Source organism: Streptacidiphilus rugosus AM-16, from assembly GCF_000744655.1.
GTDB classification, from domain to species: Bacteria; Actinomycetota; Actinomycetes; order Streptomycetales; family Streptomycetaceae; genus Streptacidiphilus; species Streptacidiphilus rugosus.
In genome coordinates, this window is sequence record NZ_JQMJ01000003.1 from 284,156 (window position 1) to 397,776 (window position 113,621).

A 113,621-nucleotide genomic window follows, 5' to 3' on the forward strand; every position below is an offset into this window, starting at 1 on the left:
ACCGTCTGGGTCGCCGCCTCCTGGTACCGGCCCGGAGGCCGCCACTCTCCCGAGGAGATCGCCCGCCAGTACCTGTCGATGGTCCTCGACGGCATCGCCACCCCCTGACCGCAAGCGCCACCGTCCGAAGGAGTCCCGTCATGGCCGAGGCCTACATCGTCGACGCGATCCGCACCCCCGTGGGGCGCAGGAAGGGCGGCCTGTCCGCCGTCCACCCGGCCGACCTGGGCGCGCACGTGCTCTCCGCGCTGGTCGCGCGCACCGGCATCGACCCGGCGGCGGTCGAGGACGTCGTCTTCGGCTGCCTGGACGCGGTCGGCCCGCAGGCGGGCGACATCGCCCGCACCTGCTGGCTGGCGGCGGACCTGCCGGAGGAGGTCCCCGGCGTCACCGTCGACCGCCAGTGCGGCTCCTCCCAGCAGGCCGTCCACTTCGCCGCGCAGGGCGTGCTCTCCGGCACTCAGGACCTGGTCGTCGCGGGCGGCGTGCAGAACATGAGCATGATCCCGATCGCCTTCGCCAGCCGCCAGGCGGCCGAGCCGCTGGGGCTGACGCAGGGTCCCTTCGCGGGCAGCGAGGGCTGGCGGGCCCGTTACGGGGACGCGCCGGTCAACCAGTTCCACGGGGCGGAGCTGATCGCCAGGAAGTGGGGCGTCTCGCGGGCGGACATGGAGGAGTTCGCGCTCCGCTCGCACCGCCGCGCGATCCGCGCGATCGACGAGGGCCGTTTCGAGCGCGAGATCGTGCCCATCGGCGAGGTCACGGTGGACGAGGGTCCGCGGCGCGACACGACGCTGGAGAAGATGGCCACGCTGCAGCCGGTGATGGAGGGCGGGACGATCACGGCCGCGTGCTCCTCGCAGGTCTCGGACGGCGCGGCGGCGATGCTGCTCGCGAGCGAGCGGGCGGTCCGCGAGCACGGCCTGACGCCGCGTGCCCGGGTGCACCACCTGTCGGTGCGCGGCGAGGACCCGATCCGCATGCTGTCCGCGCCGATCCCGGCGACGGCGTACGCGCTGAAGAAGACGGGCCTGTCGATGGACGAGATCGACCTGGTGGAGATCAACGAGGCGTTCGCCCCGGTGGTCCTGGCCTGGCTCAAGGAGACGGGCGCGGACCCCGACCGGGTCAACGTCAACGGCGGCGCGATCGCCCTGGGCCACCCGCTGGGCGCGACCGGCGTGAAGCTGATGACCACGCTCCTCCACGAACTGGAGCGCGGGGGCGGCCGCTACGGCCTCCAGACCATGTGCGAGGGCGGCGGCCAGGCCAACGTGACGATCATCGAAAGGCTGTAGCTGCACTCTCCGGGGGGCGCGAGGAACTGCGCGGCTCCGCCGCACGGGCATGACGGGTCCCGACAAAGGGCCAGTCGCACTCCCTCAGGGGCGCGGGGAACTGCGCGGGCAACCACCCGGTGCGGATGGCCCTGCGCGCCCCGGACCATCCGCATGCCGGTGGCTTGTCGCGCAGTTCCTCGCGCCCCTGGACGGTGCAACCGACCCGCTGATGTGAGGTGCCGCGCCCGCGCGCCGGAGGCGCGCAGTTCCTCGCACCCCTGGGGCAGTGCACGTCACTCTCCGAGTCTGGCCAGCACCTCCGTGGCCTCGGTGATGATCCGGTCGACCAGTTCCTTGCAGGACGGCAGATCCTCGATCACACCCGCGACCTGGCCGGAGGCCATCACACCGAGGTCCGTGCGCCCGTCCACCATCGACGCCTTCAGCAGCATCGGCGTGTTCGCCGCCAGCAGGATCTGGCTCCAGGACAGGTCCTTGCCGTGCTTCATCGCCCGCCCGTCCCGCAGCATCGCCGCCCAGCTGAGGCCGGACAGCTTCCGGAAGCCCGACGCCCGCCGCACCGCCTGCGCCAGCGCCCGCGCCCTGCCCGCGCGTTCCAGCGAGGCAACCAGCTCGCTGCGCAGCATCCGGTGCGGGAGGCCGTCCACCGCCGTCGTCACCGTGACGTCCTTCACCGAGGCCGCGAGGTACGCCGCCTTCACCGCGTCCGGGACCGTCGAGTCCGAGGTCAGCAGGAAGCGGGTGCCCATCGCCACGCCCGCCGCGCCGTACGCCAGCGCGGCGACGAGCCCGCGGCCGTCGAAGAAGCCGCCCGCCGCGATGACCGGGATGTCCACGGCGTCCACAACCTGTGGAAGAAGGACCGTCGTCGCCACCTCACCCGTGTGGCCGCCGCCCTCGCCGCCCTGGACGACGACCGCGTCCGCGCCCCACGCGGCGACCTTCTCCGCGTGGCGGCGCGCGCCGACGGACGGGATGACCACCACACCCGCGTCCTTGAGCCTGGCGATCAGCTCCTTCGAGGGCGCGAGCGCGAAGGACGCGACGCGTACCCCCTCGTCGACGATGATCCGCACCCGCTCCCCGGCGTCGCCCGCGTCGGCCCGCAGATTGACGCCGAAGGGCGCGTCCGTCCGGGACTTCACCTCCCGCACCGCGGCCAGCAACTGCGCCGGGGACATCGTCGCCGAGGCGAGCACGCCCAGCGCGCCGGCGTTCGCCGTGGCGGTGACCAGGCGCGGGCCCGCGACCCAGCCCATGCCCGTCTGGACGATCGGGTACCGGACGCCGACCAGGCGGGTCAGCGGGGTGTCCAGCGCGCTCATCCGAGGACCTCGCGCAGCCGCCGACCCTTCGGGTCGATCACCTCGCGGATCAGCTGGAGCTCCTCGGCCGTGGGATCCCGGGTGAAGGGGACCTCGTCGGCCATGACCAGCGGGAACCCCGTCGCCGCGACGACCTGCTCGACGGTGACGCCGGGGTGGACGGAGGCCAGCCGCATCGAGTGGTCCGGGGTGTCGAAGTCGAAGACCCCGAGGTCGCTGACGACCCGTCGCAGCCCGTGGAAGGGGCCCACCGCGCGGTCGAAGCCGACCCCGCACACCATGTCCACCCGCTCGACGAAGACCCGGGCGCTGTGCCTGGGCACGAAGTAACTCGTCGGGTTGTTGCTGGAGTTGACCGGCGCCCCGCGCACGCCCAGCAGCTGGCGCGCGGGCTGCGCCCAGTCACCGATGCAGGAGATGTTCTGGTTGCCGTAGCGGTCGATCTGGCTGGCGCCCATCATGACGTGCCGGCGGCCGGTGGTGACCAGCTCCAGATGGTGCCGATAGGGCAGCCATCCCTCCACAAGCTGTGGACGGGCGTCGACCGCCGTCACGTCGGCGACCAGCAGCGCCTCGCCGTCGGTGAGCAGCAGGTCGGGCGCGAAGGTCAGCCTGGCCAGCCGTGCGCCGATCATCGGGACCGTGCCCATCGGGCTGGCCAGGATCTCGCCGTCGCCGCGCCAGGCCTCGGCGCAGGCGACGACGCAGTAGTCGGCCCGGGTGACCGTGGACGTCGTGGTGGTCATGACTGCTCCTCGCGCCAGGCGGTGACGGCGGACTGGTAGGCGTGCTCGTCCCCGGCGAGGAAGCGTTCGCGGAACGCCGCCCAGGCGTCAGGGTCCGCCGCGGCGGCCGCGTAGTGCCTCTGGAACGCCTCGTCCCGGTCGTAGTCGGGCGCGCAGGAGGTGAAGTGCGCGCCGTTGGGCGCCTGGACCACGCCCGTCACGAACGGCCGCTTGATCAGCAGCGTCTGCGGCGAACCGGCCTTCGCGAGCTGCTCGGTCTCCACGATCTGCTCGCAGGAGACGTAGGCCTCGTCCGCCGCCTGGCAGTACAGGTCGTCGAAGTACGGGTCGGGGCCGAGGTACTGGGCGTTGCCGAACCTGTCGGCCCGGTTCAGGTGCACCAGCGCCGCGTCGAGCCGCAGCCCGGGTACGGCGGCGAACTCCTCGCCGTCCTCGTAGGGCGAACGCACGGTCCGCAACTGCGGGTTGACCCGCATCACGTCCGAGCCGAGCCCGGCCCGCACCGGCAGGAAGGGCAGCCGGTGGACGGCGGCCGTCAGACCCCACATCAGCATCGCCTCGTCGAGCTCCACCAGCTCGAAGGCGCCCCGCTCGCGCGCGGCGCGGTAGTGCGGCTCCAGCGGGATCGAGTCCAGCGTGACGAAGGCGGTGACCAGCTTCCTGATCCGCCCGGCCGCCGCCAGCAGACCGACGTCCGCGCCGCCGTAGGAGACCACCGTCAGGTCGGTGACCTCGGACCGCAACAGCGCTCTGACCAGCGCCATCGGCTTGCGCCGCGATCCCCAGCCGCCGATGCCGACCGTCATGCCGCTGCGCAGCCGGCCGACGACCTCCTCGGGCGTCATCGTCTTGTCCCGCACCCGCCTACTCCCTTCCCGCCGTGCCGAAGCCGTCGCGGACCTGGTCGGCGACGCCGCTCAGGTTCGCCTCGAAGGTGAAGCCCTGCTCGAACCGGTAGCTGCGCTTGACGTCCACCGGATCGATGCCGTTGATCGCCGCCTTGGCGAGCCGGATCAGGTAGCCGTCCTTGCGGGCGATCTCCCGCGCCAGCTCCAGCGCCGCCTCCGCCAGCTCCTCGCGCGGGACGACCCGCCACACCGAGCCGTGCCGGTGCAACTCCTCGGCGGTGGCCGTGCGCGAGGTGTAGAACAGCGCCCGCATCAGGTGCTGCGGCACCAGCCTCGCCAGGTGCGTGGCCGCGCCCAGAGCCCCTCGGTCGAGCTCGGGCAGCCCGAAGACGGCGTCCTCGCTCGCGACGATCGCGTCGGCGTTGCCGACCAGCCCGATGCCGCCGCCGAGGCAGTACCCCCGCACCGCGGCCACCACCGGCACCTCGCACTCGTAGACCGCCGCGAAGGCCTCGTAGCAGCCGCGGTTGGCGCCGATGATCGCCGCCCGGCCCGGGTCGCGCTGCACCTCCTTGATGTCGACGCCGGCGTTGAACCCGCGCCCCTCGGCGGCGAGCACGACGCAGCGGACGTCCTGGTCACGACCGGCGGCGCGGAGCGCGTCGGCGAGGTCGTACCAGCCGCGCACCGGCAGCGCGTTGACGGGCGGGTAGTCGACCGTCACGACGGCGACGCCCTTCTCGGGGCGGGAGGTGGAGACACCCATGAGCGAATCAGCTACCTTTCCACCAAACGTTTGTTAGGTTCGTCCATGTCGACGTTAGCAGCGGCGGGCTCGCTGCGGGAGGTGTGGCTTGAGCATCACCGTGGATCTGTCCGGAAGGGTCGTCGTGGTCACCGGCGGCACGCGCGGCGTGGGCGCGGGGATCGCCCGCGCGTTCCTGCAGGCCGGGGCGGAGGTCCTGGTCTGCGCCCGCAGACCGCCGCAGGAGCCGGTCCAGGCTGCGGGCCGCAAGGCCGAGTTCGCGTCGCTGGACCTTCGCGACGCGGCCGCGGTCGCGGCGTTCCTCACCGAGGCGACGCAACGTCAGGGCCGCCTGGACGTGCTGGTCAACAACGCGGGCGGGACGCCCTTCCGGCTGCTCGACGCCGGCGACGCGGCGCAGCACGCCCGCGTGGTGGAGCTGAACCTGATCGCCCCGCTCACCGCCTCGCTCGCCGCCCTCCCGCACCTGCGGGCCAACCCCGACGGCGGCTCCATCATCATGATCGGCAGCGTCAGCGGCACCCGCCCCTCTCCCGGCACCGCCGCCTACGGCGCGGCGAAGGCCGGACTGGCCAACCTGGCCGCCTCGATGGCCGTCGAGTGGGCCCCGCACGTGCGCGTCAACACCGTCGTGCCGGGCATGGTCCGCACCGAGCTCTCGCATCTCCACTACGGCGACGAGGCCGGGATCGCCGCCGTCGGCCGCACCGTCCCGCTGGGCCGGCTGGCCGAGCCCGACGAGATCGGCGACGTCTGCGTCTTTCTCGCCTCACCGCAGGCCGCGTACCTCACCGGCGCGGCACTCAACGTCCACGGCGGCGGCGAACGCCCCGCCTTCCTCGACGCCGCCAACGCCAACAAGGAGTAGCTGCCCATGAGTTCACAGCAGCCGCCGACTGGCCTGTGCGCCGGTCGGGTCGTGGTCGTCACCGGCGCGGGCCGCGGTCTCGGCCGCGCCCACGCGCTGGCCTTCGCCGCGGAGGGCGCGAAGGTCGTCGTCAACGACCTCGGCGTCGCCGCGGACGGGCTCGGACCGTCCGCCACCCCCGGCGAGGAGGTGGTCGGCGAGATCCGGTCCCGGGGCGGCGAGGCGGTCGCGCACGGCGGCGACATCGCGACGACCGAGGGCGCGGACGCCCTGATCGCCGTCGCGCTGGACGCCTTCGGCCGCCTGGACACCCTGGTCAACAACGCCGGCTTCCTGCGCGACCGGATGCTCGTCAACACCGGCGAGGACGACTGGGACGCGGTGATGCGGGTCCATCTCAAGGGCCACTTCCTGCCGCTGCGGGCCGCCGCCGCGCACTGGCGGGCGGAGGCCAAGGCGGGCCGCGTGCCGCAGGCCCGCGTGGTCAACACCAGCTCGGGCGCGGGCCTGCTGGGCAGTGTCGGCCAGGGCAACTACAGCGCGGCCAAGGCCGGCATCCTCGGCCTGACCATGGTCGCGGCGGCGGAGATGGGCCGCTACGGCGTCCAGGTCAACGCGATCGCCCCAGCGGCGCGCACCCGGATGACGGAGCAGGCCTTCGCCGCGACGATGGCCGCGCCGACGGAGGCGGGCGCCTTCGACGCGATGGCGCCGGAGAACGTCTCCCCGCTGGTCGTCTGGCTCGGCGCGGACGCCTCCGCGGGCGTCACCGGCAGGGTCTTCGAGGCGGAGGGCGGCCGCATCACCGTCATGGACGGGTGGCGTCCCGGCCCCACGGTGGACCTCGCCGCGCGGTGGACGCCGTCCACGGCCGGCGAGGCCACCCTCAAGCTCCTCGCCGCGTCGGAGCCGCCGCTCCCGGCCTACGGCTCTCGGTGACCCGAAGGAGATCCAGTCATCAATCCATAGGCAAAAAGTCCATCCGGGCCGATGAAATAGATGCACATATGGCCGAGGAGTGGGTAATGTGAAGGCATACACGCCGCCAGGGCCTGTGATTTCACGGAGAGAACCGATACGCCATGTCCGAGACCGCCACCGCAGCAGTGACCGCCCGCGTCATCGTCGGCGTCCGCGACTCCGCGAAGGGACGCGCCCAGCTGCGCCGCGCGGCGGCGGAGGCGCGTCGCCGGCGCGCGGTTCTCGTCCCGGTCCTGGCCTGGTCCCCAGCGGGCGGCGAACTGCTCTACCGCACGCGCCCCTGCCCCGAGCTGGCCCACCAGTGGGAGCAGCGCGCATGCGCGACGCTGAACGACGTCGTGGCAGAGGCGCTGGCGACGGAGACTGCGGCGGTCACCGTCCAGCCGGTCGCCGTCCGGGCGGAGTCCCTCGCGAAGGCCGTCGAGGCGACGGCCTTCCACACGGCCGACGCGATCTTCGCTCCGGCCGAGAAGCCCACTCTCCTCGCCCGCCTCGGCCTCTACCGCCACTCCCGCGACCGGGGCGTCGCCCTGGCTCTCTGAGCTCCCGGCTCAGGCGGGGACGCTCTCCGGCATCGGCAGTCGGCGGCCGTTGCTGAGCAGAGTGCAGACGGGGGTGTGCGGCCGGTGCCCGCCGTGGTGCGGGTGGTCGATCCGGACGGAGAAGGGGGTCGGCGGCTCGCCGGCCAGCTCGGCCTCCAGCACCGTGGTGCCGGTGGCGCGCTGGTGGTGGTAGCCGACCTCCTTGCCGTCGACCAGGAGGACGATGTCCTCGGTGCGCCAGGTGAAACCGGTGCGCAGGTCGAGGGAGACGGAGTGGCCGTCGATGTCGAGGTGGTAGTGGTGGCGAGTGCTCATCCTGGACTCCCGGGACTCCTGGCCTCCGAAGGACGTCCCCCCTCACCTCCACGATAACCGCGAAACAAGATCGCTGAATGCTTCACGTGAAGCATTCAGCGATCTTGAAAACCGCCCCGCCCGCCCGGTCCGCGGTCAGCCCTGACGGCGGTGCCTCCGCCAGGCCCAGGTGCCCACGACGGCGATCACGATCGCCGCGATCACGACCGCCACCACCTCGCCGACCCGCGCCTCGACCTGCTTGTACGCCTGGCCGGCGAAGTAGCCGAGCAGCGTGAAGCCGACGCCCCAGACCACCCCGCCCAAGGCGTTGAACGGCAGGAACCTGCGGTACGGCATGTGCGCGATCCCGGCCAGCGCGGGCATCACCGCCCGGAAGAAGGCGATGAACCTCCCGAAGAAGACCGCGGCGGCGCCCCGGTCGCGGATCATGTCCTGTGCCTGCCCCAGCCGCGCCCGATGCCGGCGCAGCGGCCTGACCTCCAGGATCCGGTCGCCGAAGTGGTGCCCGACCTCGTAGCCGACGCTGTCGCCGACGATCGCGGCGAGGACGACAACCGTGATCATGATCCCGAGCGAGACATGCCCCTGGTTGGCCAGCACGCCGCCCAGCACGACGGCCGTCTCCCCGGGCAGCACGAAGCCGACGAAGATCGCGTCCTCGCAGAAGACCAGGGCCCCCACGACCGCGTACACCACCGGCCCGGACAGGCCCGCGAGCCAGTTGGTGATCGTTCCCATGTCCTCAGTCTGCGCGCGACCCCACTCCGCCGGAGGGAAGACGCGGCAACCGGTCGCCCTGCCCACTCCGCCGCCCGGGGCCCTCCGGGGGGATCCAGGCCGATCCTCCCCAGCCTCCGGCCGGGAGGTGCCACCTGACAGGCCCTAGGCTGGACTTGATCCACCGAGCCGAGCGGGCGGGGGCAGCATGCGGATCTTTCTGGCGGGGGCCGGTGGCGCGATCGGGCGGCGGCTGGTGCCGCGGCTGCTGAGCGCCGGCCACGAGGTGGTCGGCACCGCGCGCGCCGAGGAGGGCGTCTCGCGGCTGCGCGCGCAGGGAATCGACGCCGTCCGCGTCGACGCCCTGGACGCGGAGGCACTGCACCGGGCCGTCCGCACCGCGCGCCCTGACGCGGTGCTGCACCAGCTGACGGACCTCTCCGCCGCCGACGGCGCGGCCAACGGCCGACTGCGCCGCGAGGGCACCCGCAACCTGGTCGACGCCGCCAGGGCCGCAGGCGTCGAACGGATCGTGACCCAGTCGATCAGCTGGGCCTACGTCGGCGGCACCGCCCCTGGCCCGCCCGCCACCGAGGACGATTCGCTGGACCTGGACGCACCGGCGCCGCGCGGCGGCATGGTAGGGGCGGTCGCGGCGCTGGAACGGATCTCCGCCGAACTGCCGCAGGCGGTGCTGCTGCGCAACGGCCTGCTGTACGGGCCCGGCACCTGGTACGCGCCGGACGGCCCCGTCGCTGCCGCACTGCGCGGTGAGCCGACCGGTCCGTACCTGGCGAGCCTCGCCGCCACCGTGGCAGTCAGTTCCTTCGTCCATGTCGACGACGCGGCGGCGGCCGTGGTCGCCGCGCTGGACTGGCCCGCCGGGCCGGTCAACATCGTCGACGACGAGCCCGCCGCCGCGCGCGACTGGCTGACCGTGTTCGCCGCGACGGTCGGCGCCCCCGCGCCCGTCCCCTCCGAGGCACCGGCCGCCCCATGGGAGCGCGGCGCGCGCAACGCCCTCGCCCGCAGCCGGGGCTGGCGACCGCATCGGCCCTCCTGGCGGACCGGGTTCGGCGACCAGCTCACGCCGGCCTGACGTTCCTTCACCCATCGGGCCGGGCAGACACCTCGGGCGGAACGCGGCGAACCGGGGCCGCCGAAGGTCGGGCAGTGACCTTCGGCAGCCCCGGTCCGGTCCGGGGGACGCGCGCCGCTACTTCGCCAGGGCGTTGACGAAGAGCGTGGCGTCGATGGTGCCCCAGCCGCTGGCCAGGTCGTAGCCCTTGGCGGCCGGGTAGCCCTTCACGCCGCTGTAGGAGTTGTCGCCGCCGGTCACGTCCACGAAGCCGTGGGCGGCCGCGCCGTGCTCGGCCAGCGCGTAGAGGCGCGGGTTGATCAGCCCGAGCCGGTGGCCGGCCTTCTGGTCGGCCAGCGCGACTATGCCGGAGAAGATCGGCGTCGCCTCGCTGGTGCCGCCGGTCAGGCCCCAGCCGACGTCCTTCGGGTCGAAGGACGAGTAGACCCAGGCCGCGCCGTTGACCGCCGCGCTCATGCTGATGTCGGGCGTGCCGCGGTGCGCGCCGGTGGTCCCTGCCACATGGTTCTGGAAGGAGGGCCGGGCGAAGACACCCGAGACCCCGCCGCCGCCGGCGCCGAAGCCGTCGTTCCAGACCACGTCGGGCGCGGTGCGCCGGCCGCTGTCGTCCAGGGTCAGCCGGGTGCCGCCGACGGAGGTGACCAGCGGGTCGGAGGAGGGCCAGGAGTTGACCCGGTACGGGTAGGACTTGTTGTCGGGCATCTCGTCGGTGGCCCCCGCGTCGCCCGAGGCGCCGAGGACGGTCACGCCCTTGGCCGCGGCGTCGGTGAAGGCGTAGCGCAGCTGCCGCAGCGACGCGGTGCCGTTCTTCCCGAAGCCGGGGAAGCTGTTCTCGGTCGCGCCGAAGCTCTGCGAGATGACGTCGCCCCAGTGGTGGTCGATCGCGTACTTCTCGGCGCTCATCATCTCCGGGAAGCCGGTCGTGCCCTCGGTCTCGGAGACGGCGGTCTCGATCAGGACGATCCTGGCGCCGGGGGCGATCGCGTGGGCGTACTCGACGTCCAGCGTGGTCTCGCCGGCCCAGCCGCTCTGGTCCTCGTTCTTCGGGTCGAACGCCGGTACCTTGCCCCACTTCACCACGGAGACCTTGGTGTCGGGCAGGCCGAACTGCTTGTCGAAGATGTTCAGGTCGCGCTGGACGGTCGGCGAACCGAAGGAATCGACGATCACGATCGTCCGGCCCCTGCCGGTGATCCCGGCCTGGTACAGCGGAGCCAGGTTGTAGGCCTTGCGGTACTGGAGCGGGGTGTAGCAGCGGATCTTCTTCTGGGCCAGGCAGGCGCTGGTCGACAACACCGAAGGCATGCCAGAGGCGAGCCGGTGCCCCGCGACGGCCGGCACCGGCTCCGGCAGCGCGTCGGCCTGCGTCGTCGCCGAGGCGACGACCGTGCCGGGCGTCCCGGTCGCGCCCACCGAGAAGGCGAGCAGCGCCGCGGCCCCCGCGGTGACCGCGGCGGTGGCACGGGTGGCGCGAAGACGGGAACGGGAGCGGGAACGGACGAGGGAGCGTCCCATGGTTCTCCTCAAACTCACCTGCGCGGGGCAGGCAGACCGGCGATCGGGCCCGACGGGCGAGGCGCGGCGACTGCCGCGGCGATGCGCTCGATGCTCGCGTACGGTCAACCGCGTCCACCACCCCCCAACGGCGGGGGTGGAACCCCTGGTCGGGGTGGGACGTCACCCCCTGGCCGGGCCCTGCTGACGGCCCTGGAGGTGGGCGAGGACCACGACGAGGACGGCCGTCGTTCCGTCGGCCCTGCGGATCTCGATCTGCTGACCCTTCTTCAGCTCCTTGAGGCGGTGGAAAACCGCCTCTGCGACGCGCCACGGCCCGCGGCGACGCCGGCCGGCAGCGCGGCGGCCCTGGCGGGCGTGATCGGCGGGGCGTCAGCCATGGCTGCGACCGTCCCGGCGACGGTCCGTCCCGAAGGCAGGGGCGCCGTGTCCACGCAACCGGCTCGGTTCAGGGGAAGGCCGGCGGCGCGTCCGCCGGGCCGGTTCCCCAACCCGAGCCCCGGTCAGGGGTGAGCGTGAAGTCCAGGTGGGAGGCGGACAGGTCGGTCCAGGTCGCGGTGGTGGGCGTGCCGTCACGGACCAGGCCCGCGACGTAGGGGCCGGAGCCGCTCGTGGTCACGGTGAGGTCGTGGCCGCCGGGACCGTGGACCACCGCCCGGGGGAAGAGCGGCGTGGACAGCGCCAGCAGCGGCACGCCGGGGAACTGCGGGTAGAGGCCGAGGGCCGCCCAGACGTACCAGGAGCTCATCGCCCCCAGATCGTCGTTGCCCGGCTCGCCGCCAGGCGTGAGGGTGTACAGGGTGTCCGCGATCGACCGCACCACCTCCTGGGTGCGGTCCGGGCGGCCGGTGCTGTCGTAGATCCACGGGGTGCCGAAGGCGGGCTCGTTGCCCTGCCAGTGGTACGGCTCGCCCGGTCCGGCGTTGAGCCGGCCGAAGTAGGCGTCCAGTCGGGAGTCGGCCGCGCCCCTGCCGCCGAGCGCGTCGATCAGGGCCGGCAGGTCCTGCGGCACCATCCAGGTGTACTGCGCGGCGTTGCCCTCCTGGAAGCCGTCCTGGTCCTGGCCGTCGCGCAGGTCAAGCGGCGGCCCTGCGGGGAACGCACCGGCACCGTCGCGCGGACGGACGTACCGGGTGGCGCGGTCGAAGAGGCGGGACCAGTTGTGCGAGCGCGCCCGGAACCGGCGCGCGGTGCCGCTGTCGCCGAGGGCGGCCGCCAGCCGTGCGACGGCGAAGTCGGCGACCGCGTACTCCAGGGTCGTGGACGCGCCGTTGTTCACGTGCGCGGTGCCGCTCCTGAAGGTGTTGGGCACATAGCCGCGGGCCAGGTACGCGGCCACGCCCGGCCGCTCGACATACCGGCCCTGCCCGGGCGGATCGCCGGGGCCCGGCCGGCCCTCCGCGCCGTGGACCATCAGCCGCAGGGCCCGTCGGCCGTCGAGCCGGCCGTCGCCGAAAGCCCGCACGTCGGCCAGGATCGCGTCGGCGGGATCGCCGTTCATGACGTCCGTCTGCCCGTTCGCCACCGGCCACTTCGGCAGCCAGCCGCCGTTCTGGTCGGCGTCGTCGAGCAGCGAGGCGGCCATGTCGTCCGCCTGTGTGGGCGCGATCAGCGCGAGCAGCGGGATCTGGCAGCGGTACACGTCCCAGCCGGAGAAGTCCGCGTACTGCGCATGGCCGGACGGCGCGCGGTGGATCCGCCCGTCGAAGCCCGGGTAGCGGCCGTCCGCGTCGCTGAAGACGCTGGGATGGAGGAGGGAGTGGTACAGCGCCGTGTAGAAGATCTGACGCCGGGTCCGGCTGCCGCCGGAGACGGTCACCGCGCCCAACTGCCGGTTCCACGCGGCGGTTGCGCGGTCCGCCGCACATTCGACCTGCCAACAGGCCGCCTCGGCGGCGAGGTTGGCTCTGGCACCCGCCGTGCTCACGTAGGAGACGGCGACCTGCATGCGCAGGGTGCGGTCCCGGCGGGTGTCGAAGGTCAAGGTCGCGCCGGGGGCGGAGCCCTTTCCGTCGGCGGGCCAGATCCGTGCGGTGCGGACCGGCCGGTCGAAGCGCGCGGCGAAGTACAGGGTGTACCGGTTCCTGTTGCCGCAGAAGTGCCCGCTGGTCACCTGCCCGACGACGGCCCGGTCCCCGACCGTCCGCACACTCGCCCCGCTCGCGTGGGTCGCGCTGCCCTCCGCCTTCACCAGCAGCCTGCCCACCGAGCCCGCCGGGAAGCCGAAGCGCGCGACGCCGGTGCGCAGCGTCGTACTGAGCTCGGTCCGCACGCCTCCGGCGGTCACCGCGTAGTACCCCGGCCGCGCCACCTCGCCCGCGTGCCCGAACGTCGCGGTGGCGCGCGCGTCCGCCGCCCCGCCGTCCGCCCCGGCGAGGGGCAGGAACGGGATGTCCCCGGCCACGGGGCAGCCGGGACCGGAGAGATGGGTCAGGCTGAAGCCGGTGATCCGGTGGTCGTTGACGTTGTACCCGCCGCCGTCAGGACGGGATTCGGTGTCGGGGCTCCACTGCGTCATCCCGAACGGCACGGACGCCCCGGGAAAGGTGTCCACCTGCCCGACCCACCGCCCGCCGCTCCCCGTCCCCACGAACGGATCCACCAGCGCGGCCGGCGTCTCCGTCCCGTCGGCCGCGGCGGACCCACCCTGCCACCCGCCGACGGCCACGACACACCCGAAAGCGACACCCAGCGCGATCCGCCGAACCACCCTCATCGCCGCAGGCTAAGCCCCGTCCCCGCACCACAACCGACGCCACGTCACACGCCCCGCCCCCGTCCCCCGACCGGCGGCAGCGCCCGGGCGGACCGGCCTGGGCCTGCCCCGTGCCGCAGCTCGGCTACTTCCGCCGCGCACGCCGGACGCGCCACTCGACCCAGCCCTTGGCCAGGACCGCCAGGACGGTGACCACGGCGAAGCAGACCGCCATCAGGCCGTGCGACCGGGGGTTCGGGTCCAGGGCTCCATGGCTGTAGTCCCAGAAGAAGAGGGTGGCCAGCGCGAAGAAGAGCGGCAGGAGCCAGCCCTTGAGGGCCGAGTCCGGTGTGAGGGAACGGAGGAACTGGGGGAGGTTCAGGGCTGGCGGTTCGGCGTCGTCCGCAGGGACCGGGCCTTCGAGGTCGTCAGGCATGGCCGGATCCTGGTGTCGCCGTAGCCGGTGCCGGGCGACAGGTCAGCCACCGGGACACGCGACGGCGGAGCCGCTCAGCGCCGCTCTGACCAGTGCCATGCCGCGCGCGGTCACCGCCGAGCCGGCGCAGACGCCCGGCGGACGCTGCGCCCGATCGGACCCCGCGCGGGGGTCGAGCCGCGCGCACACCCGGCAGATCCCCGGCTCGGGAACCGGGTCGGCGCACTCGGCACACTCGAACCATCGCGGTGCGGGCGCGGCGTCTGCCGCGTACTCGGGCGGCGGGAGCTTGCGCCGCAGACGGTCCTTGATCAGTCCGAACGGCGACAGGACCTCCTCGGGAAGGCCCTGCAGCAGCCCCTGCGCGAGCCCGTCCTCGCCGACCCGCTCCAGCCACTGCTCGACGAGCGGCGCCAGATCAAGAGCCGTGGCGGCGTCGAACCGCCCGGCCAGGCGCGCGTCCCTGCGAATCACCCGGTACAGCACGGCGACGGCCTCCTGCGCGGCCGCGCTGCCCCGAGACGCCGTCAACTTCCGTGCGCCCGCTTCACCTGCGGCCGGGGCGGGTGGGGTGGGGGTTTTCCTTTCCCGGTCTTCCCAGGGTTGGCTGACAGGAAGACCGGGTGCCGCATCACCGGGCTCCGGCTCGCCGTTCCGGCCCTGCCCGCGCATCGCACGGGATGGCCACGGAGTGTCGTACAGGTGGGCCTGGCTGACCAGTTTGCCGTCCCGACAACGGACTTTGTCGACGCGGTAGTACCCGAACTCGGTCAGCTCGCGCAGAGCCTTCTCGACGGCGCGACGGCCCTGGATGCTGCTGTCCGCCATCTGCCTCACGCCCTCCTGCCAGCCCTGCGGCCGGGAGAGCAGATCCGCCAACAGGCCGCGCGCGGTGTAGGAGAGGCGACGATCCTGCAACACGTGAGTGGGAAGAGCAGAGCAATGCGCCGGCTGCTCGGTACGATGGATGTGCATGGGAGTGGATGTCTCCTGGTGCCGAGCCCCGGGGCGTTGCTGCGCCGCCGGGGCATCTCATTGCCTACCGAGCGGGACACTAGCGCAACTCTCCGTGACTCCGCACTCGAACATCCCCGACCTCCACCGGGCCGTTTCCACCGCATCCCGATCCGTCGGCACCCGGTGCAACTGACCACCGCCGCCCCACAATCTCAACGGCCAGTCCCTGCCGCCCGCGAACCGCCGGCTCCCCTTCTGGCCCGCAGCACGGGAAGGGCAACGCGGCTGGACCAGACGGTCAGGCAGACCACCCAGAGCAGGGTCATCGCCGTATCGGTGGCCCAGGCGCTCCCACCGCCCTCGGGAAACACGACACCGCGATCACCCGTGTCGACGGCGACCGTCCGATCGCCACTCCTGCGGACATCGCCCCCGCTCGCGAGTCCGACGCCACGGCGGACGTCCGCACCGTCGTCCGAGACGAAGTCGCCCGTCTCGTTGCACGACCTGCCGCAGTACATTGCGGTGACGGTGAACGTTCCCCGCTTTCCGGCTCCCAGGTGCGCCGACCAGGTGGGGCCAAGGCTGATGCCGGTCCTTACCAGCATCAGGAGCCCGACCACCGGTAGCACGTAACGGAACGACCAGGCCTGGAACCTGACACCGGCCCGCGGCCGCCGGATATCCACGGTCGGCAGGCCGGCCCCGCGCGTCGCACGCGTGCGCCCGGGGCGGGAGAGGCGTAAGTCACCCACGGCCGGTGAGGCTACGCGCCTCGCCCCGCCCCCGCCAGAGCCGCGGCTAGGAGTGTTCCGGCGCTGGCCGAGTCGGCACTTCGACGCCGTAATGGATGGCGAAGGCAGCATCCCTGGCGTCCCTGAAGTCGTACAGGGTGGCCGTGCGGATCTCCTTGATCGCCATCAGGATGCGGCCTTCACGCATCAGCTCAGCTACGAGCTTCTGGGCATCAGCGGGCACCGGAAGGTTTCGCGCACGCTGCGGATCCAACCGAGGCATCGGCTGAAACACCGTCCGGAGGAATGCCCTGACCGCTCCCGCCATGCTCCACCCCGTCCACGGACCCTGTGCGCCTGATCATCTCCTCGCGGACACGTACGGGCAAGCCCCGTCGCGAGAGCGCCTGAGGTGGCTGGCGTCATGCTGCTCCGGGACTCCGCCTCTCACGCCTCCCGACGGGTAGCTCCCGCCGTCAAGGTCTCCGCCGCCCGATTCACCTGCGACACACGGCAAGACCGGTTCGCCGCGTGACACTTCGAGACCCTGAGCTCTGTCCCGGATTGACACTCCAACGCTGAGAAGACTGTATGTCGGATCCGGACTGACGTGCGCGGGGCGCTGGTGTGCGCGCACTCCTGTGATTGACCATCACTTACCGCGAATGCCGGCCGCCTCATTGTGACGCTCAGTCAGCTCCCACCGAGGCGAGCGGGTGACGGGCCGCGTCCGGACGGGGGACCCGGTGGTGTGTCGTCACCTCGGAGGCCCTGCGGAGTGCATCGCTGAGGTAACGGCGCTTCGGCGGCCGTGTCCCTGTTGTCGAAGGTCTGGAGTGCCCGTGCTTCCGTCTGCTTCCCTACCGCGCAAGATCCTGGATCTGTTCATGCTCATCGTGTGCTCGCTGGTCATGCTGGCCGTCTTCGTGCCGCGGGCGCATGCCGAAACCGTGCGGGCGGTTGCCGTGCACGAGAACCGGGCCTCAGTGAACTGGGACGAGATCGCGCGATGTGAAAGCGGCGGTGACTGGGCTACCAACACCGGCAACGGGTACTACGGCGGATTGCAGTTCGATCAGGCAACGTGGCGGGCCAACGGGGGCCTCGCCTACGCGCCGCGCGCTGACCTCGCCGAGAAGGGCCAGCAGATCGAGATCGCCAATCGTCTCGCGGGGCGGCGTGGTCTGGAGCCGTGGCCCTACTGTGGCATGCGTGCCGGGAGCATGAGCCAACCGCAGGGCGCAACAGCAGGAGATCACGGGGCCGTACACGGTCGGACCTGGACAGTTCGTCCTGGCGACACCCTCGCCAGCATCGCAGCAAGCGGCCATGTCCGAGGCGGCTGGCCCGCACTGTTCGAACTGAATCGGCACACTGTCGGCGCCAACCCCGATCGCATCCAGCCCGGCGAAATTCTTCGCCTCCACCGATGAAAGCAAGCATCGGGGGCACGATTGACCTACCGCTTCAGCAGTCCGGGCAGTCCGGCACGTCGGGGCCCTCAGGGAATGTCCGGTTGCCCTGGAGCCAGTCGGCGAGCCACTCGGCAAGCGTGAACCTCTCGGGGAAGAGTCGGTGGCGCTCGCAGAGGGCGTTAGGGTCCCAGCCCCACATTCGCCCCTCGGGGGTGCTGAAGTCGATGTGCCACCAGATCGCGCAGCCCACCGTCGCCAGCGGCAAGATGTGGTTCGGGTAGAGGTCGAGCTGTTCGTCGGGTGTCGACCACTCCTGTTGGATCTTGATCAGTGATTCCTCTTCGCTGAACCACTCACCGCTGTAGGTGAGCGAGACCACTTCGTCGGCTCCGAAGCCGCCGTTCGCGACCTCGCAGTAGAGCCTGCGAAGCAAGGGCGGCATCGGGTGTCCCACGGCGGCTTCCAGCTCGGCGACGGCTTCGGCGGGGGCAGGCGGGGGCAGCTGCTCGGCCTCGGCGTATGCGCGGATCCTTGCGATGATCTCGTCATCGGCCCATACGGTCATGCCGATCAACGTAGAGGTTGCCACTGACCGCCAGGCTTCCCGCCCAGCTGCCCACTCCGAACGTCAAGTGTCAGGTGAAGCCGAACCGTCAAGCATCAACTGACGTTCAGCGGCGGAGATCAGCTCGGCGATCGCACGGCCGGTGATCGAAAAGCAAGAAACCCAGGCTGGGGATCATGTCCCTGACCTGGGCCTTTACTGCTGGAGCGGGCGACGAGAATCGAACTCGCGCTCTAAGCTTGGGAAGACTCTATGGCGCATCTGGACTGACGTGCGACGACGCTGACCTGCGCTTTGACGACTGATTGACCGCCAGGTACCCCCAATGTCCCTCATCGGCCACCGCAACGGGCACGCGGCGGGCACGCTATCTCTCTGGACGCTGGGTGTGGAACGGACGAAGCCTCGGGAACCACATCAGCCCTATGAGCGAGGGGAGGAGCATTGCTGCGCGGCCCAAGGTCCACTCACCACGAAGCAGCGGGATCACCTGGCACGCCGCGACGAAGACGCCAAGGTAGACCCACTGTCGTGCCGCCCAGCGAGGCTTGATCGTCCAGCCGCTTCGGGCACTCACCCATGTGTTCACTGGCGCATCATCCACGGCGGGTCCCAAGTGGGCAAGGCCGGCCATCTCACCCCCTGCAGAGCGGCTAGACAGTCGGCTTCACAATCTCGGGCTACACCCTGCTTGACCTGCGGCGCAGCGTTCTTCCTGTATGCGTTTGTGACGTTTAGTCCGTGGCTGGTCCGGATCTTGGCGCCGAAGCCGACGTTCGCCAGATTTGAACTTGTTCAAAAGCCTGAGATGCGCCAGACTCGGCGGAACCCTTCAGGGTGCAGACCCGCTTCCGTGGGCCTGACGGTCAGAGTGCACGAAGGGGCGGCGAGACTACCGTGCTCGAAGCCAGACGCAATCTGTGGGTGCCGGCGCCCCTGCTGGCGTCAATGCTGCTCATCGGTGGAACGTCGCAGTTCCTCCTAGCAGCAAGAGGGGGCTATCTCCTTACCGTTCACTTTTCGGCGGAGGAGTTGGCTCAGGTGCCAGGCCAGACGCTCCGGCAGATTCACGAGCGGGGCCTCGCCGCAATCATCTCGGCGGTTGTCCCGTTCGTCGCAGCTCTTCTCGCCCTGCTGAGCCACAGGCTGTTCAAGCGAGGTTGGGCCGGGTCGCTCAGGAGGGCAGCCCTCTGGATGGCCTGTACGGATGTGCCGGTCATTCTCGCGGCACTGCTCACCACCAGCTGAAGCAGCTCGAAGCGGGCGGCTCCTCCTCGATCGGGCAGCTCTGCGTGACCCCCTCGATGCGAACTACCGGCAGTTCGGTCGCTGAGGTCTCCTGCCCAGGTCAACCGCGTTACTGCGGTCGGGTCTGGTCGGCTGGGGTCGTCATGGTTGCTGTACTTCCGTGCTGTACGGATTGCCCCGAAGCCAGAGCCTACGTCGTTGTCGAGGGCCGATTCCGGCGCACGCGGGCGCGATGGGCGAGCTGCAGGGCCCAGACAGCGCCGGCGAGTGCCAGCAGGAACCCCAGCGCGTCGCAGAGCATGACGAGCGCGTGAGGCGCTCCGGCGATCCTCGGAAGGTTGCTCGCAAGAATGCCACTCCCCAGGAGAAGGGGGAGCCAGGTCCAGAGGGCATGCAGTCGGCCATGAACGCCGTCGCGATTCCGGGCCTTCGGCACGGATAGCAACCGAATGATGACGGATTGCAGGATCAGCAGGCTGGCCCCCATGACGACGAACACTGTTGCTCCCTTGAACGACTCGGCGAGGATCTTCTCCTCCCCGGGCGCAGCCTGCAAGGAGTGGGCGGAAGTCACCCAGCAGCGCTCGAAGCAGGCTGACTTGAAAACCGTCGTGGCAGCGATGTCACCGTGGGTTCAAATCCCACAGACTCCGCAGTAGAACGGCCCCCGACCAGCAGAAACGGTCGGGGGCCGCTTCGCTTCTACTTGCGCGTGGTTGGCCGTGGTTGGCCGCCAGGTACCGTCGCGTAGGGCACGTGAGGGGCACGGCGCATGCTGTGACCGGATGAGGTTCAAGCTGAGGAATGATTGACCGATGAGTACAGCACAGGAGTTGTACCAATCGATGATGCGTGACTGTGTTGCCCCACGCTTGCGCGCGCTCGGCTGGAAAGGCTCCGGGCAACGGTACGAGTTCCCCGACACCCACGCTTGGGTTCAGCTGGGGTTTCAGAAGTCGCAGCACAACTCGGCCAGGGTCGTCCAGTTCACGATCAACGTCTCAGTGATCGGCAGGCTGGCGTGGGACGCGCATCGGGCAGAGCAGCCGCTACTCCCGGCCAGGCCCAATCCCTCGATGAGTTACGGTCCCCACCTCTCCCCGGTGCGGATCGGGCGCCTCACGCCGAGGGAGCAGGACACTTGGTGGCACATCTCCGTTGATCGGCCGCGAGACCGACTTGATTGGATTGCCAACGGCGTCTGCGCCTCGGTATCGGACTACGCCATGCCGGAAATCCGCCGACTCCTTGCCGAATTGGATAGCTAGGCAGAACGACTCACCGGCTGAGCGGTGAGTCAGGGCCTGCAGCTCCGCCGGAACCAGAGTGGCAGGAGCGGCTTTGCAGTCGGCTCGACGAATGCGCGGCCACCGCGCCCTGGCCTGCGACGGAAGGGCTCCAGAGAGCTCGGATCTCGGCTTTGGTCCGTGACTGGTCCGGATCTTGTGGAAGGTGGCCACCGCCGTCCTTCGGGCGCGTTCAGGTGCCCGATCCGCTGGATGGTGCCGCGCTGCCAGCGTGCCAGCCGAGGGTGAAGGCCCATGCGCCGGTTGTGTGGCTCACGACCTGGGCCTGGACGTTGTCGCGCGGGATGCTGGATGTGAACTCGTTCAGCTCTCCGGTTGGGTCGTTGCAGGAGACGTCGAAGGTGACCACGTCGGGGATCTTGACGGTGACGGTTCCGGTACCGGTGCATCCCGCATAGATCCCGAGCGTGCCCGGGGCGATGTGCTTGATCGGCGGAAAGCTGATGGACTGGGCGCCCGGGCGGTCTCCGACGCGCTGGTAGATGGTCGTGTAGCCGTCCGGTCCGAGGTCGGTGGAGTCGGCGGCGGTCGCCGGGCTCGCCGTGATGTCGGGCGCGGGCTCGTCCTTTGACATCCAGGCCGCTGAGCCGAGCACGCAGTGACCAGCCGAATCGATCACGTACTGAAGCTCTTCAATGCTCGCCCCAGGCCCGGACGGCTTGGACGGGCCGAGCGGACACGCTGATGTGATGCCCCGAACCACAACCCTGTAGGACACCGGCCAGTGACGTGTCTCCGTCCAGTAGCCGGCGGCCCCCACTCCGTTGGGCTGCGGCTTGCCGTCGGGGTCTCCCACGATGCCGACGCCCTCCGATCCGCACCACGCACAGCCGAGCACACGAGCGTCCCAAGGGGATGAGTTGGTGAAGCGCACCGCTACGCCGTCGTCCGCATTGGGGGCGCTGCTGCAAGCGGTCGGGAGAAAAGCGACGATCCCGACGGCGGTGAGCGCCAATCCGCGCTGCCTGTGTCGGCGCTTCATGTGCGATCCATTCATGGTGAGTCGGTCTCATGTACAACCAGAGTGCCGTGACGATACACGCCCCCGCCGTCCGTTCCGGAGGCGCCTCCTCCCATGGCTTCGGCTGCGGGCGGTGGTTCCTCCTCGATCGGGCAGCTTTGCCGAACCGGGGTTCTCCCAGGGCCGCCAGGCTCACTGCGTGACTCTTGGGCTTGGCCTGGCGGCCCTGGGAGGTTCCCGGTACGCCTCCGGTGCTCGATTGGGGAGGGACCTCCCCACACCACCACCCTTACCCCCTCCCTCCCGCACCCTCTCCCCTCGCCGGCCGGCTGCTGCGGGCCATCCTGAGCACGGCTGTGGAGGACGAGTTGATCCGCCGCAACCCCTGCCGAATCAAGGGTGCTGCCGTCGAACATGCACCTGAGCGTCCGGTGTTGACGCTGCCGCAGGTCTACCGGCTGGCCGACGCGATCGACCCCCGATTCCGACTTGTGGTGCTGCTGGCGGTGTTCGGCGGGCTGCGCTGGGGTGAATTGGCGGCGCTGCGACGGACGCACCTCGACCTCGCCCATGGGCGCATCTACGTCCGGGAGTCGGCCGTGATGCTGCGCGACTACACCCGGGTGACCGGCGCCCCCAAGACGCAGGCCGGCGTCCGGACCGTCCAACTGCCCGAATCCGTGGTCGCCGAGCTGCGGGTGCACCTGGACCGGTTCGCCGAGCGGAAGCCTGACGGGCTGGTCTTCGTCGGGGCCAAGGGCGCGGCGTTGGTCCGGCCGACGTTCTCCCGGCCATGGCGCAAGGCACTGGAGAAGGCCGGTCTTCCCGGCATCCACGTGCACGACCTTCGGCACACCGGCAACAACCTGGTGGCGACGACCGGAACGAGTCTCAAGGAACTCATGTCCCGGATGGGCCACGCCTCGCCCCGCGCCGCGCTGATCTACCAGCACGCCACGGACACGCGAGACGGGGTGATCGCTGCCGCGCTGGAGGCGCTCGCCGAGGACGCGCGCAACGGCGAGGACGACGGTGACGACGGGACTGCCGGAGTGCTGGTTCCCGTCTGATCGGGCACGCAACGGGCACGCCGCCCTGATTCGTGATCGAAAAGCAAGAGGCCCAGGCTGGGGATCATGTCCCTGACCTGGGCCTTTACTACTGGAGCGGGCGACGAGAATCGAACTCGCGCTCTAAGCTTGGGAAGCTTATGTTCTACCATTAAACTACGCCCGCCTGACGGTCCGTCAGTGACGGCCGTTCCACACTCACTCTACCCCATCACGTACGCGACGTGCAGCGGTGGTGCCCGTGCGCGGCGTGGGCGTAACGTGACGCCTCGGTCGGTGAGTCGGCGGCGAGCCTGTGGGCGTTATGTCCGGAAGATCCCCTAGGGTGGCAGGGCTGGCCTACGGCGTTGGGGAGAGGATGCAATGGAGCGCACAGTCGTCCGTTGTGCCGAAGGGCACCTGTTCAGCACCGCGAGCATCCCACTGCAGAATCTGCGGTCCGCGCGCATCGGCCCCGGCCGACTGATGCGGTGCCCGCAGTGCGCGCGGCTGCGCAGTGCGGTGCCCGCGGACCTGGCGGTGCTCTCGACGGAGCAGATCACGCGAGCCCTGCGGCGGGAGGCCGTGGAGTTCCTCGCGTAAGAGGAGTACGGAACCTCCAGCGGACCCCCGTGCCGGATTGGGCGGGGGTCCGCTCATGCACGTAACCTCGACCCCGTGCTGCTCTCAGACAAGGACATCCGGAACGAGATCGAGTCCGGTCGCGTGGTCATCGACCCGTACGACCAGGCCATGATCCAGCCGTCCAGTATCGACGTGCGTCTCGACCGGTTCTTCCGGGTCTTCGAGAACCACAAGTACCCCCACATCGACCCCGCGGTCGAGCAGCCCGACCTCACCCGGCTGGTCGAGCCGGACGGCGACGACCCCTTCATCCTGCACCCCGGCGAGTTCGCGCTGGCGTCGACCTACGAGGTCGTGACGCTCCCCGACGACATCGCCTCCCGGCTGGAGGGCAAGTCCAGCCTGGGCCGCCTCGGGCTGCTGACGCACTCCACCGCCGGCTTCATCGACCCCGGGTTCAGCGGGCACGTGACGCTGGAGCTGTCCAACGTCGCGACGCTGCCGATCAAGCTCTACCCCGGCATGAAGATCGGCCAGCTCTGCATGTTCCGGTTGAGCTCGCCGGCCGAGTACCCCTACGGCTCCGAGAAGTACGGATCCCGTTACCTCGGCCAGCGCGGCCCCACGCCGTCCCGCTCCTACCTCAACTTCCACCGGACCAAGATCTAGCAGGTCTCGGTGGGCCGCCTCAGGCCCGCTTCGGCGTGGTGGTGACGGTCAGCTCGGTGCCGTCCTCGCTGAGGCGGAGCTCCGCCGTCAGCGCGGCGAGCTCGCCGAGGTGGTGCAGGTGCGTGCCCCCGCAGAAGATCGACGCGTGGCCCTCGGGGAGCGAGGCGTGCCACTCGCGGCGGGCGGTCAGCTCCGGGCTCGGGGCCTCGACGCGGACCTCGGAGTCCGCGGCGACCCAGGCGCCGAGGCGGGCGTTGACCGCCTCGGTGATCGCCGGGAGCTCGTCGGCCAGGCCCTCCGCCGTGAAGCCCTTCTTCTTCAGCGACTTGCCGATCCGGTAGACGTCGTAGCTCGCGGCCGTGTCCATCCGCGAGGTGTCCATGGCCAGCGAGTCGAAGTCCGGGCTGCCGAGCGAGTCGCTGCGGCCCGGGTCCTTGCGCCAGCGCGGCGCGAGCGCGGCGTTGAGGGCCAGCGCGAGCAGGTGGCAGCCGGTGTGCGAGGCGCAGAGCGCCGCGCGGCGGTCGGCGTCGACGCGCAGCTCGACCTCCGTGCCGACCTCGACCGGCTCCGCCACGACGTGGACGACCAGCCAGGACCACTCGGCGTCGCCGCGGCGGACGGGGATGTCCGCGCCCAGCGCCAGCTCGCCCTCGGGGCTGAGCCCGCCGGTGACGCAGTCCAGGACGGCCTGACCGGCCAGGCTGCCGGTGTCGGCCGGCTGGTCCGGCCAGGTGTGGTCGAGCGGGTGGAACGGCGTGCGCTCGACCACGACGCCGTGGCGGCCGTCGGGCAGCGCGACGCAGGCCACGACCGCCGACCGGCCGTCGACACCTCCGGCGGGGAAGGTCACCTGGGTGGAGACGGCGGGGAGGGAGGGCGCGGTCATGGGGAGGCTCCAGAGGGTCATGTGTTCGTGCGAAACCATTCAACCCCAACCGGCCCCGCCGGCACGCGGGGAAGCCCGACCGGGCGCGCAGGCCCGAACGGCGCGGGACGGTCCTGATACGCGCCCCGGCCGGGAGCGGAATCCTCGCCCGCCGGAGGAGCACGGGCAGACCGGGAAGCGCAGCGCGGGCAGTGTCCGAGCCCGGCCGCCCGGCCGCCCGGCCGGACACCGAGGCCCAGGCGGCCGCGGACTGCCCCGGCGGACTGACCCTTCCAGCTGCGAGCCCCCCGCCGCAGGCGGAAGCCTCGGTCCGCCGGAGGAGCACAGGCCGACCGGGAACCGCGGCGCGGGCAGGGGCCGCGTGCTCAGCCCAGGGTGGGGAGCTTGATCAGGACGAGCAGCATGATGAGCTGCAGCGCGCCCGCCGTCGCCGCCTTGCCCCAGGGGAGGTCGTGGACCTGCCGCAGCATCGCCGTGAGCATCCAGGCGCAGAGGGCCCAGGTCACCCAGCCCAGGAGCTGGACCACGCCGTTGTCCGGGGCCACGAAGAGCGCCAGAAGCAGTCGCGGCGCGTCCGTGAGCCAGGAGATCAGCATGGCGAGGCCGACCGTCGGAGCGTAGGCGCCGTCGCCGCCGAGGCGGCGGGCCAGGGCGTGGGTGACCGAGCCGAGCATCAGCCCGGCCAGCACGAAGCCGGCCACGCTGCTGAAGACGATGGTCAGCGCGATGCCGAAGGTCGAGCCGAGGATCTGGTCGCTCGTGCTGCCGAAGGCGAAGGTCGCCAGCAGGCCGTAGAGCGCGGAGACGGACAGCGCCGGGCCCCAGACCTGGTGCGCGCGCATCTGCGCGAAGGTCCGGGTGGGGTGCCGCAGCAGCCCGCGCAGCAGCTCGCGCCAGGGCAGCCGCTCGGAGCCGACCTGGGGGTGCGGCTGACCGGCGCGGTACACGGCGACGTGCTCCTCCCGGCCCTCCACTCCCGCGTAGCCGTCGTAGCCGTTCGGGGCGCCCTGCTCGGCGCCGCCGTGACCGGCGGCCGGCATTCCCGGCACGGTGAAGGAGCGGGTGTGGCCGGGCTCGTCCGCAGGGTCGGCGGTGACCCCGACCGGCCGCGCGGTCGTGGTGACGGCCGGGTCGGGCTGCTGTCGGCGATCGCCCCCGCCGATCCTGATTCCTCGTAGACGCACAACCCGACGGTACCCGCCCGCCGCGTCCTGGAGAGATCATGTGATCACCCGGGACACAGCTGTGACAGGACCGGAGGGCGGTCCACGCGTGGTCCACGCGCCCGCCGACGCCCCGGGCCGGTGCGTCCGACGGCATTCCTGCTCGTTTTTCCGGCGAATTCCAGGGGTACCCGCCCGCCTGTTCCGCCGTGCACGGACGAGGATTCCCCGGCGCTCAGCGGCCGGCCCGCCGGAGACGCTCCCCCTGCGGACCCGGGGCGCGCCCGAGGCGTCGCAGGGACCCGCCCGGTTCCGGGCCGGACGGCGCCCGGGGGTGTACGTCGGAGACCATTGCCCCGCCGCACGGCGCACCACGGGCCGGTGTTTTCCGTCACGGTGAACTTCCGTCAAAAAAGGAGATTCAGTGCGAGTGACGTCGCCTCAGGTTTCGGGCGGGTAACGATCCGTGGTCGATCCCGGGCCCCACCCCATGCCAGAGCGAACACCGGCTCGATCGAGGAACATGGATCCCATAGGGTTCCTCTGGCCTCTCGAGCGGTTCGGGGGTCGGCGCCGGTCCTCCGAACCGATGCCAGGTCGGGGGCGAGAACCGGCGGGGGCGATGACGGGGGCGGTCGCACGCGCATCCGCGCACACCGACCTGCCATGTGGGGGGACGTCCCGTTGAACAGCCTTTCCATAGTCATCCCTGCGCTCAACGAGGCCGAGAACCTGCCCACGGTGATGGCGACCATCCCGGTCCGCGAACTGCGCGCGGCCGGCTGGGAGACCGAGGTCGTGGTCGTCGACAACGCCTCCACCGACGGCACGGCCGAAGTCGCGGGCTCGCTGGGGGCCAGGGTCGTCCCGCAGCCTCAACGCGGTTACGGCAACGCCTACCAGGCCGGATTCGACGCGGCCGACGGCGACGTCATCGCCACCGGCGACGCCGACTGCACCTATCCGTTCGACGCGCTGCCGGGCCTGCTGCACACCCTGGTCGACCACGACGTCGAGTTCATGACGACGGATCGGCTCAGCAGGGAGAACCGCTCCGCGATGAAGACCTCGCACACCATCGCCAACCACGCGCTCAGCGCGCTGAGCCGGGCCCTGTTCCGCAACGGTCTGCGCGACTCCCAGTCCGGCATGTGGGTCTTCCGGCGCTACGTGTGGACCGGGCTCGACATCCGGTCCACGGGCATGGCCTTCTCTCAGGAGATCAAGAACTCCGCCACCCGGGCCGGCTACCGGTACCTGGAGGTTCCCATCGAGTACCGCAACCGGGGCGGCGAGGTGAAGCTCAACGCCCTCCCTGACGGCATGGCCAACCTGCGCCAGCTCTTCGAGCACCGGTTCCGCAGGCCGCAGGGGCGCGTGGAGACCACGTCCGCGGTCCGGCTGCCCGCACAGCGCACGACCGCGGCCGGCACGTCGGGCCATGTGACGCCCGACGGTTACGAGGCGGTGTGAACGCCGCACGCCGTCGGCGTGTGCCGGGGCGCCGACCGCTCCGGGTGGCCCTGGTCCTCGCCCTCGCGGCCGCGGGTCTGACCGGCCTGTCGGCGGCGGGTTGGGCGATCCCGTCCGTGCGCACGATCCTGCTCCAGTCCTTCACGGAGCTGCCGGCGTCCTACACCGAGCTGTACTTCACCACCAAGCCGCTCTTCGACGGGAACATCGCCGTGGTCCCGGTGACCGTGGAAGCCCACGGGGGGTCAGCCGGTCCGCAGCAGCTGCGGGTTCAGCTGGAGTCGTCGCGGGGCGCCGTCGTCGGCACCACGACCGTGAGCGTGGTGTCGCGGAACGGCGAGCCCACGCCCGTCATCGCGCACCTGCAGGTCCGCACCGCCGCCGCGGCGGTGACGGTCACTCTGGTCGGGCACACCCAGCACCTGCACTACACCTTCGGGACGTGATCCTCGATGCGCACCATTGTCCAGATCACCCCGTACTACCCTCCCCACCTCGGCGGGCTGGAGCGGGTGGTGGAACACCTGGCGGCCCAGCTCGGCCGGCGCCACCCGGTCCGGGTCGTCACCACCACCCTCGGGGCGGCGGGCGCGCCCCGTCGCGGCGTCCAGGCGGGGGTTGCGGTCCGTCGGCACCGTGCGCGGGAGGTCGCCCACACCGCGATCGCCCCCGGGATGGCGCTCGAACTGCTGCGGCTGCCGCGGGAGGCGGTGCTGCACCTGCACTGCGCCCACGCCCTGCTGCCCGAACTCGTCGCGCTCACCGCCGTGCTGCGCCGACAGCGGTACCTCGTCCACTTCCATCTCGACGTGGACGCCTCCGGACGGCTCGGCCGGCTGCTGCCCCTCTACAAGAAGCACGTCTTCGGACGGGTGCTGCGGGCCGCCGCCGGCGTGATCGTGCTGACCGAGTCCCAGGCGGCCTTCGTGCGGGACGCCTACCGGATCCCCCCGGAGCGGGTGCACGTCGTGCCGAACGGGGTCGGGGCCGACTACTTCATGCCGATCCGTGACGGCGCGGGCCGCGACGGCGCGGCGACGCGCCCGCTGGAGCTGCTGTTCGTCGGCCGGCTCAGCCCGCAGAAGAACGTCGGCCTGCTGCTGGAGGCCCTCGGCCAGGTACGTGGCCCGGTCCGGCTGCGGGTGGTCGGCGACGGCGAGGAGCGCGAGGCGCTGACGGCCCGTGCCGCCCGCCTGGGTATCGCGGACCGGGTCGAGTTCACCGGCGGACTGCTCGGCGGCGACCTGCTGGACGCCTACCGGCGGGCCGACGTCTTCGTGCTGCCCTCGCAGAAGGAGGGCATGGCCCTGGTCGCCCTGGAGGCGATGGCGGCCGCCCTGCCGATCGTCGCCACGGACGTGCCGGGCAACCACGAACTGCTCGACGGGGTCGGGGTGCTCGTCACCCCCACGGCCCCGGCCCTGGCCGAGGCGCTCGACGCGGTGGCCGCCGATCCGGAGCGGCGCACGGAGCTGGCCAGGCGCAGCGCCGCGACCGCGGCCGGCCACTCCTGGGACGCCGTGGCCCGCCGGGTGGAGCAGGTCTACGCCGAGGTCTTCCCGTGACGGCGCCCGGCCGGCTGCGGCAGCGGGGCATGGTCCTGGTCGGCACGGCCCTCGCCGCGGTCGTCGAGATGCTCCCCGGAGTCCCGGGACCGGCACTCAGCCTCGCCGGCCTGTGGCTGCTGCTCGGGGCGCCGACCGCCGTCTGGTACGGCACCGCGGCCAAGGCCGCCTCGACCAGGGACGGCGCCGCGATGCTGGCCCTGGGCTTCGCCGTGGTGACGGACATCGTCGTCGCACTGCTGGTCAACACCCTGCTGCCGCTGTTCGGGGCGGACCGTCCGCTCACCCGGGTGGCGCTCGCCTCGGCGGCGGCGACCGCCGTCATCCTGATCGGCGCGTTCGCCCCGGAGAGGCCCCGGCCGGAGCCCGGCCGGCCCGGCGCCGGCGCCCGCGGCGCCGTGCCTGTGGGCCTCCTCTCCGTCGTGGCGCTGACGCTGTCGGTGGCCGGGCCGATCCGCCTCAACAACGGGTTCAGCAGTGCCGTGAGCACGGCCGCGCTGGTCGCCGTCGCCGCGTTGCTGGTGCTCCTGGTGGTCCGCCGGGCCCGCTACTCGGTCCCGGTCGTCGCGGGCGGCCTCTACGCCGCCTCGCTCGGCCTGCTGCTGCTCGTCTCGCTGCGCGGCTGGTCGATCACCGGCCACGACATCCAGCGCGAGTACGAGTACTTCCAGCTGACGCTGGGCGGATCGCGGTGGAACGTCTCCGCCTACTCCAACCCCTACAACGCCTGCCTGAGCATCACGCTGCTGCCGGTGTCGTTCGTTCGGCTGACCGCCGTCCCCGGCGTGTACGTGTTCAAGGTCCTGCTGCCCGCGCTCTTCGCGGTGACCCCGCTGCTGGTGCACCGGGCGGTGCGCAACGTCGCCCCGCAGCTGGTGGCGCTGCTGTCGGCGGTGTTCTTCGTCTCGTTCCCGACCTTCTTCACGGACATGCCCTACCTGGGCCGGCAGGAGATCGCGTTCCTGCTGCTCGGCTGCGCCATGGTGGTCGTCACCGACGGCGGCCGGTCGCTGCGCAGCCGCCGGACGGCCTTCGCCGCGCTGCTCGCGGGCGTCGCCCTGTCCCACTACTCGACCACCTACGTCCTGGTCGTGGTCCTGGCGACGGCTTTCGTCTGCGACCTGGCCTGGCGGCTGCCGGGTCGTCGGCGGCGCGACCGGAAGCGACGGCGCGACCGGGTCGGCGGCTCCACGAGCTTCGTCACCTGGTGGCTGGTGGTGCTGCCGGCGGCCCTGGCACTGCTGTGGGCGATCCCGATCACCCACACCAGCGGTCAGCTGCAGAGCAGCCTGGCCGACGCCTACCAGGCCGCCGTCCATCTGGGCCGGGGCACGGCGTCGCACGCGGGCGACCCGGCGCGGCAACTGCTCGACTACCGGGCGCAGACCCTGACCGAGTCGGCCGCCGGGCGGGCGCGCGGGGACTACCTGCCGCTGACCAAGGTGGACGCCTACCCCGTGACGCCGGTGTCGCCGCAGGACCTGCCGCTCACCTCGGCGGGGAAGGCCGTGCAGCGTGCGCTGCCCGTGGCCGGACTCAACGGCGCGGTCCGCGCCCTGGCGTCCGTGGCCTTCCTGGCCCTGCTGCTGCTCGGCGTCGTGGTCTCCCTGGGCGGACGACGCCGCCGCTTCCGCCCGGCCAGGGACCAGGTGACGCTGACCGTCGGCGCGCTGGCGGTCGTCGGCCTGTTCGTGGCGCTGCCGCAGCTCTCGGCGGACTACAGCGTCCAACGTGCCTACCAGCAGGGCCTCTTCTTCTTCGCGCCGTTCGTCGCGGCCGGCGCGCTGTCGGTGATCGGCCGGGCCGGACGCCGGACCGTGCCGGTCGCCTGCGCGCTGATGACCGCGCTGCTGCTCGACCTGACCGGGGTCGTTCCGAAGCTGCTGGGCGGCTATCCGGCGCAGCTGCAGCTGTCCAACGCCGGCCCCTACTACGACGTCTACTACCCGACACCGGCGGAACGGCAGGCCGCGTACTGGCTCAACCAGCTGGTCGCCGAGCAGGCACGGCAGTCGGGCGGCAAGGAGCCAGTGGTGCAGACCGACTCCTTCACCTTCAACCGGGAGCAGACCCTGCTGACCGGTCCGGTCGTCGGCGACGTCTTCCCCACCGTGCTGAACCGGCACGCGTACGTGCTGCTCGGCGCGACCACCACGCGCCAGGGCGAGGTGACGATCTTCTTCCAGGGCGAGCTGGTGACCTACCGGTACCCTATGGGTCTGCTCGGCGGTACGAAGAACGAGATCTACAGCAGCGAGGGAGCAGAGGTCTACCGATGACGACCCCCCACGGGCGGCCGTTGCGCGTGCTTCTGGTCTCCCATCACTATCCGCCGCACATGGGCGGCATCGAGAACGTGGTCCGTCACGAGGCGGCGCACCTGGCCGCCGACGGCGTCGACGTGACCGTGCTGACCAGTGATGAGAAGAGCTCCGTCACCCAGGAGCAGGGCGTGCGCGTCGTCCGCGTCGCGGCGTGGAACGGCGCGGAGAAGCGGGCCGGGGTACCGTTCCCGCTGCTGTCCCCCAGGCTGCTGGGCGAGGCGCTGCGGTGGACCCGCCGGGCCGACGTGGTCCACCTGCACGACTGCCAGTACCTGACCTCCTGGGCCGCCGGGGCCGCCGCGTGGCTGCTGCGCACCCCGCATGTGCTCACCCAGCACGTGGGCGTGGTCGACCACCCCTCCGCCCTGGTCCTGCGCGTCCAGCGGGCCGTGTACGCGGTGGCGGGCCGGGGACTGATACGCCGCGCCGAGGGCGTCTTCACGCTCAACGCGTCCGTGGCGGCCTTCGTCCGGCGCCACGGCGCCCGTGCCGCGGGCGCCCGTCATCTGGCCAACGGCGTGGACACGGACCTGTTCCGCCCTGCGGACTCGGCGGGGGAACGGCTGCGCATCCGGCAGCGTCTCGGACTGCCGCCCGACCGGCCGCTCGTCCTCCTCGCGGGCCGCCTGGTGCCGAAGAAGGGCTTCGACCTGCTGCTCGACGCCCACGCCCTGACCGACCTGCCGGCCTACGACCTGGTGCTGGCCGGGGACGGCGACACCCGTGCGCTCGACGGCCGCGCGGGCGTGCACCACCTGGGCGCGCTGCCGCCGCGGACCCTGGCCGAGGTGTACCGGGCCTGCGACGTGTTCGCGCTGCCGTCGACCGCGGAGGGTTTCCCGCTGACGGTGCAGGAGGCGATGGCCTCCGGACTGCCCGTCGTCACCACCGACGACCCCGGCTACGCGCCCTACGGGCTCGACCGCGGCAGGGTCGCGCTGGTCCCGCGCGACGCCCGGGTGCTGCACGAGACGCTCACTCGCCTGGCCGGCTCCCCCGACACCCGCGCGGACATGGCGGCCTACTCGCGCGACTACGCCGAGCGGCACTTCAGTTGGCCCCGGCACGTGGCCTGGCTGCGGCAGCGCTACGCGGAGGCCGCCTTCGGCCGAGGTCCCGTACCGGTCGGGGCGGGCTGACCATGCGGTCCGCGACGCCCTCGCCGAGTCGTCCGCTGCTGGAGGTCGGGTGGCTCCACGGCCTCCTCGGCTGGCTGTACGTCGCCGCGGTCGCCGCCGTCCGGCCGGACACCATGAGCCTGCCGATCACCGCCGTGGTTCCGCTGCGCCGGGACACCTTCGGCGCCTGCTGCTTCGTCGTGTCGGCGCTGGCGGCACTCGTGCTCCAGGCGCGCGGCCAGGCCCACCGGCCGGGCAGGCTCACTCCGGGAACGACGGCGGCGGTGCTGCGCACGATCGTCTGCTACGCGCTGCTGGTCTGGGTCTACGTGTGCGTCAACTCCCTCACCCACCCCGGCACGATCGGCAGGCGGCTCACGCACTTCAGCCCCACCCCGGCCGAGGGCACCACCGCGGTCCTCTGCTTCGCCGTGTCCGCCGTCGCGCTGCTGCTGCTCCGGCTGCTGAGAGCGCGGCAGGCGCCGCCGGAGCCCGCCCATGGCTGAGCGACCGGAGAAGCGCCGCGGACGGCATGCCAGGCCGCCGGACCAGGTCTACCGCAGTTCGTTCTTCATGCTGACCTCCACCGTGGTCTCCGCCGGTCTGGCCTTCCTGTTCTGGGTGGTGGTGGCCCGCTACTACAGCGTCGACCAGGTCGGTCTGGCGACCCCGCTGGTGTCCGCCACCTCCCTGCTGTCCTATCTGAGCCTGTTCGGCCTCAACAGCACGCTCGTCCGGTTCCCCGCCCCGGAGCCCTCGCGGAACGCCCAGATCACCCAGTCGCTGGCGCTGGTCGCCGGCACCGCCTGCGCGGCGACCGCCCTCTACCTGATCGGCCTGCCCTGGTACGGCCACCGGTTGCTGTTCGTCCGCGACCACCTGCTGACGGCGGTCGCCTTCGTCGGGTTCTGCGCGCTCGCCGCGGTGAACCTGCTGACCGACTCGGTCTTCGTCAGCGCGCGCGTCCCGCAGTACAACGTGCTGGTCGACGGCGTCCTGCAAGGAGTGGCGAAGCTGGGGCTGCCGGTGGTGCTGGTCGGCTTCGGCGCGGCCGGGATCATCGGGGCCACCGGCGGCGGCTACCTGGTGGCCGTCGCGGCCTCGCTGCTGCTGATGCGGCGCAAGCTCGGCTTCCGGGCCGACTTCCGCACCCGGGGCACCCGGCTGCGCGAACAGCTCGGCTTCTCCGTCGCCAGCTACACCTCCAGCCTGCTCAACCTGGCCCCGCAGATGGCCGTTCCGCTGGTCGTGCTGCAGCAGCTCGGCAGCAGCGCCGCCGCCTACTACTTCGTCGCCTTCCAGATGGCGAGCCTGCTCAACTCGGTGTCCTTCTCGGTCGCCGAGGCGACCTTCGCCGAGGTCTCCTCGGACGAGTCGCGCTTCGGCGAGCTGCTGCGGCGGTCGGGCCGGATCATCGCCGCGGTCCAGATCCCGGCCGTCGTCGCCGTCGCGCTCGGCAGCGGGCTGCTGCTGCGGCTGTTCGGCGCCGACTACGCCCGCGGCGCCGGTTCCCTGCTGACCGTCCTCGCCTGCGGCGCCCTGGCGGTGGCCCTCAACACCTGGGCCAGCTTCGCCCTGAAGCTCACCCGGCAGATGAAGCACCTGATCCTCAGCAACGTCGTCTACGTGGTCGTCACCCTCGGCCTGGCGGTGTACTGGGCGCCACGCGGACTGGTCATGATCGGCTGGGCCTGGGGGATCGGGAACCTCGCGTCCGGGCTCTACGCCGCGTTCGCCCTGCTCGGCCGCCGCCCGCTGCCCGCCGTCGCCGGGCCCGGAGACGACCGGACCGGGCAGGCCGCTGCGGAGCGCCTTCCGGAGTCCGGGGCGGAGCCCGGAGCGGAGAAGGAGACGGAGCGGACGCTGCAGCTGCGCTACCGGCCGCAGGCCACCCCGGCCGACAGCTGGCCGTTCGTGCCGCCGGAGATCGGTCCCCAGGACTCCTGGTCCTCGTCCGCGCCCTGGACGGCCGCCCTCCCGTCGCCGCGGCACCACCACGACGCCCAGGACCCGCCGGGGCACCCGGCCCCCCTCACCCGCGCCGAGAGGTACCGCTCTTGAACGTCGTCGTCATCAACGCCTACGTACGCGAGAACGCGGGCGACGCCGCCCTGCTCTCGGTCTGCCTGCGCCAGGTGCGCGAGGCGTTCCCCGACGCGCGGATCGACATCGCCGGCATGGAGGACGCGGCGGTCCGGCCGGACTTCGAGGGCTTCGCCAACCTCGGCTCGATCCGGCGGTACGTCGCCGACGGCGGGGCCGCGCTGCCGGTGCGCCTGCTGCGCCGGGCCCTCGTCGCGCTCCTCGGCACGGCGGCGCTGTGCGCGCCGGGGCGCGTCCTGCCGGCGCTGCTGCGTCTGCTGCCGGCCGAGGCCCGACGGGAGGCGCGTGCGGTCCTCTCCGCGGACCTGGTGGTGTCCATGGGCGGCGGCTACCTGCTCGCGCGCCCGGGCCTGGACGGCTACCAGAACGTCTTCTTCGTGCTGCTGCCGGCCCTGCTGGCGCAGAAGGCGGGGGTGCCGGTGGTGTTCGCGCCGCAGTCGTTCGGGCCGTTCCCCGCGCGGGCCCAACGCCGGCTGGTGGGCCGGGTGCTGCGTCGCTCCCCGCTGGTGCTCGCCCGGGAGGACGTGAGCGTGGGGATCCTGCGTGACTGCGGCGTCCCCGACCACGGCGTCGAACGGGCCGTGGACTCGGGCTTCGCCTTCGCACCCGAGGCGACGTCCGACTGGCGGGCCAGGCTCGGGGTCGGCCAGGAGCAGCGGCTGGTCGGGGTGACGGCACGCCGGTGGCTGCCGCCGCAGGCACAGGAGCGCTACGAGCGGGCGCTGGCGCGGACCGTCGACGCCGTCCAGGCCACGGGCGCGCGCGTGGTCCTCATCCCGCAGGTGAGCACCGACTACCTGGGCGACGACGACCGCGTCGTCGAGCGCCGCATCGCGGGCTACTGCGCCACGGATCCGCTGCGGATCGAGGAGCGGGTCGACTACCGCGATCTGAAGGGGGTCTACGGCGAGTGCTCGCTCCTCGTCGGAACCCGCTTCCACTCGGTGATCTTCTCGCTGACCAGCGGTGTCCCCTGCGTCGCCATCGAGTACGAGCACAAGACCCGGGGGATCATGGCCGATCTGGGGCTGGACGCCTGGGTCCTGCCGATCGCGGAGGTCACCCATGCCCGGTTGTGGGCGCTGGTCGGCCCGCTGCTGGAGGACGCAGGGGACTACCGCGCACTCCTGCGGACCCGGCTGCCCGACTACGTCCGGCGGGCCGAGCTCCTGCCCGCGCAGCTGAAGGAGATCGCGTGACCCCGCGCACGGTCGCCGTCGTCGCCCCCTACTACCCGCCCAAGATCGGTGGCGTGGAGCGCTACGCCGAGCAGGTGGCCCGTGCGGTGGCCGACGACCCGGCGCTGACCCCCGTGGTGATCACCACGCGTCCCACCGGGCTGCGCACCCTGGTCGGCACGCAGGACGGCGTCACCGTGGTGCGGCTGGGAGCCTGGGCCCGGATCTCCAACACTCCGGTCAGCCCCCTGTGGCCGCTGCAGGTGCGCTACTGGCTGCGCCGGACCGGGGCCGAGGTCGTCAACGCCCACGCCCCCGTTCCCGGCCTCGCCGACATCGCCGTCCTGGTCGCGGGCCGCCGCGAGACGGTGCTGACCTACCACGCCGGATCCATGGTCAAGGGCGGCCCGGCCGACCGACTGACGGACCGGGTTCTGACCTGGTACGAGCGCCACGTGCTGCCGCGGGTCTTCGCCCGGGCCGGAACACTCGTCGCCGTCTCCCCGGTGTCGCTGGCGTCCGGCCACCCCCGTGCCGTCGAGATCAGTCCCGGCGTCGACGTCGAACGCTTCACGCCCGGCGACCCGCCTTCGACCAGAGCGCGCACCCTCGTGTACGTCGGACGGATGGACCGCAGCTCCGCCTGGAAGGGGGTGGAGGTGCTCGTCCGCGCCTTCGCCGAGGCGGACCTGCCCGACGGCGCCCTGCTGCGTCTGGTCGGCGGCGGCGACGCCCTGCCCGACCACCTCGCCCTCGCCGAACGGCTGGGGGTGGCCGACCGGGTGGAGGCGACCGGTGAACTCGGCGGCGACGAGCTGGTGCGGGCGGTGCGGTCCGCCGCGGTGCTGGTGCTGCCCTCGCTGACCGAGGCGGAGTCCTTCGGCATGAGCCTGATCGAGGCGATGGCCTGCGGAACGCCCGTCGTCGGCTCCGCCATCGGCGGCATCCCCCATGTCGTGGAGGACGGCGTGCAGGGCCTGCTGGTCCCGCCCGGCGACGCGAAGGCCCTCGCCGCCGCCTGCCGCACCCTGCTGAGCGACCCGCGGCTCGCCGACCGGATGGGCGCGGCCGGCCGCGACCGGGCCGTCGACCGTTACGCCTGGCCGGCCCTGACCGCCCGTTACCGCCGGATCTTCCGGGGCGACGGAGGCTGACGGCCGCGGTCGCGCGCGTCCGCTCAGCCGTGCCGGGTGCGCTCGTACTCGGCGATCGCGGACTGCAGGGCAGCGAAGGCCGGCTTGGCCGTCCCGTTGTTGTGCCGCAGCCCGTAGAACTTCGAGCGGAAGGCCCGGTCCGCGGCGGTGCCGGAGTCCCGGTCGGCGAACCAGAACATGGCCGCCACATGGGGGTTGTTGGCCGCTGCGGTGACCGAGGCGGTAGCGATCTGCGCCTGGAACGCCTCGGTCACGTCGGTGGCGTTCGGCGGGATCGTCTTCCCGTCGGCCGCGGCGCCCGGGCCGTTCGTCGGAGCCCCTGTCTCGGTGATCCACACCGGTTCGCGCGGAGTGCCGTACTTCTCCAGGATCGCGACCAGGTTGTCACTGGTGTAGGTGCTGATGCGCTGGAAGGCGGTGCCGAAGGTGGTGTCGTCGGTGGGCAGGTAGGGATAGGTGTACGGGTGGTAGCTGATGGCGTCCACCATCTTGTTGGCGCCCAGTTCCGAGACCGCCGCCAGGAAGGCCGTCTGCGAGACGTAGCCGGTCGACTTGTCGGTCCCCACCGCGGCCAGACCGCCCATCAGCAGGTAGGCCCTGGGATTCACATGACGGATCGCCTTGGTCGTGACCGCCAGCAGCCGGGTGTAGGCCGCCGGGTCGGGCTTGGGCTCCCAGAACGGCTTGATGTTCGGCTCGTTCCAGATCTCCCAGGTGGTGATGCCCTTCGGGGAGTACCGCTCGACCGCCTGGGCGGCGAAGTCCGCGAAGGTCTCCGGGTTCGCGGGCGGGCAGGACTGCCCGGCCCTGCACCCGGACGACCGGGCCCAGCTGGGGGTGTAGGCGATGGTCGGCAGCAGGTTCAGACCGCGGGCCCGGGCCGCGTTCACCACGCGGTCGAAGCGGTTCCACTGGTAGCCGGTGGGGGTGTCCGGCTGGATGTCCTCCCAGGACAGGTCGAGGCGTATCCAGCGGACTCCCAGGGCGACGGCGTCGTCCAGCCCCTGGGCCAGGTTGTGGTCGTTGTCGAAGAGCAGGGTGTCCCCGTAGGAGACGCCGAAGGCCAGCCGGCCCGCGGTGGGCGGCGGCGCCTGTGGCGCCGCCCAGGTCGTGTGCGGGGTACCGGACTTCGGGGGCGAGGCGGCCCGCACTCCGGCCACCGTCGCCGTCGCGGTGACGAGCAGGGCCACCAGGGCGACGACCAGTCGTTGGCGGCGGGGCGACTGCTCAGACATGCGCGTCAGCATAGACGGGCGCCCCCACGCGACGATCACCCCGGGTGCGGGCGGAGCCTCCGTCGCCGTGGCGCCGGGCCGCCCGCAGGCTCAGCCGACCAGCCACGAGGCGTCGGGCCTTGCGGTCAGGCCGACCTGGTGGTTCTTCAGCTTGATGACGTCGTCGGGGGTCAGGGCGACGTTCCACACCTGCATGTGGCTGATGACCCCGGCGAAGGGGTCGGACCAGATCCCGTGGTGACGGTCCCGCCCGACCTCGAACGGCCCCGGCCCGCTCCACAGCGCCGGCACCTTGGTCTCCCCGAGGTCCCTGCCGTTGGCGTAGAGCGTGATCCGGTGCGTCGAGACGTCGTAGGTCGCGGTCAGCAGGACCCACTGGTTGACGGTGGGGACCCCCTTGGAGACGACCTGGTACGTGGTGCTGTCGGCACCGCCCGCGGCCGTCTGGACCTTGAAGAACCAGAACGGGGTCTTGCCGTTCACGCCGCGGCCGAGGTCGAAGGAGAAGGACACCCCGTCCCCCTGGCTGAAGACCGTGCGCGTGCCTCCGTCGGCCTCGTTGAAGACCCAGGCGGAGAGGCTGAAGCTCTTGGAGACGTCGACCAGGGGGTCGGCCGCCTCGGCGTAGGAGCCGGCGTTGCTGCTCAGCCGCAGCACGTACCCGTCGACCACGTGGTCCAGCTTCGCGCCCGGTGACATCGCCAGGTTCGCGTGGCCGGAGCGGTCCGCGAGCAGGTTGGACTGGCCGGGGACGGTGGGGGCGACGGCGGAGGGCGTGCCCGACGGCGCCTGGGAGGTCTTTGCCGTGGCGGTGGCGGTGGCCGTGCCGTGGGCGACCGGCTTCCCCCCTGAGCCGCTCAGGGCGAGGGCGGTGACCCCGGCGCCCAGCAGGCAGACCGCCAGGACGACTCCGATCACCGTGAACCGCTTCTTGCGGCGCGCCTGCGCCTCGTGCGTGTCCGCCATCGCGGCCCAGTCCGGCTGGGCCGCGCTCGGGGCGGCGGCCGCGCCGAAGGGCGAGGACGGGTAGCCCGCCGGGGGCTGCTGGGGACGCTGGAAGGACTGGGTGGGCACCTGCGCCTCGGCCTCGGTCCGCTGCCCCGGAAGCCCCGGCAGCGGGTGGCCGGGACCGCCCTGCTGCGGGATCTGCGGGGTCGGGCCGGGGTAGCCGTAACCGGTCGGCTGGGCGGGCACGCCAGGCCGGCCGGGCGGCGTGTCCTGCGGGCTCTGTGCCGGCACACGTGGGTCCGGACGGCCGGGGGTCCGGCCCGCTCCCTGGTTCTGCCACGGGTCGGGCTGCCCTGCGCGGTCGTCGGGTATCGGTGTGCCGTCAGTCATGCGTCAGATGGTATGAGGAGACGACTTCTGACACCACGACGGCCCCGCACCGGAACGCTCCGGTGCGGGGCCGTCGTGGTCGCGGCTGCGCGGGATCAGGACGAGACGGGCTCCGGCGCCTCGGCCTCGGCCTCCGGCGCGGCCGGGTCGGCCTTGACCGACTCCAGCAGCAGCTGGGCCACGTCCACGACGCGCAGCGCTTCCTTGGCCGCGCCCTCGTTCTTCTTGCCGTTGACCGAGTCGGAGAGCATCACCAGGCAGAACGGGCAGGCGGTGGAGACGATGTCGGGGTTGAGCGACAGCGCCTCGTCCACGCGCTCGGTGTTGATGCGCTTGCCGATCCGCTCCTCCATCCACATCCGCGCGCCACCGGCGCCGCAGCAGAAGCCGCGCTCCTTGTGACGGTGCATCTCCTCGTTGCGGAGCCCGGGGACCTTCTCGATGATCTCGCGCGGCGGCGTGTAGACCTTGTTGTGACGGCCCAGGTAGCACGGGTCGTGGTAGGTGATCAGACCCTCGACCGGGTTGACCGGGAGCAGCTTGCCCTCGTCGATCAGGTGCTGCAGCAGCTGCGTGTGGTGGATGACCTCGAAGTGGCCGCCCAGCTGCGGGTACTCGTTCGCCAGGGTGTTGAAGCAGTGCGGGCAGGTGGCGACGATCCGCTTGACCGGGGCGTCCTCCAGCGCCGCGTTCAGCGTCTCGACGTTCTGCGCGCCGAGCATCTGGAAGAGGAACTCGTTGCCCAGGCGGCGCGGGGAGTCACCGGTGCAGGTCTCCTCCTTGCCGAGGATCGCGAACTTCACGCCCGCGGTGTGCAGCAGCTCGGCGAAGGCCTTGGTGGTCTTCTTGGCCCGGTCCTCCAGCGCGCCGGCGCAGCCGACCCAGTACAGGTACTCGACCTCGGCCGGGTCGATGTCCTCGCCGATGACGGGGACCTCGATGCCGGTCTCCTTCTTCAGCTCCTTGACCCAGTCCAGGCGGGCCTTGGTGGCCAGACCCCACGGGTTGCCCTTGTTCTCCAGGTTCTTCAGCATCGTCCCGGCCTCGGTCGGGAAGTTGCTCTCGATCATCACCTGGTAGCGGCGCATGTCGACGATGTGGTCGATGTGCTCGATGTCCACCGGGCACTGCTCGACGCAGGCGCCGCACGTGGTGCAGGACCACAGCACGTCCGGGTCGATGACCCCGTTCTCCTCCGCGGTGCCGATCAGCGGGCGCTCGGCCTCGGCCGCGGCCTCGGCGGGGACGCCGGACTTGTCCTCACCCGCGAGCAGGTAGGGCGCCTTGTTGTAGGCGTGGTCGCGCAGCGACATGATCAGCAGCTTGGGCGAGAGCGGCTTGCCGGTGTTCCACGCGGGGCACTGCGACTGGCAACGGCCGCACTCGGTGCAGGTGGAGAAGTCGAGGATGCCCTTCCAGGAGAACTCCTCGATCTGGGAGACGCCGAAGACCGCGTCGTCGGCCGGGTCCTCGAAGTCGATCGCCTCGCCGTTCGACGACATCGGCAGCAGCGCGCCGAGCGAGACCTCGCCGGTGGCGTTGCGCTTGAACCAGATGTTGGGGAAGGCCAGGAAGCGGTGCCAGGCGACGCCCATGTCGGTGTTGAGCGCGACGGTGATCATCCAGATGAACGACGTCGCGATCTTGATCCCGGCGGTCAGGTAGATCATGTTCGACAGGGTCGCGACCGAGGCGCCGGAGAAGGCCTGCACCAGCGGGTAGGACACCAGGTAGGACGCCTGGTAGTGGTCCACCCCCGCGAGGGCGCCCTCGAGGCCGCGCAGCGTCATGATGCAGAGGCCGACGATCAGGACGACGGCCTCGACGAAGTACGCCTGGCCGAAGTTGGAGCCGGCGAAGCGGGACTTGCGGCCGGCCTTGTTCGGCTTGCTCAGCTGGCGCACCACGATCAGCACCAGGATGCCGATGGTGGTCAGCGTGCCGACCGCCTCGACGAAGAGGTTCCAGATCGTCCAGTGACCGATGACCGGCAGCACGAAGTCGGCGTCGAAGAGCTGGCCGAAGGCGTTCACCAGGGTCAGCACCAGGCTGAAGAAGCCCACCGCGACGAACCAGTGCGCGACGCCGATGACGCCCCACTTGTTCATCCGGGTGTGGCCGAGGAACTCCCGCAGGACGGTGACCGTCCTGGCCTTCGGGGCGTTGTTGCGCGCGCCGGCCGGCAGTTTCTGGCCGAGCCTGACGAAGCCGTAGATCTGCAGGATCGCGCGCACGAAGAGCGCCACGCCGACCACGGCGAGGACGAGCGACACGATGATCGCGGCGATTTGCATGGGGGCTCCACCTCATGACCTACGGAGCAGACAATTACTCAGTAGTAACTTATCGCAGTTCATGCCGAGAGTATCGAGTCCATGACCCAAACCACAGCCGAAGCACGGGTGACCTACGTCATCAGCCCCCTTGCGGGCTAAGGACGACATAAAGTTGAGCGGCCCACACTCACCTCTGTTGACGCGGGGAGATTTGTGAGGCACGCTTGAGTCTGTTCAGCTCAACTTCCTCTCTTTGGAGGGTTCAACGATGGCTCGTGCGGTCGGAATCGACCTCGGTACGACGAACTCTGTCGTCAGCGTCCTCGAAGGCGGTGAGCCCACCGTCATCACCAACGCAGAGGGCGCCCGGACCACACCGTCCGTCGTCGCCTTCGCGAAGAACGGCGAGGTGCTGGTCGGCGAGGTCGCCAAGCGCCAGGCGGTCACCAACGTCGACCGGACCATCCGCTCCGTGAAGCGCCACATGGGCACGGACTGGAAGATCAACCTCGACGGCAAGGACTTCAACCCCCAGCAGATCTCCGCGTTCATCCTGCAGAAGCTCAAGCGGGACGCCGAGGCCTACCTGGGCGAGAAGGTCGCCGACGCGGTGATCACCGTCCCGGCGTACTTCAACGACTCCGAGCGTCAGGCGACGAAGGAGGCCGGTGAGATCGCGGGCCTCAACGTCCTGCGCATCGTCAACGAGCCGACCGCCGCCGCGCTGGCCTACGGCCTCGACAAGGACGACCAGACCATTCTGGTCTTCGACCTCGGTGGCGGCACCTTCGACGTCTCGCTGCTGGAGATCGGCGACGGCGTCGTCGAGGTGAAGGCCACCAACGGTGACAACCACCTCGGTGGTGACGACTGGGACCAGCGCGTCGTCGACCACCTGGTCAAGCAGTTCCAGAACGGCCACGGCGTCGACCTGTCCAAGGACAAGATGGCGCTGCAGCGTCTGCGCGAGGCGGCCGAGAAGGCCAAGATCGAGCTCTCCTCCTCCACGGAGACCACGATCAACCTCCCCTACATCACGGCCTCGGCCGAGGGCCCGCTGCACCTGGACGAGAAGCTCACCCGGGCCCAGTTCCAGCAGCTCACCGCGGACCTCCTGGACCGCTGCAAGAACCCCTTCCACAACGTCATCAAGGACGCCGGCATCCAGCTGTCCGAGATCGACCACGTGGTCATGGTCGGCGGCTCCACCCGCATGCCGGCCGTCGCCGAGCTCGTCCGCGAGCTGACCGGCGGCAAGGAGCCCAACAAGGGCGTGAACCCGGACGAGGTCGTCGCCATCGGCGCGTCCCTCCAGGCCGGTGTCCTCAAGGGCGAGGTCAAGGACGTCCTGCTGCTCGACGTCACCCCGCTGTCCCTCGGCATCGAGACCAAGGGCGGCATCATGACCAAGCTGATCGAGCGCAACACCACGATCCCGACCAAGCGCTCCGAGATCTTCACCACGGCCGAGGACAACCAGCCGTCCGTGCAGATCCAGGTCTACCAGGGCGAGCGCGAGATCGCGGCGTACAACAAGAAGCTCGGCATGTTCGAGCTGACCGGCCTGCCGCCGGCCCCGCGCGGCCTGCCGCAGATCGAGGTCACCTTCGACATCGACGCCAACGGCATCATGCACGTCTCCGCCAAGGACCTGGGGACGGGCAAGGAGCAGCGCATGGCCGTCACCGGCGGCTCGGCCCTCCCCAAGGAGGACATCGAGCGGATGATGCGCGAGGCCGAGCAGTTCGCCGACGACGACCACCGTCGTCGCGAGGCCGCGGAGACCCGCAACACCGCCGAGCAGCTCGTCTACACGACCGAGAAGTTCGTCAAGGACAACGAGGACAAGGTCCCCGGCGAGGTCAAGGACGAGGTCAACGCCGCCGTCGTCGAGCTCAAGGACAAGCTGAAGGGCGAGGACACCGCGGCCATCCGCGAGGCGTCCGAGAAGCTCTCCACCGTCTCCCAGAAGCTGGGCCAGGCCCTCTACGCCAACGCCGGCGGCGACGCCGCGGCCGCGGCCGGTGCTCCTTCCGACGCGCCGGGTGCGGACGCCCACGCCGACGACGACGTGGTCGACGCCGAGATCGTCGACGACGAGAAGCGCGAGGGCGGTGCCAAGTGACGACGGAGGAGACGCAGGGCAACGCTGAGGAGCCCGGCGCCGCTTCCGGCAAGGCCGCGAAGGGCCGCGGCTCGGCGGGCTCCAAGCCCGCCGACGCCAAGGCCGCCGCGGAGGAGGCCGGTGCGGGCGCCGAGTCCGCCGCCGAGCTGCGCAAGCAGCTCACCGAGCGCACGGCGGACCTCCAGCGGCTCCAGGCCGAGTACCAGAACTACCGCAAGCGCGTCGAGCGCGACCGGGTGACGGTACGGGAGATCGCGGTCGCCGCGATCCTGGAGAACCTGCTCCCGGTGCTGGACGACATCGGCCGCGCCCGCGACCACGACGAGCTGACGGGCGGCTTCAAGTCGGTCGGCGAGTCGCTGGAGACGGTCGTCGCCAAGCTCGGCCTGCAGCAGTTCGGCAAGCAGGGCGAGCCCTTCGACCCGCAGCTGCACGAGGCGCTGATGCACAGCTACTCGGCGGACGTGGACGAGACGACCTGCGTGCAGATCCTGCAGCCCGGCTACAAGATCGGCGACCGGATCATCCGTCCGGCGCGGGTCGCGGTGGCCGAGCCGGAGCCGGGCGGCTCCGCGGCCGAGGACAGCTCGGACGAGGACGCCTCGGACGAGAAGAAGTCGGAGAAGTCCGCGGCTTCCCCCAAGGGCGAGAGTGACGCGGACGAGTAGCCGGCCAGGGGTCGGCCGCCGACTGGCTGAGGCCAGTACGGCGGCCGGCCCCGGCCACTGTCTGACAACGCGGTGAGGAGGAGAGCTTTTGAGCGGCAAGGACTACGTGGAGAAGGACTACTACAAGATCCTGGGCGTGCCCAAGGACGCCTCCACCGCTGAGATCAAGAAGGCCTACCGCAAGCTGGCCAGGGAGTTCCACCCCGACGCCAACAAGGGTGACAAGGCCGCCGAGGAGCGCTTCAAGGAGATCTCCGAGGCGAACGACGTCCTCTCGGACCCGAAGCGCCGCAAGGACTACGACGAGGCGCGCGCGCTCTTCGCCAACGGCGGTTTCCGCACCGGCCAGGGCGGCGCGGGCGGCTTCAACTTCGATCTCGGCGACCTCTTCGGCGGCAGCGGGGGCGGCCAGGGCGGCACCTTCGGCGGCGGTGGCGGCGGCGGGATCGGCGACGTCTTCGGCGGCCTCTTCGGCCGCGGCGGGCGGGGCACGACGACGCAGCCGCGACGTGGCGCGGACGTCGAGTCCGAGGTCACCCTCAGCTTCGTCGAGGCGGTCGAGGGCGCGACGGTCCCGATCCGGATGACCAGCCAGGCCGCCTGCAAGACCTGTTCGGGCACCGGCGCCAAGGCCGGCACGACCCCGCGGGTCTGCCCGACCTGCGTCGGCACCGGGCACGTCAGCCGGGGCCAGGGCAGCTTCGCGCTCAGCGAGCCCTGCCGCGACTGCAAGGGCCGCGGCCTGCTGGTCGACGACCCCTGCGAGGTCTGCCACGGCAGCGGCCGCGCCACCTCGGCGCGGACGATGCAGGTGCGGATCCCGGCCGGCGTCGGCGAGGACCAGCGCATCCGGCTCAAGGGCAAGGGCGCACAGGGCGAGCGCGGCGGCCAGCCGGGCGACCTGTACGTCACCGTGCACGTCCAGCCGCACCCGGTCTTCGGCCGGCGCGGCGACAACCTGACGGTGACGGTGCCGGTCTCCTTCCCCGAGGCGGCGCTCGGCGGCACGATCAGGGTGCCCACTCTGGGCGGTCCGCCGGTCTCCATGAAGATCCCGGCGGGCACCTCCAACGGCCTGACCATGCGGGCCCGCGGCAAGGGCGCGGTCCGCAAGGACGGCACCCGCGGCGACCTGCTGGTGACGGTCGAGGTGGCGGTCCCCCCGGAGACGGAGGGCGAGGCCAAGGCGGCCCTGGAGAAGTACCGCGAGGCGACCGCCGCGGACGACCCGCGGGCGGCTCTGTTCAAGGCAGCGGAGGAGGCGTGAGATGCCCGGCGTGAACGACGGAAACGCTGCGGGCGCGGCCGGCGGCGGCGCGCCACGCGGTGTGCGGGTGACCTACCAGCTGACGGAGTACAGCCCCGTCTACGTCATCTCGGTCGCGGCGGAGCTGAGCGGGCTGCACCCGCAGACGCTGCGTCAGTACGACCGGCTGGGGCTCGTCTCCCCCGACCGCACCGCGGGCCGGGGCCGGCGTTACTCGGCTCGGGACATCGAGCAGCTGCGCGAGGTCCAGCGGCTCTCCCAGGAGGAGGGCATCAACCTCGCCGGGATCAAGCGCATCATCGAGCTGGAGAACCAGGTGGCCGCGCTCCAGGCGCGCGTCGCCGAGCTCCAGGGCGCGGCGGAGGCCGCGGCCGCGGCGGTGCACGCCTCCTACCGACGCGATCTGGTGCCGTACCAGCAGAGCTCGGCGCTGGTCGTCTGGCGCCCCAAGGGCCGCCCGGACGGCGGCCGCTGAGGCGCTGCCGTCCGTCGCACGCCCGGCCGGAAGCTCCCACCGAGGGGCCGTACCCGCAGGGGTACGGCCCCTCGGGCTTGCTCAGGCCGTGCGGACCGCGGTGAACCGCGGCAGGTGCCGCAGGGTGCCGGCCGTCACGGCGAGCCAGGCGGTGGCCAGCAGCGCGTAGAGGACGACCGCGAGAACCGCGAAGGCGACCAGGCCGGTGCGGGCGTAGAGGCCGGCCGCGCCGGTCACGCAGGTGCCGACGGGGAAGGTCCAGGCCCACCAGGTCATCGCGAACGGCATGCCGCCCCGCAGTCCGCGCAGCGTCGCCGTGCCGGCCAGGGCCAGCCAGAGCAGGGCGAAGCCGATCACGGGGACGCCGTAGAGCAGTGCGAAGGACTGGAACGCGACCGGACCGTGGGCGGCGAACTGGGTCACCGCGGTCACCGACTGCCCGAGCGGGCCCAGCACCAGGAAGAGAGTCGGCACCAGGGCCGGGGGCAGCGGACCCTCGTGGGCCAGGCGGCCGAAGAGGGTGGGCAGCAGCACCAGGACCGCGATCAGGCTCATGCCGAACATGGCCAGGCAGGCGTAGAGCAGGGTCAGCTGCGCCTGACCGGCGGGCAGGTGCGGGATCAACGCCGGGCCGAGCGCGGCCGAGACCATCGGCGCGACCACGGGCAGCAGCCAGGTCGGCGCGGCGTCGGCGCGGGCGGTCCCGTAGCGGGTCGCCAGCCGGTACATCACCGCTCCGGCCGCCCAGAGCGCGTAGCCGGTGCCGACCGTCCACAGCACCACGTCCAGTGCCAGGGCGAGCTGGTGGCCGAGCAGCGGCTCGCCCGCGCCCAGCGCGCCGAAGCCGACGGCGAGCAGCGCCATCGGCGGGCAGCCGAGGAAGACCGCCACGGAGGCGTCGTCCAGCGGCCGGACCCGCTCGTGGTGCAGCCGTCCGGCCAGCCGGACGAGGGTCAGCGTCAGCAGGCCGGCGAAGCCCAGCACCCAGAAGAGCGCGGCCCAGGCGCCGAGCGCCCGGCCGACCGCGCCGGGCAGCGCGTGGGCGCCGTTGGCCATGATCGCCGTGCCCATCACCGCGGCGTACCAGTTCGGTCCGAACCGGCCCGCGGCCTCGACGAAGCGGTGGCCGGTGAGCCGCCGGGTGAGCGGCGCGCTGGGCGTGGTGGTTGCCATATCTCCACCATCGCCGCAGGTCGGAGCGGTCGGTAGGGAGTCCGTGGCGATGAGGGCATAAGCTGCGTCTATGAGTACGAGCCCGGCTCCCCTCTCCCCGCGCGTCCCGGACCTGGGCGCGCTCGAGCTGCTGCTCGAAGTGGTCAGGCTGGGCAGCCTGGGCCGGGCGGCCGCCGCTCTCGGCATCACCCAGCCCGCGGCCTCCGCCAGGATCGCGTCCATGGAACGGCAGATCGGCGTCACCCTGCTGGACCGCTCCCCGCGCGGCTCGCGTCCCACCGAGGCGGGGGCGCTGGTCGCGGAGTGGGCCGGGCAGGTGGTCGCCGCGGCACGCGGCCTGGACGCGGGCATCGCCGCCCTGCGCGAGCAGCGCGACGCCAGGCTCCGGGTCTCGGCGAGCCTGACGGTGGCCGAGTACCTGATGCCGGGCTGGCTGCTCGCGCTGCACGCCGCCCTCCCCGGCACCGCGGTGACACTGCGGGCGGCGAACTCCGCGGAGGTCGCCGCGCAGGTGCTCGCGGACGAGGCCGACCTGGGCTTCGTCGAAGGGGTCCGGCTGCCCGCCGGCGTCGACGGCGTCGTCATCGCCCACGACCGCCTGGTGCTGGTCGTCTCCCCGACGCACCGCTGGGCTCGCAGGCGCGCACCGCTGACCGCGGACGAGGTCGCCGCCACCCCGCTGATCCTGCGCGAACAGGGGAGCGGCACCCGCGAGGTGCTGGACGCCGCGCTGGCCGCGTCGGGCGGCCTGGCCGCCCCGCTGCTCACCCTCGCCTCGACCACGGCGCTGAAGTCCGCGGCCACCAGCGGCGCGGGACCGGCCGCGGTCAGCGAGCTCGCCGTCGCCGACGAGCTCGCCTCGGGCCGGCTGGTGGCCGTGCCGGTCGAGGAACTCCCCCTCCAGCGGCCGCTGCGGGCGATCTGGCCCAAGGGCAGCAAGCCCAAGGGTCCGGCACGGGAGCTCCTCTCCCTGATCAGGAGCGTGCGGCCGAACCGTCAGGGCTGACCGCCAGCGCCGCCCCTCACCACTTCTGACGGTCCCGCAGCACCGGGAACTCCTCGCGGGTCCTGGCCACGACCGCCGGGTCGAACTCCACCGTGAGCACCTGCTCCCCGGTCCCCGCCTCCCCCAGCACCTCGCCCCACGGATCGACGACCACGCTAAGACCGGCCTGCTCCACACCGCCGTGCGTCCCCGCGTTGTTGCAGGCGAAGACCAGCGCCTGCTCCTCCACGGCCCGCGCCCGGGCCAGCAGCGACCAGTGCGCCGTCCGCCGGGCCGGCCACGCCGCGGGAACGACGAAGAGCTCGGCGCCGCGGTCCAGCATCGCCCGGAACAGCTCGGGGAACCGCAGGTCGTAGCAGGTGGCCAGGCCCATCCGCCCGAACGGCGTGTCCACGACGGCCAGTTCCTCGCCCGCGGCCATCAACGCGGCCTCGCCGCTGTCGAAACCGAAGCGGTGGATCTTCCGGTAGAGGGCGTGCAGTTCGCCGTCGGGGGCGAAGAGCAGCGAGGTGTTGTAGAGCGGCCCCTCCGGGTCCCGCTCGACGATCGAACCGGCGTGCAGCCAGACGCCCGCGTCACGGGCGGCAGCCGACATGGCGTCAGCGGTCGGTCCGTCCAGGGTCTCCGCCCCCGCCTGCCAGCCCTCGTAGGCGAAGCCGCCGAGCGGCCACAACTCGGGCAGGACCACCAGATCCGAGCCGCGCAGCGAGCGCACGAGCTCCGCGATCCGCACCCGGCGTTCGGCGGCGGACTCCCGCTCGTTCACATCGATCTGGACAAGAGAGGCGCGCACGGTACCACCCGCTTCGTCAAGGGCCCTACGATCAACACGGGAAAGCGCCGACCTGGGAACACCAGGCAGCGTAACGTGCCCATAGCGCAATTGGCTGCTCCGCCGAGGGGTCGTGAACGTGACCGACAAGCAGACCGTCCAGGCATACGCCGATGCCTGGACCCAGTCCATCGAGGCCATATCCGAGCTGGTCGCCCCGCTGAGCGAGGGCGCGTGGAACCGTCCGACCGAGTGCCCCGGCTGGTCAGTCAGGGACGTCGTCTCGCACGTCATCGCCATGGAGCTGGAGCTGCTCGGCGACCCGCGCCCGATCCACACGCTCCCGCGCGACCTGCGCCACGTGGTGGACGAGTTCAGCCGCTACTGCGAGGTGCCGGTCGACAAGCGGCGCTGCCACACCGCGCCCGAGATGACGGCGGAGCTGGAGTACACCATCATCCGCCGCGGCCGGGCGCTGCGCACCAACACGCGCTACGAGCCGATGGACGACATCCGCTGGCCGATGGGCCCGTACAGCCGTGACGTCCCCTACCACCAGCTGCTGCGCACCCGCGTCTTCGACGTCTGGACCCACGAGCAGGACGTCCGCCGGGCGCTGCACGCCCCCGGCGGCCTGGACACCCCGGCCGCGGCGATCACCCGCGACTACCTGATCGAGCTCCTCCCCAAGGCCGTCGCGAAGCTCGCGGGCGCGCCGGCGGGCTCGGCGGTGGTCTTCGACGTCCACGGCGCACAGGAGTTCATGCGCACGGTCCACGTGGACGAGGCCGGCCGCGGCAGCGTCGACGCCCAGGTCCCGCTGGCCCCGGTGGTCCGCGTCACCACGGACTGGGAGACCTACGCCCGCCTCGCCTGCGGCCGCGTCACGGCGTCCGCGGCGGACGTGAAGACCGAGGGCGACGAGGCGCTGGCGCGCCGCATCCTGGACAACTTCGCGGTCACGCCGTAGCAGGACGGCGCGGCAGCTCTTGGCCAAGGGGCAGTTGCACTGCCTCAGGGGCGCGGGGCTCTGCTTGATCAACTGCGTGCGCGGCAAGCCCCCAGCCTTCGGCCGGGAGGTACCCCCTCCCGCGTGCGGATGGTCCTCGACGCGGAGGGCCATCCGCACCGGGTGGTTGCTATCGCCCCTTTATGCGCCCGCGGCGCGGGGCTGGGGGATCAGCTGGCTCTCGCGGCGGAGCGCGGCGCGGCGGAGGCGGAGGATCTGGAAGAGGCCCAGGGCCATCGGGGCGTACAGCGTGGTGAACGCGGCACGGAACGCCGACGGGGTGTACGTCGCGGCGGAGCCCGACGTCGTCGCGTCGAGGACGAGGCCGATCAGGAAGAGGGCCAGAACCGCGGCGATGAATCCGCCCATGTTGACGATGCCCGACGCCGTGCCGATCCGCTCCGGCGGGTTGACCGGGCGGGCGTAGTCGAGGCCGATCAGTGAGGCCGGGCCGTTGCTGCCCATCACCACGACCAGGGCGACCAGCAGCCAGACCGGCACGTGCCCGCCCGGCCAGGCCAGGACCAGGCCCCAGACGCCGCCGGTCACCAGCACCACCAGGAAGACCGTCGGCGTCCGCAGGCCCGGGCGGCGGGACATCAGCTGGCCGAACAGCACCGAGAAGCCCATGCCCGCGACGATCACCAGGCTCAGCATCCCGCTGGCGGCCGCACGGGACATGCCCTGCCCCTCCATCAGGAAGGGCATGCCCCAGAGCAGCAGAAAGCTGGACGCGGGGAACGCCGTCGTGAAGTGCACCCACATGCCCAGCCGGGTCCCCGGCTCGCTCCAGGCGGCACGGATCTGCTCGCGCAGCGAGAAGCCCCTGGCCCGGTCAGGAGCGTCGACCGCGCGCCGCCGCGCGAACAGCGGTTCGCGCGCCGCGCTCTCCGGCGTCTCGCGCAGCGCCAGCAGGACCAGGGCCAGCACGCCGACGCCCAGCAGCGCCGTCGTGGCGAAGGTCGGCGTCCAGCCGGCGCTGTGCAGGACCTGGGAGAGCACCATCGTGCTGACCAGATTGCCCATGGTGCCGACCAACCCGGTCAGCTGCGCGATGAACGGGTTGCGGAAGACCGGGAACCAGCGTGCGCCGATCCGCAGCACGCTGACGAAGGTCATCGCGTCGCCGCAGCCCAGCACGCCGCGGGCGAGCAGCGCCGGGGTGAAGGACGTGGCCAGCGCGAAGCCGAGCTGCCCGGCCGTGAGCAGCACGAGGCCCGCGCTGAGGATCCGGCGCGGGCCGTGGCGGTCGACGAGCAGGCCGACCGGTATCTGCATGCTCGCGTAGACCAGGACCTGGAGGATGGAGAAGGTCGAGAGCGCGGAGGCGTTGATCCCGAACCGTGCGGCCGCGTCCAGCCCGGCCACGCCGAGGCTGGTGCGGTGGACCACGGCCAGCACGTAGACCGTGACCCCGATGCCCCACGCGGTCCACGCCGCCCGGCCGCCCGGCGGCTCGCGGCGCACCGTGACGGCCGTCGCCACGCCCTCGGCGGCTGCGACGGTGGGCACGGCGGCGCCCGGGGCGGCGGCAGGGTCGGCTGTCATGATGCGCCCATCCTATTGGTAGGACGAATCCGTCCCGGCGGCGCGGTCCGCCCGACCCCGGGGCGTACGGTTCAGCCGCAGGTCAGTGGGCCTGCGCGTAGGAGAAGAGGCTGAAGATGCGGTCGTCGAAGATCGGGCTGTAGCTGGTCCAGCTGTTCGGGCCGCCGGCGTCCTCGCCGCCGGTGAGGCCGACGATCCAGCCGCTCTTGCCGTTGAAGTAAGTGATCCACGGACCGCCGGAGGTGCCGCCGTAGAAGCCGGTGCAGTAGGTCACCATCTGCCGGTAGCCGGCCAGCTTGCTGGTGCGTACCTTCGGCGTGCAGCGGATGGCCGAGTCGGCGCTGTCCGCGGTGATCTTCGGGTAGCCGAGCACCGTCACGTAGAGGTAGTAGCTCGACGTGCGGGTGAGCCAGTTTCCGCCGGTGACACTCTGCACGGTCTTGCCCTGGGCGTTGTTGGCGACCTGGGCGAAGGCGTAGTCGTAGTCGCTGGGCGCGCCGTAGGAGCTGGTGAAGTGGGCGTCCTTGAAGACCTTGGTCACCGGCCAGATGCCGTAGGGCTGCTTGGCCGCCGACAGGCCGTGCTTGTAGTCCGGCACATAGGCCATCCACGAGCCCGGGTTGCAGTGCGCGGCCATGACGATCATGTTGCCGTGGGCGCTGTTGACCACGCTGGCGGTGCAGTAGTGCGTCGTCAGGTCCCCGGTCGAGCGGTAGAAGATGACGCCCGTCGTCGGGGTGCCGGCGAAGTGGTACGAGTAGGCCATGTTCGCCGTGACCGCCTGCGGCGCCTTGCCGGCCACCGCGGCCCGGCCGCTCCTGACCGCCGCGGACGAGCCGCCGACGGGGGTGGCCGAGTCGAGCCGCGCGGTGGTCCAGAACTTCGTGGCGGCCGCCACGTTCCAGTCGGCGGAGGAGGTGGCGGCGATCCGCGGCGCGACCGCCATCGAGCCGGTACCCGGCACCGCGACACCGGACGCGCCCGCGGCCCCGCCCGCGCCCACGACTCCCACTGCGGCCTTGGACTGCGAGGCGACGACCGGCTCCGACGCCCCGGAACTGGCGCCGAGCGCGGACGGTGCGAAGACCGCTCCCAGCACGCCCAGCGCCACGAGTCCGCCGACGGCCGCCTTCAGTCCCAGAGCACGACCGCGACTACGCTCGCCCACCGACAGTCCCCCTACCTTCGCCTACTTGTCTGCACACACTCTCATATGACTGCCTGTCGCCCTCGATCGTCACACCGCCCGTTAGCAGAACTTGACCTTGTGTGATCCCTCTGGAGCAGCAAGCGGTCAGAAGGAACCGACCAGCCAGACGGCGCTCGCACGCATGCGCGCCTGACGGAACCTCTCGTCCCTGACCCAGTCGGTCCGGTCGACGACCGTGGCCCGGACGAAGGCACGGCAGTGCGGCCCGAGACCGAGCGCGCCGGTGTCCAGCCCGAGCCCGTCGTCGCGCAGGGCCGCGCTGGGCGCGGGACGGCCGCCGACCGTCCATCTGACGGTCAGTCGGCGACCGCCGGCCAGCGGCAGCGGGGTCACGGTCAGCGTCCGGCCGGGAGCGACAGGTCCCGCCCGGGGCGCGGGGGCGGCGGCGTCGATGGAGTTCAGCCTGCGGTACAGCGCCTCGATGACGGCCTCGCGGCAGGGCAGGTTGTAGACGCCGCCGAGCCGCCGCATGATCGAGTTCTGGGTGGGCCGGTAGAGCCCGTTCGCGCTCCGGTAGGCGCCGACCACCCCGCCGCTGGGGTCCGCCGCGCCGAGCCAGCGCCACCACTTCGCGTGCGCGGAGGTCATCGCGGAGGCGTCCTGGGTGGAGAGGTTGGGGAAGTCGGACTGCCCGCCCGGCGCGGCGTCGTACTCGTCGCCGAGGCCGCCGACGGTGTGGCCCATCTCGTGCTGGATGATCGAGCCCGCGTCCTTCGCCCCGGCGGACAGCGTGGTCACCCCGCTGCCGCCGGCCCCGCCGTAGGCGGTGGAGTCGGCCAGCGCGATCACGTACTCCGGCCCCACGGCCGGCCCGACGTAGTGCGAGACGGCGGCCTCGTCCGCGCAGAGCAGCCGCGGCGTTCCGCCGCAGCCGAAGTGCATGCCGAGCGGTGAGTCCGGGCCCAGCCCGGACTCCGGCGAGACCAGGTCGACGCGCCGGACGTCGAAGAACGGCGCGTAGGTCCGAAACGGCTCGACCGAGCTCAACGCCCGCCAGGTCGCGGCGGCTTGCGCGCGGAAGCGCGGGAGGTCGCCGGCGGTGTAGCCGTCACCGATGAGCACCAGGGTGATCCGGTTGGCGGCCGGCCCGTTGTCGACGAGCGTCACCGTCCCGACGACGGCGGCGCGCGCGGGAGCGGCGGAGGCGGGCGTGCAGCCCGCGAGCAGCACGGCGAGTACGGACAGAACGGTGGCAAGGCGTCGCGACACGGCGGATCGCTACCGCGGGTCGCTCGGCGCCATACCCCCCGCCCGCCCCCTTCACCCCCAGGAGCGCGCCACTTACTGCACCCGGGCAACCATCAGGGGCGCGAGGAACTGCGCGAGCGACCACCCTGTCCGGATGGCCCTGCCCACTCGGCGACTCCCCACCCGGGGTGGGGAGTCGCCGCAGTTCCTCGCGCCCCTCTGGTGTCGCCGCTGGCCCGCCGACGCGAAGCGCACCAACCTGGTCGCGCCCACGCGCCGGAGGCGCACATCAGCAGAGCCTCGCGCCCCTTTGGTCGTGCAACAGCCCCGCCGACGCGAAGCGCACCTTGCAGCGCGGAGCGTCAGCCCCAGCTGATGAGGCGCTTGGGCTGTTCCAGGATCGCCGCGGTGTCCGCGAGGACCTTGGAGCCGAGCTCGCCGTCGACCATGCGGTGGTCGAAGGAGAGCGCCAGCGTCGTCACCAGGCGCGGGACCACGCGGCCCTTGTGGACCCAGGGGAGTTCGCGGACCTGGCCGAAGGCCAGGATCGCGGCTTCGCCGGGGTTCAGGATCGGGGTGCCGCTGTCGACGCCGAAGACGCCGACGTTGGTGATGGTCACCGTGCCGCCCTGCATCGCCGCCGGAGGCGTCTTGCCCTCGCGGGCGACCTCGATCAGCGCCGTCAGGGACTGGGCCAGCTCGGAGAGCGACTGGCTGCCCGCGTCCTTGATGTTCGGGACGATCAGGCCGCGCGGCGTCGCCGCCGCGATCCCCAGGTTGATCGCGCGCTTGTGCACGATCTCCTGGTTGGCCTCGTCCCAGCTGGCGTTGATCTCCGGGTGTCGGCGGATCGCCGTCAGCAGCGCCTTGGCGACCAGCAGCAGCGGGCTGACGCGGACGCCCGCGCCCAGCTCGCCGGACTCCTTGAGCTTCCTGACCAGGTTCATCGTGCGGGTGACGTCCACCTGGACCCACTCCGTCACGTGCGGCGCGGTGAACGCCGAGGCGACCATCGCCGCCGCCGTCGCCTTGCGCACGCCCTTGATCGGGACCCGGGTGTCGCCCACCGCGGAGACCACGGGGGCTGCCGCGACCGGCTCGGCCGCCACCGAAGCCGCCACGGCCGGAGCCGGGACGGTGACGTGCGCGTGCACGTCCTCGCGGGTGACCGTGCCGTTCGGGCCCGTCGGCCGGACGGCCGCCAGGTCCACGCCGAGGTCCTTGGCCAGCTTCCGCACCGGCGGCTTCGCCAGCGGACGCTCGCCCACGACGACCGGTGCCGAGACGACCGGCTCGGCCGCCTTGGGGGCGTAGTACGTCGCCTCGGGCCCCGAGGCGACGACGATCGGCTTGTCCGCGGCCGGCGCCTTGCGGGCGCGACGGCGCGACGAACCCGAGCGCGGGCCGTAGCCGACCAGCACCTCGCGCCGTTCCGGCTCGGGCTCCTCCGCGACGGCGGCGGCCGGGGCGGCCTCCGCCTCGGGCTCGGCCGCGGCCGAGCCCCCGCTCACCGCGACGCTGATGATCGCCGTGCCGACGTCGACCGTGACGCCCTCGGCGAAGAACAGCTCCTGGACCACCCCGTCGAAGGGGATCGGCAGCTCGACGGCCGCCTTCGCCGTCTCCACCTCGCAGACGACCTGGCCGTCGGCGACCGTGTCGCCCGGCTGGACGTACCACTTGAGGATCTCGGCCTCAGTCAGTCCCTCGCCCACGTCGGGCATCTTGAACTGACGGACATTCCCTACCGCAGTGCTCATCGTGCTCTCCATCCCCCGTCAGAAGGCGAGGGCGCGGTCGACAGCGTCGAGCACCCGGTCCAGGTCCGGCAGGAAGGTCTCCTCGACGCGCGACGGCGGGTACGGCGCGAAGTAGCCGCCCACTCGCAGCACGGGAGCCTCCAGCGAGTAGAAGCAACGCTCGGTGATCCGCGCCGCGAGCTCCGCGCCCATGCCCATGAAGACGGGCGCCTCGTGCACGACGACCGCGCGGCCGGTCCGCTTGACGGAGGCCTCCAGCGCGTCGAAGTCCACCGGGGAGAGCGAGCGCAGGTCGACGACCTCCAGCTGGGTGCCGTCCTCGGCGGCGGCCTCGGCCGCCTCCAGGCAGACCTTCACCATCGGGCCGTAGGCGATCAGGGTGAGGTCTCGACCCGGACGCGCCACGCGGGCGGCGTGCAGCGGGGCCGGGGCCTCGCCCAGCGGGTCCACGGATCCCTTGTCCCAGTAGCGGCGCTTCGGCTCCAGGAAGATGACCGGGTCGTCCGAGGCGATCGCCTGGCGCAGCATCCAGTGCGCGTCCAGCGGGTTCGACGGCGCGACGACCTTGAGGCCGGCCGTGTGCGCGAAGTACGCCTCGTGCGACTCGCTGTGATGCTCGACCGCGCCGATGCCGCCCGCGAACGGGATGCGCACGGTGATCGGCAGCTTGATGTGGCCCAGCGCACGGGCGTGCATCTTGGCCAGCTGGGTGACGATCTGGTCGAACGCCGGGTAGACGAAGCCGTCGAACTGGATCTCCACCACCGGGCGGTAGCCGCGCAGCGCCAGGCCGATCGCGGTGCCCATGATGCCGGACTCGGCCAGCGGGGTGTCGATGACCCGGGCGTCGCCGAAGTCCTTGTGCAGTCCGTCGGTGACCCGGAAGACGCCGCCGAGACGGCCCACGTCCTCGCCCATGACCAGGGTCTTCGGGTCGGCCTCCATCGAGCGCCGGAGCGCCTCGTTGAGGGCCTTCACCATCGTGTAGTTCTCGGAAGCCATCTCAGCGGCCCTCCCCAACCTCTTCGGAGCCGTCGAAGGACGCGGCGTACGCCAGGTACTGCGCGCGCTCCTCGTCCACGAGCGCGTGGCCCTCGGCGTAGACGTTCTCGAAGATCGAGGACGGGTCCGGGTCCGGCATGGTGCGGACGCCCTCGCGCACGCGGCGGGCGAGCTGCTCGCTCTCGGCCTCGAGCGCGTCGAAGAACTCCTGGTCCGCCCAGCCCTCGCGGACCAGGTAGGCCTTGACCCGCTCGATCGGGTCCTTGAGCTTCCACTCCTCCAGCTCGTCCGCGATCCGGTAGCGGGTCGGGTCGTCGGAGGTGGTGTGCGCGCCCATGCGGTAGGTGAAGGCCTCGATCAGCGTCGGGCCCTCGCCGGCGCGGGCGCGGTCCAGCGCCCAGCGGGTCACCGCGAGACAGGCCAGCACGTCGTTGCCGTCCACCCGGACGCCCGGGAAGCCGAAGCCGGCGGCGCGCTGGTAGAGCGGGACGCGGGTCTGGCGCTCGGTGGGCTCGGAGATGGCCCACTGGTTGTTCTGGCAGAAGAAGACCACCGGGGCGTTGTAGACGGAGGCGAAGGTGAAGGCCTCGTTGACGTCGCCCTGGCTGGACGCGCCGTCGCCGAAGTAGGCGACCACGGCGTCGTCGGAGCCGTCCTTGGTGATGCCCATCGCGTAGCCGGTCGCGTGCAGTGTCTGCGAGCCGATGACGATGGTGTAGAGGTGGAAGTTCTTCTCGTTCGGGTCCCAGCCGCCGTGGTTCACGCCGCGGAACATGCCGAGCAGGTTCAGCGGGTCGACGCCCTTGCACCAGGCGACGCCGTGCTCGCGGTACGTGGGGAAGGCGTAGTCGCCGGGACGCTGTGCGCGGCCCGAGCCGACCTGGGCGGCCTCCTGTCCCAGCAGGGAGGCCCAGAGGCCGAGCTCGCCCTGGCGCTGCAGCGAGGTGGCCTCGCTGTCGAAGCGGCGGACCAGGACCAGGTCTCGATAGATGGAGCGCAGCTCTTCCGGAGATGTCTCCAGGGAGAAGCGCGGGTGCTCGACTCGCTCCCCTTCGGGGGTGAGCAGCTGCACCAGCTCCGGGGCAGCGGTCGCCGCCCCCGCCGTGCTCTCGACGGTCACGTTCACTCCTCGGTCTGTCCGGCCTCCGGGGTTGCCGGCTTCCGGTCCGGTCGCCAAGCACCGTGCGCTCTCGCTGTGGGTGTGCGCGAGCTTCGGATCGGCGGTTAGGTGTGCCCTGATCCTCTTAGAGAACGTTACCTATGGGAAGCCCCTATCGCTTCTGTCGTAGGACGTCCAAGTACCACGCACTCTCCCAAAACCGGACGAACCACCCAGGCATCCGGCGGAGCCGATGGCCATATGCGAGTCTGGTTCCATGAGCGAAACAGGACAAATCCGTGTTTTCCTCCTCGATGACCACGAAGTGGTACGTCGCGGCGTCCACGAGCTGCTCTCACTGGAGTCCGACGTCGAGGTCGTCGGCGAGGCCGGCACCGCCGCCGAGGCGCTGAACCGCATCCCGGCCACCCGCCCCGACGTCGCCGTTCTGGACGTACGGCTGCCCGACGGCAGCGGCGTGGAGGTCTGCCGGGAGATCCGCTCCCAGCAGCCGGAGATCAAGTGCCTGATGCTCACCTCGTTCTCCGACGACGAGGCGCTCTTCGACGCGATCATGGCCGGCGCCAGCGGCTACGTCCTGAAGGCGATCCGCGGCACGGACCTGCTGTCCGCGGTGCGCGACGTGGCGGCGGGCAAGTCGCTGCTCGACCCGGTCGCGACCTCCCGGGTGCTGGAGCGGCTGCGTGACGGCGGCCAGAAGGAGGACGAGCGGCTGTCCGGGCTGACCAAGCAGGAGCGCAGGATCCTCGACCTGATAGGAGAGGGCATGACCAACCGGCAGATCGGTGGCGAGCTGCACCTGGCCGAGAAGACGGTCAAGAACTACGTCTCCAGCCTGCTGGCCAAACTGGGCATGGAAAGGCGCACCCAGGCCGCCGCCTACGTCGCCAAGATGCACGCGACCGAAGGCTGACGGTCAGAGAAGGTCAGCGAAGATCAGCTCGGCGGTCCCGACCCGCCCCGGCAGTAGCATCTGCCCCGTGACGCAGAGTCAAACTGTCGCGCCGAGCAGGGGATTATCGGTCGTTCCGGGCTGGCTCGACCTGGTTCTCGCCCGCTTCGACGTGGGCCGCGCCGTGGCCGCCGAACGCACCGCGCACGGCCTGCTGAACCGGGTCTGGCTGGTCGGCACGGACGACGGCCGCACCTGGGTGCTCAAGCAGTACCTGGACGACGCCGGCCGCGCCTCCAGCGGCGCGATCGCCGACCAGCACCGCACCATCGCGGCCCTGGCCGACGCGGGCCTGCCGACGGTCCCCCCGGTGGCCGCCGCGGACGGTCGCACGCTGGTGCTGCAGCGCGGACGGCGCTACGCCCTCTTCCCCTTCGTCGAGGGCGCCCCGCCCAGGACCGGCAGCGGCCTGCCGACGAGCGCCTGCGCCGAGCTGGGCGCTCTGCTCGGCGGCATCCACACGCAGCTGCGACGCCTGCGGCCCCCCTGCCAGGACGCGACGCCCTGGCCCAGTGCGGACCCCGACGAGACCCGGCGCACCATCGACGAGCTGATGCGCGCGGCCCGCGCCCGCGCCCCCCGCGAACCCTTCGACGCGCTGGCGGAACACCGGCTGCGGGAACGACGGGCCCTGGTCACCTCCCACGCGCACCGCCGCCCCGGGCCGCGCGGTGCGCCGCCGGCCGGCTGGGTGCACGGAGACTTCCACCCGCTCAACCTGCTCTACCGGGACGACCGGCCGGTCGCGGTGCTGGACTGGGACCGCCTGGGCGTCAAACCCGTCGCCGAGGAGGCGGTCAGGGCGGCGACGCAGTTCTTCTGCGACGAGCACAGCGGCGTCCTGGACCTGGCCAGGGTCCGCGCCTACGCCCGCGCCTACCGGGTCGCCTCGGGCTGCACGTCGGAGCAGCTCGCCGCCGCCGTCCACCGCGTCTGGTGGGAGCGCCTCAACGACTTCTGGATGCTCCGCTGGCGCTACACCCGCCGCGACGACCGCGCCAGCGCGCTGTTCCCCGCGGCGGCGGCCCAGATCGTCTGGTGGTCCGAGGAGTACGAGCAGGTCCGCGACGCCTACGTGAACTGATCTGTGCCGGGTGCGTCGCACTGCCCAGGGGCGCTGCCGCGCGTGGCTACGCCGTCGCGTGCGCGGTGGGCGTGCCGCCCGCGTTGCTGCTCGGCGTCGGGGTCGGCGTCGGTGTGGGGGTCGGCGTGGGAGTCGGCGTCGGGGTCGGCGTCGGTGTGGGAGTCGGCGTCGGGGTCGGCGTGGGAGTCGGCGTCGGTGTGGGAGTCGGCGTCGGGGTCGGCGTGGGAGTCGGCGTCGGCGTGGGAGTCGGCGTCGGGGTCGGCGTGGGAGTCGGCGTCGGCTGGGACGTGGTCGTCTCGGTCACCGTGACGCTGGGGGTGGTCGGGGCTCCGCCGCCTCCGCCGCCACCGCCGTTCATCGCCAGGGCCACGCCGATGGCGATCGCCGCCGCGACGACCAGCACCGCGATCACCGCGAAGAGCCCGCGTCGGCCGCCGCCCTCGTTCTCGTCGTCGTAGGTGTCGACGTACCCCGGTGGGGGCGGCGTCACCGCGCCGATCACCTGGGTGCTGCCGGCGCCGTCGGCCGGCACGCCGGAGGCGGGCAGCACGGTCGTCGGCGCGGTCGCCGTCACCGGCGGCAGCGGCGCGAGGATCTGGGTGGCCGCGGTGGCGCCGTGCATCTGGCGCAGGGCGTGCTGGATGTGGGCCCGCATCTCGTCGGCCGACTGGAAGCGGTCGTCCGGGTCCTTCGCCAGCGCCCGCAGCACCAGCGCGTCCAGCGAGGCCGGGACCCGCGGGTTCGCCTGCGAGGGCGGCACCGGGTTGTCCTGGACGTGCTGGTAGACCACCGAGAGCGGCGTGTCGCCGGTGAACGGCGGGCGCAGGGTCAGCAGCTCGTAGAGCATGCAGCCGGTCGCGTAGAGGTCGGAGCGGTGGTCGACGGCCTTGCCCAGCGCCTGCTCGGGCGAGAGGTACTGCGGGGTGCCCATGACCATGCCGGTCTGGGTCATCGTCGAGGCCACGCCGGTCAGCGCCCGGGCGATGCCGAAGTCCATCACCTTGACCGCGCCGGTGTTGGTGATGATCACGTTCGCCGGCTTGATGTCGCGGTGCACGATCCCGTGCCGGTGGCTGTAGGCGAGCGCCTCCAGGATCCCGGCGGTGATGATCAGTGCCTGGTCGACCGGCGGCGGCTCCTCGCTCTGCAGCAGTTCGCGGACCGTGTGGCCCTCGACCAGCTCCATCACGATGTAGGGCACGGTCTCCGCGCCCTGCGCCTCCTCGCCGGTGTCGTAGACCGCGACGACGGCGTGGTGGTTCAGCGAGGCGACGGAGTGGGCCTCACGGGTGAACCGGGTGCGCGCGATCGTGTCCTCGGCCAGCTCGGGCCGGAGCACCTTGATCGCGACGGTGCGGCCGAGCCGCTGGTCCTCGGCGGCGAAGACCTCCGCCATGCCGCCCCGGCCGAGCTTGCGCACCAGCCGGTAGCGGCCCTCGCCGACGACGCTCAGTCCGGTGGTGGTGACGAACGCCTCCGCCGCCGCGGCGGCGTCGGACGCCGCAGCATCGGACCCGGGTCGGGGCTCCTGGCCGTCCTCGTCCCGGGGGTGCTGCGTGTCTGCCATCGTTCTCCGCCATCGTTCCGCGTGGTCGTGCTGTGCCTCGTGGCCGTGCCGTCGTGCGTCATGCCGTCATGAGGGGTGTAGACCTCCTCGCACGCTACCGGTTTCCGCCCGGCGATGCGGAGCCCGTCAGGGCGCTGGGGCCGACCGAGTGACGGAAATCGCCGCTGACCTGGACATTCCGTAGGACCCCGAACCCGAGGAGTTGGACCCCTGGGAGGCGAAGTATCCGATCAGCGCCAGGACGACGACGAGAAGGAACAGGATTCCCATGATCAGCGCGATCCGCCCGCAGCCGCGCGCCGCGGAGGTCGGCTGGGCCCCCGGCCGGGGCGGGAGCACCGGAGAGCCCTGCGCCACGAAGGGAGGAGGAGTGGGACGCGGCGGCGGCGTGGGCCGCTGCTGCTGCGCGTACGGCGGCGGGGTCGGCGCTCCCATCGGCATCGGCGCAGGCGTCGGCCGCTGCGCGTACGGCGGCGGGGTCGGCGCCGGGGTGGGGCGCTGACCGTACGGCGGGGGCGTCGGCGGCGGGGTCTGCTGGGGAACGGCGGCGGGGTCATCGTGCCCGGACGCTGCGGGTAGGGCGGCGGCGTCTGCGGGTAGGGCATGCCCGGCACCGGGGTGCCCGGACGCTGCCCGTAGGGCGGCGGGGTCTGCGGGTAGCCCTGCTGCTGCTGCGGGTACGGGGTCTGCACCGGCGGCATCGGCGTGTTCAGCGGCCCCTGGGCCGGCGGGAACACCGCGTTCTGCCCGGAGCCGCCGACATTGCCCACCCGCGGGCCGTCGACCAGCATCTGCGGCTGGTTCGCCGCGGTGTTCGCCGCCTGCGTGACGCGCTGACACTCCTCGCGCATCGCGTCGGCGGTGGGAAAGCGGTGCGCGGGGTCCTTGCGCAGGGCCCGCGCGACCAGGGCGTCCACGGCGGGCTGGACGGCGGCGTTCATGCTCGACGGCGCCGGCGGCGTCTCCTGGACGTGCTGGTAGGCCATGCCCAGTGCCGACTCGGACTCGAACGGCAGCCGCCCGGTCAGCAGCTCGAAGAGCAGGCAGCCGACGGAGTAGAGGTCGGAGCGGGCGTCGACGCTCTTGCCCAGCGCCTGCTCGGGGGAGAGGTACTGCGGTGTGCCGACGACCATGCCCGTCTGGGTCATCGAGGTGACCCCGGACTGCATGGCGCGGGCGATGCCGAAGTCCATCACCTTGACCACGCCGCGCTTGGTCAGCATGACGTTGGCGGGCTTGATGTCGCGGTGGACCAGGCCCTGCTCGTGCGAGGCGGCGAGCGCGGCCAGCACGTCGGCGGTGATCGTCAGCGCCTTCTCGGTGGGCATCGCGCCGTGGTCGGCTATGTCCTTGCGCAGCACCGAGCTGAGCGAGGAGCCCTCGACGTACTCCATGACGATGAACGGCACCGGCGTGCCGTCGAAGTCGTCCTCGCCGCTGTCGTAGACGGCGACGATGTTCGTGTGGTTGAGCCGGGCCACCGCCTGGGCCTCACGGCGGAACCGCTCGCGGAAGGAGGGCTCGCGGCTCATCTCACCGAGCATGGTCTTCACGGCGACCGGCCGGTCCAGCACCGAGTCGTCGGCCAGGTGGACCGTGGCCATGCCGCCCTGACCGAGCAAGTCCCGCAGCACGTAACGGCCGTGGCCGACCGTCCGCCCGGACCCGGCCGCGCCGCCCTGCTCACTCATGCGCTCTCGCTCCCCCAACCGGGCTACCGTTCTGGTGCGCCGTCAGGCCCAACGTTAGCGCTACCAGCAGGGCGCGAGACAGCAGGGTTCGCGCCCCGGCAGCGGGATCCGTGGGCGGTGGCGACGCCTCTCCGGCGCCTCTTTGGCACCGGATCCGCTTCGGCTCTGCTTCGGGTCTGCTTCGGCTCTGCCGCGTGTCTAGAGGTACGGACCCGAACGGATGCCGCCGTGGCCCTCGTCGCCCTCGTCGTGGCCGGGAGCACCGGGAGGCAGCGCGCGCCGCATCTGCTCCAGCTGCGCCCGGGCGGCCATCTGCTGCGCGAACAGCGCGGTCTGGATGCCGTGGAAGAGCCCCTCGAGCCAGCCGACCAGCTGGGCCTGCGCGATGCGCAGCTCCGCCTCGCTGGGGACGGCGTTCTCGGTGAAGGGGAGCGAGAGCCGCTCCAGCTCGTCCACCAGCTCGGGCGCGAGACCCTGCTCCAGCTCCTTGACCGAGCTGGCGTGGATCTCCCTGAGCCGGACCCGGCTGGCCTCGTCGAGGGGAGCGGCGCGCACCTCCTCCAGCAGCTGCTTGATCATGCTGCCGATCCGCATGACCTTCGCGGGCTGCTCCACCATCTCCGTTATCGGCAGCTCCCTCGGCTCGCCGCCCTCGGCGGACGCGCCGACGCCGACGGGCATGCCGTCGGGACCGACGATCAGGACGTGGGAGTTGTCTTCGGGCCGGGCGCTCGGGCTGTTCATGGTCGTCATTCTGTCGTACGGGGGTGTCAAGGGGACGTGATATTCCCCAGAACCAGTGTGCGCCGATCTTCCGATCCCGTGCGTGCCGATCCTGGCGGCGGCCGCCGGGCCGACCAGCTCGCGGGCCCCCGGGCGGGCGCTAGAGACGGCGGATGCGCCACCCGAAGAGCGCCGCGCCGCTGCCGATCAGGGCCAGGCCGACGCCGAGCAGACGACCGCGCGGTCCGAGCACCCCGGAACGCTGCGCGTCCGCGGCGACCTGTGCCTTCACCCCGTCCTCCGCCGGCAGTATCGCCTGCGGCCCCAGCGGCGGCGGCACGCTGGTCTGCGGCCGGTCCGGCTGGGTCGGGCCGGGCTGCACCGCGACCTGTCCGTCCTGCGCCGGTACCGCGTCGCCTCCGGCGGTCGGCAGGGCCGTGGCGGAGCGCCCGGCCGAGGCGGAGGCGTGGTGCGAGGCGCGCGGCCGCTCGGGGTCCTCGGACGCCGGGGAGCTCGGGTGACGACTGCCGCTCGCGGACGGGGAGGGGAACAGCGAGCTCACCACGGGCACCGGCAGGCCGCTGACCGGCGCGCCGGGCGACGCGGACGCGGATCCGGAGGGGGATCCTGACGGCGCGGTGGGGCTGGGACCGGCGTGGGTGGGACCGGAGTGCGGCGGCGCCGAGTGCGGGGGACGGGAGTGCGACGGCCACCCGGAGGCGGGGACGGGGACGAAGTGCAGCGACCGTCCGTCCGGCAGTCTCAGCGTGATGCCGCTCGCCGAGACGTCAGGCTGCTTCGCCGACGCGGGCCCGGCGCACCAGGGAAGCCCGGCGAGAAGCCCCGCCGCGACGACGACCCCGCATGCCCTGGTACCTCGTGCAGCGCCTGCCTGGAATACCGACAAAGCGCTCATACAACGCAATTAGGACAGCAGTCGGCGGACCGGGCAAGCGTGGTTACGCCGTTCAGGTCCGACCTCGGAGCGAGCGGGATTCGTACCCGAACGGGTCGGCCGAGGCGTGGGGAGATGACAGCTTCTCAGGATCCGGCCGCGGGCTCCCGACCGGCGGTCAGGCGGCCCCGTACGGCCGCCCGCGCCGGTGGCTCACCGCAGGTCAGGACTGGGTGTCCGCGCCGATCATCGAGCTGACCGCGTCGGCGACGTCGCTCCGGTAGAGGCCCAGCTTCGGCCCGTGGACGACCGCTCCGGCGCCGAGCGGGAAGTTCTTGGTCTCGGCGTTCGGCATGTGGTCACCGTCGGCCAGCACGTTCAGCTCGTCGATGCCGGAGACGCCGCCGGTGCTCGAGCCGCCCGGGTTGAGGTCGATCACCGCGTAGGCGGTCTGCCCGGCGTGCACGGGATACGCCGGGGCGCCGCCGAGGCCGCTCGGGATCAGCGGCTTGACGATCCGGCCGCCGGAGGCCTGCGAGTCGTCCAGGTAGACCTGCGGGAAGTAGCTCAGCCCGCAGGCGTGGGTGCTGACGTTGCGCACGGCGATCACCCGCTGGCCGGGCGCGCCGTCGCGGCGGGTCACCTGCACCGAGACCTGCCGACCCGAGCAGGGGTGGGTGTACGCGTAGCTGTCGCTGTTCGCGTCGGAGCCGCCGGCGGCGCCTCCGGCGTTCCCCGCGGTGCTGCCGGCGCCGGTGCTCGTCCCGGTGCTCGCCCCGGTGGAACCCGTGGAGGAGGAACCCTTCGCGGTGGACGGCGCGGACACGGGCGCCGCACCGCCGGTGGCGCCGGAGGCGACGGAGCCCTGCTGCGACGGCGTGCTCGCACCCGACGCGCCGGTCGCGCCGGGCTGGCAGGCGGTGAGGGCGAGCGAGCCGAGGAGGACGACGGCGGCGGACGAGAGCGTGGTCCTGAGAGACACGATGGTGATCCTTCGTTGTGATCGACTGGGATGCCGCAACCCTGCGTCCTGATCCGTCCCGTCTGCCACAGTCCTGCCACAAAGGGGGACACTGGAACGTTTCCACCCCCCTTGAGCTGCGATGATGGTCCCTCCTGGAACGCGGGTCCGGGACGAGGGGGAGGGTGACATGCCGACGGGCATCGAGGATTTCGCAGCCCAGCTGCGCGAGCTCAAGGAGCGTTCGGGGCGGAGCTACGGCACGCTCGCCGCCCGGCTGCACGTCAGCACCTCGACGCTGCACCGCTACTGCAACGGCGCGGCGGTCCCCGGCGAGTACGCGCCGGTGGAGCGCTTCGCCCGGGTCTGCGGGGCGACGCCCGAGGAACTGGTGACGCTCCACCGCCGCTGGCTCCTCGCCGACGCCGAACGCCGCGCCCCCACGTCCACGCCCGCACCCGAACCCGCGTCCGCACCCGAACCCGAGGCCCAGCCCGGGCCCGGCCTCGCGCCTGTCGAAGCCGCGGAGCCCGACGGCCTCCCGACGCGGCCACCGCGCCCCGGCCGACGCCCGCGCCGGACCAGGGCCGTGCTCGCGGGCGTCGCCGCCGTGGCCGTCCTCGTGCCGCTCGTGCTGCGGACGGTGGGCGGCGCCTCCCACGACCAGCCCGTCTCGGCGTCCCTTCCGGGCCGCGGCGCGGCCACGTCGTCCGCCCCGGTCGCATCGACGAACGCCCCGGGCAGTCCGTCGGCGTCCGCGACGCCGTCCGCCGGGCTCTCGCCGTCACCCACCGGGTCGCTCGGCCCCTCGCCCTCCCCCTCGACCCGGCCGAGCCCCGACACCGGGCCGCCGCCCTTCCAGGTCAACGTGCTCTCGGACAACTGGGACAGCCAGTGCGGGCAGTGGTTCCTGCTCGGCCAGCCGCCCGCGAAGGTGCCGCCGCCCCCTTCGCTGCAGCAGACCAACGCCTGGGCCGCCGCGCTGGGCGGAATCCCGGCCGAGGACCTGCGGCTGCAGGTGACGGTGCAGGGCACCTCCGCCCGACCGGTGGTGCTGCACGCCCTCTACGTGCGGATCGTCAGCAGCCGCCCGGCCCCGAAGCGGATCGGCTACACCCCCGCCTCCGGCTGCGGCGCCGGACTCGACCCGGCGAACTTCGCCGTCGACCTCGACTCCCCCGCACCGCGCGCGAAGCCGGTGGCCGGCCTGGTGGGCAGCGGTCTGACCGCGACCCTCTCGAACTTCCCCTACCAGGTCTCCGCCACCGACCCCCAGGTCATCGACGTCGACGCGCACACCACCGACCAGGACGTGAGCTGGTACCTCGAACTCGTCTGGAGCCAGGGTTCCCGCCAGGACGTCGCCCGCATCGACGACAACGGCAAGCCCTTCCGCACCGTCGGCCTGAAGGGCCTGCCCGCCTACTTCTACGACGGCACCACCTGGGCCCGCGCGGAACCCCAGAGCTAGGGCCGGTCCGCCCGGGTCGGCGCCGCCGCGTGTCGGCTCAGACCACCAGCAGGATCTTGCCGATGTGGGTGCTGGACTCCATCAGGCGGTGCGCGTCCGCGGCCTCCGCCAGCGGGAAGGTGCGGTCCACGACCGGCCTGACCACGCCGGACTCGATCAGGGGCCAGACGTGCTCGCGCACCGAGGCGACGATCGCGGCCTTCTCCTCCAGGGGGCGGGCGCGCAGGGAGGTGGAGGCGACCGCGCCGCGCTTGGCCATCAGCTTGGCGATGTTCAGGTCCGCCGTGACGCCGCCCTGCATGCCGATGATGACGAGGCGTCCGTTGAAGGCCAGCGCGTCGATGTTGCGGTCCAGGTACTTCGCGCCCATCACGTCCAGGATCACGTCCGCGCCGCCGAGCTTCGCCAGTTCCTCGACGAAGTCCTGCTCGCGGTAGTTGATCAGCACGTCCGCGCCCAGCTCCGCGCAGGCCGCGAGCTTCTCGGCGGAACCCGCCGTCACCGCGACCCGCGCACCGATCGCCTTGCCGAGCTGGACCGCCATCGTGCCGATGCCGCTGGAACCGCCGTGGACCAGCAGGGTCTCGCCGGGCCGCAGGTGGCAGACCTGGAAGACGTTGGACCAGACCGTCGAGACGACCTCCGGCAGGGCGGCCGCGGTCACCAGGTCCAGGCCCTTGGGGGCGGGCAGGAGCTGGCCGGCGGGGACGGCGACCCTGGACGCGTAGCCGCCGCCGGCGAGCAGCGCGCAGACCTCGTCGCCGACGGACCAGCCGACCACGCCCTCGCCCACGGCGGAGATCCGGCCGGAGCACTCCAGGCCGGGGTGGAGGGAGGCGCCGGGCGGTGGGGCGTAGAAGCCCTGACGCTGCAGCACGTCGGCCCGGTTGACGGCCGAGGCGACGACGTCGACCAGGACCTCGCCGTGTCCGGGGACCGGATCGGGGGCGTCGGCCAGGACCAGCGCTTCGGGGCCGCCCGGCTCTGTGATGGTGATCGCTCGCATGCTGCTGACGCTACTACCGGGGAACGCCGGTCCCCGACCGCCCCAGGCCTGCCGCGGCCCGCTCTCGAGCGTCTGGACCGGGACGGCGGACGTGCGCCCGGAGCCGGCCGAGGGGCCGGACAGCAGATCACCGTACGTGCATTGCTCGTTACATTGCGCCATTCGAGAGGCCTTACGGCAGCAAACGGGCGTACGCTTGCAGGATTGCGCAAACATGCAACCGCTCCAGCGCTTTCCGGCGTCCACTTCGGTGACATCGCACCCGCCATCACGTGCGGCAGACTGAGGGAACGACGAGGGATCAGGGCATGACGGACGACATGGGCGGCAACGCGGCCGGGCAACCGGCGGGCGGGCCGCGCAAACCGAGGTCACGCGGCCGACGCATCGCCAAGGTCGTCGCGCTCGTGCTGTCGGTCCTCGTCCTGATCACGGCCGGTGTGGGCACCTGGCTGTACAACCACTTCAGCGCCAACCTGCACACGGTTCACGTGAACGACAAGAACCTGGGCCAGGAGAAGCCGGACGCCTTCGGCCGGACCCCGATCGACATCCTGGTCATCGGCACCGACGCCAGGAACACCGCCGAGGACTGCCGGCTCGGCGGCGACTGCGGCACCGGCGGCTACGGCAACGCGGACGTGGAGATGCTGGTCCACATCTCCGCCGACCGCTCCAACGCCACGGTGATGAGCATCCCCCGCGACACCATGGTCGACGTCCCCGCCTGCACCGACCCGAACGACAGGAACAACTCGACCAGCGGCTACCACGGCATGGTCAACAGCGCCCTGGCCTACGGCCCGCAGTGCCAGATGGAGACCGTCCACCAGCTGACCGGCATCCCGATCAGCCACTTCATGCTGACCAGCTTCTCCGGCGTGGTCAGCATGTCCGACGCGGTCGGCGGGGTCGACGTGTGCGTCGACAACAACGTCTACGACACCTACTCGCACCTCAAGCTGGCCAAGGGCACGCACAACCTCAAGGGCGTCGCGGCGCTCGAGTTCGTCCGGTCGCGGCACGGGTTCGGCGACGGCGGCGACCTGGGCCGCACCTATGCCCAGCACCTCTACCTCAGCTCGATGATGCGGTCGATCAAGAGCGCGGGCACCCTCACCGACCCGGCCCGGCTGTACGGCCTGGCCGACGCCGCGACCAAGGCGCTGACGGTCGACAGCGGCCTGGGCAGCGCGGGCAGCCTGCTCGGCCTGGCCAACGACGTGAACAAGGTGCCGACCAACAGGATCACCTTCACCACGATGCAGACGGACACCGACCCGAACGACCAGAACCGGCTGGTGCCCGCGGCCGGCTCGAAGGCGCTCTTCGCCGCGATCGCCAACGACCAGTCGCTGAGCTCCCCGGGCGGGGGAGCCGCCACACCGTCGACCTCGGCCTCCGCCTCCCCGTCGGCCGGCGCCGGCGCAACCGCGAGCGCCACGGCGAGCGCGAGCGGCGCGCCGACCGCCTCAGCCGTGCCCGCCGGACAGATCGACGTGCGGGTGGAGAACGCCAGCGGCACCAAAGGCCGGGCCACGGAGCTCGCGAACGCGCTGACCGCCAAGGGCTTCGGCTCCGGCACCACGGCGGTGACCTCGCCCGACACCACTCCCACCACCGTGCTGCGCTACGCCGCCGGACAGCAGGCCCAGGCGCAGACGGTCGCCGCCGCCCTCGGGCTCCCCGCCTCCCACCTGAGCGCATCCACGGGCAGCAGCGGCGTGACCCTGGTCATCGGCGCCGACTGGTCCTCGGGCACCGCGTTCCCCGGCGGCAGCAGCAAGCCCGCCCCGGTCGACACCCAGCAGGCGCTCGCCGACGCGCACTCCCAGATCGCCGGCGACAGCAGCGGCTGCGCGCCGGTCAGCCAATACCGGACCGTGGAGCTCAACGGCGTGGTGATGACCCCCACCGAGGCCTACGCCCAGGCGACCGACGTCCCGAACTCCGCGCCGTGACGAAGGACGCACCGCCCCCACGGCCTGCGGCGTTGCCGGACCGGCCGAGCCAGGACCCGGACCGGACCGGAAGGACCGGCGGGACGGGGCCTTAGGCTGTTGGGGCGAGAAAGGCAAGGCGAGGAGAGGCAGATGGGCGCAGGCGCCGAGTTCGAGGCGGCCGCGGGCACGGCTGCCGAGGACGGCGCACCGGGGCAGGAGGTGCTGGAGCAGGCCGCGGCCGCGTTCGGGCTGCTCGCCTCACCGACCAGGGTGCAGATCGTCTGGATCCTGGCCGCCGGCGAGTGCGACGTCACCGGCCTCGCCGAGCAGGTCGGCGGCTCGCTGCCCGCGGTGAGCCAGCACCTGGCCAAGCTGCGGCTCGCCGGTCTGGTCCGGTCCCGGCGCGAGGGGAGACGTCAGGTCTACCTCGTCGACGACCCGTATCTCACGGCCGTCGTCCGGCTGATCGTCGGCCGCTTCGCGGAGGACGGCACGGGCGCACCGTCCGCCTCGACGCTGGCGGCCGTGGAGGGCTTGGCGCGTGGCCGGATCGTCTGAGACCGCCGCGCTGCGGCACCGACCCGCCCCCGAACGTCCCCGACCGAGCTCCCTCCCCGTGCGCGCCACCGGACTGCTGCGCCGGGCGCTGCCCGCGCTCGGCCTCTTCGTCGCCGTGCGGGCCCTGGGCCTGCTGGTGCTCGCGGTCTGGGCCGGCGCCGAGGGCCGCAGCCCGCACCAGCTGCTCTCCGCGCGCTGGGACTCGCTCTGGTACACGGACATCGCGGCCCACGGCTACCACTGGGCCGGGTACCAGGCGACCCCGCACACCCGCGGTGCGGGCGACCACTCACATCTGGCCTTCTTCCCGCTGCTCCCCTGGCTGGAGCGCGGCCTGCACACCGTCACCGGCCTCGGCTACGCCGACGCGGGCCTCCTGGTCAGCGCCGTCGCGTCGCTGGCGGCGGCCGTCGGGATCCACGCCGTGGGCGAACGCGTTTTCAGCGGGCGGCCCTGGGGCTCCCGCGCGGCGACGCTGCTGGTGCTGCTCTGGGCCGCGCTGCCCATCGGCGTGCTGCAGTCCATGGCCTACACCGAGTCGCTCTTCACCGCGCTCGCCGCCTGGACCCTCTACGCCGTGCTCCGCGGCCACTGGCCGGCCGCAGGCCTGCTCGCCGCTCTGGCGGGGCTGACCAGGCCGAGCGCCGCCGCGGTGATCGCGGCCGTCTGGGTCGGGGCCGCGCTCGCACTGCGACGGCACGAGGGCCCACGGTGGCGGGCCGTCGCCGGTGCGGTGCTCGCGCCGCTCGGGCTGCTCGGGTACGCGGCCTGGGTGGGCGGCGTCTCCGCCTATCTGGACGTACAGGGCCGCTGGGGCAACGGCTTCGACTTCGGCGCGGCATACGGGCGCTTCCTCTGGCGCCAGCTGACGCACACGCCCGCGGCCGGCGTAGGGCTGCTGCTCTTCGTCGGGCTGGTGCTCTGGGCGCTGTGGTCGGGCGTCCGGCAGCGGCAGCCGCTGCCGGTCCTGGCCTACTCGGCGGTCGTCGTGATCGTCGCGCTGGGCGCGCAGGCCTACTTCAACTCGAAGCCCCGGCTGCTGCTTCCGGCCTTCCCGCTGCTGATGCCGCTCGCCGCCTGGCTGGCCTGCGTGCGACCGCGCCGCGCGGCGGCCGGGCTGGCCGTGCTGGTCGGCGCCTCGGCCGCGTACGGCGCGGTCTGGCTGCTCGGCTCCGGGCCGCCCTAGATTCTTCCGACCACGAGGGCCCGTCCGATCAGGCCCCGGCGACCGCGTCGGTGCGGTGGATCGCGATGACCCGGTCCTCCGGCTGGAGCAGCGCGACCTCAGGGTCGCTGAAGGAGAGCCTGCGGTGGCCCCGGACCACCGCGACGACCAGGTCGCCGCAGTCCTGCGGCGAGCGGCCGACCTCGGACCTGGTGACCGGGCGGTCGACGACGTCGAGGCCGTTGCCCACGCTCAGCAGGTCGTCCAGGACCGCGCCGGCGTTCGGGCTCAGGGTCGAGACGCCCAGCAGCCGGCCGACCGAGCTGGCGCTGGTCACCACGACCGTCGCCCCGCTCTGCTGCAGCAGCGGCGCGTTCTCGTCCTCGCGCACCGCGGCGACCACCACCGCCCCCGCGTTCAGCTGCCGGACCGTCAGGGTGACCAGGACAGCGGTGTCGTCCCGCTGCGGCGCGACGACCACCTGGGCCGCGCGCTCGACCCCGGCCCGCCGCAGCACGTCGCTGCGCGTCCCGTCGCCGACGACCCCGGCCACGCCGTCCGCGTTCGCGGCCTCGACCGCGCGACGCTGCGGGTCGACGACGACGATCGACTCCTTCGGGGTGCCCTTCAGCCGCAGGGTCTCCACCGCGTGGCGGCCCTTGGTGCCGTAGCCCACGACGACGACATGGCCGTCCAAGTCCTGCCTCCAGCGGTTGATACGCCACAGCCGGCGGGTGCGGGTGGTGAGCACCTCGAGCGTGGTGCCGACCAGGATGATCAGGAAGAGCACGCGCAGCGGCGTGATCACGAAGATGTTGGTGAGCCGGGCGCCGTCGCTGACCGGGGTGATGTCGCCGTAGCCCGTGGTGGAGAGGCTCACCGTGGCGTAGTAGAGGGCGCCGAGCAGATCCAGGTGGTCATGGGCGTTGTCGTGGTAGCCGGCGCGACCGAGCCAGACCAGCAGCGTGGTCACCGCCAGGACGAGCAGTGCCAGCACCAGCCGCCGCCGCACCTGCCGCAGCGGCGGCCCGCCGGCCTCGGGGGCGGGCAGCAGTACCTGCTGCAGCTCCGCGGCGTCCTTCCGCGACGCCTCGCCGCGCGCTCGGCTCCCGCCGCGACCCGGGCTCAGCCGCACGGGACGTCCAGCACCTCGACCGGTGCGCCCGCCTCGACCCCGCCGGGCGGGACCACGGCCAGGCCTTCGGCGAGGGCGAGCCCGCGCAGCATCGCCGGGCCGTCGAAGCGGAGCGGCAGGGCACCGCGCTCGGGCAGCGCGACCGGCAGCAGCCGGGTGTGGTCGGGGTAGCCGCCCAGCTCCACGGCGGCAGGGACCCGGTACGGCTCCGCCTGCGGGCAGCCGGCCAGGCCGCGCAGCAGGGGCTCGGCGAGCGTCGCCGCGCCGACGGCTGCGGCGAGCGGGTTGCCGGGCAGCCCGACCAGGTGCCGCACGGGCCCGGCCCCGGCGGACGGCAGCTCGGCCAGCAGCATCGGGTGCCCGGGCCGTACCCGGACACCGTCCACCAGCAGCGTCGCGCCGATCTCGGCGAGCGCGGCGTGCAGGAAGTCGACCGGTCCGGCGGCCGTCGCGCCGGTGGTGACGACGACGTCGGCGCGAGAGCGGCGCAGCGCGGCGACGAGCGCGGCCAGGTCGTCCGCGACGCTCACGACGCCTGCCACCCGCGCGCCGTAGGCGGCGATCCAGGCCGGGAGCATCGGGCCGAGCGCGTCCCTGATCCGGCCGTCGCGGGGGGCGCCCTCGGTCAGCAGTTCGTCGCCCAGCACCAGCAGGTCGACGGTGGGCCGCCGGTGCACCGACAGCCGGTCCAGCCCGACGGCGGCGGCCAGGCCGAGGACGGCCGGGGTGACCAGGGTTCCCGCGGGGAGCAGCGGATCGCCGGCCCGGCACTCCTGCCCGCGCGGCCGGATGTCCCGGCCGGGCAGCGGCGACCGGACGCCCGCACGGCAGCGGAGTTCGCGGGCGCTGCCGTGCTCGCGGACCCCGCCGTCCTCGCGGCGGAGCACGGCGGTGGCTCCCCCCGGCACCGGAGCGCCGGTGGCGATACGGACGGCGTCGCCGTCCTCCAGGGTGGTCGGGGCGGGTCGGCCGGCCAGCCCCTCGCCCTCGGCCGGGGTCCGCAGCCGCCAGGGGCCCGGACCGGCGACGGCCCAGCCGTCCATCGCGGCGGTGTCGAAGGCGGGCAGATGGGAGAGGGCGGCGAGCGGCTCGGCGAGGACCGCGCCCAGCGCCTCGGTCAGCGCGCAGGCCTCCGCGCCGAGCGGGCGCGCTCCCGCGCGGGCGGCACGGGCACGGGCCTGCGGCCAGCCGAGCTCGTGCTCACGCAGCGGGGGGCCGCCGGGAGTAGCGGCGCCGGGAGTTTCAAGATCGCCGAATGCTTCACGCGTGACATTTCGCGATCTTGGTCGGGCGGAGTGGGTCAGGTTGATCGCGTCGTCCAGCGCCTGGTCGAAGCCGGTCCCCGAACCGGCCGGACGCGCCTGCTCCGGCCCCCGCCGGGACGCCCCCGCAGCTTCCGCCGCCTCGGCCGCCTCGTAGTCGAAGGGCCGCTCGGGCTCCGGTGCGATCGCGGGCGCGGCCGTCCGCGGCCGCAGGTAGGGATAGGCGGCCAGCAGGTCCGCCTCGCCGCCGTCGCCGATCTCCGCGTCGGCCCCCGTCCCGGCGAGGCCACTCACTCGGAGAGCTCCTCTGAGCGTTCGGCCGCCCAGCGGAGCGCGAGCTGCGCGGCCTTCCGGTTCGCCTCGGCCACGGCCTCCGGCCCGCCACCGGCGGCGGCCGCCGCGTAACCGACCAGGAACGCGGTCAGCGGCGCGGCCGGCCGGGCCACGCCGTGGGCGACCTCGCGGGTCATGTCCAGCAGCCCGGGCACGTCGACGTCGAGGTCGATGCCCAGCTCGGTCTTGGCAGCGGCGATCCAGTCTTCCAGCACGGGTCCATCGTCGCCGATGCGCGCGTCAACGTCGTGCAACGGGCGATTTCGGGTGCGTGTCCGCCCGCTCACCGCCCCGCGGGCGGGTCGTGCGGGCCGTCGGCGCCGTGCGCGGGCTCCGCGGGATGCGCGTGGTGCGGGGGCAGCGGCCGGTCGGCGGCGCGGGCGCGGGCGAGACGGACGTCCTCCCAGGTGTCGCAGTCGACGGACACCCCGCGCGGGTCGGTCAGATGCCGCGTCGCCAGCCCCCCGGTCACGGCACGCAGTCTGGCGCCGTCCGGCGGGCCGACCCTGGCCAGCGCGGCCCGCAGCGGGGCGGTCCGGTACGCCGCGGTGAGCAGCTGGTCCCGGCCCTCGACGTCCACGAGGGTGGCCGCCTCGATGTTCGGCTCGTTCCGCAGGGTGTCGAGCAGGTGGTGCACCGCGGCCGGGTCGAGAAAGGGCAGGTCCGCGGCGAGCAGCAGGACGACCTCGGCGGTCACCAGACCCAGGCCGGCCGCGAGCGCGGCGGCCGGGCCGCCGCCGGGCGGCTCCTCGCGCGTCCACCGGACCGGCCGGACGGTGGGCCGCTCGGGGCCGACGACGACCGTGACCCGCGCGTCCCCGCACGCCGCGAGGACCCGGTCGAGCAGCGTCACCCCGCCCACGAGCAGCCCTGGCTTGTCCACCCCGTCCAACCGCCGGGCCGCGCCCCCGGCGAGGATCACGGCGTCGTAGGCGTAGTCCGCTGTGTCGTCGGCGATGTCATCCATAGGAGCACCATGCAACCACCTTCCGGTCCCACGGCGCGCAGGGCACGCGTCAGAGCTGGTGCTCCGCCAGCAGGTCGCCGAGCTCCTGCTCGTAGGCGGCGGCCGGGCCGAGCAGCAGTTCCAGGTGCTTCGCCCAGGCGTGGTACCGGTGCAGGGGGTAGTCGAGGTCCGCGCCGATGCCGCCGTGCAGGTGCTGGGCCGTGGAGGCGATGGTGCGGACGCCCTCCGCCGACCAGATCTTCGCCGTGGCCAGGTCCGCCTCCAGCGGCAGCCGGTCGGCGAGCTCGGCGCCCGCGACGATCCGCCAGGCGGCCTGCCAGAGCGTCACCTCCATCGAGCGCAGGTTGATGTACTGGTCGGCGGACTGCATCGCGACCGCCTGGAAGGTGGCGATCGGGTGGCCGAACTGCTCGCGCTTGCTCGCGTACCCCGAGGTCAGCCGCAGTGCCGCCTCCCCGAGACCGAGGCAGAGGGCCGCCACGCCGACGATCATCCTGGCCCGCACCGCCCGCCAGTTGGAACCGTCCGCCGCAGGGTCGCCCAGCTGCCAGGAGGCCGCCACGACCGCTCCGTCGAAGACCAGCTCGCCCGCCAGCTCCCCGTTGGTCGACACCTGCCGGTTCAGCGTGACGCCCGCGCCGCGCGGGTCGACCAGGAGCAGCAGCGTGCCCCGGGAACTGCGCGCCGGGACGAGAACCAGATCCATGACCGGGGCCCACGAGACGCCGGTCTGCAGTCCCCGCAGCAGCCACCCGCCGGGGACCGGCTCCGCGGTCACCGCCTCGTCGGCGGGCTCGTGCCCGGTGCGGCCCTGGGCGGCCACGCCCACCAGCAGCCGGCCCGCCGCGATCTCCGGCAGCAGCCGCTGACGCAGTTCCGCCGAGCCGAAGGCGGCGATCGCGAGGGCGGCGGCGCCGGTCTCCAGCAGCGGGACGCGCGCCAGCACCCTGGCCGACTCCCGCAGCACCAGGCACCAGGCGATCTCGTCCAGTCCGCCCCCGCCGTACTGCTCGTCGAGCGCGATACCGATCAGGTCGGACTTGGCCAGCCGGTCCCACAGCTCCCGGTCGACGTCGGTCGACACCGGGTCGATCCCGACGGCCGGGCTCGGCACGCCGCCCTCCGGCGGCACGTCGGCGAAGACGGCCCGTGCCGCCTCTGCCGCGGCCTGCTGCTCCTCGGTGAAGGTGAAATCCACGGCGCACCCCATTTCCGGCCCCTGCCCAGTCCTGACGAGACGTCAGATTAGAACAAGTTCTAGATACACGGAAGGGTCGCGCACGGGCGCCGATCGTCAGTACCGTGCTCAGGAATCACCGGAGCGGCAGGGCGGGTACCAGTGGCAGACGAGCCGAACAGCGAGTCCATACCGTCCCTGCCCGCGCCCCGACCGCCGGACGAGCACGACCCGCCCGACCCGGAGGAGGGCCCGACAGCCGGACCCGACGAGGAGCGCCGCTGGTCGCTCCCCTCCCTGCTGGTCCTCGGCCTCGCCGTGGTCGTCCTGGTGTGCGCCGTCGCCTACCACCTGGGCACGGTCTTCCTCTCCGTCGCCCCGAGCAACCCGGTCTCGCAGCGCCACTCCGCCGCGATCAACGCGCACGTCCTCCCCGAGTTCGAGCAGAACTGGCAGCTCTTCGCACCCAACCCGCTGCAGGACGACATCGCGGTCGAGGCCAGGGTGCAGACCCTCGACGCACAGGGTCGCCGCGCCGACTCCCCCTGGATCGACCTCACCGCCCACGACTTCGCCGCGATCCGCGGCAATCCCGCGCCCAGCCACGTCGACCAGAACCTGCTGCGACGCGCCTGGGACTACTACACCGCCTGGCACAGCCAGCAGGACGAGTCGTCCACCGGCTTCGGCGGCCCGCTGTCGGTCGAGTACCTCAAGCGCATCGCACTCCAGCGGATCGGCCGCAGCTACGGCGGCCAACGGATCATCCAGATCCAGTTCCGCACGATGACCACCCCGCTGACCGGCCCCTCGTGGACCGGCGCGCCCGCCACCGCGACGCCGACCTACCGGCAGCTCGCCTGGTGGCCCGCGAACGACGATGACTACCAGAAGCTGGGGGTGGCCTGATGACCTCGGCGACCCTGACCCGACGCCTCTCGGACGCGACCTTCACGGGCTGGACCACCGTCACCGGCCAGACCCTCGGCGCCTACCAGGCGGCGATCGTCCGGATCGGCTTCGCGTTGACCTTCGGCGGCTTCCTGCTGCGCGAGTGGCCGCACCGGCGCGTCCTCTACGGAGATCTGGCGCCCTGGAGCCAGGACCTGGCCCGGCAGATGCTCGGCTCCAACCACGCCTTCACCGTGCTGATCTGGTCGGACGACCGGTGGTGGTTCGAGTGCGTCTACGCGGCGGCGATCGTGGTCAGCGGCCTGCTGCTGGTGGGCTGGCGGACCCGGACGACCTCGCTGCTGTTCATGGTGCTGGTGCTGTCGATCCAGAACCGCAGCATCCTGGTCGGCGACGGCGGCGACAACGTCGTCCACCTGATGGCGATCTACCTGGCCTTCACCCGCTGCGGCCAGGTCTGGTCCCTGGACGCGCGCGCCGCGCGGCGCGGCGCGCGGGAGGGGGCGACCCGGTCGGCCTCGGGCTCTGGCTGGGGCTCGGCGCGGTACTGGCGTACTGCCAGGTCTCCGGCTTCGCGAAGCTCGGGATGCTCGACCTCGGGCTCTACGACTGGGGCACGATCTTCTGGCTGTTCTGGCTGCTCACCGGCCTGCGCGGCTACCTGGCCCGGCGTCGTCCCGGCAGCGAGGGCGAGCAGTTGCTCGACGCGCTCGGCAAGCTGCTGCACAACGCCGCGATGCTGGTGATCGCCGTCGAGGTCTGCTTCATCTACGCGACGGCCGGCTGGTACAAGATCCAGGGCTCGCTCTGGCAGGGCGGCACCGCGCTCTACTTCCCGCTGCACCTCTCGTACTTCGACCCGTGGCCGGGCCTCGCCTCGCTGCTGGGCGGCCACAGCACCATGGTCTTCCTGATCACCTACGGCACGGTCATGGTGCAGGTCTCGTTCCCGTTCCTGGTCTTCAACCGGCGGATCAAGAACGTGCTGCTGGTCCTGATGATGACCGAGCACGCCGCGATCGCGGTGACGCTGGGCCTGCCCTTCTTCTCGCTGGCGATGATCGCCGCGGACTCGGTCTTCCTCCCCACCGGCTTCCTCGTCCGGGCCGGTCAGGGGGTGGCTAGGGGGGTGGCGCGGCTCTCCGCCACGCCAGTCGTGCGCCAGTCGATCAAGCGCCCCCCACGCACAACCGAGCGCGATCCGGAGCCCGTGTCACCGGTCGGATAAACGCGTTGTTCAGGGCGCCATGTCACCCACCCGAAAGGGCGCGTCATGAACACGCGAATGATGAATGCGGAGTTCCCGGTCACGGGGCAGCCGATCCGCGTCGTCGTGATCGACGGCGAGCCGTGGTTCGCTACGATGGACGTCTGCAAGATCCTTGGACACAACCGCAACACGACCGAGGCGACCAGGTCCCTCCACAAGAGCGAGACCCGGCGCGTGAACACCCGCGGGATTAAGTTCAGCCCAACCGGAGTTAGTCACGTTTCCGCTGGTGGCAATGGCTACCAGCGTGGCAACCCGATGCTCAACGTCGTGAGCGAGAGCGGCCTCTACCGGCTGATCATGCGCTCGGACAAGCCCGCCGCCCGGCCCTTCCAGGACTGGGTCAGCCGCGAGCTCCTGCCCTCCATCCGCCGGGGCGACGCCGACCTCGGCGCCCAGCGCGAGCGCATGGCGGAGACCTTCGCCGAGGCGCTCGACCTCGACCGCCCCGCCGCGTCACCCCTGATGGTCGACGACCAGGGGTTCGAGATCCGCACGGACGGTTCGGTCCACTGCGAGCACGGGATGATGGCCCCGGTGCTGCCCGATCCGATCGAGGAGGCGGGGCCGCCCTTCGGCGTCTACTACGTCTGCCGGTCCGTCGAGCATGTCGGCATCCGCGGCAGCATCGCCTACCGCCCCTGCCGTCGTCTGCACTTCGTGGACATCGTGCGCCAGCTGCTGCGCCAGCGGACCGCGGAGCCCGCCGTCGCTCCGGCCGCCCCGCCGCACCTCGTGACCCTGGCCGGCCCGCCCGCCTATGTGGCGGAGGTGCTGCAGCTCATGGGCGTCCGTTCGGCGTCCTGACGTCCACAGGCTGTGGACGACCGCGCCCCTGCCAGTGGAACAGCGCCATGCCGACGCTGGTGGCGAGGTTGAAGCTGGAGACCTGAGGACGCATGGGGATGGCCACAATGCGGGTGGCCATCCCCTTCAGATCATCCGACACCCCGTGCCGTTCTGTCCCGAAAGCCAGCACGGCGTCATCCGGAAAGGCGACGCCGTGGATGGACTCGCCCTCCGGATCCAACGCGAACAGCGGCCCAACGGGCAGCTCCGCCAAGGAAGTCCGGGCCACTGACGTGGCGAAGTGCAGGCCTGCCGCGCCGCGGACGACGGTGGGGTGCCAGGGGTCGACCTCGCCCGTGGTCAGCACGCCCGCCGCGCCGAAGCCGGCGGCCAGGCGGACGACCGCGCCGATGTTGCCGAGGTTGCGCGGGTTCTCCAGCAGCACGAAGGGCGAGGTCCTGGCGTTGTCCACAGGCTGTGGACGAAGCGCCAGCGCCGCCACGCCGGTCGGGTGCGGTCGCGGCACCAGCCGGCGCAGCAGCGCCGCCGGGACCTCCTCCGCGTCGATGACACCGAGGTCCGGCGCGAGCTCGGCCGCGAGTCCGCGCAGCTCCGCCCGGTCCGTGGTCACCACCAGCGGGACCGTCGCCCCGAAGCGCAGCGCGTGCTTGAGCGCGTGGAAACCGTCCAGCAGCACCACGTCGCCGGCGGCCTGCAAGGCGGCCCAGCGTTCCTCGACGTCGATCATCACCGACTCAGCCTAGAGGGGGCAGCGCGGGTGAGAACTCCGGCTCGCTCCACCGCAGCGGCATGGCGCCGGGCAGCTGCACCACCGCCGTCAACTCGAAGCCGACCGACCTCTCCTGCCAGTCCGTCCGGGCCTCACCCGTCAGGAGGAGCAGGTCGCCCGTCTCCCAGTCGGGAAAGACGATTCCCGCACGGGAGTTCGTTTCGAGATTACCCAGCGTCATGAACGCCCCGTTGCCCGCGTACTCGCGCCAGCGCAGGGTCGTCGGCGAGAGCACCTCCACGAATCCCGGCCGTCCGCCCCGGTGGGAGGCGTCGGCACGGCCCTCGGCGTCGGCCGTGGCGAGGAAGAAGGTGTCGGCCGTCGCGACCGCCACCTGCTGCGCCGTCGTCAGCTCCGTGCCCCGGCGCGCCGGTCCGGGCGTCGTGGTCGGGGCGGTCCGGACCGGGCGCCGCTTCTGGATGTACTTCGGGCAGTTGGAGAAGACCTGCTCCGCGTGCACGACCAGCCCGGCGTCGCGCCTCTCGGCCAGGCCGTTGACGCGCATCCGCCGCCGGGTGGCCGGCTCCAGGGCGATCGTGCCGACCTGCGTCGCGGACGCCCCGCCGAGCACCGGGGCCAGCGGATCCCCCGGGCTCGGCCGGGCCGCCACCGAGACGGTCCCCTCGTCGGGGACGCCGATGAAGCCGGGCTCGCCCGTGAGCACCGTGGCCCAGATCCGCCCCGCCTCGTCGGCCGCGCCGACGACCAGCAGCTGCCGCTCCGCGAGGAACTTCGCCGCGACGGCGGGGACGACGGCGCGGATGCTGCGTTCCAGATGCTCGGCCTTGGCGGTCTCCCCGGCGAGCGCCTGAGCGGTGCGCTCGCCCTGGTGGTAGCCGGCCACAGCGGTCACGGTGCCCACCGGCCTAGAAGAAGCCGCAGGTGGGGGCATCCGCGTGCGGCGCGTGGCCACCCTCCGCGGCGACGCCGCTGCGGGTGAAGACCTCCAGCCGGGTGCCGTCCGGGTCCACGAAGAAGATGCCGCCGGAGTCCTGGCCCTCGCCGTGCGGGACGACGCCGTCGTACTCGAAGGTCGCGCCGCGCTCCTTGAGCGCCCACTCGGCCTCGCGGACCTCCTCGACCGTGTCCACCTCGAAGGCGAGGTGGTGCAGGCCGGCCCGGTCGCGCTCGTGCGCGCCGGCCGCCTGCTGCCAGATGGTGACCAGCAGTTCGCCCTTCTTGCCGAGCCGGGCGGCCCGGCGCTCGGGGGCGGTGCCCGGCTTGCTGCCGCCGAGCTCCTCCAGCCCGAGGACGTCGCGGTAGAAGGCGACCGAGCGATCCAGATCGGTGACGTTGATGCCGACGTGGCCGGTGCGGAGCGAAGCAGTCATGGCAGGACTCCTGGGTAGGGGTGCACGTTGTTCGTTCTAACCACTACGCATGACAATAGAGGTTAGAAATCCGGCTCGCAACCGTTCATGTGACCATGACCGGTTAGAATGGAAAACGTGGACACCCCAGACCCGCGGCCGCTCCGGGGCGAGCCGATCTCACTGGACCTGCTCAACTCCCGCTGGCACGGCGACGTGCTCTTCCGCGAGTACGACGGCCTGCCGATCTGGCTGGCGTCCAACGGACTCGCCGACCGCGTCACCCCGACCGACGCGGTCCTGGACGCCCTGCTCGAAGCACGTGCCGCCCTGCTCGCGCTGCGCGCCGACCCGACCGACACCGCACCGCTCAACGCCGTCCTCGCGCACGGCTCCGTCCGCCGCACGCTCGCGGCCGACGGCACCCCCCACGACGAACCGGACGTCCCCGAGGCCTGGCTCCCCGCCTGGCTCGCGGCCGACGACTACCTGCGCCTGCTCGCGCTCGGCCCGGCCAGGATCCGCGAGTGCGCCCACGAGAACTGCATCCTGACCTTCTTCGACACCTCGCAGAACGGCCGGCGCCGCTGGTGCTCCATGTCCGGTTGCGGCAACCGCGCCAAGGCGGCCCGCCACTACTCCCACCAGAAGCAGGACACCCTGCCCGGCTGAGCGCCGGACAGGGTGTCCCAGGTGAAGCGGAGCGGTGCTACTTCCGGGCGGAGCGCGCCCGGTTGAGGAGCTGCGAGACCACGATGACGAGCATCGTGCCGAGCAGCATCATGGAGCCGATGACGTCGATCTGCGCCGGGTAGGCGCGCTGCACGGAACCGAAGATGTACATCGGGAAGGTCTCCGAGTTGCCCGCGGTGAAGACCGTGATGATGTAGTCGTCGATCGAGATCGCGAAGGCCAGCAGCGCGGCCGCGCCGATGCCGGGGGCGACCAGCGGCAGCGTGACCTTCATGAAGGTCTGCGTCGGAGTGGCGTAGAGGTCCTCCGCCGCCCGCTCCAGCGTCGGGTCCATGCCCGCGAGCCGGGACTTGACCGTCACCACCACGTAGGAGATGCAGAACATCACGTGGGCGATGGTGATCGTCCAGAAGCCCATGCCGCCGGGGCCGATGGTGTTGAAGAACAGCGCCGCCAGCGTCGCACCCATGACGACCTCGGGGGCGGCCATCGGCAGGAAGAGCAGGGCGTTGATGCCGCTGCGCGCCTTGAAGCGGTGGCGCACCATGGCGAAGGCGATCATCGTGCCGAGGATCGTGGCGATGATCGTGGCGACCGCGCCGATGCCGAGCGAGAGCCCGATGCTGTGGCACATCGTGCTGTTGGAGCAGGGGTTCTTCCAGGCGTCCAGGGAGAACTTGTTCCAGGTGTAGTTGAACTTGCCGTCGGGCTGGTTGAACGACATCCACAGGATGACGGCGTTCGGCAGCAGCATGAAGACGAACACCAGCACGGTGACGACCAGCAGGACGTGCTGCTTGGCCCAGTCCAGCGGGCTCCGCCGCCGGACCTTCAGCGCGCCCGCGGGGGCGTCCAGGGTCTGAGTAGCCATCAGAGCAGGTCCTCCGTCCCGGCCTTGCGGATGTAGGTCATGACGATGATGAGCGTGCCGACCATCATCACGACCGACATCGCGGAGCCGACCGGGTAGCCGTTGGTCTGGCGCAGGAACAGGTCCTCGATGCGCTGACCGACCACCGTGGTGTTCGGGTTGCCCAACAGTTGGGCGTTGATGTAGTCGCCGACCGCCGGGATGAAGGTCAGCAGGGTGCCGCCGATGACGCCGGGCATCGACAGCGGCAGGGTGACCCGGCGCCAGGTCTTGAGCGGGCTGCAGTACAGGTCCGCACCGGCCTCGTGCAGGCGCGGGTCGATCTTCTCCAGCGAGGTGTAGAGCGGGAGGATCGTGAACGGCAGGAAGTTGTAGACCATGCCGCAGATCACCGCGGCCGGGCTGGCCAGCACGTGGTGGCCGACGGTCCAGCCGAGCGCCGTGGTCACCTTGAGGACGTGCAGGCTGTTCAGCACGTGCACGACGGTGCCGTTGTCCGCGAGGATCGTCTTCCAGGCGATGGTGCGGATCAGGAAGCTGGTGAAGGACGGCACGATGACCAGGGCCATCAGCAGCGTCTTCCACCTCCCGCCCTTGAAGGCGATGAAGTAGGCGACCGGGTAGGCCAGTGCCAGACAGGCGATCGTCGTGATCAGCGAGTACAGCAGCGAGTGCCAGTACTGCGTCACGTAGGGGCCGCCGAACAGGCCCCAGAAGCCGGGGATCGGATCGGCCTGGGAGTAGTTGGCCCAGTGCCAGGTCAGCTTGAAGCCGTCGTCGTAGTTGCCCGTCTGCACCGAGGCCGAGACCGAGGTGAGGATCGGCAGCAGGAAGAAGACGATCAGCCAGAGCAGGCCGGGCAGCAACAGCACCCATGGCGTCCAGTTGCGGCGCGGCTTCCGGTCGGGGGTCTTCTCCCCGGCCGGTGCCGGCGCGTCGAGGAGAGTCGTCACGCGGCGGCCTCCTCGTCCGCCTCGGCGCCGGCCTCGATGTCCTGCGAGCCCTCGAGGCCGAAGCCCTGGCTCGGATCCCAGTAGACGACGACCTCGGTGCCCGGACGCTGGATCGCGCGGCCGGTGTTCTGCTCGAAGACCGCGATCTCCTCGCCCGAGGACATCTGCACCAGGTACTGCGTGGAGACGCCGATGAAGCTGGTGTCGACGACCTTGCCGCCGGTCAGCGCGTTGAAGCCCTCGGGGACCTCGCCGCGGCCGGTGGCGATCTGGACCTTCTCCGGACGGACGCCCAGGATGATCTTTCCGCTGGTGGACCGGCAGCGCTTGGCGTCGACCTTGAGCGGCTGACCGTGCGCGGAGACGGTGACCACGCCGTCCTTCTCGCCCTCGACCGAGGCCGGGATCAGGTTGGACTGGCCCAGGAAGTTCGCCACGAAGGTGGTCGCCGGGTTCTCGTAGAGCTCGGCGGGGGAGCCGAGCTGCTCGATCCGGCCGTGGTTCATCACCGCGATGGTGTCGGCCATGGTCATGGCCTCCTCCTGGTCGTGGGTGACGTGCACGAAGGTGAGGCCGACCTCGGTCTGGATCCGCTTGAGCTCGATCTGCATCTGGCGCCGCAGCTTGAGGTCCAGCGCGCCGAGCGGCTCGTCCAGCAGCAGCACCTGCGGCTGGTTGATGAGCGCGCGGGCCAGCGCGATGCGCTGCTGCTGACCGCCGGAGAGCTGGGTCGGCTTCCGCTTGGCCAGGTGGCCAAGCTCGACCAGGTCGAGCATGTCGGTGACGGACTTCTTGACGTCCTTGACGCCACGGCGACGCAGGCCGAAGGCGACGTTCTCGAAGATGTCCAGGTGCGGGAAGAGCGCGTAGTTCTGGAACACCGTGTTGACCGGGCGGCGGAACGGCTTGAGGTCGGTGACCTCCTCCTCGCCCAGGAAGATCTGACCGATCGTCGGGTCCTCCAGACCCGAGATCATGCGCAGCGTCGTGGTCTTGCCGCAGCCGGACGCGCCCAGCAGCGCGAAGAACGAACCCTGGGGGATGGTCAGGCTCAGATCGTCCACGGCGGTGAAGGAACCGTAGCGCTTGGTGAGGCCGGCCAGGCGGAGGTCTCCGCCCTGGGTACGACCGAGTACGTCGTGGGAACTCATCGGAACTCTTCTCTCCGTCGGGCGGTACTACTGGCCGGTGACCTGCTGGAAGCGGGCGGTGTAGTCGTTCAACTGGGCGATCGTGAGCGCCATGAAGCCACGCGACTTCGCCAGCATTTCCTTGGTCGGCACGATCAGCGGCACCGAGGCCGCGTCGGAGTCCAGCTGCTGCAGCGCCTCGACGGCCCCCTGCACGGAGGGGATGTAGTCGATGTAGTCGTCCAGAGCGGCGGCGACGTCGGGCTGCAGGTAGTAGTTGAGCAACCTCTCGGCGTTCTTCTTGTGCCGGGCGAAGTTGGGGATGACGCAGTTGTCGGACCAGGCGAGCATGCCCTCCTTGGGGAGGTCGACCGTCACCAGGTAGTCCTTGCCGAGCTGCGCCACGTCGCCGGAGTAGGCCATGGTCACGGCGGTGTTGCCCTGCTGGAAGTCGCTCAGGTAGTCGTTGCCGGTGAAGGAGCGGATCTGACCGCGGTCCTTGGCCTGACGGATGTAGTCCAGCGCCTGGTTGAACTGCGCGTCGGTGAAGTTCTCCGGGTCGAGACCCTGCGCCAGCATCGCCAGCGCGACGGTGTCCTCCATCTCCGCGAAGAGGGACACCTTGCCCCTGAGGTCGGGCCGGGTGAAGATCTCGGCGATCGAGCCGATCGGCGTCTTCACCAGCTTGTTGTTGTACGCGATGGTGGTGAAGCCGTAGGCCCACGGCACCGAGTGGAGCCGGCCCGGGTCGGTCGGGTCGTGCAGCACGTTCGGCAGCAGCTTGGAGTGGTTCGGCATGTTCGCCAGGTCGAAGGCCTGGATGTAGTCGTACGTCCGGTACTTGGCGACCATGTAGTCGGAGACGACCATGATGTCGTAGCCGGTGTCCAGCCCCTTCACCAGCGACGGGTCGACCTTGTTGTACCAGTCGTTGTTGTCGTTGATGATCTCCAGGTAGTCGACCTGGATGCCCGTCTGCTTCTCGAACGCGGCCAGCGTGGGGCGCAGGTTCTGGTTCTTGTCGTCGACGTCGATGTAGGCCGGCCAGTTGGCGAAGACGACCTTCTTCTCGGTGTCCGAGTAGTCGTGTCCGGCCTGGCCGTTGTCCTTCGACCCGGGCGGGACGACATGGCCCTGGACGCCGCACGCGGAGAGCGCGCCCGCGCCCGCCACGGCGAGCCCGCCGGCCATCGCGCCGCGCAGCAGCGAACGCCGACTCATCCGTCGAGCGGTCGAGGCGAACCGGGTGCGGTTCATATAGCGCGAGAGCTCGAAAGAGCTGGAACCCGTCATGTTGGGGAGAGTGCCTTTCTCAAAGACGCGGGGGCTGGCCGAGGTCCTTTCCAGCAGCGGTCATTCGTGCGGGCGGGCGATGGGGACCGAGATTAGAGCGCTCATCTACGGTTTCCATCTCCCGGATGCGATCTGGCAGCGGAATCGTTATCAACGCTTCGCCATCGCAACGTGATCCGCATCACCGCTTACCCTGCGTGATTTCTCCCCCCGACGGCTACCTACAGCCTGTAAAAGGCGCAACAAAAGCCCTACATCCGTGCCAGTGGAAGCGGCAGGGGCCGCCCGGCATGATGGCCGGGCGGCCCCTGTGAGCTCGGTGAAGATCTCACCCGTTGTGGCGGCGGACCTCCATCACACGGAAGCGTCCGGCCACGAACGCGGCGTCGCAGTAGGCGGAGTTCGCCGCCGGGTTCGCACCCGTACCGTGCAAATCGGAAAATGCCGCGGTCTGGTTCACGTAGACCTGGCCGGTCAGATTCAGGGAAAGCGAAACACCCGCGTCGACCGCCGCGTCGACGACCGCCGACTCGACCTCCGGCGAGGTCGTGTACGCCGCCGCCGTCATCGCCCCGCGGGTGCGGACCGTCTCGGCCAGCAGCGCCACGCCGTGCGCGGCGGAGTCCACCGCGATGGCGAAGGCGACCGGCCCGAAGCACTCGCCCGGCAGCGCGTCGGAGGCGGAGTCCAGGGTCACCAGCGCGGGCGTCCGGATGACCGCCTCGGGGAACTCGGGGCTGACCACGGCCCGCGGCGCGAGCGCGAGGGCCCCGTACTCGCCCTTCTCGGCCCGCTCGACCCGCTGCAGCACGCCCGGGTTCACGACCGCGCCCAGCAGCTGCGCGGCACGCGCGTCGTCGCCCAGCAGCTTGCCCAGCGCGTCGGCGAGGTCGCCGACGACCTCGGTGAAGCTCCTGGCGCCCTGGTCGGTGGCGATGCCGCCGCGCGGGATCAGCAGGTTCTGCGGCGTGGTGCACATCTGGCCGCTGTAGAGCGAGAGGCTGAACGCCAGGTTGGCCAGGGCGTTGGCGTAGTCGTCGGTCGACTCGATCAGGACCGTGTTGACGCCGGCCTTCTCGGTGTAGACGAGCGCCTGGCGGGCGTTCTCCTCCAGCCAGTCGCCGAAGGCGGTGGACCCGGTGTAGTCGATGATCGCGACCTCGGGCCGGGTGGCCAGCATCTTGGCGAGGCCCTCGCCGGGCTGCTCGGGCGCGAGCTGCACCAGATCGGCGTCGAACCCGGCCTCGGTGAGCACGTCACGGGCGATCTCGACGGTCAGCGCGAGCGGCAGCACGGCGCGGGGGTGCGGCTTCACGACGACCGGGTTGCCGGTCGCGAGCGAGGCGAAGAAGCCGGGGAAGCCGTTCCAGGTCGGGAAGGTGTTGCAGCCGATCAGCAGGGCGACGCCGCGCGGACGGACCAGGAACTCCTTCTCCATCGTCAGCGGGTCGCGCTTGCCCTGCGGCTTGGTCCACTGCGCCTTGGCGGGCAGCCGGGTCTGCTCGGCGTACGCGCAGGCGACGGCCTCCAGACCGCGGTCCTGCGCGTGCGGGCCACCCGCCTGGAAGGCCATGCCGAAGGCCTGCCCGGTGGTGTGCTGGACGGCGAAACCGAACTCGACCGAACGGGCGTTGATCCGCGCCAGGATCTCCGCGCAGACGGCGGCGCGCAGCAGCGGGCTCGCGGCGGCCCACGCGGGCATGGCGCCCGTGGCTCCTGCGATCAGCGCGTCCGCGCCGCGGTAGCCGTACGCGATGTTCAGCGCCTCCCCGAACGGCGACACCTCGCCCCCGGCCTCGGCGTCCGGCCCCACGAGGGCGTCGCCCTCGGCGGCGAGCCGCGTCGTCCCCTTCAGCGCGGCGAACGCGGCCGCGCCGACGGCGAGGGCGTCCTCGCCGTAGGCCTTGGGGAACTCGGGGTAGGGCGACCAGTAGTCCCGCTCGGCGAGTGCGCTCACCGCGCGCTCCAAGGTCTCCTGATGACGGGCGATCAGCGGGTGGGCCGTGGCTGCGGTCATTTCGACGCACTCCTCATGGGTCCTGGCGGCGACTCTGCCAAGCACCTACGGTAACCGAATGATCGGTCGGGTGAAACGGTCACTTTGCGGCATCGGCCAGGTTGCACCCCCAGGGGCGCGAGGAACTGCGCGAGGAACCACCCCCTGCGGACGGCCCTGCGCATTGAGGACCATCCGCACGCCAGTGGCTTGTCGCGCCGTTCCCCGCGCCCCTCAGGCCGTGCCCAGCTTCCCCAGGATGCGGTCGAGCTCCTCCAGATCCTCCGGCGACAGCCGGGTCAGCTCGGCCGGCGGTGCCGTGAGAATCTCGATCGCCGTCTCCGCGGCCTCACGGCCCGTCTCCGTCAGCGTCACCACCTTCGCGCGCCGGTCCGAGGGATCCGCCTCCCGGACGACCAGGCCGCGCCGCTCCAGGTCGTCCACCACCACCGTGGTGTACGGCTTGTCCATCAGCAGGCGGCCGGCCAACTCGCTCATCCGCACCGGCCCGTCCACCAACGCCCTCAGCGCGCGCCCGCGGCTGAAACTCATGCCCAGCGTGTCCGCGACACGCTGCTTGCGGTCGTCCGACTCCAGGACCAGCCGCCGCATCACCGCGTACACCCGCTCCGCGCTCACGACGCGTTCACCGCCGTCCGCTCCTTGTCCTCGATCCGGTCGAAAACCCGCTGCGCGGTCTCCCGCGCCCGCACGCTCGTCGTCGCCACACCGAGCACCAGCACCGACATCGCGCAGCCCACCACTATCCACCACCCGATGTGGCTCGCCTGGGCGAATCCGGTTCTGAAGGTCCCGACCACCGCGGAGGTCACCACCGAGCCGATCACCGCGACGCCCAGCGTCTGCCCGATCTGGCGGCTGGTGGAGGTGACCGCCGCCGCCACGCCCGCCTGCGCGCGCGGCATGCCGGAGACGGCCGTGTTGGTCACCGGGGCGTTCAGCATCCCGAAGCCCACCCCGAACAACGCGTAGGACAGCAGCAGCAGCCACAGCGGGGTGTGGACGCTCAGTCCGACCAGCAGCAGCGCGCTCGTGCCCATCGCCAGGCCCGCCGCGACCAGCGGCAGCCGGGGTCCGCGGGCGCCGACCAGGCGGCCGCTGAGCGGTGAGAAGACCACCGTCGCCAGCGCCATCGGCAGCGTGCACAGGCCCGCCCTGAGCGCGCTGAAGTCGCGCACCTCCTGGAGGAAGAGGGTGTTCAGGAAGAGGAAGCCGCCCAGTCCGGCGAAGCCGGAGACCGCTATCACCGTCGCCCCGGCGAACGGCACACTGCGGAAGAAGCGCAGCTCGATCAGCGGCTCGGAGCGCCGCGACTCCACGATCAGCAGCACCACCAGCGCGCTCGCCGCCAGCCCGAAGCAGAGCAGCGACTGCGCCGATCCCCAGCCGGCCGTCGGCGCCTCGATGATCCCGAAGGTCAGCGAGCCGAGCAGGACGATCACGGCGAGCTGTCCGACCGGGTCGGCCCGGCGCGGGCGCGGGGCCCGGGACTCGGGGATGTAGAGACCGGCCAGCACCAGCGCCGCGAGGCCCACCGGGATGTTGACCCAGAAGATCGCCTGCCACCCTACCGAGCCGACCAGCAGACCGCCCACCACCGGGCCGAGCGCCATGCTGAAGCCGACCGTCGCACCCCAGACGCCGATCGCGCGGGCCCGCTCCTTGGGGTCGGTGAACGTGTTCGTGATGATCGACATGGCCACCGGGTTGAGCATCGAGCCACCCACGGCCTGCAGGGTGCGCGCGCCGATCAGCCAGCTCAGGCTCGGCGCGAGGCCGCAGATCAGCGAGCCGACGGTGAAGAGCACCAGGCCCGCCTGGAAGACCCGGCGGCGGCCCAGCCGGTCGCCGGTCGAGCCGCCCAGCATCAGCAGACTGGCCAGCACGACGGTGTAGGCGTCCACCACCCACTGGAGCCCGGAGACGCCGGCGCCGAGGTCACGGCCGATGGACGGGAGGGCGACGTTCACGATCGTGATGTCCAGCCCGACGATGAGCAGGCTCATGCAGCAGATGGCCAGGACCAGGAACCGCCGTCGTGCGGTGAGCTCCATGGACGTCGCCCCCTTCCGACGAGAGTTGATTGTGTTTGCACAACAGTTATAGCACCACAACTAATTCCCGCCCAGCCCTACACTGGCCGGGTGACCGTCTCTCTCGCTCCGCTGCGGGCCGAGCACGCGGACGCCGTGCTCGCCATCTACCAGCACGGCATCGACACCGGGAACGCGACGTTCGAGACCCGGGCCCCCTCCTGGGCGGAGTTCGACCGCGGCAGACTGGCCGACCACAGGCTGGTCGCGATGTCCGCCACGGGAGAGGTCCTCGGCTGGGCGGCGACCAGCGCGGTCTCCTCCCGGCCGGTCTACGCCGGCGTGCTGGAGCACGGGGTCTACGTGCATCCCGACGCCCGCGGCAAGGGCGTCGGCCGGCTGCTGCTGCGCGGGCTGGTCGAGTCGACCGAGGCCGCCGGGGTCTGGACGCTGCAGGCGGGAGTCTTCCCCGAGAACACCGCCAGCCTGGCCCTGCACGCCGCCCTCGGCTTCCGCGTCGTCGGCACCAGGGAGCGCATCGGCCGCATGCGGGACGGGCGCTGGCGGGACGTGACCATGCTGGAGCGACGCAGTCAGCACGTGATGTGATACTCGACCACATGGTCGAGACCTCCCGCCCCGCGCGCCGCGACAGCTACACGGTGGACACCCTGCTCGCCGTCACCGTGCGGGTCTTCAACGAGCGCGGCTACGACGGCACGTCGATGGAGGACCTGTCGCGCGCCGCCGGGATCTCCAAGTCCTCGATCTACCACCACGTCAAGGGCAAGGAGGAGCTGCTCCGCCTCGCCGTCGGCCGGGCGCTGGACGGTCTGTTCGGCACCCTGGAGGAGCCGGAGGCGCAGGAGGGGCCGGCCCTGGCCCGGCTGGAGCACGTGGTCCGGCGGACCACGGCCGTACTGCTCGCCGAGCTCCCCTACGTGACGCTGCTGCTCCGGGTGCGCGGCAACACCGCGACCGAGCAGTGGGCCCTGCAGCAGCGGCGCGAGTTCGACCACCGGGTCGCCGCGCTGCTGGCCGAGGCCGTCGCCGAGGGCCAGCTGCGCGCGGACGTCGAGCCGAGACTGGCCACCCGACTGCTCTTCGGCATGATCAACTCGCTGGTCGAGTGGTACCGCCCGGACGGCGAAGGACGGTCGGCGGCCGTGGTCGTGGACGCCGTGGCCGAACTCGCCTTCCACGGCCTGCGCGCGCCCTGAGCTGCGAGGCGTCCCAGCTTTCATGATCGCCAAGTGCTTCACGTGAAGCACTTGGCGATCATGCTCAGTCCGGCAGGACCGGGATCCGGTCCGTCTCCTCGAAGACCAGCAGGGTCTGCGTGCCGAGCACCCCGGGGATCGACTGGATGCGGTTGAGCACCAGATCCCGCAGCGCCCGGTTGTCCACCGTGTGCACCAGCATCAGCACGTCGTACTCGCCGCCCACCAGCGCGATGTGCTCCACACCCGGCAGCTCCAGCAGCGCGTTGCGCACGCTCCGCCAGGAGTTCTGCACGACCTTCAGCGTGATGTACGCCGACGCGCCCTGACCTGCGCGTTCGTGGTCGACGCGGGCGGTGAAGCCGCGGATCACCCCGTCGTCCACCAGCCGCGAGATCCGCGCGTAGGCATTGGCGCGGGAGACGTGCACCCGCTCGGCGACCGAGCGGATCGACGCGCGGCCGTCCTGCTGCAGGAGGCGCAGGATGGCCTTGTCGATCCGGTCCAGCGTGCGCTGCTCCGCCCCTCCGGCCAACTGTTCAGTAGTCATGGCCCCCTCGCTCCTCCCCGTGGACGACCTGCTTCCAGCGAAGCGCTACTACGGCCGTTTGTCCACCACTGCGCCGCAAGAGTAGTCAATTCGATCAAACAACCGAACAATCGGTAGGGAGAGACACCGCTCTCGGCGGCACTTGCTGCCCACGCGCCTCATAGACCTCGGTCTACACCCCCACCCACCCTCACGGAGGTGCCGAGATGACCCTTCTCGACCAGCCTGCGGGCGCTCCCCTGGGCTCCGTCTGGCCGCCGGACGCCCACGGTCCGCGTCGTGACCCGGCCCCGCTGCTGCCGGACCCCGAGCCGCTGCGCGTGCTGGGCACCTCGGTCGCCGACAAGCTCGACCCCGAGCTGCTGCGCGAGCTGTACCGGCGCCTGGTGCTCGGCCGCCGCTACAACCAGCAGGCCACCACCCTCACCAAGCAGGGCCGCCTCGCCGTGTACCCGGCCTCCACCGGGCAGGAGGCCTGCCAGATCGCCGCCGCCATGGTGCTGCGCGACACCGACTGGCTCTTCCCCAGCTACCGCGACACCCTGGCCGTGGTTTCCCGAGGCGTCCGCCCCGTCGAGGCGCTGACCCTGCTGCGCGGCGACGCCCACCACGGCTGGGACCCCAAGGCCCACCGCGTCGCCCCCCTCTCCACCCCGCTCGCCACCCAGGCCCCGCACGCCGTCGGTCTGGCCCACGCCGCCCGGCTGCGCGGCGACGACGTGGTCGCGCTCACCACCGTCGGCGACGGCGGCACCAGCGAGGGCGACTTCCACGAGGCCCTGAACTTCGCCGGCGTGCTGAACGCCCCGGTGGTGTTCCTGGTGCAGAACAACGGCTACGCGATCTCGGTCCCGCTGGCCAAGCAGTCCGCCGCGCCGACGCTGGCCCACAAGGCCGTGGGCTACGGCATCAGCGGCCGCCTGGTCGACGGCAACGACGCCGCGGCCATGCACACCGTGCTGTCCGAGGCCGTCGAGCACGCCCGCTCCGGCCGCGGCCCGGTCCTGGTCGAGGCGGTCACCTACCGGCTGGAGGCGCACACCAACGCCGACGACGCCACCCGCTACCGCACCCCCGACGAGGTCACCGCCTGGCAGGCCCGCGACCCGCTCCACCTGCTGGAGACCCACCTGCGCGAGGCCGGCCTCATCGACGACGCCGCCGTCGCCGCGGCCGCCCAGGCCGCCGAGGAGCTCGCCGCCGAGATGCGCGCCGAGTTCCACGCGGAGCCGGAGCTGGACCCGCTCTCGCTCTTCGAGCACGTCTACGCCGAGCCCACCCCCCAACTCCGCGAGCAGGCGGCCATGCTGGCCGCCGAGCTCGCCGCGGAGGCCGACGCACGATGAGCGGCGAGCTGAGGCGCAGTGCAGGGTCGGGGCCTGCGGAGCGAGGAACGAGCGGGGGAGGCACCGACCCGGAGCGGAGCCGAAGCGAAGCGCGAGAGGAAGAACGATGAGCGGCGAGCTGAGGCGCAGTGCAGCGCGAGAGGAACAACGATGAGCACCGCCACCCTGGCCCAGGCCCTGAACACCGCCCTGGGCGACGCGCTGCGCGAGGACCCCGACGTCCACATCCTCGGCGAGGACGTCGGCACCCTCGGCGGCGTCTTCCGGATCACCGACGGCCTCGCCGCCGAGTTCGGTCCGCAGCGCTGCCTGGACACCCCGCTCGCCGAGGCCGGCATCCTCGGCACCGCCGTCGGCATGGCCATGTACGGGCTGCGCCCCGTCGTGGAGATGCAGTTCGACGCCTTCGCCTACCCGGCGTTCGAGCAGTTGGTCTCGCACGTCGCCAAGATGCGCAACCGCACCGCGGGCAAGCTGCCGCTGCCGATCACCATCCGCATCCCCTACGGCGGCGGCATCGGCGGCGTCGAGCACCACAGCGACTCCAGCGAGGCCTACTACGCCCACACGCCGGGCCTGCACGTCGTCACCCCGGCGACCGTCGCGGACGGCTACGGCCTGCTCCGCGCCGCCATCGCCTCCGACGACCCGGTCGTCTTCCTCGAGCCCAAGCGCCTGTACTGGTCCAAGGACGAGTTCGCGCCCGCTCCGGTCGAGCCGATCGGCCGGGCGGTGGTGCGCCGCCAGGGCACCTCCGCCACGCTGCTCACCTACGGCCCCTCCCTCCCGGTGTGCCTGGAGGCGGCCGAGGCCGCCAAGGCCGAGGGCTGGGACCTGTCCGTGGTCGACCTGCGCTCGCTGACGCCCTTCGACGACGAGACCGTGTGTGCCGCGGTGCGGGCCACCGGCCGTGCCGTGGTCGTGCACGAGGCCTCCGGCTTCGGCGGCGTCGGCGCCGAGATCGCCGCCCGCGTGATGGAGCGCTGCTTCCACCACCTGGCCGCTCCCGTGCTCCGCGTCACCGGCTTCGACATCCCCTTCCCGCCGCCGATGCTGGAGCGCCACCACCTCCCCGGCGTCGACCGGATCCTCGACGCCGTCGCCCGACTCCAGTGGGAGCAGTGACAGCCATGGCCTCGGTCCGCACCTTCACGCTCCCCGATCTCGGCGAGGGCCTCACCTCCGCCGAGATCGTCCGCTGGCTCGTCGACGTCGGCGACGTCATCACGATCGACCAGAACGTCGCCGAGGTCGAGACGGCCAAGGCCGTCGTCGAGGTCCCCTGCCCCTACGCGGGCGTGGTCACCACCCTGGCCGGCCCCGTGGGCGCCGAGGTCCTGGTCGGCGCGCCCCTGATCACCGTCGCGGTGAGCGAGCCCGCCTCCGGGTCGGGCGACGCCGCAGACTCCGGCTCGGGCAACGTCCTGGTGGGCTACGGCACCAGCCACTCCACCGGACCCCGTCGACGCCGGGTCTCGCATCCGCAGGCGACCGGACCGGCGGCCCCCGTCGCGCCCGCCGCACCCGTCGCGGCGCCTCCGGCGCCCGCGCCCGCGGCTGCGCCGCAGGCCCACGGCGCGGTCGCGGTGATCTCGCCGCTGGTGCGGCGGTTCGCCCGCGAGAGCGGGGTGGATCTGGCCGCCGTGGTCGGCACCGGCAGGGATGGGCTGATCATGCGATCGGACGTCGAGCGCGCCGCACAGTCCACGTCGTCCGCACAGTCCACGTCGTCCGCGCGGTCCGCTCCGGCGGTCGCGGCCACCGTCGCCGCCGACGGGGAGTTCGTGCCGCTCCGGGGCGGAGCCAGGATCGCGGCCGAGCGCTTCGCCCGCAGCCGCACCGAGATCCCCGACGCCACCTGCTGGGTCGACGCGGACGCCACCCGGCTGCTGGAGGCCAAGAACGCGGCCGGAGTCGGCGTGCTGCCGCTCTTCGCGCGGATCTGCGTGGCCGCGCTGGCGAGGTTCCCGGCACTCAACGCGAGCGTCGAGCTGGGGGCGGACGGCCGTCCGGCCGGCGTGCGGCGGCACCGCGGCGTCCATCTGGGCTTCGCCGCCCAGACCGAGCGCGGGCTCGTGGTCCCCGTGGTCCGCGACGCGGACCGGCGGACCACCGAGGGCCTGGCCCAGGAGATCGCCCGCCTCACCGAGGCCGCCCGTGCAGGGACGCTCACCCCGGCCGAGCTGACCGGGGGCACCTTCACCCTCAACAACTACGGCGTCTTCGGCGTCGACGGCTCCACGCCGATCATCAACCACCCCGAGGCGGCCATGCTCGGTGTGGGCCGGATCGCCCGCAAACCGTGGGTCGCGGACGAGGAACTGACGGTGCGCAGCGTCGTCCAGCTCTCCTTCACCTTCGACCACCGGGTCTGCGACGGTGCCACCGCCGGGGGCTTCCTCCGCTTCGTCGCCGACGCGGTCGAATCCCCGGCAGGGCTGCTGCGCTACCTCTGACCGGACCGGACCCGTTCCCGACCGTTCAGGACCGCCGGACGAAGCGGAACAGGTCGCCGTCCTCGCCGTCGCGGGTGAAGCCCGCGCGGACGAGGACGGACTGGGAGGGGAGGTTGCCGGGCTCGGTGTGGGCGACGACCAGGCCGACGCCGGGCTGCGCCAGCGCGTACGCGGTGACCAGACCCGCGGCCTCGGTCGCGAAGCCCTGGCCGCGCGCGGAGTCGGCGAGGTCGTAGCCGATCTCGCAGACCCCGCCCAGCGGTGCGCCGTGGAAGCCGCAGCCGCCTATGGCCGCGCCGTCGGCGCGGCGGACGATCGCCCACGCGCCCCAGGCCTCCTGGTAGACGCCGCCCTCGTACGCCTTGAGCAGCGCGCCGCAGGCGTCCAGGGTGCCCTGGTAGGGCCCGCCGGGGGCCCACGTGAAGCCGCCGCTCCCGCCCGCCCTGAGCGCGGTGGCTGCAGCCGGGGTGATCGGGCGCAGCTCGATGCGGTCGGTGCTGAGCAGGTCTGCGGTGCCGTGGGTCATAGGAGCCTTCCGTCGGTGCCGGGCCAAGGTGCGGATCAGCAGTTCGCACTCATCATTGCCGATCGGTCAGCCGCCGGGCACCTGGTTTCGTTCGATCAGTTCCGCCCTTCCGTGCTCGGCGAAGACCGCCGCGAGCTCGGCCGCGTCCGGTGCCTCGAACGGCCGGTAGGCCAGGTCCCCCGCCTCCTCGCGGCCGTAGGGGCGCCAGAGCAGTGCGTCCGTACCGACCGCGTCCCACCGCTCGCCACGCAGACCGGTCTTGGCCGTCTTGTGCGTCGCGGTCACCGGCATCCGGGCGACGAAGCGGACGAAGCGCGGCGGCATCTTGGTGCCGAGATCGGGTTGACCGGCCAGGAACTCCCGGAGCGAGGCCGCCAGTTCGCCCGCCCGGCGGGCGGCGTCGGGGCGCAGCTCCACCGCCGCCATGACCTGGTCGCCGGCCACCGGGTCGGGCACCGCGTAGACGGCGACCGCCGCGGCCGGCTCCCAGCGGGCCAGGATGTTCTCGATGTCGGCGACCGCCAGGTTCTCGCTGTCGACGCGGAGCCAGTCGGCGCTGCGGCCGGCAAAGCGGAACCAGCCCTCGGCGTCACGGTGGAACAGGTCCCCGGTCCAGTACCAGCCGTCCCGCAGCCGGGCGGCGCCCGCCGCCTCGTTCCGCCAGTAGCCCTCGAAGCCGACCCGTGCGGTCCGGTTGACCAGTTCGCCGATCGCCTCGTCCCCGTTGAGCAGGCGGCCCGCCGCGTCGAACCGGGAGCGCGGGCACTCCCGTCCGGTCTCCGGGTCGACGACCGCCAGGTCGTCGTGCGGTCCCGAGCCCTTCCTGCCGACCGCGCCGGGCGGGGCGGCCGGGTCCTGCTGGAGGTTGCAGCCGCCCTCGGAGGAGCCGTAGCCCTCGACCAGACGGCAGCCGAAGCGCCGCTCGAAGCGGGCCGCGTCGACCGCGCCCGCCTCGGTGCCGAAGCCGAGCCGCACCGGGTTGTCGCCGTCCTCGGCACGGGGCGGGGTGGCCAGCACGTAGGAGATCGCCCGGCCCACGTAGGTGAAGTAACCGGCGTCGAACTCCCGCACGTCGTCCAGGAACCGGCTGGCCGAGAAGCGCCGGCGCAGCGCGATCGTGCCGCCGGCCAGCAGCAGCGGGGCCCAGAGACCCATCAGCGCGTTGCCGTGGAAGAGCGGCATGCAGCCGTAGCCGGTGTCGGCGGCGGTCAGCCGGAACTGCTCGCGCAGCTTGTCACCGGCCCGCGCGAGCCGGCCCTGGCTGCACATCACCGCCTTGGGCGCGCCCGTCGAGCCGGAGGTGAAGGTGAGCAGCAGCCTGGTGTCCGGGCCGGGGACCGCGGCGGGCGGCGCGGCGTCGGCGTAGGGCGCGAGGGCGGCGTGGTCGGGGCCGTCGACGACCAGCACGGGGACGCCCACGGCGAGCCCGTCCAGCAGCGGCAGCAGCCGGGTCTCGGTGACCAGCAGGGCGCAGTCGGTGTGCCGGATGTCGCGCAGCAGGTCGGGGCCGCGGCGGGTGGGGTTCACCCCGACCACGGTCGCCCCCGCCAGCACCGCGCCTTCGAGCCAGACCACGTACTCGGGGGTGTTCTCCAGCAGCAGCCCGACGTGCGGGTACGCGGCCCCGGCCAGCCGCTCGCGCAGCAGGGCGGCCCGCGCGCAGGCCATCCGCAGGGTCGCGTCGCGGGAGAGCCGGAAGCCCTCACCGACCAGCGCGGGCCCTGCGCCGCCGCGCTGGGCGAGGACGGCGTCGGCGAGTGCGTTCATGCGGCGACCCTCCAGGGTTTCTGACACTACGTCAGTTCCCTGCGTTGATACCGCGCACGCGCGAGGACTTCAAGGCCGCCTCGGCGGCGGCCGCACGGAGGAGGACGCCTCAGAGGACGAAGGCCTCGCCCTGCCCGCCGACCAGCCCACGGCCGGCCGCCTCCCAGGCGAACATGCCGCCGTCGACGTTCAGCGCCTCCCTGCCCTGCGCCACCAGGTACTGGACGACCTGCGCCGAGCGCCCGCCGACCCGGCAGACCACGTAGAGCGGCTCCGCCTCCGGCAGCTCGCCGATCCTGGCCACGAACTCGCTCATCGGGATGTGGACCGCGCCGGACGCGTGGCCGGCGTCCCACTCGTCCTGCTCGCGGACGTCCAGCAGGACGCCGTCGGCGGGAACGGAGGCGACGTCGACGGTGGGGACGGACGAGTGGAACACGGGATCTCCTACAGCAGGGTTTCGAGCTCGGTCTGGCGCTCGGCGACGGTTGCCAGCAATTGTTCCGCAAGGACCTCGAGCAGTGCGTCGGGGTCGTCGGGGAGCAGCATCAGCAGCTGGCCCATCGGACCGCCCTCCAGCTCCTCACGCGCCGCCTGCAGGCCGCGCAGCCTGCTCTCCAGCCACTCCAGCCGCTGGCGCAGCCAGGCCACCCGCTCCGGGGTGCCCGCGGCCGGGCGGAAGGCCTCCGCGTCGCCCTCGGCCCACTCCCTGGCCAGCGCCTCCAGCGCGAGCACGTCGCCGCGCGCGTAGGCCTCGTTCACCCGGGCGATGAACTCGCCCCGGCGGCGGACCTCCTCGGGCTCCTGGGCCAGATCCGGGTGCGCCCGGCGGGCGAGCTCGCGGAAGAGGCGCTGGGCCTCGCGGTCCGGGCGGATCCGCTCCGGGGCCTGCGGCATCGGCACGGCCTCCTCGGCCGCCGCCGCGCCCGCAGGGTCGCCCTCGAAGAAGGCGGCCAGATCAGGCATGGGCTCCAGCACGCTGCGGGCCTCGTAGGCGCGCCGCAGGTCCTCGGCGCTGCCGCTGCGGGCCGCCCGCGCCTCGGCGATCAGGGCGTCCAGCTCGTCCAGCCTGACGTACATCGGGCCCAGCCGCTGGTGGTGCACCAGGGCGAAGTTGTCCAGCTCGATCCTGAGCGTCTCCACCGCGACCTCGGCGTCGACCCACTCGGCCTCGGCGTGCGTCACCCGCGCGTCGAGCTCGGCCTCCTCGGGGTCGGTCCAGCGGACCGGTGCGGTCGGTCCGTCGATCTCGCCGGGGCCGCGGACACGGTCGGTAGTCATCAGGAACCTCACAACTTGTTCTTTGGCACACGGGCCCGCCCGGTCACCCTACTGTCCCCGGCCTGGGCACGAAGGGCGCACACTAGGGCGTGCGCACCCACACGCGCTACGGGACACGGCAAATGTTCTCCAATATCGGGTTAGCCCTGCACGATTCGTGCTTGCCTGGGGTACTCGACTGTAGGGAGTCATGGAGTCGCTGAGAGAGGGTGAGATGACGGAGGAGACCTTCGCAGCGTCCGAGGCAGGGGGAGAGGCAGGCCGGCGAGCCACATCGAGCCCGGCGTCGCAGCAGGCCGCGAGCGCTTCGACGGGGTTGCCCGGCGTCGTCGCCCTGGCCCGTCTCGCCGCGCTCATGGTCGACTCCGACGGCCGGCTCACCCACTGGAACCTCGGCGCCGAGGAGCTCTTCGGCCACCGCCGCAACGACGTCCTCGACCGCACCACCACCGGCCTGCTGCCGCTGGCCGGCAAGCCCGCGGGCGACGCCCTCGACCACCTGGACGACCTGGTCAACTTCGCCCCCTGCTGGTCCGGGGAGCTCGCCGTCACCGATCGTGACGGGCGACTGGTGGAGATCCACTGCTGGGCCTGGCGCACCGTCGAGCCCAGCGGGCGCGGCATGCTCGTGCTCGCCGCCGACGCCCGCCAACTGCGCGGAGCCGGGCTGCGGATCGCGATCGGGGACCAGCTGCTCCCCTTCGCCATGGCCGGTCCCGGCGGTCCTTCCGGAACGGCGGCGCTGCGTGCGCAACCGGTGTTCGCCCCGTGCGGGAGCCGTGCCGAGCGCGAGCGCGCCCTGCGACGGCTCGCCCCCATGCTCCCGCGCGCCGCCGACGAGCGCCGGCGCACACTCCTGGCGCAGCTGGTCGAGGCGGGCGTCCCCGCCCTGCGGCTGGACGGGCTGACCCTGCCGCTGATGCCGGCCCCCGACCTCCAGCCCGCTGTTCCCGCCACACCGCCGCGCGGCACCGACCTGCGCCTGGTCCGCAGCGGCGAGCCGGGCGCCGGACGCGGGCACGCGAGCGCCCCCGACGGCGCGGAGGGCGGCCCCTCCCGCCCCGGCGAGCAGCCCGAGCCCGCGGGACGCCCCCGGCCGGGCTCGGTGCCCGCGCAGACCCGCGCCCGCGCGGCCGCCGGGGCCGCGCCGGCCGAGGAGGCGGGCTCCGCCGCGGCGCGGCGCGTGCCGGTCGACGACGGCCCGTTCACCGGGCCCCCATCCCGGCCCAGCGTCAGCCTGGGCACGGGTACGGACGCAGGGGCGGCCGACGAGACGGCCGACACCGAGCCGGTCAATCCGCAGCTGCGCCTGCTCAGCGACATCGGCGCCAGGATCGGCACCACGCTCGACCTGGACCAGACCGTGCGCGAGGTCTGCGACGTCGTCGTCCCCGGGATCGCCGACTTCGCCTGCGTCGAGCTGCGCGACCGGCTGATCACCGACACCGAGCTGCCGCGCGAACGCCCCGACGACGCCACCGCGCTGCGCCGGGTCGCCGTCTCCTTCGGCGAGACCACGCTGCCCTGGAAGCACCTGGTCGGCGAGGGCAGCCTGGTCACCCTCTCCGGCGAGACGCCCTCCGGCTACGCGCTGCAGAACGGCAAGCCGGTGCTGGTCCCGCGCCTGGACGCGGCGACGGCCCAGGCCTGCGCACTGGGACGCGGCGGGCTGGGCCTGACCGCGCTCTTCGAGGGCCGCTCCATGCTGACCCTGCCGCTGACCGCGCGCGGCACCGTGCTCGGCGTGCTGACCCTGCTGCGCGACGCCGGCCGGCCCGCCTTCGACGAGGCCGACGCCTCCTACCTGCGTGAACTGGCCGCCCGCGCCGCACTGTCGATCGACAACGCCAGGCTGCACCGGATGGAGGCCCGCACGGCGCTGACGCTGCAGCGCAGCATGCTGCCGAGCAGGCCGCCGCGGATCCCCGGCGTCCAGATCGCGCACCGCTACCTGCCCGGCGACCGCCGGGCCGAGGTCGGCGGCGACTGGTTCGACGCGGTCCAGCTGCCGGGCAGCAGGGTCGCGCTGGTGGTCGGCGACGTGATGGGCCACGGTCTGCACTCCGCCGTCGCCATGGGCCGCTTCCGCACGGCGATGCAGACGCTGGCCGCACTGGACCTGCCGCCGGGTCAGATCCTGCGTCACCTGGACAACCTCTCCCAGCGCCTGGGCGACGACCACCTGGCCACCTGCCTGTACGCGGTCTACGACCCGATCGCCCGCACCTGCACGCTGGCCTCGGCGGGCCACGTCCCGCCGGTGCTGGTGCACCCGGACGGACGCGGCGAGCTGCTGGAGATCCCCTCCGGCGCGCCGATCGGCGTCGGCGGGGTGCCCTTCGCCTCCAAGGAGATCAAGGTCGCCGACGGCTCGATGCTGGTGCTCTGCACCGACGGCCTGGTGGAGATGCGGGGCGGCGACATAGGGGACGGCCTGGCCGCGCTCTGCGGTGACATCGTGGACCCGCGCCGCAGTCCGGACGAGGTCTGCGACACCGTGCTGGAGCGGCTGCACACGGAGGACCGCAACGACGACCTGGCGCTGCTGATCGCCCGTTTCGACGGCGTCGCACCGCAGGACGTGATCTCCTGGTCCCTGCACCTGGACACCAGCGAGGTGCGCCGGGCCCGCCTCCTCGTGCAGGACCAGCTCTCCCGCTGGGGCCTGGACGACCTGTCCGAGCTGACCCAGCTGCTGGTCAGCGAGCTGGTGACGAACGCCCTGCGGGTCGCCAAGGGCAGCGTGGAGCTGCAGCTGATGCGGGTCGGCAAGCTGCTGGTCGAGGTCAGCGACGACGACCACAACCTGCCCTCGCTGGAGCCCTCCGAGCCGTTGGACGAGGAGGGCCGCGGGCTGGGCCTGGTCAGCCAGCTGTCGGCGCGCTGGGGGACCAGCCGCAAGGCGGTCGGCAAGGTCGTCTGGTTCGAGCTGCCGCTGCCGGTCCCGGTGCCGGTCCCGCAGCGGGGCTGAGCCGGGCTCGCATTCGCACACGGCGGAGAGTGGTTGTATAGTACAACCATGACTCCGACGACATCCGCGCGCCCCCGCACGGAGAGCATCGACAGCATCCAGCGGGAGCTCACCGCCTTCTCCCGCCGGGCCCGCGCCCTCGCCTCGCAGATCCACCCCGGCCTGACCCTGGTCAGCTACGCCATCCTGGACCACCTGCGCGAGTGCGGCGGCTGCCGCGGCACCGATCTGGCCACGCACTTCCTGCTCGACAAGTCCACGGTCAGCCGCCAGGTGGCGACGCTGGAGAAGCTCGGCCTGATCGAGCGCAGCCCGGACCCGGAGGACCAGCGCGGCCAGATCATCCACCCCTCCGACCGGGGCGCGGAACTGCTGCGGGCCGCCGGGGAGCAGCGCCGCCAGGCCTTCCTCTCCCGCCTGGCCCACTGGTCCGACGAGGACATCGAGCTGTTCGCCTCCCTGCTGGAGCGCTACAACGCGGAACCCCGCTGAGGCCCACAGAGGCTCGCAGCCGTACCGCCCTGACCTGCGGTGCTTGACAGCCCCTTTACCCAACGCACATCGTAAGACGAACAGTCGCGATGTATCGCGTTTAGTTGGGGGATGCATTTACATGAATTACGCCCGGCGGCTCGCCGCGCTTCCTGCCGGAAGACGAGCCAAATGGATCGTCCTCGCCGTGTGGATCGTGGCGCTGCTCGCGCTCGGTCCGCTGTCCGGCAAGCTCTCCAGCGCCCTGGACAACCAGACCTCCAGCTGGCTGCCGGGCAATGCCGAATCCACCAAGGTCCTGAACCTGCAGGGGCAGTTCGCCTCGACCGAGGCGGTCCCCGCCGTCGTCGTCTACACCCGTGACGGCGGGATCACCCAGGCCGACCTCGCCAAGGCCACGGCGGACGCCGCCGCCTTCGCCAAGGTCGACCACGTCGTCGGCCCGATCGCGCCGCCGCACGCGTCCGCGGACGGCAAGGCGCTGGCCACCTCGGTGATGATCGACATGTCGAAGGGCGGCTGGAACAACCTCGGCCCGGCCGTCGACTCGATCCGCGCCACCGCCACCGCGGGCGACCCCGGCCTCACCGCCCACATCGGCGGCCCCGGCGGCTCCGGCGCGGACCAGAGCAAGGCCTTCGCCGGGATCGACGGAACCCTGCTCTACTCGACCCTCGGCGTCGTCATCATCCTGCTGCTGCTGACCTACCGCAGCCCGACCCTCTGGCTGCTGCCGCTGATCTCCTCGGGCGTGGCCCTGACGGCCGCCCAGGCGGTCATCTACCTGCTGGCCGCGCACGCCGGACTGACCGTCAACGGCCAGAGCCAGGGCATCCTCACCGTGCTCGTCATCGGCGCGGGCACGGACTACGCGCTGCTGCTCGTCGCCCGCTACCGCGAGGAGCTGCGCCGCCACGAGGACCGTCACGAAGCCATGGCCGAGGCGCTGCACCGGGCCGGCCCGGCGATCCTGGCCAGCGCGGCGACGGTGGCCGTCTCCATGCTGTGCCTGATGGTCGCCCAGATGAACTCGACCAGCGGCCTCGGCCCGGTCTGCGCGATCGGCGTCGCCGTCGCCCTGCTGGCGATGCTGACGCTGCTGCCGGCCCTGCTGGTGATCTGCGGGCGCTGGGTGTTCTGGCCGGTCAAGCCGACCTACGGCTCCGTGGAGCCGACGGAGACCGGCATCTGGGCCCGCATCGGCGGCTCGATCGGGCGCCGTCCGCGGATCGTCTGGATCGGCACCACGCTGGCCCTCGGCGCGCTGGCGCTGGGCATGTTCAGCCTGAAGGCGGACGGCCTCTCCACCGCGGGCTCCTTCACCGACAAGCCGGACTCCGTCACCGCGCAGACCGTCATCGACGGCCACTTCCCGGCCGGCACCGGCTCGCCGCTGCGCGTCATCTCCTCGGCCGCGAGCGCGAACCAGGTCGTCGCCGCACTGAACACGCTCGACGGCCACGGCCTCACCGGGGTCACCCCGCCGGTGGTCCGCGGCGGCTACGCGTACACGACCGCCACGCTGACCAGCGCGCCGGACAGCAGCACGGCGGAGAACACGGTCGACGCGGCGCGGACCGCGGTGCACGCCGTCCCCGGCGCGCAGGCGGTCGTCGGCGGTGACACGGCCGTCCGCCTGGACGTCCAGCGGGCGGCGAACCACGACAACCAGGTGATCATCCCGCTGGTGCTGGTCGTGGTCCTGCTCATCCTGGGCCTGCTGCTGCGGGCCGTGGTGGCGCCGATCGTGCTGATCCTGACGGTCGTGCTCTCCTTCGCGGCGGCGCTGGGCATCTCCTCGCTGGCCTTCCAGCACCTCTTCCACTTCGAGGGCGAGGACAACGCGTTCCCGCTGTTCGTCTTCGTCTTCCTGGTGGCCCTGGGCATCGACTACAACATCTTCCTGATGACCCGGGTCCGCGAGGAGTCGGCCAAGCACGGCACCCGTGCCGGGGCGCTGGCCGGCCTGGCGGCGACGGGCGGCGTGATCACCTCGGCGGGCCTGATCCTGGCCAGCACGTTCGGCGTGCTGGGCACCCTGCCGATCGTCGGCTTCGCGGAGATCGGCTTCGCGGTCTGCCTGGGCGTCCTGCTGGACACCTTCATCGTCCGCTCGGTGCTGGTGACCGCACTGGCCATGGACCTGGACCACCGCCTCTGGTGGCCCTCCGCCCTCGGCCGCGGCCTGAACCGCTCCCTGACGGCCGCCAAGGGCGTGCCCGCGGCCGCCTCCGAGGCGGCCGACCGCTAGACCCCGCCAGGGGCGCGGGGAACTGCGCGAGCAACCACCGGCGAAAAGCGGTCCTGCTCGCTCGGCGACACACCACTTCGGTGGCTTGTCGCGCAGTTCCCCGCGCCCCTGCGTGCTGCATGGTTGGTCAATGACGAACAAGCTCCCGAAGAAGGCCTACGAAGCCGAGCTCTACCGGCTCCAGTCCGAGCTCGTCACGCTCCAGGAGTGGGTCAGGGCCACCGGCGCCCGACTCGTCGTCATCTTCGAGGGGCGCGACGCCGCCGGCAAGGGCGGGGCCATCAAGCGGGTCACCCAGTACCTCAACCCCCGCATCGCACGGATCGCCGCACTGCCCGCGCCCACCGAACGTGAGCGCGGGCAGTGGTACTTCCAGCGCTACATCGAGCACCTGCCCGGCGCGGGCGAGATCGTCCTGTTCGACCGGAGCTGGTACAACCGCGCCGGCGTCGAGCGCGTCATGGGCTTCTGCACCCAGGACGAGTACCACCGGTTCCTGCACCAGTGCCCGATCTTCGAGCGGATGCTGGTCGAGGACGGGATCATCCTGATCAAGTACTGGTTCTCCGTCAGCGACCACGAGCAGGAACGCCGTTTCCGCGGCCGCAGGGACGACCCCATGCGCCGCTGGAAGCTCTCCCCGATGGACCTGGAGTCCATCACCCGCTGGGAGGACTACTCCCGCGCCAAGGACGAGATGTTCGTCCACACCGACATCCCCGAGGCCCGCTGGAACGTGGTCGAGAGCGAGAACAAGAAGCGCGCCAGGCTCAACATGATGGCGCACCTGCTCTCCGCCGTCCCCTACGTGGAACAGCCCGCCCGTCCGATCAAGTTCCCCAAGCGGCCGGACCCCACCGGCTACGTCCGGCCGCCCCGCGACGAGCAGCACTACGTGCCGGACCACGCGGCGACGCTCACCGACTGATCCGGAGGGAAAGCCCCGCGACGGACCGTCAGACGAAGTAGCCGAGCACCTCCATGAAGACCGACGCGGGCGCGGCGCCGAGGTTGCGGATGTCGACCCTGCCGCTCGCGTTCAGCGGCACCAGGACCAGGTTGTCGCTGCGGTGGCCGGGCACGGTCCAGCCGACGCCGGGCGCCGCGGGCACCGCGCCGCCGTCGGGCCAGGCGGTCAGGGAGCCGCCGAGCGTGCTGCCGTTGCTGCCCAGTTCGACCAGGACCGCCTTCGCGCCCGAGGGGCCGAGGGGGAGCCCGGCGTAGGAGGTGGGGCGCACCGAGGTGCCGCCGGACGGCAGCCGCGCGTAACGGAACTGACCGATCCCCGCATCGCTGTCCAGCAGCACCGAAGGCGTCGTCGCGACGAAGGTCGCGCCGGGGCCCGCGTGCGCCGCGCCGACGGCCCCCGGCGCGCCGTACCAGCCCACGACCACCGCGTTGACCGCGACACCTCCGGTGCCCGCGTTCCGCAGGTCGACCAGGCCGCCCGCTCCCACCGGCACCGTCAGCAGATCGGACATGGCGTCCGAACCCCGGTTCCAGAACAGGCTGCCGGCGGCGGGGCGGGCGGCTCCGTGCGCCCAGACCGTCAGCGAGCCGTCGCTCGCGGCCGCGGAGGCGGTGACGTCGAGCACCACCGCGGTCGCGCCCGCGGGAACGCCCGCCCGGCCCGTGACCGCCACACTGACGGTGCCCTGGCCCGCCAGCGGCGCGGTGCCCGCCCGGCCGATGCCGCGCGCCGTGTCCAGGACATAGGCGGGAGCGACCGGCGTGAGGCCCCTGCCGGTGCCCGGCTCGTAGTAGCCCAGCAGGTTCACCACGGCGTGGGCGGTGCCGCCGCTGCTGTTGACCAGGTCGACCGCGCCGCCCTGGCCCAGGGGCACGACCGCCGAGTGCTGGACGCTCTGCCCCGCCTGGTTCCACAGCACGGTGCCGTGGACCGGCCGGGTGCCCCCGTGCGGCCAGACGGTCAGCGCGCCGTTCGCGGCGGCGGGGCTCTGCACGCGCACCCCGACCAGCACGGCGGTGGCGTCGGCCGGCACGCCGTACGCTCCGGCCAGGGTGAGGCTGTCGGCGCCGCCCGCGGCGAGCGGCTGGTTGCCGGTCTGGCCGACCCCGGCCGAGGTGGAGAGCACCTGCACCGGCGCGACCGGCGTGTACCCGGCCGCGGGACCGCCGCTGACGACCACCCCGCGCACGGCGTGCACGTCGTTCAGCGCGCCGGTGCCGCCGGAGAAGCCGACGTACGCGGCGGACGTCAGCCCGGCGGCGGGGCTGTCGAGTTCGGGCACGCCGTCGACGCTCACCCGCACCCGGCCGCGGGTCACCAGGACGTCGACCTGGTGGGTGCCCTGCCGCAGCGCGGCCGGCACGGTCGCCGACGCCAGGTAGGTGGGCGTCGCGGCGCCCGGCGCCGAGGACGTGAGCGCGACGAAGTTCGCGTGCCCGACGGCCGCGCTGTAGGTGGTGCGCAGCACGACGGAGACGGCGGGCTGCCCGGAGATGCCCACCCCGGAGCCGGTGCCGCCGACCACGCTCGGATCCGCCCTGGCCGGGTCGAGCAGGACGAAGGCGAGCCCGTCTCCCCCGGTGCCGGGACCGAACTGCGCGGTGAACGTCGCCCGCAGACCCTCGGTGCGCAACGGCCTGGTGAAGAAGGCGCTGCCGGCCTGGTAGCCGGCGGCCCCGGTCAGCTGGATGCCGCCGTCACCGGGAAGCGTCGCCGAACCGTTGACCTGCCAGGAGGCCGGCTGCACGTCGCTCACGTCGGCGGTGCCCGTGCCGACTCCGGTGAGCTGCTCGAACATCTCGCCCTGGGCCGTTCCGTCGGCGTTGAGGCCGTCGCCGGTGACCTCGTAGGAGGCGGTCAGCCGACCTGCGCCGCGCGGGGTGAAGGTCACCTGCTGCACCGCGGACTGGTCGGGGCCGATGACCAGGCCCTCGGAGAGCTGCAGCGCGCTGTTGAAGTCGCCGGTCGGCGCCTTGGCCTTGGTCACCGTCACCGGGATGTTGCCGGTGTTCGTGAGCGTGAAGGTCTGCGTGGCGGAGCCGCCGACGGGCACGGTTCCGAAGTCCGTGGTGGCGGCGGAGAGCACCAGGTGGCCCTGTCCGACCACGCCGCTCCCGCTGAGCGGCACCGTCACCGTCCCGCTGGTGCTGGTGACCGAGAATGAGGAGGCGTCGGCCTGACCCGCCGTCGGGACGTAGCCGACGGAGACCACGATCGCGTTCCCCGGTGGCACGGTCGTGCCGACCGCGGGCAGCCCGGCCGCGGTGAACGGCCCGGTGGGGGCGGTGACGGCGCCGACCGTCTCAGAGACGGTTCCGGTGTTGGTGAGCTGGACGTTCATGGTCATGGTGGTGCGGGTCGGCACCTGCCCGAAGTCCAGCGAGGCCGGTGCGGCCCCCAGACCGGGCGCGGTGCCGACGCCGTGCAGCGCGAAGACCAGCTTCTGTCCACCGGACAGCGTGACGGCGACGGTGCCGTTCACGCCGCCTGTGGTGGTCGGCGCGAAGTTCACCGGGATGTCGAGTGTCTGGTTCTGCGCCAGGGCGACCGGTGCGGTCGGCGCGTTCGCCCCGATGCCGAAGGGCGCGGCGGCGCTCCAGCCGGTGACCGTGACCCCACCCGCGGCCGCCGCCGTCAGGTGCAGCGTCCCGCTCGCGGTGGCGCCGACCCCGACCGGCCCGAAGTCCACCGGGCTCGCGGTCAGCGCGGTGTTCGCGGGACTGCCGAAGCCGTAGAGGAACCCGTCCCTGGTGCCGACGTACACGCGGCCGCCGGCCGTCATCGGGGTGGCGAACTTGGCCGCGGTGCCGATCGGCGCGGACCAGAGCAGCGGAAGGAGTCCGGTGCTGTCGGGCGCGGCCGCGTAGGCGCGCAGCGTGCCGTTCGCGCCGGAGGCGTCGGTGGCGGAGACCATCCACAGCACGGCGCTGCCGCTGGTCGTGCCGTCCGAGGTGACCAGCGGCGAGCCGCTGGTGTAGCCGAAGGTGTCCTGGCTCTGGCCGGCCAGGGTGAGCGCGGGCAGGCCGTTCCCCGCCACCCCGACGTGCAGGGCGCGCAGCGGACCGTTGTTGCCGATCAGATAGACGTATCCGCCGTCACCGCCGTAGAAGGCCGGATGCCCCCACAGGCCCTGGTAGGGGCCGGAGACGCCGAGGACCTTGTCCGTGCCTCCGGGGCCCTGGCCCATCCCGCCCAGGTCGTCGCGGTCGAGCAGGAAGAGCCTGCCGTCCTTGCCCTGCTCGACCATCAGGTGCGGGTGGGCCGCGGTGCCGTACCCGTCGGGCAGCGCCATCGGGCCGCCGGAGGAGATGTCCTTGTCGGTCCGGTCCAGGGTGGCGTTGTCGGTCGGGCTGAAGAAGTCTGCCGTGCTCAGGCTGCCGTCCTTGCCGACCGCGAGCCGGACCACGGATTCGGCGAGCGTGCCGGGGTCGATGCCGCCCGCGCCCGCGCTCGGGCTGATGCCGTTGCCGGTGCTGAAGAAGATCCGGCCGGGGCCGTCGGAGACCAGCCCGCCGCCGGCCTGCCAGATGCCCCCGCCACTCGTGCTCGACCCCGCCTCCGAGGCCCACAGGGAGGTGATGCTGTGGGTGGCGGTGCTGACGCCGACGATGTAACCGCGGTAGGGCTGCCGGTCGCAGTGGCCGCCGAAGCCCGCGTACACCGTGCCGTCGAGCAGCAGCAGGCCGGGGCGCTGCTGCTCGTAGAAGGGATCGAAGGTGACCCCCGGCTGGTTGGAGGCGGCGCCCTGGATGGTGACCGGCCAACCCGCCTTCTCGGCACCGGTGCTGGGGTCGACGCCGTGCATCAGCCAGGTCGGGTGCAGGTGGGTGGCGGTGCCGTCGTCCACCTTGGTGGTGAAGTAGAGCGTGCTGCTCGACGGGTCGTACACCGGTGTGGCCGTGGCTCCCAGACTGGGCGTCAGGTCCCCGCAGCTGATCGCGCTCGCAGGGAACGGCGTGCCGTAGTGGGCGCTCCAGGAGACGGTACCGGTGGCCGCGTCCAGGCTGTACAGCGTGTTGTTCTCGGTGACGGCGACGACCTGACGGCCGATCACCAGCGGTTGTGCGTACACCTGCCCGTCGAGCTGGGTCCGGAAGAGCTGCCCGAAGGAAGAGGACTGCACGGCTGCCGGGGAGAGCGTCGGCTCGGACCGGTCCCAGCTGGTGCGCAGGTTGTCGACCCCCGCCGTGGTCTGGTCGGCGCGCGCGGCCGACGCCGTCCCGGCCAGCAGTGTGCCCACCATCGCCACCACGACCGTGGCAGCACCGAGTATCCGCCCCACCGAGGCCCCCCTCGAAAGAACCCGAGAGCGAGAACACAGGCGGCACGGTCACGCCTGGCTTTCGCAGAACGCTCGTGGTTCTAACACCTGTCGCCCGCCCCCGGCACCCCTCGGGCCCCAGCCGTTCCGTGACCGTTATCCGAGCGCGCGGGCGGGCGGGATGGCGGGCGGTTTCCGGGAATGACAAAGCCCCCGCAGTGACCAACGTCACTGCGGGGGCTTTTTGTGCGCGAGGGGGGAGTTGAACCCCCACGCCCTTTCGGGCACTGGAACCTGAATCCAGCGCGTCTGCCTATTCCGCCACCCGCGCATCTGGGTGATGTCTTCGACTCTACCGAAAGTCCCTCGAAGCTTTCAAACCGGTTGTTCCCGGCCTGTTCAGCCCCGCGTTTCCTGCGGTGTCGCCTTCCGACGAGAAGAACAGTAGCACGTCGGAGGGGGTCCCCTCACATCGCGCCGGGGCGGCCCCCGGGCCCGGTCGCGCGCAACCGGGCCCGGCCGAACGAGTGAGACGCGGATGCCCGGTGACTACGCCGGGTACCAGTCCACTGGCATCCTGCTGCGAGCCGGGAGAACCGAGGAACCACACGTCGGTCCCAGGCGTAGATACGATCAGTAAGGCACACAAGCAGCCGCCGCCCTCGCACCAGCGCCGGGTGGGACGACGACACCCGACGGAAGGGGGTGCCCGTGGGAGCCCTGAAGAAGTTCGAGCAGCGGCTGGAGGGCTTTGTCAACGGCGCCTTCGCCAAGGTGTTCAAGTCCGAGGTGCAACCGGTCGAGATCGCCGGCGCGCTGCAGCGCGAGTGCGACAACAACGCCAGCATCTGGAACCGCGACCGCACCGTGGTGCCCAACGACTTCATCGTCGAGCTGAGCCCGCACGACCACGAGCGCCTGAGCCCGTACTCCGGACAGCTGGGCACCGAGCTGGCCGGGATGGTGCGCGAGTACGCCCAGGCGCAGCGGTACTCCTTCATGGGTCCGCTCAAGGTCCAGCTGGAGCGCGCCGAGGACCTGGACACCGGCCTGTACCGGGTCCGCAGCCGGATCGAGGCCGGCCCCGAGCAGCAGGCCCAGCAGCAGATGCAGGCGCAGCAGGGCTACCGCCAGCCGCCCGCGCCCCCCGCCGCGCCGCCCTACGGCGGCCAGCAGGCGCAGGCCTGGCAGCCGCAGCCCGGCCAGGCGCCGCCGATGCCACCCACCGCGCCCGCCTTCCCCGCCGTGGGCAACGGCGACGGCCACAACGTGCACCCGTTCCCCGGCGGCGGCCAGTCCCCCGCCGCGAGCGGCCAGGGCCAGGCCGTGCGCCGCTGGCTGGAGATGAACGGCGAACGCCACCCGCTCGACCGTCCGGTCGTCGTCCTGGGCCGCAGCACCGAGGCGGACGTGCGGGTCGACGACCCGGGAGTCTCCCGGCGGCATGCGGAGATCCGGACCGGAAACCCCTCGATGGTGCTCGACCTCGGGTCCACCAACGGCATCGTGGTCGACGGACAGCACACCGGTCGCGCTACGCTCCGCGACGGCTCACGGATCGTCCTGGGCAGTACCACCATCGTCTACCGGCAAGCCGAAGGGTGACGCGGGGCACATGTCAGAGCTGACCCTCACGGTCATGCGGCTCGGTTTCCTGGCCGTTCTGTGGCTGTTCGTCATCGTCGCGGTCCAGGTGATCAGGTCCGACCTGTTCGGCACCAAGGTCACCCAGCGGGCCGCCACCGCCGCCCGGCGCGGCAATGCCGCGGCCGCGCCGAACACCGGGCGCCAGGCGGTGTCGTCCACCGCGGTCACCGCCCCGCGCCAGCAGCCGCAGCAGCAGGCCGGCCGGCAGCGCCGGGGCGCGCCGACGCACCTGGTGATCACCCAGGGCTCGCTGGCGGGCACCACGGTCGCACTCCAGGGGCAGACCATCACGCTCGGCCGGGCCCACGACTCGACCATCGTGCTGGACGACGACTACGCCTCCTCGCGGCACGCGCGCATCTACCCGGACAACGCCGCGGGCGCCTGGATCGTGGAGGACCTGAACTCCACCAACGGCACGTACCTCGACAGCATGCGGCTGACCAGCCCGACGCCGCTGCAGCCGGGATCCGCGGTCAGGATCGGCCGCACCGTCATCGAGCTGCGGAAGTGACGCTGCGATGATCCGACGCGTGCAGACGCCGGCGCCCCGGCCGGGGGCCGGGCACTTCGGGCCCGACCTGATGCCCGCGCGCGGGGCCGGTGGGTCGTACGATGCAGCAACGCACGCTGCACCGGAGCATCGCGCAGGGGACCGAGGGAAGGGGGCGGACGGCGCATGAGCCTGGTGCTGCGATTCGCCGCCGGTTCGCACAAGGGCATGATCCGCGAGGGCAACGAGGACTCCGGCTACGCCGGTCCGCGTCTGCTCGCCGTCGCGGACGGCATGGGCGGACAGGCCGCCGGCGAGGTCGCCTCCTCCGAGGTCCTCTCCAGCATCGTCGATCTCGACGAGGACGTTCCCGGCACCGACCCGATGGCGGCCCTGCACGACGCGGCCGAGCGGGCCAACGAGCGGCTGCGCGTCCTGGTCGAGGCGGACCCGAGCCTGGAGGGCATGGGCACCACGCTCACCGCGCTCCTCTGGACCGGGCAGCGCGCCGCGCTGATCCACATCGGCGACTCCCGCGCCTACCTGCTGCGCGACGGCGTGCTCACCCAGATCACCACCGACCACACCTGGGTGCAGCGGCTGGTCGACGAGGGCAGGATCACCGAGGAGGAGGCCTCCACCCACCCGCAGCGCTC

At 72.2% G+C, this 113,621-nt stretch carries 101 protein-coding genes, 2 tRNA genes and 2 pseudogenes (2 of these 105 running past the window's edge); 49 read left to right on the forward strand and 56 right to left on the reverse strand.

Features of this window, described 5'->3' with window-relative positions; translation table 11 throughout:
• A protein-coding gene (locus tag BS83_RS04710) for a TetR/AcrR family transcriptional regulator (RefSeq protein WP_037601296.1) crosses the window boundary here: on the forward strand, window positions 1-108 show its end. It extends 471 nt beyond the left edge of the window; only the last 108 of its 579 coding nucleotides appear in the window; its start codon lies off the left edge, out of view; the stop codon is at window positions 106-108.
• Window positions 109-140: 32 nt separating this feature from the next.
• Window positions 141-1,298 (forward strand): acetyl-CoA C-acetyltransferase, encoded by a 1,158-nt coding sequence (locus BS83_RS04715; RefSeq protein WP_037601299.1) that lies wholly within the window; start codon window positions 141-143, stop codon window positions 1,296-1,298.
• A gap of 275 nt (window positions 1,299-1,573) precedes the next feature.
• On the opposite strand, the gene BS83_RS04720 is transcribed toward BS83_RS04715, so the two are convergent.
• The 4 genes from BS83_RS04720 to BS83_RS04735 are packed head-to-tail and all read right to left on the reverse strand — an operon-like array spanning window position 1,574 to window position 4,986.
• Complete coding sequence (locus BS83_RS04720) at window positions 1,574-2,617, reverse strand: NAD(P)H-dependent flavin oxidoreductase (RefSeq protein WP_037602592.1); 1,044 nt, start codon at window positions 2,615-2,617, stop codon at window positions 1,574-1,576.
• Window positions 2,618-2,622: 5 nt separating this feature from the next.
• Window positions 2,623-3,372 (reverse strand): CoA-transferase subunit beta, encoded by a 750-nt coding sequence (locus BS83_RS04725; protein WP_037601301.1) that lies wholly within the window; start codon window positions 3,370-3,372, stop codon window positions 2,623-2,625.
• Window positions 3,369-4,217, reverse strand: coding sequence for a CoA transferase subunit A (locus tag BS83_RS04730; RefSeq protein ID WP_037602594.1), 849 nt, complete (start codon window positions 4,215-4,217; stop codon window positions 3,369-3,371). The genes BS83_RS04725 and BS83_RS04730 overlap by 4 nt, the downstream gene beginning before the upstream one ends.
• 19 nt (window positions 4,218-4,236) lie before the next feature.
• Window positions 4,237-4,986 carry an enoyl-CoA hydratase family protein gene (locus BS83_RS04735; protein WP_037601304.1) on the reverse strand — a complete coding sequence of 250 codons (750 nt, stop codon included), beginning with the start codon at window positions 4,984-4,986 and terminating at the stop codon, window positions 4,237-4,239.
• 88 nt (window positions 4,987-5,074) lie between these two features.
• Between BS83_RS04735 and BS83_RS04740 the strand changes: the two genes are divergently transcribed.
• From BS83_RS04740 to BS83_RS46285, 3 genes are all read left to right on the forward strand, one after another.
• Window positions 5,075-5,854, forward strand: a complete 780-nt coding sequence (locus tag BS83_RS04740) for an SDR family oxidoreductase (RefSeq protein WP_037601305.1) — start codon at window positions 5,075-5,077, stop codon at window positions 5,852-5,854.
• A gap of 6 nt (window positions 5,855-5,860) precedes the next feature.
• Window positions 5,861-6,793, forward strand: coding sequence for an SDR family oxidoreductase (locus tag BS83_RS04745; RefSeq protein WP_037601308.1), 933 nt, complete (start codon window positions 5,861-5,863; stop codon window positions 6,791-6,793).
• Window positions 6,794-6,936: 143 nt separating this feature from the next.
• Window positions 6,937-7,377, forward strand: a complete 441-nt coding sequence (locus BS83_RS46285; protein ID WP_051942633.1) for a hypothetical protein — start codon at window positions 6,937-6,939, stop codon at window positions 7,375-7,377.
• Between the two features lie 9 nt (window positions 7,378-7,386).
• Here the strand turns inward: BS83_RS46285 and BS83_RS04755 are convergent, their stop codons facing one another.
• Complete coding sequence (locus tag BS83_RS04755) at window positions 7,387-7,692, reverse strand: hypothetical protein (protein WP_037601310.1); 306 nt, start codon at window positions 7,690-7,692, stop codon at window positions 7,387-7,389.
• Window positions 7,693-7,827: 135 nt separating this feature from the next.
• Entirely contained in the window at window positions 7,828-8,433 is a 606-nt protein-coding gene (locus BS83_RS04760) for a DedA family protein (protein ID WP_037601313.1), read from the reverse strand.
• Window positions 8,434-8,620: 187 nt separating this feature from the next.
• On the opposite strand from BS83_RS04760, the gene BS83_RS04765 reads away from it, so the two are divergent.
• On the forward strand, window positions 8,621-9,511 hold the full coding sequence (locus tag BS83_RS04765) for an NAD-dependent epimerase/dehydratase family protein (protein WP_037601316.1): 891 nt from the start codon (window positions 8,621-8,623) through the stop codon (window positions 9,509-9,511).
• Window positions 9,512-9,628: 117 nt separating this feature from the next.
• Here BS83_RS04765 and BS83_RS04770 read toward each other — a convergent pair whose 3' ends face one another.
• The 5 genes from BS83_RS04770 to BS83_RS04800 form a co-directional block, all read right to left on the reverse strand.
• A complete protein-coding gene (locus BS83_RS04770) occupies window positions 9,629-11,026 on the reverse strand; it encodes a S53 family peptidase (protein ID WP_063774093.1) in 1,398 nt (465 codons plus the stop codon).
• A 448-nt stretch (window positions 11,027-11,474) separates the two neighbouring features.
• Window positions 11,475-13,742, reverse strand: coding sequence for a GH92 family glycosyl hydrolase (locus tag BS83_RS04780; protein ID WP_084713137.1), 2,268 nt, complete (start codon window positions 13,740-13,742; stop codon window positions 11,475-11,477).
• 124 nt (window positions 13,743-13,866) lie between these two features.
• The gene (locus BS83_RS04785) at window positions 13,867-14,157 is read right to left on the reverse strand and encodes a hypothetical protein (protein ID WP_037601321.1); all 291 of its coding nucleotides are present in this window, start codon (window positions 14,155-14,157) and stop codon (window positions 13,867-13,869) included.
• Between the two features lie 42 nt (window positions 14,158-14,199).
• Window positions 14,200-15,078 carry a hypothetical protein gene (locus BS83_RS04790; RefSeq protein ID WP_232248053.1) on the reverse strand — a complete coding sequence of 293 codons (879 nt, stop codon included), beginning with the start codon at window positions 15,076-15,078 and terminating at the stop codon, window positions 14,200-14,202.
• Between the two features lie 837 nt (window positions 15,079-15,915).
• Entirely contained in the window at window positions 15,916-16,176 is a 261-nt protein-coding gene (locus BS83_RS04800; protein ID WP_037601328.1) for a hypothetical protein, read from the reverse strand.
• Window positions 16,177-16,690: 514 nt separating this feature from the next.
• Here BS83_RS04800 and BS83_RS48225 point away from each other — a divergent pair.
• Window positions 16,691-17,281 (forward strand): LysM peptidoglycan-binding domain-containing protein, encoded by a 591-nt coding sequence (locus BS83_RS48225; protein WP_051942635.1) that lies wholly within the window; start codon window positions 16,691-16,693, stop codon window positions 17,279-17,281.
• 34 nt (window positions 17,282-17,315) lie between these two features.
• Here BS83_RS48225 and BS83_RS04810 read toward each other — a convergent pair whose 3' ends face one another.
• Entirely contained in the window at window positions 17,316-17,828 is a 513-nt protein-coding gene (locus tag BS83_RS04810; RefSeq protein WP_063774128.1) for an SMI1/KNR4 family protein, read from the reverse strand.
• 897 nt (window positions 17,829-18,725) lie between these two features.
• On the opposite strand from BS83_RS04810, the gene BS83_RS04815 reads away from it, so the two are divergent.
• Window positions 18,726-19,076 (forward strand): hypothetical protein, encoded by a 351-nt coding sequence (locus tag BS83_RS04815; protein WP_157596909.1) that lies wholly within the window; start codon window positions 18,726-18,728, stop codon window positions 19,074-19,076.
• 190 nt (window positions 19,077-19,266) lie between these two features.
• Here BS83_RS04815 and BS83_RS04820 read toward each other — a convergent pair whose 3' ends face one another.
• Window positions 19,267-19,650: a hypothetical protein gene (locus tag BS83_RS04820; RefSeq protein ID WP_037601330.1), complete on the reverse strand. Its 384-nt coding sequence runs from the start codon at window positions 19,648-19,650 to the stop codon at window positions 19,267-19,269.
• A 241-nt stretch (window positions 19,651-19,891) separates the two neighbouring features.
• Between BS83_RS04820 and BS83_RS04825 the strand changes: the two genes are divergently transcribed.
• The gene (locus BS83_RS04825) at window positions 19,892-20,344 is read left to right on the forward strand and encodes a DUF4304 domain-containing protein (protein ID WP_037601332.1); all 453 of its coding nucleotides are present in this window, start codon (window positions 19,892-19,894) and stop codon (window positions 20,342-20,344) included.
• 211 nt (window positions 20,345-20,555) lie between these two features.
• Here the strand turns inward: BS83_RS04825 and BS83_RS45125 are convergent, their stop codons facing one another.
• Window positions 20,556-21,365, reverse strand: a complete 810-nt coding sequence (locus tag BS83_RS45125; protein WP_157596911.1) for a hypothetical protein — start codon at window positions 21,363-21,365, stop codon at window positions 20,556-20,558.
• 413 nt (window positions 21,366-21,778) lie between these two features.
• Here BS83_RS45125 and BS83_RS04835 point away from each other — a divergent pair, with 413 nt between their 5' ends.
• Complete coding sequence (locus BS83_RS04835) at window positions 21,779-22,414, forward strand: site-specific integrase (protein WP_198035144.1); 636 nt, start codon at window positions 21,779-21,781, stop codon at window positions 22,412-22,414.
• A 92-nt stretch (window positions 22,415-22,506) separates the two neighbouring features.
• Here BS83_RS04835 and BS83_RS04840 read toward each other — a convergent pair.
• Window positions 22,507-22,580, reverse strand: a tRNA-Gly gene (locus BS83_RS04840).
• Between the two features lie 197 nt (window positions 22,581-22,777).
• Between BS83_RS04840 and BS83_RS04845 the strand changes: the two genes are divergently transcribed.
• Complete coding sequence (locus BS83_RS04845; protein WP_037601337.1) at window positions 22,778-22,996, forward strand: hypothetical protein; 219 nt, start codon at window positions 22,778-22,780, stop codon at window positions 22,994-22,996.
• A 75-nt stretch (window positions 22,997-23,071) separates the two neighbouring features.
• Window positions 23,072-23,647 carry a dCTP deaminase gene (gene dcd, locus BS83_RS04850; RefSeq protein ID WP_037601340.1) on the forward strand — a complete coding sequence of 192 codons (576 nt, stop codon included), beginning with the start codon at window positions 23,072-23,074 and terminating at the stop codon, window positions 23,645-23,647.
• A 19-nt stretch (window positions 23,648-23,666) separates the two neighbouring features.
• On the opposite strand, the gene BS83_RS04855 is transcribed toward dcd, so the two are convergent.
• Window positions 23,667-24,533, reverse strand: a complete 867-nt coding sequence (locus BS83_RS04855) for an alanyl-tRNA editing protein (RefSeq protein WP_037601343.1) — start codon at window positions 24,531-24,533, stop codon at window positions 23,667-23,669.
• A gap of 365 nt (window positions 24,534-24,898) precedes the next feature.
• A complete protein-coding gene (locus tag BS83_RS04860; RefSeq protein ID WP_051942638.1) occupies window positions 24,899-25,717 on the reverse strand; it encodes a Yip1 family protein in 819 nt (272 codons plus the stop codon).
• Window positions 25,718-26,380: 663 nt separating this feature from the next.
• Between BS83_RS04860 and BS83_RS04865 the strand changes: the two genes are divergently transcribed.
• The 9 genes from BS83_RS04865 to BS83_RS41410 are packed head-to-tail and all read left to right on the forward strand — an operon-like array spanning window position 26,381 to window position 36,611.
• A complete protein-coding gene (locus BS83_RS04865; RefSeq protein ID WP_063774094.1) occupies window positions 26,381-27,169 on the forward strand; it encodes a glycosyltransferase family 2 protein in 789 nt (262 codons plus the stop codon).
• Window positions 27,166-27,615, forward strand: a complete 450-nt coding sequence (locus BS83_RS04870; protein ID WP_157596913.1) for a hypothetical protein — start codon at window positions 27,166-27,168, stop codon at window positions 27,613-27,615. The genes BS83_RS04865 and BS83_RS04870 overlap by 4 nt, the downstream gene beginning before the upstream one ends.
• 6 nt (window positions 27,616-27,621) lie before the next feature.
• Complete coding sequence (locus BS83_RS41405; RefSeq protein WP_051942639.1) at window positions 27,622-28,734, forward strand: glycosyltransferase family 4 protein; 1,113 nt, start codon at window positions 27,622-27,624, stop codon at window positions 28,732-28,734.
• Window positions 28,731-31,013, forward strand: coding sequence for a DUF2206 domain-containing protein (locus BS83_RS04880; protein WP_037601349.1), 2,283 nt, complete (start codon window positions 28,731-28,733; stop codon window positions 31,011-31,013). Before BS83_RS41405 ends, BS83_RS04880 begins: the two co-directional genes overlap by 4 nt.
• Window positions 31,010-32,197, forward strand: a complete 1,188-nt coding sequence (locus tag BS83_RS04885) for a glycosyltransferase family 4 protein (RefSeq protein ID WP_051942640.1) — start codon at window positions 31,010-31,012, stop codon at window positions 32,195-32,197. Before BS83_RS04880 ends, BS83_RS04885 begins: the two co-directional genes overlap by 4 nt.
• Window positions 32,198-32,199: 2 nt before the next feature.
• Window positions 32,200-32,682, forward strand: a complete 483-nt coding sequence (locus tag BS83_RS04890) for a hypothetical protein (protein WP_037601353.1) — start codon at window positions 32,200-32,202, stop codon at window positions 32,680-32,682.
• Entirely contained in the window at window positions 32,675-34,237 is a 1,563-nt protein-coding gene (locus tag BS83_RS04895; RefSeq protein ID WP_037601356.1) for a lipopolysaccharide biosynthesis protein, read from the forward strand. The genes BS83_RS04890 and BS83_RS04895 overlap by 8 nt, the downstream gene beginning before the upstream one ends.
• Entirely contained in the window at window positions 34,234-35,478 is a 1,245-nt protein-coding gene (locus tag BS83_RS04900) for a polysaccharide pyruvyl transferase family protein (protein ID WP_037601359.1), read from the forward strand. The genes BS83_RS04895 and BS83_RS04900 overlap by 4 nt, the downstream gene beginning before the upstream one ends.
• Entirely contained in the window at window positions 35,475-36,611 is a 1,137-nt protein-coding gene (locus BS83_RS41410; protein ID WP_051942641.1) for a glycosyltransferase family 4 protein, read from the forward strand. The genes BS83_RS04900 and BS83_RS41410 overlap by 4 nt, the downstream gene beginning before the upstream one ends.
• A gap of 23 nt (window positions 36,612-36,634) precedes the next feature.
• Here BS83_RS41410 and BS83_RS41415 read toward each other — a convergent pair whose 3' ends face one another.
• The 3 genes from BS83_RS41415 to BS83_RS04920 all read right to left on the reverse strand — a co-directional run bounded on the left by BS83_RS41415 (window position 36,635) and on the right by BS83_RS04920 (window position 41,478).
• Window positions 36,635-37,846 carry a cellulase family glycosylhydrolase gene (locus BS83_RS41415; protein WP_198035145.1) on the reverse strand — a complete coding sequence of 404 codons (1,212 nt, stop codon included), beginning with the start codon at window positions 37,844-37,846 and terminating at the stop codon, window positions 36,635-36,637.
• A gap of 90 nt (window positions 37,847-37,936) precedes the next feature.
• Entirely contained in the window at window positions 37,937-39,184 is a 1,248-nt protein-coding gene (locus tag BS83_RS04915) for a LamG domain-containing protein (protein WP_157596917.1), read from the reverse strand.
• A gap of 95 nt (window positions 39,185-39,279) precedes the next feature.
• Window positions 39,280-41,478, reverse strand: coding sequence for a (Fe-S)-binding protein (locus BS83_RS04920; RefSeq protein WP_037601364.1), 2,199 nt, complete (start codon window positions 41,476-41,478; stop codon window positions 39,280-39,282).
• Between the two features lie 250 nt (window positions 41,479-41,728).
• On the opposite strand from BS83_RS04920, the gene dnaK reads away from it, so the two are divergent.
• From dnaK to BS83_RS04940, 4 genes are all read left to right on the forward strand, one after another.
• Window positions 41,729-43,585 carry a molecular chaperone DnaK gene (gene dnaK / locus BS83_RS04925; RefSeq protein WP_037601367.1) on the forward strand — a complete coding sequence of 619 codons (1,857 nt, stop codon included), beginning with the start codon at window positions 41,729-41,731 and terminating at the stop codon, window positions 43,583-43,585.
• A complete protein-coding gene (gene grpE, locus BS83_RS04930) occupies window positions 43,582-44,253 on the forward strand; it encodes a nucleotide exchange factor GrpE (RefSeq protein ID WP_037601369.1) in 672 nt (223 codons plus the stop codon). Before dnaK ends, grpE begins: the two co-directional genes overlap by 4 nt.
• Before the next feature lie 88 nt (window positions 44,254-44,341).
• Window positions 44,342-45,520, forward strand: coding sequence for a molecular chaperone DnaJ (dnaJ, locus tag BS83_RS04935; protein ID WP_037601372.1), 1,179 nt, complete (start codon window positions 44,342-44,344; stop codon window positions 45,518-45,520).
• A gap of 1 nt (window position 45,521) precedes the next feature.
• A complete protein-coding gene (locus tag BS83_RS04940; RefSeq protein WP_051942643.1) occupies window positions 45,522-45,995 on the forward strand; it encodes a heat shock protein transcriptional repressor HspR in 474 nt (157 codons plus the stop codon).
• A gap of 81 nt (window positions 45,996-46,076) precedes the next feature.
• Here the strand turns inward: BS83_RS04940 and BS83_RS04945 are convergent, their stop codons facing one another.
• Window positions 46,077-47,168: an SLAC1 family transporter gene (locus BS83_RS04945; RefSeq protein WP_051942644.1), complete on the reverse strand. Its 1,092-nt coding sequence runs from the start codon at window positions 47,166-47,168 to the stop codon at window positions 46,077-46,079.
• Window positions 47,169-47,238: 70 nt separating this feature from the next.
• Between BS83_RS04945 and BS83_RS04950 the strand changes: the two genes are divergently transcribed.
• Window positions 47,239-48,174 carry a LysR family transcriptional regulator gene (locus BS83_RS04950; RefSeq protein WP_037601375.1) on the forward strand — a complete coding sequence of 312 codons (936 nt, stop codon included), beginning with the start codon at window positions 47,239-47,241 and terminating at the stop codon, window positions 48,172-48,174.
• Between the two features lie 16 nt (window positions 48,175-48,190).
• On the opposite strand, the gene BS83_RS04955 is transcribed toward BS83_RS04950, so the two are convergent.
• Complete coding sequence (locus BS83_RS04955; RefSeq protein WP_037601377.1) at window positions 48,191-48,967, reverse strand: carbon-nitrogen family hydrolase; 777 nt, start codon at window positions 48,965-48,967, stop codon at window positions 48,191-48,193.
• Between the two features lie 118 nt (window positions 48,968-49,085).
• Between BS83_RS04955 and BS83_RS04960 the strand changes: the two genes are divergently transcribed.
• Window positions 49,086-49,916, forward strand: coding sequence for a maleylpyruvate isomerase family mycothiol-dependent enzyme (locus BS83_RS04960; protein WP_037602628.1), 831 nt, complete (start codon window positions 49,086-49,088; stop codon window positions 49,914-49,916).
• A gap of 180 nt (window positions 49,917-50,096) precedes the next feature.
• On the opposite strand, the gene BS83_RS04965 is transcribed toward BS83_RS04960, so the two are convergent.
• The 6 genes from BS83_RS04965 to pdhA (BS83_RS04990) all read right to left on the reverse strand — a co-directional run bounded on the left by BS83_RS04965 (window position 50,097) and on the right by pdhA (BS83_RS04990) (window position 57,789).
• Window positions 50,097-51,503, reverse strand: a complete 1,407-nt coding sequence (locus BS83_RS04965) for an MFS transporter (protein WP_051942645.1) — start codon at window positions 51,501-51,503, stop codon at window positions 50,097-50,099.
• Between the two features lie 82 nt (window positions 51,504-51,585).
• Window positions 51,586-52,671: a trypsin-like serine peptidase gene (locus tag BS83_RS41420; protein WP_157596919.1), complete on the reverse strand. Its 1,086-nt coding sequence runs from the start codon at window positions 52,669-52,671 to the stop codon at window positions 51,586-51,588.
• 126 nt (window positions 52,672-52,797) lie between these two features.
• On the reverse strand, window positions 52,798-53,922 hold the full coding sequence (locus BS83_RS41425) for a M64 family metallopeptidase (protein WP_051942647.1): 1,125 nt from the start codon (window positions 53,920-53,922) through the stop codon (window positions 52,798-52,800).
• A gap of 341 nt (window positions 53,923-54,263) precedes the next feature.
• Window positions 54,264-55,661 (reverse strand): dihydrolipoamide acetyltransferase family protein, encoded by a 1,398-nt coding sequence (locus tag BS83_RS04980; RefSeq protein ID WP_037601380.1) that lies wholly within the window; start codon window positions 55,659-55,661, stop codon window positions 54,264-54,266.
• A gap of 18 nt (window positions 55,662-55,679) precedes the next feature.
• Window positions 55,680-56,663 (reverse strand): alpha-ketoacid dehydrogenase subunit beta, encoded by a 984-nt coding sequence (locus tag BS83_RS04985; RefSeq protein WP_037601383.1) that lies wholly within the window; start codon window positions 56,661-56,663, stop codon window positions 55,680-55,682.
• A 1-nt stretch (window position 56,664) separates the two neighbouring features.
• Window positions 56,665-57,789 (reverse strand): pyruvate dehydrogenase (acetyl-transferring) E1 component subunit alpha, encoded by a 1,125-nt coding sequence (gene pdhA, locus BS83_RS04990; protein WP_051942648.1) that lies wholly within the window; start codon window positions 57,787-57,789, stop codon window positions 56,665-56,667.
• Window positions 57,790-58,039: 250 nt separating this feature from the next.
• Here pdhA (BS83_RS04990) and BS83_RS04995 point away from each other — a divergent pair, with 250 nt between their 5' ends.
• A complete protein-coding gene (locus BS83_RS04995; protein WP_037601388.1) occupies window positions 58,040-58,696 on the forward strand; it encodes a response regulator in 657 nt (218 codons plus the stop codon).
• 67 nt (window positions 58,697-58,763) lie between these two features.
• Entirely contained in the window at window positions 58,764-59,819 is a 1,056-nt protein-coding gene (locus tag BS83_RS05000; protein ID WP_084713143.1) for a phosphotransferase enzyme family protein, read from the forward strand.
• A 46-nt stretch (window positions 59,820-59,865) separates the two neighbouring features.
• Here the strand turns inward: BS83_RS05000 and BS83_RS05005 are convergent, their stop codons facing one another.
• The 5 genes from BS83_RS05005 to BS83_RS05025 all read right to left on the reverse strand — a co-directional run bounded on the left by BS83_RS05005 (window position 59,866) and on the right by BS83_RS05025 (window position 65,677).
• Window positions 59,866-61,386 carry a protein kinase domain-containing protein gene (locus BS83_RS05005; protein ID WP_084713144.1) on the reverse strand — a complete coding sequence of 507 codons (1,521 nt, stop codon included), beginning with the start codon at window positions 61,384-61,386 and terminating at the stop codon, window positions 59,866-59,868.
• 272 nt (window positions 61,387-61,658) lie between these two features.
• Window positions 61,659-63,077, reverse strand: coding sequence for a protein kinase domain-containing protein (locus BS83_RS05010; protein ID WP_084713145.1), 1,419 nt, complete (start codon window positions 63,075-63,077; stop codon window positions 61,659-61,661).
• 198 nt (window positions 63,078-63,275) lie between these two features.
• On the reverse strand, window positions 63,276-63,821 hold the full coding sequence (locus tag BS83_RS05015) for a bacterial proteasome activator family protein (protein WP_037602642.1): 546 nt from the start codon (window positions 63,819-63,821) through the stop codon (window positions 63,276-63,278).
• A gap of 139 nt (window positions 63,822-63,960) precedes the next feature.
• Window positions 63,961-64,362, reverse strand: coding sequence for a hypothetical protein (locus BS83_RS05020; RefSeq protein WP_037601390.1), 402 nt, complete (start codon window positions 64,360-64,362; stop codon window positions 63,961-63,963).
• A gap of 556 nt (window positions 64,363-64,918) precedes the next feature.
• Window positions 64,919-65,677, reverse strand: a complete 759-nt coding sequence (locus tag BS83_RS05025) for a DUF4232 domain-containing protein (RefSeq protein WP_037601392.1) — start codon at window positions 65,675-65,677, stop codon at window positions 64,919-64,921.
• A gap of 169 nt (window positions 65,678-65,846) precedes the next feature.
• Between BS83_RS05025 and BS83_RS05030 the strand changes: the two genes are divergently transcribed.
• Window positions 65,847-67,127 carry a helix-turn-helix domain-containing protein gene (locus tag BS83_RS05030; protein WP_037601395.1) on the forward strand — a complete coding sequence of 427 codons (1,281 nt, stop codon included), beginning with the start codon at window positions 65,847-65,849 and terminating at the stop codon, window positions 67,125-67,127.
• Between the two features lie 37 nt (window positions 67,128-67,164).
• Here the strand turns inward: BS83_RS05030 and BS83_RS05035 are convergent, their stop codons facing one another.
• Window positions 67,165-68,133, reverse strand: a complete 969-nt coding sequence (locus BS83_RS05035; RefSeq protein ID WP_037601398.1) for an NAD(P)H-quinone oxidoreductase — start codon at window positions 68,131-68,133, stop codon at window positions 67,165-67,167.
• Window positions 68,134-68,441: 308 nt separating this feature from the next.
• Between BS83_RS05035 and BS83_RS05040 the strand changes: the two genes are divergently transcribed.
• The 3 genes from BS83_RS05040 (at window position 68,442) to BS83_RS05050 (ending at window position 71,820) form a co-directional block, all read left to right on the forward strand.
• Entirely contained in the window at window positions 68,442-70,094 is a 1,653-nt protein-coding gene (locus BS83_RS05040; RefSeq protein WP_232248054.1) for an LCP family protein, read from the forward strand.
• A gap of 132 nt (window positions 70,095-70,226) precedes the next feature.
• Window positions 70,227-70,634, forward strand: a complete 408-nt coding sequence (locus BS83_RS05045; protein WP_037601401.1) for an ArsR/SmtB family transcription factor — start codon at window positions 70,227-70,229, stop codon at window positions 70,632-70,634.
• Complete coding sequence (locus tag BS83_RS05050) at window positions 70,618-71,820, forward strand: hypothetical protein (protein ID WP_408640968.1); 1,203 nt, start codon at window positions 70,618-70,620, stop codon at window positions 71,818-71,820. Before BS83_RS05045 ends, BS83_RS05050 begins: the two co-directional genes overlap by 17 nt.
• Window positions 71,821-71,848: 28 nt before the next feature.
• On the opposite strand, the gene BS83_RS05055 is transcribed toward BS83_RS05050, so the two are convergent.
• The 5 genes and pseudogenes from BS83_RS05055 to BS83_RS05075 all read right to left on the reverse strand — a co-directional run bounded on the left by BS83_RS05055 (window position 71,849) and on the right by BS83_RS05075 (window position 76,694).
• A complete protein-coding gene (locus BS83_RS05055) occupies window positions 71,849-72,934 on the reverse strand; it encodes a potassium channel family protein (protein WP_408640969.1) in 1,086 nt (361 codons plus the stop codon).
• Window positions 72,925-74,142, reverse strand: a complete 1,218-nt coding sequence (locus BS83_RS05060) for a molybdopterin molybdotransferase MoeA (protein ID WP_037602648.1) — start codon at window positions 74,140-74,142, stop codon at window positions 72,925-72,927. The genes BS83_RS05055 and BS83_RS05060 overlap by 10 nt, the downstream gene beginning before the upstream one ends.
• Window positions 74,143-74,486: 344 nt before the next feature.
• Window positions 74,487-74,756: pseudogene (locus tag BS83_RS48810) on the reverse strand (DUF6457 domain-containing protein); the annotation flags it as partial.
• Window positions 74,757-74,812: 56 nt separating this feature from the next.
• Complete coding sequence (gene mobA / locus BS83_RS05070; protein ID WP_051942649.1) at window positions 74,813-75,496, reverse strand: molybdenum cofactor guanylyltransferase; 684 nt, start codon at window positions 75,494-75,496, stop codon at window positions 74,813-74,815.
• Between the two features lie 49 nt (window positions 75,497-75,545).
• Window positions 75,546-76,694: an acyl-CoA dehydrogenase family protein gene (locus BS83_RS05075; protein ID WP_037602653.1), complete on the reverse strand. Its 1,149-nt coding sequence runs from the start codon at window positions 76,692-76,694 to the stop codon at window positions 75,546-75,548.
• Window positions 76,695-76,835: 141 nt separating this feature from the next.
• Between BS83_RS05075 and BS83_RS05080 the strand changes: the two genes are divergently transcribed.
• From BS83_RS05080 to BS83_RS45130, 3 genes and pseudogenes are all read left to right on the forward strand, one after another.
• Window positions 76,836-77,582, forward strand: a complete 747-nt coding sequence (locus tag BS83_RS05080; RefSeq protein ID WP_051942650.1) for a DUF5819 family protein — start codon at window positions 76,836-76,838, stop codon at window positions 77,580-77,582.
• Window positions 77,582-78,813 (forward strand): annotated as a pseudogene (locus BS83_RS49085) (HTTM domain-containing protein). Before BS83_RS05080 ends, BS83_RS49085 begins: the two are co-directional and overlap by 1 nt.
• Before the next feature lie 45 nt (window positions 78,814-78,858).
• Window positions 78,859-79,662, forward strand: coding sequence for a BRO-N domain-containing protein (locus BS83_RS45130; RefSeq protein WP_157596921.1), 804 nt, complete (start codon window positions 78,859-78,861; stop codon window positions 79,660-79,662).
• Here BS83_RS45130 and BS83_RS05095 read toward each other — a convergent pair.
• The 3 genes from BS83_RS05095 to BS83_RS05105 are packed head-to-tail and all read right to left on the reverse strand — an operon-like array spanning window position 79,637 to window position 81,765.
• On the reverse strand, window positions 79,637-80,392 hold the full coding sequence (locus BS83_RS05095) for a TrmH family RNA methyltransferase (protein ID WP_051942654.1): 756 nt from the start codon (window positions 80,390-80,392) through the stop codon (window positions 79,637-79,639). The two genes, BS83_RS45130 and BS83_RS05095, sit on opposite strands and share 26 nt — an antisense overlap.
• A 7-nt stretch (window positions 80,393-80,399) precedes the next feature.
• The gene (locus BS83_RS05100; protein ID WP_232248056.1) at window positions 80,400-81,287 is read right to left on the reverse strand and encodes a pyridoxamine 5'-phosphate oxidase family protein; all 888 of its coding nucleotides are present in this window, start codon (window positions 81,285-81,287) and stop codon (window positions 80,400-80,402) included.
• Between the two features lie 13 nt (window positions 81,288-81,300).
• Window positions 81,301-81,765 carry a VOC family protein gene (locus BS83_RS05105; RefSeq protein WP_037601409.1) on the reverse strand — a complete coding sequence of 155 codons (465 nt, stop codon included), beginning with the start codon at window positions 81,763-81,765 and terminating at the stop codon, window positions 81,301-81,303.
• 108 nt (window positions 81,766-81,873) lie between these two features.
• On the opposite strand from BS83_RS05105, the gene BS83_RS05110 reads away from it, so the two are divergent.
• Window positions 81,874-82,416: a CGNR zinc finger domain-containing protein gene (locus tag BS83_RS05110; protein ID WP_037601413.1), complete on the forward strand. Its 543-nt coding sequence runs from the start codon at window positions 81,874-81,876 to the stop codon at window positions 82,414-82,416.
• Window positions 82,417-82,453: 37 nt separating this feature from the next.
• Here BS83_RS05110 and BS83_RS05115 read toward each other — a convergent pair whose 3' ends face one another.
• From BS83_RS05115 to BS83_RS05145, 7 genes are all read right to left on the reverse strand, one after another.
• Entirely contained in the window at window positions 82,454-83,308 is an 855-nt protein-coding gene (locus BS83_RS05115; protein WP_051942655.1) for an ABC transporter permease, read from the reverse strand.
• Complete coding sequence (locus BS83_RS05120) at window positions 83,308-84,261, reverse strand: ABC transporter permease (RefSeq protein ID WP_037601416.1); 954 nt, start codon at window positions 84,259-84,261, stop codon at window positions 83,308-83,310. The genes BS83_RS05115 and BS83_RS05120 overlap by 1 nt, the downstream gene beginning before the upstream one ends.
• The gene (locus BS83_RS05125; protein ID WP_037601419.1) at window positions 84,258-85,412 is read right to left on the reverse strand and encodes an ABC transporter ATP-binding protein; all 1,155 of its coding nucleotides are present in this window, start codon (window positions 85,410-85,412) and stop codon (window positions 84,258-84,260) included. The genes BS83_RS05120 and BS83_RS05125 overlap by 4 nt, the downstream gene beginning before the upstream one ends.
• Before the next feature lie 27 nt (window positions 85,413-85,439).
• Window positions 85,440-86,684, reverse strand: a complete 1,245-nt coding sequence (locus BS83_RS05130) for an ABC transporter substrate-binding protein (protein WP_084713147.1) — start codon at window positions 86,682-86,684, stop codon at window positions 85,440-85,442.
• A gap of 328 nt (window positions 86,685-87,012) precedes the next feature.
• Window positions 87,013-88,701 carry a phenylacetic acid degradation protein PaaN gene (gene paaN, locus BS83_RS05135; protein ID WP_037601421.1) on the reverse strand — a complete coding sequence of 563 codons (1,689 nt, stop codon included), beginning with the start codon at window positions 88,699-88,701 and terminating at the stop codon, window positions 87,013-87,015.
• 213 nt (window positions 88,702-88,914) lie between these two features.
• Window positions 88,915-89,319: a MarR family winged helix-turn-helix transcriptional regulator gene (locus tag BS83_RS05140; RefSeq protein WP_269664835.1), complete on the reverse strand. Its 405-nt coding sequence runs from the start codon at window positions 89,317-89,319 to the stop codon at window positions 88,915-88,917.
• A complete protein-coding gene (locus BS83_RS05145) occupies window positions 89,316-90,755 on the reverse strand; it encodes an MFS transporter (protein WP_037601424.1) in 1,440 nt (479 codons plus the stop codon). The genes BS83_RS05140 and BS83_RS05145 overlap by 4 nt, the downstream gene beginning before the upstream one ends.
• 90 nt (window positions 90,756-90,845) lie before the next feature.
• Between BS83_RS05145 and BS83_RS05150 the strand changes: the two genes are divergently transcribed.
• Together BS83_RS05150 and BS83_RS05155 are read left to right on the forward strand one after the other, a co-directional pair.
• Window positions 90,846-91,343, forward strand: coding sequence for a GNAT family N-acetyltransferase (locus BS83_RS05150; RefSeq protein ID WP_037601427.1), 498 nt, complete (start codon window positions 90,846-90,848; stop codon window positions 91,341-91,343).
• 11 nt (window positions 91,344-91,354) lie between these two features.
• Window positions 91,355-91,954, forward strand: a complete 600-nt coding sequence (locus tag BS83_RS05155; RefSeq protein ID WP_037602669.1) for a TetR/AcrR family transcriptional regulator — start codon at window positions 91,355-91,357, stop codon at window positions 91,952-91,954.
• 64 nt (window positions 91,955-92,018) lie between these two features.
• Here the strand turns inward: BS83_RS05155 and BS83_RS05160 are convergent, their stop codons facing one another.
• Entirely contained in the window at window positions 92,019-92,504 is a 486-nt protein-coding gene (locus tag BS83_RS05160) for an Lrp/AsnC family transcriptional regulator (RefSeq protein WP_051942657.1), read from the reverse strand.
• A 206-nt stretch (window positions 92,505-92,710) separates the two neighbouring features.
• Between BS83_RS05160 and pdhA (BS83_RS05165) the strand changes: the two genes are divergently transcribed.
• The 3 genes from pdhA (BS83_RS05165) (at window position 92,711) to BS83_RS05175 (ending at window position 96,306) form a co-directional block, all read left to right on the forward strand.
• Window positions 92,711-93,850 (forward strand): pyruvate dehydrogenase (acetyl-transferring) E1 component subunit alpha, encoded by a 1,140-nt coding sequence (pdhA, locus tag BS83_RS05165; protein ID WP_037601432.1) that lies wholly within the window; start codon window positions 92,711-92,713, stop codon window positions 93,848-93,850.
• Between the two features lie 150 nt (window positions 93,851-94,000).
• Window positions 94,001-94,975, forward strand: coding sequence for an alpha-ketoacid dehydrogenase subunit beta (locus tag BS83_RS05170; RefSeq protein WP_037601434.1), 975 nt, complete (start codon window positions 94,001-94,003; stop codon window positions 94,973-94,975).
• Window positions 94,976-94,980: 5 nt separating this feature from the next.
• Complete coding sequence (locus tag BS83_RS05175) at window positions 94,981-96,306, forward strand: dihydrolipoamide acetyltransferase family protein (protein WP_037601438.1); 1,326 nt, start codon at window positions 94,981-94,983, stop codon at window positions 96,304-96,306.
• 25 nt (window positions 96,307-96,331) lie between these two features.
• Here the strand turns inward: BS83_RS05175 and BS83_RS05180 are convergent, their stop codons facing one another.
• The 4 genes from BS83_RS05180 to BS83_RS05195 all read right to left on the reverse strand — a co-directional run bounded on the left by BS83_RS05180 (window position 96,332) and on the right by BS83_RS05195 (window position 99,880).
• Complete coding sequence (locus BS83_RS05180; RefSeq protein ID WP_051942658.1) at window positions 96,332-96,832, reverse strand: GNAT family N-acetyltransferase; 501 nt, start codon at window positions 96,830-96,832, stop codon at window positions 96,332-96,334.
• Window positions 96,833-96,898: 66 nt separating this feature from the next.
• Window positions 96,899-98,599 (reverse strand): AMP-binding protein, encoded by a 1,701-nt coding sequence (locus BS83_RS05185; RefSeq protein ID WP_037601440.1) that lies wholly within the window; start codon window positions 98,597-98,599, stop codon window positions 96,899-96,901.
• A gap of 109 nt (window positions 98,600-98,708) precedes the next feature.
• The gene (locus BS83_RS05190) at window positions 98,709-99,038 is read right to left on the reverse strand and encodes a rhodanese-like domain-containing protein (RefSeq protein ID WP_037601442.1); all 330 of its coding nucleotides are present in this window, start codon (window positions 99,036-99,038) and stop codon (window positions 98,709-98,711) included.
• A gap of 8 nt (window positions 99,039-99,046) precedes the next feature.
• Entirely contained in the window at window positions 99,047-99,880 is an 834-nt protein-coding gene (locus BS83_RS05195) for a hypothetical protein (RefSeq protein WP_157596923.1), read from the reverse strand.
• A gap of 190 nt (window positions 99,881-100,070) precedes the next feature.
• On the opposite strand from BS83_RS05195, the gene BS83_RS05200 reads away from it, so the two are divergent.
• From BS83_RS05200 to ppk2, 4 genes are all read left to right on the forward strand, one after another.
• Window positions 100,071-102,851, forward strand: a complete 2,781-nt coding sequence (locus BS83_RS05200) for an ATP-binding SpoIIE family protein phosphatase (protein ID WP_232248057.1) — start codon at window positions 100,071-100,073, stop codon at window positions 102,849-102,851.
• A 48-nt stretch (window positions 102,852-102,899) separates the two neighbouring features.
• Window positions 102,900-103,343 (forward strand): MarR family winged helix-turn-helix transcriptional regulator, encoded by a 444-nt coding sequence (locus BS83_RS05205; RefSeq protein WP_037601446.1) that lies wholly within the window; start codon window positions 102,900-102,902, stop codon window positions 103,341-103,343.
• A gap of 121 nt (window positions 103,344-103,464) precedes the next feature.
• Window positions 103,465-105,594 carry an MMPL family transporter gene (locus tag BS83_RS05210; protein ID WP_051942659.1) on the forward strand — a complete coding sequence of 710 codons (2,130 nt, stop codon included), beginning with the start codon at window positions 103,465-103,467 and terminating at the stop codon, window positions 105,592-105,594.
• Between the two features lie 130 nt (window positions 105,595-105,724).
• Complete coding sequence (gene ppk2, locus BS83_RS05215; protein WP_037601449.1) at window positions 105,725-106,522, forward strand: polyphosphate kinase 2; 798 nt, start codon at window positions 105,725-105,727, stop codon at window positions 106,520-106,522.
• A 28-nt stretch (window positions 106,523-106,550) separates the two neighbouring features.
• Here ppk2 and BS83_RS05220 read toward each other — a convergent pair whose 3' ends face one another.
• Together BS83_RS05220 and BS83_RS05225 are read right to left on the reverse strand one after the other, a co-directional pair.
• The gene (locus BS83_RS05220) at window positions 106,551-110,846 is read right to left on the reverse strand and encodes an Ig-like domain-containing protein (protein ID WP_232248058.1); all 4,296 of its coding nucleotides are present in this window, start codon (window positions 110,844-110,846) and stop codon (window positions 106,551-106,553) included.
• 226 nt (window positions 110,847-111,072) lie between these two features.
• Window positions 111,073-111,156 (reverse strand) — tRNA-Leu (locus BS83_RS05225).
• A gap of 380 nt (window positions 111,157-111,536) precedes the next feature.
• On the opposite strand from BS83_RS05225, the gene BS83_RS05230 reads away from it, so the two are divergent.
• The 3 genes from BS83_RS05230 to BS83_RS05240 all read left to right on the forward strand — a co-directional run.
• Window positions 111,537-112,430: an FhaA domain-containing protein gene (locus BS83_RS05230; protein WP_037601452.1), complete on the forward strand. Its 894-nt coding sequence runs from the start codon at window positions 111,537-111,539 to the stop codon at window positions 112,428-112,430.
• Between the two features lie 10 nt (window positions 112,431-112,440).
• Window positions 112,441-112,986, forward strand: a complete 546-nt coding sequence (locus BS83_RS05235; RefSeq protein ID WP_037601454.1) for an FHA domain-containing protein FhaB/FipA — start codon at window positions 112,441-112,443, stop codon at window positions 112,984-112,986.
• Window positions 112,987-113,151: 165 nt separating this feature from the next.
• Window positions 113,152-113,621: the 5' end (the start) of a PP2C family protein-serine/threonine phosphatase gene (locus BS83_RS05240; protein WP_037601456.1), read on the forward strand. It continues 1,042 nt past the right edge of the window; 470 of the gene's 1,512 nt are visible here — the first part of the coding sequence; its start codon is at window positions 113,152-113,154; the stop codon falls past the right edge of the window.

What these genes read in the sequence shown, in the direction of transcription:
- BS83_RS04715 (WP_037601299.1), top strand. Translation starts at nt 141, where the DNA reads ATGGCCGAGGCCTACATCGTCGACGCGATCCGCACCCCCGTGGGGCGC.
- BS83_RS04725 (WP_037601301.1), bottom strand. Translation starts at nt 3,372, where the DNA reads ATGACCACCACGACGTCCACGGTCACCCGGGCCGACTACTGCGTCGTC.
- BS83_RS04730 (WP_037602594.1), bottom strand. Translation starts at nt 4,217, where the DNA reads ATGACGCCCGAGGAGGTCGTCGGCCGGCTGCGCAGCGGCATGACGGTC.
- BS83_RS04735 (WP_037601304.1), bottom strand. Translation starts at nt 4,986, where the DNA reads ATGGGTGTCTCCACCTCCCGCCCCGAGAAGGGCGTCGCCGTCGTGACG.
- BS83_RS04745 (WP_037601308.1), top strand. Translation starts at nt 5,861, where the DNA reads ATGAGTTCACAGCAGCCGCCGACTGGCCTGTGCGCCGGTCGGGTCGTG.
- BS83_RS46285 (WP_051942633.1), top strand. Translation starts at nt 6,937, where the DNA reads ATGTCCGAGACCGCCACCGCAGCAGTGACCGCCCGCGTCATCGTCGGC.
- BS83_RS04755 (WP_037601310.1), bottom strand. Translation starts at nt 7,692, where the DNA reads ATGAGCACTCGCCACCACTACCACCTCGACATCGACGGCCACTCCGTC.
- BS83_RS04760 (WP_037601313.1), bottom strand. Translation starts at nt 8,433, where the DNA reads ATGGGAACGATCACCAACTGGCTCGCGGGCCTGTCCGGGCCGGTGGTG.
- BS83_RS04765 (WP_037601316.1), top strand. Translation starts at nt 8,621, where the DNA reads ATGCGGATCTTTCTGGCGGGGGCCGGTGGCGCGATCGGGCGGCGGCTG.
- BS83_RS04770 (WP_063774093.1), bottom strand. Translation starts at nt 11,026, where the DNA reads ATGGGACGCTCCCTCGTCCGTTCCCGCTCCCGTTCCCGTCTTCGCGCC.
- BS83_RS04780 (WP_084713137.1), bottom strand. Translation starts at nt 13,742, where the DNA reads ATGAGGGTGGTTCGGCGGATCGCGCTGGGTGTCGCTTTCGGGTGTGTC.
- BS83_RS04785 (WP_037601321.1), bottom strand. Translation starts at nt 14,157, where the DNA reads ATGCCTGACGACCTCGAAGGCCCGGTCCCTGCGGACGACGCCGAACCG.
- BS83_RS04800 (WP_037601328.1), bottom strand. Translation starts at nt 16,176, where the DNA reads ATGGCGGGAGCGGTCAGGGCATTCCTCCGGACGGTGTTTCAGCCGATG.
- BS83_RS04810 (WP_063774128.1), bottom strand. Translation starts at nt 17,828, where the DNA reads ATGACCGTATGGGCCGATGACGAGATCATCGCAAGGATCCGCGCATAC.
- BS83_RS04825 (WP_037601332.1), top strand. Translation starts at nt 19,892, where the DNA reads ATGAGTACAGCACAGGAGTTGTACCAATCGATGATGCGTGACTGTGTT.
- BS83_RS45125 (WP_157596911.1), bottom strand. Translation starts at nt 21,365, where the DNA reads ATGAAGCGCCGACACAGGCAGCGCGGATTGGCGCTCACCGCCGTCGGG.
- BS83_RS04845 (WP_037601337.1), top strand. Translation starts at nt 22,778, where the DNA reads ATGGAGCGCACAGTCGTCCGTTGTGCCGAAGGGCACCTGTTCAGCACC.
- BS83_RS04855 (WP_037601343.1), bottom strand. Translation starts at nt 24,533, where the DNA reads ATGACCGCGCCCTCCCTCCCCGCCGTCTCCACCCAGGTGACCTTCCCC.
- BS83_RS41405 (WP_051942639.1), top strand. Translation starts at nt 27,622, where the DNA reads ATGCGCACCATTGTCCAGATCACCCCGTACTACCCTCCCCACCTCGGC.
- BS83_RS04885 (WP_051942640.1), top strand. Translation starts at nt 31,010, where the DNA reads ATGACGACCCCCCACGGGCGGCCGTTGCGCGTGCTTCTGGTCTCCCAT.
- BS83_RS04890 (WP_037601353.1), top strand. Translation starts at nt 32,200, where the DNA reads ATGCGGTCCGCGACGCCCTCGCCGAGTCGTCCGCTGCTGGAGGTCGGG.
- BS83_RS04895 (WP_037601356.1), top strand. Translation starts at nt 32,675, where the DNA reads ATGGCTGAGCGACCGGAGAAGCGCCGCGGACGGCATGCCAGGCCGCCG.
- BS83_RS41415 (WP_198035145.1), bottom strand. Translation starts at nt 37,846, where the DNA reads ATGTCTGAGCAGTCGCCCCGCCGCCAACGACTGGTCGTCGCCCTGGTG.
- BS83_RS04915 (WP_157596917.1), bottom strand. Translation starts at nt 39,184, where the DNA reads ATGACTGACGGCACACCGATACCCGACGACCGCGCAGGGCAGCCCGAC.
- BS83_RS04920 (WP_037601364.1), bottom strand. Translation starts at nt 41,478, where the DNA reads ATGCAAATCGCCGCGATCATCGTGTCGCTCGTCCTCGCCGTGGTCGGC.
- dnaK (WP_037601367.1), top strand. Translation starts at nt 41,729, where the DNA reads ATGGCTCGTGCGGTCGGAATCGACCTCGGTACGACGAACTCTGTCGTC.
- BS83_RS04940 (WP_051942643.1), top strand. Translation starts at nt 45,522, where the DNA reads ATGCCCGGCGTGAACGACGGAAACGCTGCGGGCGCGGCCGGCGGCGGC.
- BS83_RS04945 (WP_051942644.1), bottom strand. Translation starts at nt 47,168, where the DNA reads ATGGCAACCACCACGCCCAGCGCGCCGCTCACCCGGCGGCTCACCGGC.
- BS83_RS04950 (WP_037601375.1), top strand. Translation starts at nt 47,239, where the DNA reads ATGAGTACGAGCCCGGCTCCCCTCTCCCCGCGCGTCCCGGACCTGGGC.
- BS83_RS04965 (WP_051942645.1), bottom strand. Translation starts at nt 51,503, where the DNA reads ATGACAGCCGACCCTGCCGCCGCCCCGGGCGCCGCCGTGCCCACCGTC.
- BS83_RS04980 (WP_037601380.1), bottom strand. Translation starts at nt 55,661, where the DNA reads ATGAGCACTGCGGTAGGGAATGTCCGTCAGTTCAAGATGCCCGACGTG.
- BS83_RS04985 (WP_037601383.1), bottom strand. Translation starts at nt 56,663, where the DNA reads ATGGCTTCCGAGAACTACACGATGGTGAAGGCCCTCAACGAGGCGCTC.
- BS83_RS04995 (WP_037601388.1), top strand. Translation starts at nt 58,040, where the DNA reads ATGAGCGAAACAGGACAAATCCGTGTTTTCCTCCTCGATGACCACGAA.
- BS83_RS05005 (WP_084713144.1), bottom strand. Translation starts at nt 61,386, where the DNA reads ATGGCAGACACGCAGCACCCCCGGGACGAGGACGGCCAGGAGCCCCGA.
- BS83_RS05010 (WP_084713145.1), bottom strand. Translation starts at nt 63,077, where the DNA reads ATGAGTGAGCAGGGCGGCGCGGCCGGGTCCGGGCGGACGGTCGGCCAC.
- BS83_RS05015 (WP_037602642.1), bottom strand. Translation starts at nt 63,821, where the DNA reads ATGAACAGCCCGAGCGCCCGGCCCGAAGACAACTCCCACGTCCTGATC.
- BS83_RS05030 (WP_037601395.1), top strand. Translation starts at nt 65,847, where the DNA reads ATGCCGACGGGCATCGAGGATTTCGCAGCCCAGCTGCGCGAGCTCAAG.
- BS83_RS05035 (WP_037601398.1), bottom strand. Translation starts at nt 68,133, where the DNA reads ATGCGAGCGATCACCATCACAGAGCCGGGCGGCCCCGAAGCGCTGGTC.
- BS83_RS05040 (WP_232248054.1), top strand. Translation starts at nt 68,442, where the DNA reads ATGACGGACGACATGGGCGGCAACGCGGCCGGGCAACCGGCGGGCGGG.
- BS83_RS05045 (WP_037601401.1), top strand. Translation starts at nt 70,227, where the DNA reads ATGGGCGCAGGCGCCGAGTTCGAGGCGGCCGCGGGCACGGCTGCCGAG.
- mobA (WP_051942649.1), bottom strand. Translation starts at nt 75,496, where the DNA reads ATGGATGACATCGCCGACGACACAGCGGACTACGCCTACGACGCCGTG.
- BS83_RS45130 (WP_157596921.1), top strand. Translation starts at nt 78,859, where the DNA reads ATGAACACGCGAATGATGAATGCGGAGTTCCCGGTCACGGGGCAGCCG.
- BS83_RS05095 (WP_051942654.1), bottom strand. Translation starts at nt 80,392, where the DNA reads ATGATCGACGTCGAGGAACGCTGGGCCGCCTTGCAGGCCGCCGGCGAC.
- BS83_RS05105 (WP_037601409.1), bottom strand. Translation starts at nt 81,765, where the DNA reads ATGACTGCTTCGCTCCGCACCGGCCACGTCGGCATCAACGTCACCGAT.
- BS83_RS05110 (WP_037601413.1), top strand. Translation starts at nt 81,874, where the DNA reads ATGGAAAACGTGGACACCCCAGACCCGCGGCCGCTCCGGGGCGAGCCG.
- BS83_RS05115 (WP_051942655.1), bottom strand. Translation starts at nt 83,308, where the DNA reads ATGGCTACTCAGACCCTGGACGCCCCCGCGGGCGCGCTGAAGGTCCGG.
- BS83_RS05125 (WP_037601419.1), bottom strand. Translation starts at nt 85,412, where the DNA reads ATGAGTTCCCACGACGTACTCGGTCGTACCCAGGGCGGAGACCTCCGC.
- BS83_RS05130 (WP_084713147.1), bottom strand. Translation starts at nt 86,684, where the DNA reads ATGACGGGTTCCAGCTCTTTCGAGCTCTCGCGCTATATGAACCGCACC.
- paaN (WP_037601421.1), bottom strand. Translation starts at nt 88,701, where the DNA reads ATGACCGCAGCCACGGCCCACCCGCTGATCGCCCGTCATCAGGAGACC.
- BS83_RS05145 (WP_037601424.1), bottom strand. Translation starts at nt 90,755, where the DNA reads ATGGAGCTCACCGCACGACGGCGGTTCCTGGTCCTGGCCATCTGCTGC.
- BS83_RS05155 (WP_037602669.1), top strand. Translation starts at nt 91,355, where the DNA reads ATGGTCGAGACCTCCCGCCCCGCGCGCCGCGACAGCTACACGGTGGAC.
- BS83_RS05160 (WP_051942657.1), bottom strand. Translation starts at nt 92,504, where the DNA reads ATGACTACTGAACAGTTGGCCGGAGGGGCGGAGCAGCGCACGCTGGAC.
- pdhA (WP_037601432.1), top strand. Translation starts at nt 92,711, where the DNA reads ATGACCCTTCTCGACCAGCCTGCGGGCGCTCCCCTGGGCTCCGTCTGG.
- BS83_RS05170 (WP_037601434.1), top strand. Translation starts at nt 94,001, where the DNA reads ATGAGCACCGCCACCCTGGCCCAGGCCCTGAACACCGCCCTGGGCGAC.
- BS83_RS05175 (WP_037601438.1), top strand. Translation starts at nt 94,981, where the DNA reads ATGGCCTCGGTCCGCACCTTCACGCTCCCCGATCTCGGCGAGGGCCTC.
- BS83_RS05180 (WP_051942658.1), bottom strand. Translation starts at nt 96,832, where the DNA reads ATGACCCACGGCACCGCAGACCTGCTCAGCACCGACCGCATCGAGCTG.
- BS83_RS05185 (WP_037601440.1), bottom strand. Translation starts at nt 98,599, where the DNA reads ATGAACGCACTCGCCGACGCCGTCCTCGCCCAGCGCGGCGGCGCAGGG.
- BS83_RS05195 (WP_157596923.1), bottom strand. Translation starts at nt 99,880, where the DNA reads ATGACTACCGACCGTGTCCGCGGCCCCGGCGAGATCGACGGACCGACC.
- BS83_RS05200 (WP_232248057.1), top strand. Translation starts at nt 100,071, where the DNA reads ATGGAGTCGCTGAGAGAGGGTGAGATGACGGAGGAGACCTTCGCAGCG.
- BS83_RS05205 (WP_037601446.1), top strand. Translation starts at nt 102,900, where the DNA reads ATGACTCCGACGACATCCGCGCGCCCCCGCACGGAGAGCATCGACAGC.
- BS83_RS05210 (WP_051942659.1), top strand. Translation starts at nt 103,465, where the DNA reads ATGAATTACGCCCGGCGGCTCGCCGCGCTTCCTGCCGGAAGACGAGCC.
- ppk2 (WP_037601449.1), top strand. Translation starts at nt 105,725, where the DNA reads ATGACGAACAAGCTCCCGAAGAAGGCCTACGAAGCCGAGCTCTACCGG.
- BS83_RS05235 (WP_037601454.1), top strand. Translation starts at nt 112,441, where the DNA reads ATGTCAGAGCTGACCCTCACGGTCATGCGGCTCGGTTTCCTGGCCGTT.